Origin of the sequence: Celeribacter ethanolicus (assembly GCF_002407265.1) — a bacterium.
Lineage (GTDB): Bacteria > Pseudomonadota > Alphaproteobacteria > Rhodobacterales > Rhodobacteraceae > Celeribacter > Celeribacter ethanolicus.
In genome coordinates, this window is the sequence record NZ_CP022196.1 from 1,608,668 (window position 1) to 1,719,155 (window position 110,488).

A 110,488-nucleotide genomic window follows, 5' to 3' on the forward strand; every position below is an offset into this window, starting at 1 on the left:
CACATGCCCGACGAACAGCCCGAGGTAACAGAGATGCCCAAGCGCGAAGCCGATCAGCCCGATGAGAAACGCCCGCTCACCGGGCCGCGACAGCGCCCAGTCGCCAAAGGCCGAGAGCGCCAGCCCGGCAATCAGCAAAAGCGGCGCATGTGACAGACCTGCGATCACGGCAAGCAGGGCAACCGGCAGGGTCTTGATCCCGCTGCGCCAGAGCGCGGGCGGCTGCGACGACAGGGGCACGTAACTCAGCGCAAAAATCGTCGCGACACCCCAAAGCCACATCTCCATATCGCCCCTGCCTTTCACTGTTTTCGCTTTTGCAGCGAAAAATTCCCCGTTCTATAGTCACTTTAACCCGACAGGAGCCGCCGGAATGCAGAAAACCACGCATATCGTTCGATTTTTTGCCGTCACCACGCTCGCGCCCGTCGTGCTTCTGACGCTGGGGGCCCTGTTCGGCGGGGTTTGGGCCGTGGCCGGATTTCTATACATGACGGCGCTGGCCTATGCGCTGGATCAACTCATCGCGCTGGCCACGCAGCCGGAAAACCCGGAGGCCGAATTTCCCGACGCCAACGCGCTGTCCGCGATACTGGCGCTCGCGCATTTCGCGCTTTTGCCGCTCGCGGTCTGGGCGCTGTCGAATGGGCAATTCGCATTTTGGGAAAGGGTCTTCGTGTTCTTCGGCATGGGGCTGTTCTTCGGACAGGTGTCGAATTCCAATGCCCATGAGATGGTTCACCGCTCCGACCGGACGCTGCGCCGTCTCGGCACATGGGTCTATATCACACTCCTGTTCGGCCATCACGCAACCGCGCATGTGCGGGTCCATCATCGCTATGCCGCCTCGCCCGAGGACCCCAATTCCGCGCCTCTGGGCATGAGCTATTACCGCTTTCTGCCGCGCGCCTGGTTCGGGTCTTTCAAAGCCGGTCTGCGCGCCGAAAACGCCATGCGCCAACGCGCCGGATCGACCGATCTGCACCCCTATGCGCTCTATCTCGGGGGCGCTGTCGCCTGTCTGGGGCTGGCCTTTGTCATCGGCGGTTTCACCGGTGTTATCAAATACATCCTTCTGGCGGGATATGCCTCCGCCCAACTCATGCTGTCGGATTACGTGCAGCATTATGGCCTCCGTCGGCGCGAAATTTCAGAGGGCAGATACGACCCCGTTGGCCCGGAGCATAGCTGGAACAGCCCGCAATGGTTCACCTCGCTTCTGATGCTCAATGCCCCGCGTCATTCCGATCACCATGCGCACCCGATGAAGCCCTATCCGGCGCTTGAAATCACCGACGGGATGCCACAACTGCCACGATCTCTTCCCGCGATGGCGACGCTGGCGCTGATCCCGCCCTTGTGGCGCAAGGTGATGGACCCGCGTGTGGCGCGGCTCGTGCAAATGCGCGGGAGCCCCCCTGAGGCTTAACCATTTGTTAAGAACGTGAATGGTGCAAAACCCGCCGATATGACATGGTTACCACATGATGACTCGCCTGCTCTTCGCCCCGCTCCTGTGCCTCTGCGCCGCGCCCCTGATCGCCGATCCGCTGTCCGGTGCGGAATTCGAGGCCTATGCCACCGGCAAGACCCTGACCTTCGCCGAGGACGGTCAGCCCTATGGCGCAGAGCAATACCTTCCCGGCAAGCGCGTGCGTTGGGCCTTCGATCAGGACACCTGCAAGGAAGGTATCTGGTACGAGCAGGATCAGAACATCTGTTTCGTCTATGAGGACGGGCTGATGCCGCAATGCTGGCAATTCTTCATCGAGAGCGACAAGCTCAAGGCCGTGTTCCAGGGCGAAAGCGGCACCGAGCTTTACGAGGCCTGGACCTCCGACGGCCCGCTGGCCTGCATGGGACCGCATATCGGGGTCTGATCCCGCCCTTCTCAGAACAGGCTGCCCTGCTCCGGTTTGTCCTTCGGCGCTCCCTTCGGGGCGCGCGGTTTGGCGGGTTTGGGCGGGGTCGCAACACCGCTCCCGATCCGCACACGCCCGTCGGCAAACTGCACCTCATGCATACGGCCCGCGTCTTTCGACGAGGTGACGACCCCACCCTCCGCATCGCGCACCACCGCGTAGCCGCGTTTCAGGGTTTCCTCATAGGACAGCGCAGAGAGCAGCCCCGCCCGCTGATCGAGAGCCGCGCGCCAACGATGCGTCTGGCCTTGGGCTGCGCGGGCGAAGCGATCCGAAAGCTGCGTCAGATCGCGACACGTCTGAGCCGTATTCCGCGAAATGATGGCGGGAGAGAGTCGTGCCGCGAGCCGGTCGAGATCGCGCCGGTGTTGCCCCGTCCCGCGCGCCAGAGCCGGAGCGAGACGTGTCGAGAGAGACGTCAGCCGATCCCCTTGCGCCCGCATCCGGCTCTGCAACATCGCGGGGCGCAGAACCGTCGCCGCTTCCGAAAGCTTCAGCCGCCGGTTGCGCACGCCGTTGATCAGCGCCTGCGTCAGGCGCAAATCCATCTGATCCACCCGCTGCCGTGGCCCATCGAGCAAGCGCTCTTTCGGCGGCAAAGCCCGGCTCAGATCGCGCAGCCGTTGACGCCGAAGCTCGACACCACTGTTCAAAGCCCGCTCCATCCGGGCACGCAGTTCCTGCACCGTCACCCACAATTCGCGTCGCACCGGCACGGCCAGTTCGGCGGCGGCGGTGGGCGTGGGCGCGCGACGATCCGAGGCGAAATCAATCAGCGTCGTGTCGGTCTCGTGGCCCACGGCAGAGATCAGCGGGATCTCGGAGGCGGCCGCCGCGCGCACCACGATTTCCTCGTTGAAGCCCCAAAGGTCCTCGACCGATCCGCCGCCGCGCGCGACGATGATAAGATCGGGGCGCGGGATGCCGCCGTCAACCGGCAGAGCATTGAACCCCCTGATCCCGTTCGCAACCTCTTCCGCGCATTTCTGCCCCTGAACCGCCACCGGCCAGATCAAAACATGGCGCGGAAACCGGTCGCTCAGCCGGTGCAAAATATCGCGGATCACCGCCCCCGAGGGCGAAGTCACCACCCCGATCACCTCCGGCAGCCACGGCAGGGGTTTCTTGCGCGCCGCATCGAAAAGCCCCTCGGCAGCCAGCGCCTTTTTGCGCTTTTCCAGCATCGCCATCAGCGCGCCCGCCCCCGCAGGCTCCACATTGTCGATGATGATCTGATAGCGCGACCCGCCGGGGAAGGTCGTCATCCGCCCCGTCGCGATCACCTCCATCCCCTCTTCGGGCTGAACCTCCATCCGCGCGACCTGACCTTTCCAGCTCACCGCATTGATCACCGATTTCTCGTCCTTGAGATCGAAATACAAATGCCCCGAGCGCGGTCGTGACACGCGCCCCACCTCGGCGCGCACCCGCACATAGCCGAACTCGCCCTCGATCATCGCCTTCACCGCGCCCGAAAGCTCGGAAACGGTAAACTCCGGGGCGTTGGAAGTGCCTTTCGGGCTGTCATCCTCGAAAAGATCGGACATCTTCTGTCTCCGGCGGCTGCTCGTGCTTGTGTCAAACTCGCGCTGACCTTAGAACGCGCGCAACCAAAGGTGAAGCGGAGAGGCGCGATGAACATTCTGATCCTTGGCAGCGGCGGGCGTGAACATGCCTTGGCCTGGGCGGTGATGCAGAACCCGAAATGCGACAAGCTGATCGTGGCGCCGGGCAATGCGGGCATCGCGAAAATCGCCGAATGCGCGTCTTTTGACATTAACGATGGTCCGGCTGTGGTGGCCTTCGTCGAGGAAAACGCGATTGATTTCGTGATCATCGGCCCGGAAGCGCCCCTAGCCGCAGGCGTCGCCGACGATCTGCGCGCGGCGGGCATCCTGACCTTTGGCCCGTCCAAAGCGGCGGCCCAGCTTGAGGCCTCGAAAGGCTTCACCAAAGAGATTTGCGACGCTTCGGGCGCGCCGACCGCTGGCTATGCGCGCTTTGACGATGCCGAGGCCGCCAAGGCCTATATCCGCGACCAAGGCGCGCCGATCGTGGTTAAGGCCGACGGTCTTGCCGCCGGTAAAGGCGTGATCGTCGCAATGGACGAGTCGACCGCCTTGGAGGCCATCGACGACATGTTCGGCGGTGCCTTCGGTGGCGCAGGTGCGGAGGTCGTGATCGAGGAATTCATGGAGGGCGAAGAGGCCTCCTGGTTCATCCTGTGTGACGGCGAAAACGTCTTGCCCATCGGCACGGCGCAGGATCACAAGCGCGTGGGCGACGGTGATACCGGCCTCAACACCGGCGGCATGGGCGCCTATTCCCCCGCGCCGGTGATGACCGACAGCGTCATTCAGAAAGCCATGGACGAGATCGTCAAACCGACCGTCGCCGAGATGGCGAAGCGCGGCATGCCCTATCAGGGCGTGCTCTATGCCGGCTTCATGATCAAGGACGGCCAGCCGCGCCTTGTGGAATACAACTGCCGTTTCGGCGATCCGGAATGTCAGGTGCTGATGATGCGTCTGGGCGCGCAGGCGCTCGACCTGATGCTCGCGACCGCCGAAGGCACGCTGGATCAGGCCAGGGTGAACTGGGCCGACGATCACGCGATGACCGTTGTGATGGCCGCAAAGGGCTATCCCGGCGCCTATGAGAAAGGATCTGTGATCAAGGGCTTGGGCGCGCTTCCCGAGGACAGCATGAACATGGTGTTCCATGCGGGCACCGCCGAGAAAGACGGCCAGATCGTCGCGACCGGCGGGCGGGTGCTCAACGTCACCGCGCGCGGCGACAGTTTGCAAGAAGCCCGGGATCGCGCCTATGCGATGATCGAGAGCATCGAATGGCCCGAAGGGTTCAACCGCTCGGATATTGGCTGGCGGGCACTGAAATAAGCGCTTTGCGGTTAAACCGATGTTAACCTTACCCGTGGCATAACCATGCTGCGAACTGCACCAAAGGCTCGAATGGCCCTCCGGTTTGGAACTTCGGTGTAAAAGCCCGATCAAGGCTGTCGCGACAGATATTGGGGCGCGCTCGAACGGCGCGCCTTTTCTGTTGTGCCGTTTCGCAGCCATAACGCTCACGCCCCCATACACTCATTATCCGTGGGGGCCGACCCCCACTCCCCCGGGATATTGGGAGACAAAAGAAATCCCATTAAGCCCGAATTAACCTTGGTGCTTTTATCTGGAACCACGGTACAGGCGGGGACGCCGATGACCGTGACGGAAGAAGCCCTCTGTTCCAGATCATGGGATAGAGGGATACGCCGAGGCCTCAGAAAAGCGTTGGCACGGATGAGGGCGCGTGCTTCTTTTGTCCCCCAATATCCCGGGGAGAGCTTGGCGCGGGGCCCCCGTGCCAAGTGAGGGGCAGCGCCCCTTCTCAACCGCAACGCTTAAGTGCTTCTTACCCGGCCCTCGCATGTACGCGCGGGCGCTCAATCCGGCAAGGCCGGACTGGCTCTCACCCCATTCTCTCCGAGGCATAGCTGCCCGGAGACGCCGGAAACACCACCGTCTTGTTGCCGTTGATAAACGCCCGGTGATGGATATGCGCATGGATCGCACGCGACAGCACCTGCGCCTCCACATCACGGCCCAGAGACACGTAATCCTCGGGCGATTGCGCATGGGTCACGCGGATCGTGTCCTGTTCGATGATCGGCCCCTCATCGAGATCGGCGGTCACGTAATGCGCCGTTGCTCCGATCAGTTTCACGCCCCGCTCGAACGCCTGTTTATACGGGTTCGCGCCTTTGAAGCTTGGGAGGAAAGAGTGGTGGATATTGATGATCCGACCGGACATTCTCTGACAAAGCCGATCAGAGAGGATCTGCATGTAGCGCGCCAGAACGACAAGCTCCGCACCGCTCTCCTCGACGATCTCCAAAAGGCGCGCTTCGGCCTGCGGCTTGTTCTCCTTGGTCACGCGCACCTGATAAAACGGGATGTCATGGTTCACCACAAGCTTTTGATACTCCATATGATTGGAGACCACGGCGACAATGTCGATGGGCAGCGCGCCGATCCGCCAGCGGTAGAGAAGATCGTTGAGACAATGCCCGAAACGGGACACCATGATCACGACCTTCATCTTTTTCGCCTCGTCATGCACCGCCCATGTCATCTCGAAAGTCTCTGCAACGGGGGTGAATTCCGCGACAAGATCCGCGCGCGTCAGCCCCTTTTCGGAGACGAAACTGACACGCATGAAGAACCGATCCGTATCGGGATCGTCGAACTGTGCGGAATCGGTGATGTTGCATCCCAGTTCGGCGAGCTTGCCGGAAATGGCGGCGACGATACCGCGTTTCGAAGGGCAGGTGACGGTCAGGACATGCGAGGTCATAGCGGGCCTTTTCTTGGTTCCGACGCGAAGTCTTGCCGTGTCGCAGGCCGCAGCACCAGAGGCAAAACGACAGGTTTCCAGCCAGAGCGCGGGTCGATCAGCGGCGGAAGTTTCCGAAAGGCGTCAGTTGCACGCCATATGGGACGCAAAGCTCGCAGCCCCCGCGTAGCGGGCCACAGGCGTTGCCATCAAGCCGCCGTTTTCCCAGCGGGTTGCCATGATCTGCGTCCAATCCGCATCGGCGGTCAGGATCACCGGCGCCTGCCCCGAACAGGCGCGCACACCGCCCTCAATCCGGTCAGAACCGAGATGATGGTTGGTCAGCCCGCCCAGCCGGGCTGTGGGCACGAGCATCCCCTCCCCCGTCAGATCGACCGGCAAAAGCACCAGCTCTTTGAACAAATGCGGACGGTCGACATAGGCCACCTCATCCACCCCGTCGCCATCGAAATCAGCAATCCCGGCGATGGCGAGCCAGCGATGCGGCTGACCGATCGGCGCGCTGGCCTTGGCGGGGACGAGGCGGTCTTGGCCGTCGAGCGTCCAAACCTGAACCCAGGCGCCCGTCGCAAAGCCGCTGACCACGGACACGACCTCGGGCCGCCCGTCACCATCGAAATCATGGAGGCGCGGCGCGGTATCTTCGAACACGCTTTTCCTGAAAGAGGCTTCGCGCGTGGTGCCGTCATCCAGCGTGACCACCATGCGGGCATATTCACCGTTCTTCACCGCACCGTGGCCATAGGCCGTAGTCGGCTCCGCGTAATGCGCCCCGGTGATCCGGGCGGCACAAAGCGGACTGGCAACAAACGGACTGGCCGCCAGCATAAGCAAGGCGACCAGTCTCAGCATCAGATCTGCTTTTCAGGCAGGTTCACCACGAGACCGTCGATCTCCGGCGTGACCTTGATCTGGCAGGTCAGGCGCGAGCGCACCGGATCGGGTTCGAAGGCGAAATCGAGCATGTCTTCTTCCATATCGTCCTTCGCCGGGAGTTTCTCGACCCAGTCGGGCGCCACATAGACATGACAGGTGGAACAGGCGCAGGCACCGCCGCAATCGGCGTCAATGCCCGGAATGCCATTGTCGCGCGCACCTTCCATGACGGTGCGCCCCACGGGCACGTCCACGACATGTTCGGTGCCGCCGAATTCGACATAGGTGATCTTGACCATTGGCTCATCCTCTTTTCGCAGCTTTGGCGTCGCCACAGGCTTAGCGTGCGGCTTGCCCGGAGAAAAGGGGCATTCCGTCGCGACCAGCGGTCCGGATGGCACGCAACGGAGAAAATCCCGCATCGGCGCATTTTCAGGCACAGGATTGCAGCCTCTCTGCGGACAGGGCTCCGGATGCAACCGCATTCCCCCTTTGGAATTCGGCAAACCCGCGTTACCATTGCCGAAAGCCCACGAGAGGCGTCACAAGAGCAGAGCCATGTCCCGAAAGAGCCCCCCGTTGCGCCTGGCGCTTGTCCTGATGAGCGCCCTTTTGTCGGCCTGTCAGATGAGTGCGCCCGACACCGAGATCCTGCGCGCCGCCGATACGCCGGGCGCACCGCCGGGGGCCGATCCGGAGGCCTGTTACGCCCGTCATGTGACGCCAGCGATCATCGAAACGGTCACCGAACATGTCATGGTGCAGCCGCCGCAGATCGACAGCTCGGGCGCAGTCGCCTACCCGGCAGTTTACCGCACCGAAACCCGTCAGGAAATCGTGCGGGAACGCAAGGAGCTGTGGTTCGAGACCCTCTGCCGGGAGGACTGGACGCCCGAATTCATTGCCTCGGTCCAGCGCGCGTTGCTGGTGCGCGGGTATTTCCAGGGGGCTGTGAACGGCAAGATGGACCATGCCACCCGTCGCGCGATCCGCGCCTATCAGCTCGAGCAAGGGGTGGACAGCGAGGTGCTTTCCATCGCCGCCGCGCGTCAGTTGGGCCTCAAGGAAGTGCCCCGCGAGGAGTGACACGGCCACGAGACGACAAAGGAGATGCGACAAAGGAAAAGGCGGCCCCCCGGGCCGCCTTTGTCATTCACAGATGAGAGGCGGGTTTACTCGCCAACCCCCAGCGCCACGAAACGCGGCTCGCCGGCGCGGCGGACCAGAAGCAGCACGGTCTTGCGCCCGGCTTCCTTGGCCTCGTCGACACGCGCTTCGAGATCACTGAGGCTCGTCACTTTCTGCTGACCGGCCTCGGTGATCACGTCACCGGCACGCAGCCCCTTGGTATAGGCTTCGGAAGTCTCGTCCACCTCGACCACGGCCAGACCGTCAGTGCCCGCCGAAACACCGAGCTGTTCACGCAGCGTGTCGTCGAGCGGTTGCAGGGTCATGCCCATCATCTGCACGGTTTCCGGCGCTTCCGCGGCGGGATTGTCCTCCGGGAAGGCGGTGTTTTCGGCCTCTTCGCGACGGCCCAATGTGACCATCAGGGTCTGGGTCTTGCCATCGCGGAACACCACGATGCGCACGGCCTTGCCCACTTCGGTCTCACCCACGGTACGCACCAGCTCGCGGGTGTCTTTCACATCCTTGCCATCGAAGGACAGGATGACGTCGCCGCTTTCGATGCCAGCTTCTTTCGACGGGCCTTCCGGCACATCGGTGACCAGCGCCCCTTTGGCGGCGTCGAGCCCCATGGCCTCGGCCACATCGTCGGTCACGTCCTGAATGCGAACGCCGAGCCAGCCGCGGCGGGTCTCACCGAACTCCTTGAGCTGATCGACCACTTTGGAGACCACATTCGAGGCCATCGAGAAGCCGATACCGATGGAGCCGCCATTGGGCGAGAGGATCGCGGTGTTCACGCCGATCACCTGACCGTCCATGTTGAACAGCGGCCCGCCGGAGTTGCCGCGGTTGATGGCGGCGTCGGTCTGGATGTAATCGTCATAAGCGCCCGACAGAGCCCGACCGCGTTGCGACACGATGCCTGCGGAGACGGAGAAGCCCTGACCGAGCGGGTTGCCCATGGCCATGACCCAGTCGCCCACACGGGCCACATCACTGTCGCCGAAGGGTACGAATTTCAGCGGCTTGTCGCTGTCGACCTTGAGCACGGCAATGTCGGTTTTCGGATCGGTGCCCACCAGTTTCGCCGGAAGGGTGAAGCCTTCGAAGAACTCGATCTCGATCTCGTCGGCACCTTCGATCACGTGGTTGTTCGTGACGATATAGCCGTCTTCGGAAATGACGAAGCCGGAGCCCAGCGCCTGCGACCGGCGCGGGCCACCCTGACCGTTACGGTCCATGAAATCACGGAAGAAATCTTCGAACGGTGAGCCTTCCGGCACGATCGGTTGTTGATCGGTGGAGGCCTCGACCACGGTCGTGGTGGTGATATTCACCACGGCGGGGCTGACCTTTTCGGCGAGATCGGCAAAGGTTTCCGGCGCCCCGCGCGCCTCTGCGGCGACGGATTGGAACATCAGCGCAACCGTGGCGATCAGGGCGAGGAAAAGCGCTCGCAGATCGGTGCGGGACATGCGCAGGGGAAGGGAAACGGCGCGAGCCTGTGTCATCGGTATTCGGTCCTCCGTATGGATGCGCGAGGATCTCGGCCCCACGCGACAACTGCCTTTTCGGGGTACAGATAGGGGCCATGCCGCACAACTCAAACCCTGTCGCGCCCAGTCAACAGCATGTGAGCGGGGTGTGACAAGGAGAAAGGCCTCCGGTTTGCGGGGAATTCCGGCAGGAGGGTGACGGAAGACGGGAATGACACGCCCGTCCCTCAGAGGCCGAGCCAGCGCCGCCCCAGCGCCACCAGCAGCACGCCCAGAGCCAGGGCCGCCAAGCCGATGCCGCGCCGTGTCACGGGCGGCAGTTCCGCAAAGGCGCGCACGACGTCCTCCAAACGCGAAGGGGCCAGTGCAAGCACCAGCCCCTCCACACAAAGCACCAATCCCACAGCGAGGATCAGAAATGCCATTTACTTGCCCTGATCGGACTTCAGATAGTCAAAGAACTCGCTGTCCGGCGACATCACCATGGTAGTGTTGGACCCTTTCAGACCCGCACGGTACGCGTCGAGCGAACGATAGAACTCGAAGAAATCCGGATCCGCGCCGTAAGCTTCGGCATAGATGCGGTTTTTCTCCGCATCCGCCTCACCGCGGGTGATCTCGGCCTGCCGGCGCGCATCGGATTCAAGCTCGACCACGGTCCGGTCGGCCTGCGCCCGCACGCGCTGCGCGGCCTCTTCCCCCCGCGCCCGCTCGTCGGCAGCTTCGCGTTCACGTTCCGCACGCATCCGCGCAAAGGTGGCCTCAAGGTTCTGGTCCGGCAGGAAGGTCTGTTTCAGACGCACGTCCACGATGTCGACGCCGAGAGAGGCGGCCTCTGCACGGGCCTGATCGCGGATGCGACGGGCCAGTTCGGCACGGTCGGCGGAGATCACCGTGTTCGAGGTGACCGTATCCGCACCGAGCACTTCGCGAAGCTGCGCGTTGAGGATGCCTTTCAGACGATCTTCGGCAAACCGCACACCGCCGGTGGACACGGCCTGACGGAAACGCACCACGTCGGCAATCCGGTAACGCGCGAAGGCATCGACCAAAAGACGACGGTCATCCGAAGGCGTGACCTCGATTTCCGGGGTCTCGAGCGACAGGATACGGTCGTCGTAATAGACCACTTCCTGAATGAACGGGATTTTGAAGGCGAGACCCGGCTCTTCCTTGACGGATTTGATCTGGCCGAATTGCAGCACCAGCGCCTTTTGGCGTTCATCCACGATGAACAGCGAGGACATCACCAGAACCAGCGCCACAAAAAGGACGGCGAAAAGAATGGGAAGTTTCTTCATCAGTTCGCCCCCTCAGTCGATTTCTTCAACTCGTTCAAGGGCAGGTAGGGCACAACGCCCTGACCGTTGCCGCTTTCGTCGAGGATGATCTTGTCCATCCCGCCATAGACCTCTTCGAGGGCTTCGAGATAGAGACGTTTACGGGTCACATCCGGCGCATTCTTGTATTCCTCAAGCACGGCGGTAAAGCGGCTGGCCTCACCTTCGGCGGCATTGACCACCTGCGCCCGATAACCTTCGGCCTCTTCGACAATCTGCGCCGCGGTCCCGCGCGCACCGGCGAGAACCCGGTTGGCGTAAGCGTCGGCCTGACGTTCGAGACGATCCCGTTCCTGCTCGGCAGCCTGCACGTCGCGGAAAGCATCAATCACCTCGCCCGGCGGGTCGGCTTTGTCGAGGTTGACGCGGATCACGGTGATGCCGCTGTCATAGCTGTCGAGCGTCGACTGGATCAGGGTCATCGCATTATCGGCGATCAGACCCCGGTCACGGTTCAGAATCGGCGCCAAGGTCGAGGCCGCGATGATTTCGCGCATCGAAGCCTCGGACACCGCCTGCACCGTTTGGCGCGGATCGCTGAGGTTAAACAGGTATTTCGCCGGATCGTTGATGTTCCAGACCACCTGAAAATCAATATCGACGATATTGGCATCGGTCGTCAGCATCATGCCGGTGCTGCCCTGACCGACGGAGCCGACATTCTCGGTGCGTTCGCCCGTAACGATGACTTTTTCGTAGCTCACAAGCGGCCAGGGGGCGAAGTTCAGACCCGGCTGACCGATCTTGTAGAACTCACCGAGGAACAGTTCGACCGACTGTTCTTCCGGTTTCACGGTATAGAAGGAGGAAAAGGCCCAAAGACCGATGGCGCCCAGCGCGACAAGACCGATCGTGCCCTTGTTGAACCCCGGACCGCCGGCTCCAGAGCCGCCGGAACGGCCCGTGCCGCCACCTTTGCCGCCCATCAGGACCTTCAGGTATTCGTTGCCCTTGTTGAGCATCTCGTCGATCTCGGGAATTTGCGGCTGATCGCCGGGGCGGCGACCGTTGTTGTCCCGCCCGTTGCCCCGGTTGTCACCGCCGCGGTTGTCTCCTCCGCTGGGTCCCGTCGGTCGGTTGCCACCGCCGCCGCCCCAGGGACCGCCATTGTTGCTGGCCATTAAGGTCATTTCCTCTTTATACGTATGGGTCCGACCCGGCAGGCAAAATGCCGTCGGGTCGAGGCTCGGTTTCAACCTGTTCCTTCCGGGGCGGATTTTCAAGGGTGCGAGAGGGTCGCACCCCGCCTTTCTCGTCCATTCCGGTCAGTTATGAACGCGGGTCGGCGTTTTCATCAGGACAATCTCTTCCGCCATGGTCGGGTGCACCGCCACGGTGGCGTCGAAATCTTCTTTGGTCGCGCCCATTTTCACCGCCACACCGGCAAGCTGGATCATCTCGCCCGCATGCGGCGCAATGATGTGACAGCCAAGCACCTTGCGCGTCGTCTGACACACGATGAGCTTGAACATCACGCGCTCGTTCTTGTCGATGAAACTGTTCTGCATCGGGCGGAAAGCAGCGGTATAGATCTCGACCGGGCCCTCCTCGCGCGCCTGTTCCTCGGTCAGGCCCACCGCGCCGTATTCCGGCTGAGTGAAGATCGCCGAAGGCACATTGCTGTGATCCGGCGTCATCGGATTGCCCTTGAACACGGTCTCGTGGAAGGCCATCGCCTCCCGGATCGCCACCGGCGTCAGTTGAATGCGGTCGGTCACATCGCCCACGGCAAAGATCGACGGAATGTTGGTCTGGCTGTACGCATCGACCTTGATCTCACCATGACGGCCAAGCTCGACACCGGCGTTTTCAAGACCAAGCCCCGCCGTCGCCGGTTTGCGCCCGGTGGCGTAGAGCACCACGTCGAACGTGGCCTCGCGCCCGTCGGTGGTCTTGGTCCAGATCCCGTCCTTGCGTTTCTCCAGCCGCTCGATATCGGTTCCGACATGCAGGTTGATCCCCTGCCCCGAGATCAACTCGGCAATATGGCCGCGCGCCTCGTCGTCGAAGCCCCGCAGAATTTGCGCGCCGCGATAGACCTGCGTCACTTCGGAGCCCAGACCGTTGAAAATACATGCGAATTCACAGGCGATATAACCGCCTCCGACGATCAGGATCTTCTTCGGCAACTCGGGAATGTCGAAAATCTCGTTCGAGGTGATCGCATGCTCGATCCCCGGCGTCTGCTCCGGCACGAAGGGCGTACCGCCCACGGCCACGAGGATATGTTTCGCCGTTTTCTCGGTGCCATCGGCCAAAGTGACCGTATGCGCATCCTTGACGGTGGCACGCTGATGCAGAATCTCGACCCCCGCCGCATCCGCGTTCCTGGTGTAGATGCCTTCGAGACGGGACAGTTCGGCCTTGAGCTTTGCCTGAAAGCTCTTCCAGTCGAACTTGCCGAGCTTGATGTCCCAGCCGTATTTCCCGGCCTCATCGGCGGCGGCGGCATATTGCGAGGCGAAGACCATCAGCTTTTTCGGGACACAGCCGCGAATGACACAGGTGCCGCCCATGCGGAATTCCTCCGCCATGGCGACCTTCTGCCCGCCAGCCGCCGTCAGACGCGCCGCCCGCACCCCGCCCGAGCCACCACCGATCACGAAGAGATCATAGTCGAAATCCATCTGTCCCGCCTTTTTGGAAGAATTCTAAAGTCGTGGGTAGATGTAGGGGCTTTGGAGCCAAAGGAAAACCCCGCGCAAGCTGCACGGGGTCTTTGCAAAATCACAGGAACGGCAGGTTCAGTCCAGATCGGCGAAAATGTTTTCGCTCTCCTCAAATTCGACCTGATCCTCGCTCTCCTCGCCGGAGATAATATCGCGCACCGTCACCCGTCCGTCGCCATGGCCGATGATCACCTTGTCGCAAATGTCGATGAACAGCCCGTTTTCCACCACGCCAGGGATTTGATTGAGCACAAGTGCGAGCTGCCGCGCGTTGCCGATGCGCTGGAGGTGCAAGTCGATGATGTGATTGCCCTCGTCGCTCACATAGGCCGCATCGCCGCTCATCCGAAGCGTCGATTGCTGGCCCAGCACATCCATCGCCACCAGCGTTTCCTCCACCAGCGCCTTGGTGGTTTGCCAGCCAAACGGGATCACCTCGACCGGAAGCGGGAAATGCCCGAGCGTCTCCACCCGTTTCGACACGTCCGAGATGACGATCATCTGATCCGACGCCGTGGCGACAATCTTTTCCTGCAAAAGCGCGCCGCCGCCGCCCTTGATCAGGTTCAGTTCCGGGTCGAATTCGTCGGCGCCGTCGATCGTCAGATCGAGCCATTTCGCCTCGTCGAGAGACACCACCCGGATACCCTGTTGCCGGGCCAGTTCCGCCGTGCGCGACGAGGTCGGCACACCGATGATGTTGAGCCCTTCCTCGCGCACCATATCGCCCAGAAGCCGCACCATCCAGGCCGCCGTCGATCCGGTGCCAAGCCCGAGCTTCATGCCGTCCTCGACATAATCCAGCGCCTTTCTGGCGGCCACGAATTTGGCGGTATCAATCGGCGACAGCGTATCGGACATGACGATTTCCCCAGGGCGCAACTCAGGCGCAACACGTTCAGGCATGGCAGGTTCAGCGGCATTTATAGGCCGCGTGCGACCATTTGGATAGGCGAAATCCGGGGCTTGCGGCTGGACAGCGCGGCTCTACGACGTAAATGATCGGGTAAGGGGGATGTGTTAGAAAACGTGATGACGGACCGGATGTCGAAATATCTCCACCTCGCCCTCGGATGGCTCTGCGTGCTCCTGGGCGCCATCGGTGCAGTGCTGCCGGTCATGCCGACGACCGGCTTTCTCATCCTTGCCGCGTTCTTTTTCACCAAGGGCTCGCCACGGCTGCGGCAATGGTTGCTCGATCATGCGCATTTCGGCCCGCCGATCCGTGCATGGGAGGAAACCGGTGCGATCCCGCGACGGATCAAATGGGTTTCAATCTCCATGATGATGCTGAGTTTTCTGCCAACAACACTGATGGGCGTGTCCTGGCCCTGGATCGCGCTGCAGGCGGTGCTGATCGCCCTGGGCGCGCTCTATATTCTGACCCGTCCGGACGCCTGAGCCCTTGCGCCGGGCGCGGATCCCACCGACAAGGGCGCATGACACAGCGCCCGACCTCCGCAGAAGACCGCCCCCTGTTCGGCATGATGATGATGCTCGGCTTTTGCGCCGTGGCACCTGTCATCGACGTCTTCGCAAAGCTCGCTTCGGCGCATCATGCGGTCGGTCAGATCACCGCCGGGCGGTTCGTTGTGCAAGGCGCGATTCTGCTGCCCATCGCGCTCTGGCTTGGCCTGCCGCTTGTCATGTCACGACGCGACGCCGCTCTGATCTTCCTGCGCGGGCTGCTCACGCTGGCGGCCACCTTTTCTTTCGTCTGGGCCGTGTCGATCATGCCTTTGGCCGATGCGCTGGCGATCACCTATATCGAGCCCTTCATCCTGCTGCTGTTCGGCTGGGCCCTGTTCGGCGAAGAGGTTGGCCCGCGACGGCTCATCGCTTCGGTCACCGGCTTTGTCGGCGTGCTGATCGTGGTACGCCCGGGGCTTCTGGCCTTTGGCAGCGCAGCGCTCCTGCCGCTGGCGGCGGGGTTCTTCTTCGCCTGCTACATGCTGGTGACGCGTGCGCTGCGTCATTACGACCCGGTCGCGCTTCAGGCCTCGACCGCCATTGCGGCGCTGATCGTCGCATGGCCGCTCCTCGTCATCTTCGACGGGACGGGCGGGCCGCTCGATCCGAGCTGGCCCACGGGGTGGGACTGGCTCTGGCTGGCGGGGGTCGGTGTCGCCGCGACCATCTCTCACCAGGGGCTGACGCTCGCCCTGCGCCATGCGCCTTCGGCCACGGTCGCGCCTCTGGGTTATCTGGAGCTTGTGTTCTCGACGCTGGCAGGGCTTCTCGTCTTTGGCGACTTCCCTGCCCCCGTGGTCTGGCTCGGCATTGCGATCATCGTCGCCTCGGGACTCTACATCATCCACCGCGAGCGGGTGAACCGGCGCAAACCTGCGATCCCCGCCGACCCCAACGCGGTTTAACCCCAGTCAGGCGCCGCCACGAGCCGGGCGATCAGCTCCTGCCCCAACATATCACGCGGCAGAATCACCATCATGCCCGGCGCATCGAACCACAGATCCACCTGCCTGCCGTCGGCCCTGTTCGACGTGCCGACCCGCCCGTCGGGAGCAAAACCGATCCCCTCGATCGGCCAGTACAACCCGTCGGACCGCCCCGACACGGGCCCCATCGGAAAGAGCGAGACGCGATCTCCGGGCCGGGTCGCCAGACACAACGCGGGCGGGGCCATAAAACAGAGGTCGTCCTCGCCGAGAATGATGCAGCGCCGGTCCGGGAACCGCGCCAATGTCGCATAGACCGACAGCTCATGGTCGATCCGTGCACCGGTGAAACCGACGCCAAGGATCATCGGCGCGCGCACCCGCATCAGTGCCTTTTCGAAATCCGTGCTGTCCTGTTCGGGAATGTGAAACAATCGCTCCGCTGCGATCCGAGCGCGACTCTCCGCTCCCAGACTGTCGAAATCTCCGATCACGCAATCCGGCATATGCCCGAGCGCCAACGCCTTGGACGCCCCGCCATCGGCGGCAACGAGCTTTGGCGCGAAAGACAGCGCCTCGGTGAGACGATCGGCCCACACAGCTCCGCCGCCCAGCAAAGTGACGTTTTTTCGAGTGTTCAGAATGGGTTCAATGGATTTCATGACCGCTTCGTTAACCTCTTTGCCATATTTTGGACAGGAAAAGATCACGACCATTTCCCGGTTTTGTTCCGATTTGCGAACCAATTCATGGTAAACAAGAGACTGCTGAGCAAGTGCAGAAAGTGAGTATTGGCATGGTGAGTGACAGTAAAATTCTGACCGTATCCTACGGAACTTTCTCCTGTACGCTGGAGGGATTTGACGATCCGTTCAACACGATGCGGTCCATCGCGGAATATTTCCGCGACCTCGCCGCAGACGATCGCTATTTCGGCGCGGAACCGCCGACCCCCGATCCACAGATGCTGAGCTCCATTGCCGAAAAGGAAATCCAGCGTCGGGTGGAGGCCCGCATGCAGGAAGGCGGTCTGGTGCTGCGTCAAATGGAGCAGGATCAGCGTGCCCGGCCCATGGCTGCCCCCGTGACGGATACGTCGCAGCCCGCTGCCGCACCGGTCATCGCAGAAGCCCCCGCGCCTGAGACGAAACAACCGAGCGTTCCGGCCCGCGACACCGTTTCCGAACCTGCGCCAGTCGAGACGTCCAAGCCGCAACCGGCGAGCTCCAAGGCAGCTCTGGCCGGAACTCTGGCCGGAAGCTCGATTGCCGACAAGCTCGAACGCATCCGTGCGGCCGTGGCGCAACGCAATCAGGCCGATTTCGCCGAGGATCAGAATGCCGCGATGAATTTTGCCGGGACCGCCCTGCATGAGCGTTTCGAGGAAGAACTCGTCGAAGAGACCGAAGCGGCGCGGGACGACGTCCCCGTGGCAGAGGCGACGCCGGTTTCCGAAATCGTACCGGAGATCGAAGAAAGCGCAGCGGAAGACGAAGTCGTGACACCGGAGGCCGAAGCGGCCACCGAGGACGTGGTCGAGGCAGGGAACGATCTGGCCGAAGTCACGCTCGCAGATGCCCCCCCCTCCGACGCCCCCGAAGAGGCCGACGCTGGAAAACCCTCGCGCATCGCCGCACCGTTTCAGGAAGCCGCCGCAATCATCGCGGAAATGAACGGCGACATTGCCGACAGCGCAGAGAACGAGGCCCTTGAAGAGAGCACGGACGCCATCGCGGACGCGATCACGGGTATCGAAACTGCGAGCGAAACCGGGGAAGAGCCCTACGAAGACACCCCGGTGATCGAAGAGATGGCTACGGACCTGTCCCCGGAAACGGACGAAGACGTCACGCTCGGCAATGTGCTCTCCTCTCTGCAAGTCTCGGAGGAGGCAGCGGAAGAGGCAGGCGAAATCGCCGATGAGATCGCCAACGCGGCGGACAACGATGCCGAACGGCACGAGATGGACCCCAATCTCGCCGCCGACATCGCCGAAGCCACGCGTCCGGTCGAGACCGCCGAGGACGAGGCCGGCCCCGCCATCAACGAACCGCTCCAGCGTGTTCGCGCTCGTGTGGTGAAGATGCGCCGCGCCGATTTCGAGGCGAAAACCGCAGAGGAAGAGCCGGTTGCGAATGAAGAACCGGTTGAAGAGGCCGCTTCCAACGAGGCACCCGAAGCGCTGACCGAAACCCTGCGCCGTGAGCTTGGTTCCTCGTCTCTCGATGCCGAAGACGAAGACGAGCTGATGCGCGAGCTGGCCGAGGTTGCCATCGCCGCCGAGGTCGAGGAAGACGGCGAGATCGAGAAAGACATCGAAGACGAGGCCCCCGCCGCGCTCTTCGCCGAGGAGGACGAGACCGAGGACGACAGCGACACGCGCAATGTCTTCGACACCTCCGATGCCTCGATGTCGCGCCTGATGGATGAGGCCGACCGCGAGATGGCCAAGGGCGAAAACACCCGCCGCCGCAACGCGATCCAGCATCTGAAAGCCGCCGTGACCGCGATCCGCGCCGAGAAAAACGAAAAAGGCGATGTCGTCGAGGAAGACGAAGCTGAGGTCTACAAGGAAGATCTCGCCCGCGTCGTACGCCCCCGCCGCCCCGAGGGTGCCGGTCAGACGCGTCGGCAACTGCCGCCGCTGATGCTGGTGTCCGAACAACGCATCGACACGCCGAAAGACCTGCCGAATGGTGCCAACATCACCCCGGTACGCCCGCGCCGCGTGTCCCGCGCGGCTCTGGCGGTGCAGGAAACCGAAGCGCTCGACACGGTCGAAGAGATCAGCACAACCGCGCCCGACACCGGCGTCACCTTCGCCGACTTTGCCGAAGCCCAAGGGGCCGAGAGCCTTACCGATATTCTCGAAGCCGCCGCAGCGTTTTCGAGTTTCGTCCAGGGCCGCGAAACGGTGACCCGGCCGCAGATCATGCATCTGGCGAAAGCGGCGATGCCGGAGGATGTGCCGGTCGAGGAACGTCTGCGCTCCTTCGGGCAGCTTTTGCGTCAGGGCAAGATCCGCAAGCAAAGCCGGGGCCAGTTCACAGTGGCAGACACGACGCGGTTCAAGCCGCAATAAAACCGTTTAAAGACAATGAAAAAGGCCGCCCCGAGAGGCGGCCTTTTTTATGCGTTACGGTCGTCGGAGGCATCCGGGTCGGGTTGACCGACGCCCTTAAACACCGCCTTGAGCGGAAAGGCCCAAAGCACGCCGAGCCCGACATAGACCGCCAGTTCCACCCAAAGCCCCGGCCGGTCGATCCAGTTCATGAGGGTCACGGCCATCACGATATAGAGCGGCAGGCCGAGCACCAGCACCAGAAGCGCCAGACGCCTGCGTGCCTTGTAGGACAGCGCCATCAGACCACGCCCCTCAGTCGGCGAACGGGTCGGTGACGAGGATGGTGTCGTCGCGCTCGGGCGAGGTGGACAGAAGCGCCACCGGGCAGTCGATCAGTTCTTCGACGCGCTTGACGTATTTGACGGCGTTGGCAGGAAGATCGTTCCAGCTCCGCGCGCCTTCGGTCGACTCGGACCAGCCGGGCATTTCCTCGTACACGGGCGTGCAGCGGGCCTGATCTTCGGCGGCGAACGGCAGGTAATCCAGCACTTCGCCATCGAGTTCGTAGCCGACGCAGATTTTCAGCGTCTCGAAGCCGTCCAAAACGTCGAGCTTGGTAAAGGCGATGCCGGTCACGCCGGAGGTGGCGCAGGTCTGGCGCACGAGGGCGGCGTCAAACCAGCCACAGCGGCGTTTGCGGCCCGTCACCGTGCCGAACTCATGACCGCGCGTGCCGAGACGGTTGCCGTCCTCGTCGAGAAGCTCGGTCGGGAACGGGCCTTCCCCCACGCGGGTGGTGTAAGCCTTCACGATGCCGAGCACATAGTCGATGGAGGTCGGGCCGATGCCGACGCCGGTGGCGGCCTGACCGGCGATCACGTTCGAGGAGGTCACGAACGGATAGGTGCCGAAGTCGATGTCCAGAAGCGCGCCTTGGGCGCCTTCGAACAGGATGCGCTTGCCGGCTTTGCGTTGCTCGTTCAGCACCTTCCAGACCGGACCGGCATAGGGCAGGATTTCCTTGGCGATCACTTTGAGATCATTGAGCAAACGCTCACGGTCCACCGGCTCGATGCCAAGCCCCTTGCGCAGCGGATCGTGGTGCTGAAGGGCGCGGTCGACGCGGGCTTCGAGCGTGGCCTCGTCAGCCAGATCGGCAACGCGCACGGAGCGACGGCCCACTTTATCCTCGTAAGCCGGGCCGATGCCACGACCGGTGGTGCCGATCTTGGTGCCTTTGGAAGCGGCCTCTTCGCGGGCGCGGTCCAGCTCGCCGTGGATCGGCAGGATGAGCGGGGTGTTCTCCGCGATCATCAGCGTGTCCGGCGAAATATCAACGCCTTGCTCACGAATTTTGGCGATCTCGTTGACGAGGTGCCACGGGTCGAGCACGACCCCGTTGCCGATCACCGACAGCTTACCGCCGCGCACAACGCCCGAGGGCAGCGCGTTCAGCTTGTAAACCTGGTTGTTGATGACAAGCGTGTGGCCAGCGTTGTGACCGCCCTGAAACCGCGCGATGATGTCCGCGCGCTCCGAGAGCCAGTCCACGATCTTGCCTTTCCCCTCGTCACCCCACTGGGCGCCGACAACGACGACATTAGCCATAATGAGTCCTTTGGATTGGATGAAGCCCGGAGCTGTATAGCGATCCGTGTCGGGCGATGAAACCGAAAACTGCGCTGTTTTTACCGGTCGGCAAAGCGTCGGATTTGCGTCGGACTTTTGTCGGCCCCCGACACGCGCCTTAGAGACCAGAAATCGACGCCGCTTTCCCGGCGGACAGGCGCGCGCATTGCCGCTACACTTTCCCGCATGACACTTTTCGATCTTCCCGACGCCGACACGCTCTATATCGCGCTCCTCACCCGCGACCCGTCTTACGAGGGGCGCGCCTGGGTGGGCGTGACCTCGACCGGCGTGTTCTGCCGCTTCACCTGCCCCGCGCGCAAACCGAAGCCCGAGAACTGCCGCTGGTTCGACAGCCTTGGGGCCTGCATCGAGGCGGGGTTCCGGCCCTGCAAACGCTGCCAGCCCCTGAAGGCCGCGACGGATGCGGAGCCGGTGATCGAGGAGTTGCTCACCGCGCTCGGGGAACGCCCGGAGCATCGCTGGTGCGAGGCGGACGTGACGGCGATGGGATACGACCGGGGCACGGTGCGCCGGGCGTTCAAACGGCATTTCGGGATGAGCTTTCTGGAGCTTGCTCGGCTGGAACGGCTCCGGCGGGGGTTTGAAGTAATGAGCGAGGGCGGCACGGTGTTGGAAGCCGGGCTTGAGGCTGGGTTCTCGTCGGCCTCGGCATTCCGGGCGCGGGTGGGCGCACTTTTGGGGATGGCCCCCGGCACGCTGAGTGCCGATCCGCTGTTGAGCATCGACTGGATCGACACGCCACTGGGGCCGATGATTGCTGTTGCAGATGGGCATAGGTTGCATCTTCTGGAATTCATGGACCGCAAGGCGCTGCCGACCGAGCTGCGGAAACTCGCGGAGGCGGCAAAAGGACGGCTTGGGTTCGGGCGGACGGCGATCCATGACCAGACGGCGCGGGAATTGACGGCGTATTTCGACGGCAAGAGGACCGTGTTCACCGTCCCGCTGGCCTATCACGGCAGCGGGTTTTATGGACAGGTCTGGGACGCATTGCGCGAGATTCCGGCGGGCGAAACCCGCAGCTATGGCGCGCTTGCGACCGGGATCGGACGTCCGACGGCGAGCCGGGCGGTGGCGCGGGCCAACGGGGCGAACCAAATCGCGATTCTCATTCCCTGCCACCGGGTGATCGGCGCGGACGGATCGCTGACCGGCTATGGCGGCGGATTGTGGCGCAAGCAGCGGCTTTTGGAGATCGAGACGGATTATGCCCGCGCGGCGAGAACAGAGAGCGTATCCCAGCCATAAGCGACCTCGTCGATCCCAGCTTCGGGGCGCGAGTCGATCCGCTCGGCGACCTGTTTCCCGCCCAAAGCCTCGTAGAATGCGCGCGCTGGCATGTTCTCCGTCAACACCCAAAGGGCGGCGGCCTCATGCCCCATGGCTCGAAGCGCCTGAGCGCCCCTGGCCATCAACGCAGAGCCGAGGCCTTGGCGCGGGGAGGCGACGTAAATCGCCGAAAATTCACCGGCGAAATCGTTGACGAGATCGGCGTTGCGCTGATCGCCACAGGAGAGAAAGCCCGCGACAGTATCGTTTTGCACCGCAACAAAAACCGCCCCTCGCCCCGAAGCTTCATAGCTGTCGATGATTTTCGCCCAGCCTTTTTCCCGATCCGGCACCGTCATGCGGTCAATGAGTGCATCGGGCAAGAGGTCGCGATAGGCAGAGCGCCAGACGGCGACCTGAACCTCGGCAATCGGCAAAGCATCCTGACGCGTGGCGGGGCGGATGAAAAATGTCTCGGTCATGGGGGCAGAATGCGCAAGCCTGCCGGAAACACAAGTCCCGGCGGTTTTGTCCGGCCCATCGGGCCAGATCAGGGTTGCGCGAGATCATGAGACCCCTTAAGTAGCCCCATCGTACGACCTCAAAGGCCTGATCCATGGAAAATGTCATTCTCGTCATCCACCTGATCCTCGCGCTCTGCCTCATCGGCATTGTGCTCTTGCAGCGATCCGAGGGTGGCGGTCTTGGCATGGGCGGTGGCGGCGACGTCATGACGGGCCGGGCTGCGGCCACGGCGCTGAGCAAGCTGACCTGGCTGTTCGCCATCGGCTTTATCATCACCTCGGTGACCCTGACGGTTCTGGCGCGCAAGGATGCGGCAGCCACCTCCGTGATGGATGGGGTCACCACCGAAGAGACCGTACCGACCGAAGACACCACGCCCCCGGCCCTGCCGTCGGGTGCCGATCTTCTGCCGCCGGCGTCGACAGATGCGCCGGTTGCGCCGCCGCGCGCCGACTGATCTTTCCAAAGATTAACAAAACCTTGAGAGTTGAGGGGAAATTCCCCTCAACATGTTGCGGTTTGGTTGCGCGGGGTGGCCGAATCTGTTATTTCTTAAATCCCGTGAACCACGTTGTTTCGAGCAGGGGCCAACCGGTCGATGAGATCGGATAAATTGGCTTTTGGAGCGGCGTAAGACAAGAATTCAGACTATCACGGGAGCCTCTCCAGCCCATGGCACGCTATGTCTTCATCACCGGCGGTGTTGTTTCTTCGCTTGGGAAAGGTCTCGCATCGGCCGCCCTCGGCGCTTTGTTGCAAGCGCGCGGCTACTCGGTGCGTTTGCGCAAACTCGACCCTTACCTGAACGTCGACCCCGGGACGATGAGCCCGTTCGAGCATGGCGAGGTCTTCGTGACCGATGACGGGGCGGAAACCGATCTGGACCTCGGCCATTACGAGCGGTTCACGGGTGTTTCGGCGCGCATGACCGATTCCGTCTCTTCCGGGCGCATCTACACCAATGTTCTCGAAAAAGAGCGGCGCGGCGATTACCTCGGCAAGACCATTCAGGTCATTCCGCACGTCACCAACGAGATCAAGGATTTCATCGAGATCGGCGACGATGAGGTCGATTTCATGCTTTGCGAAATCGGCGGCACGGTGGGCGACATTGAGGGCCTGCCCTTCTTCGAAGCCATCCGTCAGTTCGCCCAAGACCGCCCGCGCGGCCAGTGCATCTTCATGCATCTGACGCTTTTGCCGTACATTGCAGCCTCCGGCGAGTTGAAGACCAAACCGACGCAGCACTCCGTCAAGGAGTTGCGCACCATCGGCCTCCAGCCGAACGTGCTGGTCTGCCGCTCCGAACATCCGATCCCGGAAAAGGAACGCGAGAAGATCGCGCTGTTCTGTAACGTCCGCAAGGAGGATGTGATCGCGGCCCCGGATTTGAAATCCATCTACGAAGCGCCTTTGGCCTATCACCGCGAGGGGCTGGATCAGGCCGTGTTGGACGCGTTCAACATCGCCCCCGCGCCGAAGCCGGACCTGTCGGTGTGGCACGATGTGGCGGACCGGATCTTCAACCCTGAGGGCGAGGTCAAGGTCGCGATCGTCGGCAAATACGTGCAGCTCGAAGACGCCTATAAATCCGTGAGCGAAGCCCTCACCCATGGCGGCATGGCCAACCGGGTGAAGGTCAAGGTCGAGTGGGTCGATGCGGAAACCTTCGAGCACGAAGACCCCGCCCCCTATCTCGAAGGCTTCGACGCCATCCTCGTGCCCGGCGGTTTCGGCGAGCGCGGCACGGAAGGCAAGATCAAGGCAGCGCAATTCGCCCGCGAGCGCAAGGTGCCCTATCTCGGCATCTGCCTCGGCATGCAGATGGCGGTGATCGAAGCGGCGCGGCATCTGGCCGGGATCGAGAGCGCGGGTTCCGAGGAATTCGACCATGAAGCTGGCAAGAAACGGTTCGAGCCGGTGGTTTACCACCTCAAGGAATGGGTGCAGGGCAACCATACGGTGCAGCGCAAGGCGGATGACGCCAAGGGCGGCACCATGCGGCTTGGCGCCTATACCGCGAGCCTCAAGGAAGGCTCAAAAGTGGCGGAAATCTACGGCTCGACCGAGATCGAGGAACGCCATCGCCATCGCTATGAGGTGGACATCAAGTACAAGGACAAGCTGGAGGCCTGCGGGCTGGTGTTCTCGGGCATGTCGCCGGACGGGCGTCTGCCGGAGATCGTCGAGGCCAAGGATCACCCGTGGTACATCGGTGTGCAATATCACCCGGAGCTGAAATCGAAACCTTTCGCCCCCGCGCCGCTGTTCCGCGATTTCATCCGGGCTGCGAAAGAAAACTCCCGTCTGGTGTAAGGACCGCTTGATATGACTGACAACAAACGCATCGCGCTGTCTTCCGACCACGCCGCCATCGAGCTGCGTCAGGCCATTGCCGCCCATGTGGCAAGCCTTGGCTGGGAACCGGTGGACATCGGCCCGACCACACCGGAGAGCACGCATTACCCGAAACACGGCGAAGCGGCGGCGAAGCTTGTGGCCTCTGGAGATTGCCGGTTCGGCATCATCCTTTGTGGCACGGGTCAGGGCATCATGCTGGCTGCGAACAAGGTCAAGGGCATCCGCTGCGGCGTCTGCTCGGAGGCCTATTCCGCCAAGATGCTGCGCCAGCACAACGACGCCAACATGCTGTCCATGGGATCGCGGGTGATCGGCGAAGGGCTTGCGCTCGACATCGTCGAGGCGTTCCTGTCGGCAGAGTTCGAAGGCGGCCGCCATGGCACGCGGGTCGATATGATCATGGAGATCGAGGGGTAAGACCCTCGCTCAGACCGGATTCGAAAAAGGCGCCTCTCGGGGCGCCTTTTGCGTTGCTTCAGCCGCCTCAGGCTTTGACGTAGACCCAGGCCGTTTTCCCGGAGCAGAGCCCCACTTCGATCCGCGTGTAATCGGACACCTCATAGCGATCCGCCGCCGCAAGCTCGCTTTCGGTGATCTCGAACACCATGCCCTCGACCCGATCCGACGGATCTGCCGACGGCATCACGACGGGATGGAACCGCTCACCGCTCTTTTCCAGCACCTCGGGATCGGTGATCTCGATCATCTCCTTGCGAAACCCGGGCATCGCATCCGTCTCGCCGTTCAACAGGCGCCCGAAAGAGGAAAGCTGCACCGGCTCGAGTTGCAGGGTGCCATAGGAAAACAGCAATACGTTTCGGGGGGCGGTCATGACAGGCTCTCTCTGAAAAAATGAAACTGCCAGCGCTCTACAAATGCGCGGACGGGGGCGCAAGCCGGTTTTGCGTCACTCCCCCTCCGGGAAACTCGCCAGAGCCTGCGCCAGATCGACGCCCTGCTCGCCCGAGGCCATCAGTCCCGCATAGGTGCCCTGCCGGTCTTCAAGGCTCTTGTGCTGGTTCACCTTCCACTTGCCTTCCAGACGCTCAGCGACAAAGCGCAACCCGACGATGCCGCGTTTCAGAGCGGCGACATAAGGCACGGGGGCATCCGCCACCGACCAGGGCTCCGCGCGGCCCGCCTCGTGCCGGTCGGTCAGCGCATCGAGATGCGCACCCAGCCCCTCCGTGTCATTGAATGTCTCGAAGGCGCCATGGGCATGGACCACGATATAGGCCCAGGTCGGCACGACTTTGCCATGCTCGTGTTTCGACGGGTAAAACGACGGTGAGATATAGGCCTGCGGTCCCTGAAAGATCAGAACGGAGCGCGCGCCCGCCAGTTTCCAGTGTGGATTTGCGCGCGCCAGATGGGTCTCGATCACCGACGCCCCGCCCTCCTCCCGCACCACAACCGGCACATGGCTGACCTCGATCCCCGCCTCATGCGGCGTGACAAGGGCCGCAAAGCCGATCTCCGTCATGACATGGCGCAGAACCTCGGGATCGTCGATGGCGGAATTGTTCGGTCGGTACATGGCGGTCTCCTGTTGCCCCGACCTAACACGCCTGCCACCGGACCGCACATGTTTTTGCCGCTGGCAGAAAGGTGCACGCAGGAAAAGCACCGAGCGCCCGTTTCCTTTGTGCCGCAAATACTCAAAACCGGTTCAGCCGCGCAGGTCCTTGGGGCTTTCCATCACGATGTAGGAGGTGATCGAGGCCACGTTCGGCACGGTCGCCAGGACCTCCGTATGAAAGCGCTTGTAGGCCTCAAGCCCTGCGGTCTCGATCCGCAGGAGATATTCGAAGGCGCCGGCGATGTTATGGCATTCCTTCACTTCGAACGCCGCCTCCATGGCGCGCTCGAAGCCCTTTTGCGCCTCCTTGCTATGGGCGGAGAGGCCAACGGCGATATAGGTCACGAACCCGCGTCCGGTCTTTTGCGGATCGGTCACGGCGCGGTAGCCTCGGATCACGCCGGAGCGTTCCAACTCACTGACCCGGCGCGAGGTGGCGGAAGGCGACAGGCCGACACGTTCGGCAAGTTCGAGGTTACTTTGCCGCCCGTCGCGCGACAGTTCGCGCAATATATCTTCGTCAATACGATCCATGGCCGTGTTTTCGTGCAAATTTTTGATATTCAGAACGATCTTTGCACGACCATTGCGCCGGAGGAAGGCTAATTTCACCGGTATGTGTTCTGGCATGGAAACTCACCGACATGGATATGACGCTCTTTCTCGCGCTTCTCGCTTTCGGCTTTGTCACCTCGGTGACGCCGGGGCCGAACAATCTCATGTTGCTGGCCTCGGGGGCGAATTTCGGCATCCGCCGCAGCCTGCCGCATATGTTCGGCATCGCCTTCGGGTTCACACTGATGGTGTTCATCGTGGGCCTTGGCCTTGCGGAAGCCTTCGAGACCTTCCCGGTGCTGCGGCAGGTGATGATGGTCGTGGCGGTGCTTTATATGCTCTGGCTGGCGTGGAAGATCGCGCATGCCGCAGCCCCCGGAGAGAAAGAGGCGACGGGCAAGCCGCTCAGTTTTTTGCAGGCGGCGGCGTTCCAGTGGGTCAATCCGAAAGCCTGGATTATGGCGATCAGCGCGCAGACCAATTACGCGCAGGACACGACATGGCTTGCTGCGGGGATCGTCGCTTTCGGATTTCTGCTGATGAACCTGCCGGCGATTTCGCTCTGGGCCTGGCTCGGGCAGGAAATCCGCCGTTTTCTGACCAATCCGCGGCGTTTGGTGGCGTTTAACTGGACGATGGCGGCACTTTTGGTCGCGTCCTTGCTGCCGATCCTTTTCCATTAAGAAACCGTCATATATGAGTGGTTAAAGCGGCGAGGCATTTGCGCCGCCGATGGCGGATTTCAAGAGACGGGAGGCAGGAGCGTATCATGAGCTTTGACAAGGATGCCCAGGACTGGCTGGAAGCGGAACTCGCGGACACGCTGGACGAGGAATGGGAGATTGAGCTCGAGGATTCGATCCTGTCGCGGGAGATCAAGAAGATTTACCAGAAAGAGCATCCGGATATGCTCGAACGGTCGATCTATTTCCGGGAATTGCTGCGGCTTCAGGCGGAGCTGATCAAGTTCCACGACTGGGTGCAAGAGACCGGGCAAAAGGTTGTCGTTCTGTTCGAAGGGCGCGACTCGGCGGGCAAGGGCGGCGTGATCAAGCGGATCACCCAGCGGCTCAATCCGCGCGTGGTGCGCGTGGTGGCGCTTCCGGCGCCGTCGGACCGGGAAAAATCGCAATGGTATTTCCAGCGCTATGTGCCGCATCTTCCGGCGGCGGGCGAGGTCGTGTTGTTCGACCGCTCGTGGTACAACCGCTCGGGTGTCGAACGCGTCATGGGCTTTGCCGATGAGGATCAGGTCGAACAGTTCTTTCAGGACGTTCCGGAGTTTGAGCGGATGCTGGTGCGCTCCGGTATCAAGGTGGTGAAATACTGGTTCTCGATCACCGACGAGGAACAGCAGATGCGCTTTCTGATGCGCATTCACGACCCGATGAAACAGTGGAAACTCTCGCCGATGGACCTGCAATCGCGCATCCGTTGGGAGGATTACACCAAGGCCAAGGAAGACACGTTCTTCCGCACCAACATCCCCGAAGCGCCTTGGTATATCGTTGAGGGCAATGACAAAAAACGCGCGCGGTTGAATTGCATCGACCATTTGCTGTCGCTGTTCGATTATCATGAAATCCCGCATGAGGAGATCCACCTGCCGGAACGGATCTACAAGAAGGATTACGAACGCGCCGTGCTGCCGCCAGAGCTTTACGTGCCGAAGAAATATTGAGCCGAAAATCTGAACGCGGGGGCGCGCGCGTGCCACCACGCTAAAACGTGATACACGCGGAGGCTTCCCCGCCGCCGCGCCCTGCCCTATATCGGTCTCATGTTCGGCGATTTTCTCAAAACCCTGCTGCAACCGCAGCCTGCCCGGCTTCCGGATACGGACGCGCGTCTGGCCTTGGCCGCACTTTTGGTGCGGGTGGCCCGCGCCGATGGGCGCTATGACCCGGAAGAGGCGGAACGGATCGCGAAAGTGCTGATGAGCCGCTACGCGCTGTCGCCGTTCGAGGCGGCGAAGCTCCGGGGGGAGGCCGAGCAGTTGGAGGCGGAGGCCCCCGACACCGTGCGCTTCACCCGTGCCATCAAGGAGGCGGTGCCGTTCGAAGAACGGATCGGCGTGCTGGAGGGGCTCTGGTCCGTGGTTCTCGCCGATGGCAAGCGTGACGAGGGTGAAGACGCGCTTTTGCGGCTGGTGTCGAACCTTCTGGGTATCAACGATCGCGACAGCGCCTTGGCTCGCCAAAGGATCGAGGCGCGACAGTAACCCGCCTGACGTCGGGGAATCGTCGCCGCGCGTTTCTGCCTGCATGATCTCCCGAATTGCCCGTTTCATGAGCCTTACTGCCCTTTAACGGGACAAAGCACGCGCTTTTCGCCCAAGGGCTGTGCGCCGCCCCGCGATTTGATCAAAACTCGGGCAGAACCCCACGGCACTTCGCCGTTCATTGTTGCATCTGCTGAAAGTTTAGCCCTAACTCTTGGCAATGTTGACCAATAACTCAAATCCCGCGACGCCCGTCATCGAGATCCGTGACCTGCACAAGGCCTATGGCGATCTCGAAGTTCTCAAGGGCGTGTCCATGACCGCCCCGCGCGGCCATGTGACCTCGCTTATCGGCTCCTCCGGTTCGGGCAAATCCACGCTTTTGCGCTGCGCCAACCTGTTGGAGGACAGCCAGCGGGGCGAAATTCTGTTCGAGGGCGAACCGATTTCGTGGAAGGGCGAGGGGCTGCATCGTCGCCCGTCTGACCCCAAACAGGTGATGCGCATCCGCACCAACCTGTCGATGGTGTTCCAGCAATTCAATCTCTGGGCGCATCTGACGGTGCTTGAGAATGTCATGGAAGCACCGGTCACGGTCTTGGGACGCGACCGCAAGGAGGTCGAGGAAAAGGCCCGGATGTATCTCGACAAGGTGGGGATCGGCGACAAATGCGATGTCTACCCGGCGCAGATGTCCGGCGGGCAGCAACAACGGGCGGCGATTGCCCGCGCGCTCTGCATGGAGCCGCGCGCGCTTTTGTTCGACGAGCCGACCTCGGCGCTCGATCCGGAGCTTGAGCAAGAGGTGATCAAGGTGATCAAGGCGCTGGCGGAAGAGGGCCGGACGATGATCATCGTGACGCACGACATGCGCATGGCCTCCGACATCTCGGACCATGTGATTTTCCTTCATCAGGGGCTGATCGAGGAAGAGGGACATCCCTCCGACCTGTTCGGCGCCCCGAAATCCGAACGTCTGAAACAGTTCCTGAGCGCGACTGTTCCGGCCTAACCACAATCTGCGCTGACTATTGGGGAGTACCACATGAAGAAGATCCTTCTTTCCGCCGCCGCCCTGGCTTTGCTGGCCGGTGCAGCAAGCGCCGAGACCGTGCGTCTGGGCACGGAGGGCGCCTACCCTCCGTACAACTACATCGACGACAACGGCGAAGTGGCCGGGTTCGAACGCGTGCTGGGCGATGAGCTTTGCAAACGTGCCGAGCTTGAGTGCACCTGGGTGACCAACGACTGGGACAGCATCATCCCGAACCTGCTCTCCGGCAATTACGACACGATCATCGCCGGCATGTCGATCACCGACGAGCGCAAGGAGAAGGTGGACTTCTCGCAGAACTACACCCCGCCGTCGGCCTCCGCCTATGCGGCGATGAGCGAAGGCGTGGATGTGGACGGCGGCATCGTCGCGGCGCAGGCCTCCACGATTCAGGCCGCGCATGTGGTAGAAACCGGTGCGACCCTGCTTGAATTCCCGAACTTCGAGGACAGCGTCGCCGCCGTGACCTCCGGCGAGGCCGATGCGGTTCTGGCCGACAAGGACACGTTGATGCCGGTCGTCGGCGAAGGCACCCTGATGTTCGTGGGCGAAGATGTTCCGCTCGGCGGCGGCATCGGCATGGCCTTCCGCAAATCCGACCCGGAGCTGCGCGCCAAATTCGACGCGGCGATCCAGTCCATGAAGGACGACGGCTCCCTGAACGCGCTGATCAAGGAATGGCTCGAAGACAGCCCGACCTTCTGATCGGACCTTCCGAGGCGGGGCGTTCGCGCCCCGCCACACGTCCCCCTGCCCAACAGGTGTCCCATCTTTTCCTATTGCGCCGATCCTGACACGCTCGACCGCCTGCATTGGCTGAGCTGTTACCTGACGACCGGGAAGCATATGGCTTTCTACACCTCCTTCGGGACGGTGCTCTTGCTTCTGGCCGTGACCGCGCCGCTGGCGCTGGCCTTCGGCTTTGCTGCCGCCGCCGGATCACGGTCGCATTTTTTCCCGCTGAAATGGCTGTCGAACATCTACATGGCCATCGTGCGCGGTGTGCCGGACATCGTGTTTTTCCTGTTTTTCGTCATCGCTCTCGATCAGGCCTTCGAATGGACACGGCATCAGGTGCTCTGTCCCGACTGGGATCAGCCGATCCGGCAGGGCAATGATTTCATCGTCTGCCCGGCGGCCAAGCTGCCGCTGAATTCCGCACCCGAGATCTATCACCAGATTTACGGCTTCGGCCTTGCCGTGCTGACCTTTGCCATCGTGTTCGGCGCCTTTGCGGGCAATGTTTTGGCGGGGGCGTTCAAGGCGGTGCCGCATGGCCAGATCGAAACCGCCGAAGCCTATGGCATGACCCGGCGCCAGACCTTCTGGCGGATCATGGTGCCGCAGATGTGGACCTATGCGATCCCCGGCCTGTCGAACCTCTGGATGGTGCTGATCAAGGCCACGCCTTTGCTGTTCCTTCTGGGTGTCGAGGATGTGGTTTATTGGGCGCGCGAGCTTGGCAACACCAAGACGGCGCGGTTCACCGATTATCCCCATGGCGACTGGCGGGTGTATTATTTCTTCGGGCTGCTGGTGTTCTACCTGCTGTTCACGAAACTGTCGGAAGTGGTGCTCGCCCGGATCACCCGCAAACTGTCTCATGGTCAGGCCACAGCCGCCGGTGAGGCGATGCGCAAGGCGGGAGCAAACGCATGAGTTGTTCCGAAACCTTTGCAAGCTATGCCTTCCGCTCCTTGGGCTTTGGCGAACGCCGCCTGCCCGTCTCCGACATCACGCTCTGCGATCAGGTGACCCTGATCGGGTCGGGGATGATCTGGAACATCTATTTCGGGATTCTGGCGATCCTGCTGGGGTTCTTCACCTCGCAGGCCCTGGCGCTGGCGAAGACCTCGTCCAATCCGCTGATCCGCAAACCCACAGAGTGGTTCATTTTCGTGTTTCGCGGCTCGCCCTTGTTCATCCAGTTCTTCTTCGCCTACTTCCTGTTCCTGACGATCAAGCAATCGGTGCCGATGCTGAGCGATCTGACGAACGCGTGGCTGGGGGCTGCGATCGTCTTGTGGTTCAACACCACGGCCTATTCCGCCGAGATCTTCTATGGCGCGCTGATGGCGATCCCCAAAGGCGATCTTGAGGCCGCCGATGCCTATGGCTTTACCGGGTTCAAACGCTTCCGCCGCATCGTCTGGCCGACCATGATGCGGCTCGCCTGGCCCGCCTATACGAACGAGGCGATTTTCATCTTCCACTCGACAACGCTCGTGTTCCTCTCCGGTTTCCCGGCCTTGCAGCAAAAGGGCGACGCCCTTTATTACGCCTCCTATTTTGCCGACAAGACCTTCAACCCGTTCATCCCCTACCCGATCCTCGCGGGCTATTTCGTCGTGGCGACGCTCTGCATCATCACGGTCTATGGCCTGATCGGAAAGCGGCTGAACCGCCACCTTCCGCAACCTCGCCAGAAACGGCCCCGGATGCTGGCGCAAATCTTTCGTTAATGGTGTCTCATGACTTCCCCCCACAGCTGGCTTGCCCAGAATCCCGACGTTAAAACCATCCGCATCGCGGCGGCTGACCTCAACGGTCAGGCCCGCGGCAAGCGCATGTCCGCGCGCTATGCCGACAAGGTGGAAACCGAGGGCACGCGCTTTCCCCTCTCCGTTCTGAACCTCGACATTTGGGGTGAAGACATCGAGAACAGCCCGCTGGTATTCGAGAGCGGCGACAAGGACGGGGTTTTGCTGCCGACCGAGCGCGGGTTCATTCCGATGCCCTGGCTCGAAGGGCCGACGGCGCTGTTGCAGATGTGGATGTTCCATGAGGACGGGCGGCCATTCGATGGCGATCCGCGTCAGGTGCTGGCGCGTGTGCTGGAGCGTTACAAGGCCAAGGGGCTGACCCCTGTTGTGGCGACCGAGCTGGAATTCTACCTTGTCGATGACAGCTCACGGCAGCTGCGTGTGCCGCGCTCGCCGCGCTCTGGCAAACGCCGTCCGGGGGCGGAAACGCTGGCGCTCCGGGCGCTCGACTCGTTCGACCGGTTCTTCACCGATCTCTACGAGGCCTGCGAGGCGATGGACATCCCGGCGGATACGGCGATTTCCGAAGCGGGGCTTGGGCAGTTCGAGATCAACCTCGTGTATTCCCCAGATGCGCTCAAGGCCGCCGATGACGCGTGGCTTTTCAAGCTGATGGTCAAGGGGCTGGCGCGCAAACATGGCTTTGCCGCCTCCTTCATGGCGAAACCCTACGACGAATATGCCGGGAACGGTATGCACACCCATTTCTCGATGCTCGATGAGAACGGCGACAATATCTTTGACGATGGCACGGCCGCAGGCACGGATATGATGCGCCATGCGATTGCCGGGTGCCTTGCGGCGATCCCGGCGTCGACCATCCTGTTTGCACCGCATGGCAATTCCTACGACCGTCTGGTGCCCGGGGCGCACGCGCCCACCCGGATCTGCTGGGGCTATGACAACCGCACGGCGGCCGTGCGCGTGCCGGGCGGCTCGCACAAGGCGCGGCGGATCGAACACCGGGTGTCGGGCGGCGATGTGAACCCGCATCTGATGATCGCGGCCATCCTTGGCGCGGCTTTGATCGGCATGGAAGACAAGATGACAGCCCCGCCACCGATCACCGGCAATGCCTATGCGCAGGAGTTGCCGGAGATGCCAGGCGACTGGGGCACGGCGATTGCCGAGTTCGAAACCTCGGAGATGATGCGCCGCATCTTCCCGGCGGAACTGATCCAGAACCTGACGCTGACCAAACGTCAGGAGCTTCGCGACTGGATGGAGCTGACCCCCGAGGAGCAGGTGGAGCTTTATCTGGACACGGTCTGAGCGGCTCCCGATGTTTTTGATCAAATTTCTGCGCTTTGCCGCCTGCCCTCTTGTCGGGTGCGCGGCGAAGCGCTAGCGTCGGATCATTCCAAAGCTCTTGGTGACTTATGAAACTCGGCATTCTGCAATGCGGACACGCGCCCGACCCCGTCGCGCAAATTCACGGGGATTTTCCACTGATGTTCAAACGGCTCTTCGACCGGCCAGATTTTTCCTATGAGGCCTGGGACGTCGAGCATATGGATTTCCCGAAAGGCCCGGAGGATGCCGACGCCTGGCTCCTGACCGGTTCGCGCCACGGCGCCTATGAGGATCACCCGTTCATCAAACCGCTCGAAGCGCTGATCCGCGACATTCATGCCTCCGGCCGACGCATGACCGGGATCTGTTTCGGCCATCAGATCATCGCCACGGCGCTTGGCGGCACGGTGGAGAAATTCAAAGGCGGCTGGGCCGTCGGACGGCAGGCCTATGACATCGCGCCTCTCGGGCCGATCCATCTCAATGCCTGGCATCAGGATCAGGTCACGACGCTGCCCGAAGGAGCCGAAGTTCTGGGCGGCAACGCGTTCTGCGAAAACGCGGCGCTGGTCTATGGCGACAGCATCCTGACCATTCAGCCCCACCCGGAACTGAGCAATCCGATCATCGCCGATTACATTTCCTCGCGCATGGGTAATCCGGCCTATCCGCTCGCCCTCATGGAGCGTGCGCAGGAAGAGAACACACTGCCCACCGACGACAAACGCTTTGCCGATCTGATGGTGGATTTTCTGACCCGCGGCCGGGAGGCGCTTTGACCATGGAATTTCTCGACAAACTGCCGCAGGCGGCGCTGGACTTCATGGACGGGCGCAAACTCGACGAGGTGGAATGCATCGTCGCCGACCTGTCCGGCATCGCGCGCGGCAAGGCCATGCCCGCGATGAAATTCGAAAAGCAAAAGCATTTCTACCTGCCGAACTCGATCTTCTTGCAGTCGATCAACGGCGACTGGGTGGAAGATGCGGATGCGCCCTTCACCGAACCGGACATGGTTCTGGTTCCGGATTTCGAGACCGCGACCGCTGCCCCCTGGACCGCCGACTGCACGCTTCAGGTCATTCACGATGTGCTCGATCAAAGCGGCCAGATGGTCCCGGTCGCGCCGCGCAACGTGCTGAAACGCGTGGTGCAGCTTTATCACGAACAGGGCTGGGACCCGATCGTGGCGCCCGAAATGGAGTTCTTCCTCGTCGCGAAGAACACCGATCCGAACCAACCCGTCGAACCGCCGATTGGCCGCACGGGTCGCCGCGCGGCGCAGCGGCAGGCCTATTCCATGTCGGCGGTCGATGAATACGGGCCGATCATTGACGATATTTACGACTTTGCCGAAGCGCAGGGGCTTGAGATCGACGGCATCCTGCAAGAGGGCGGCGCCGGGCAGATCGAGATGAACCTGCGCCATGGCGATCCGGTGAAACTGGCCGATGAGATGTTCTATTTCAAACGGCTGATCCGCGAGGCCGCGCTGCGTCACGATTGTTTCGCGACCTTCATGGCGAAACCCATTCAGGACGAGCCGGGGTCTGCGATGCACATCCACCATTCGGTGGTGGACATCAACACGGGCGAGAACATCTTTTCCAACCCGGACGGATCGGAATCCGAGGCCTTCCTGCATTTCATCGCGGGGCTGCAAAACCACCTCGCCTCCACGATTGCGATCCATGCGCCCTATGTGAACAGCTATCGCCGTTACGTCCGCGATTTCGCCGCGCCGATCAACCTCGAATGGGGCCGCGACAACCGCACCACCGGGCTGCGCGTGCCGATCTCCGGCCCCGAGGCGCGGCGCATCGAGAACCGCCTGCCGGGGATGGACGTCAACCCCTACCTGTCGATTGCCGCCTCGCTGGCCTGTGGGTATCTCGGCCTCATGGAACGGCGCGAACCGCGGGCGGAATATGTCGGCGACGCTTACGATTCCGCCGAGGGCATCCCGGAAACGCTAGCCTCCGCACTCGACCTGCTCGAAGGCGCGACACAGATGCAGGAGGTCTTGGGCAAGGATTTCGTGCGGGTCTACACCACTGTGAAACGGGCCGAGAACGAAGCCTATCTTCAGGTCATTTCCCCCTGGGAGCGCGAGCATCTTTTGCTCAACGTGTGAGCCAAATCACAGACCAAGACAAAGGGGGCCGATTTGCCCCCTTTTTCGCACGCATTTCCATGAAGCTTTTGCGAAATTTCGCCTGCCGCCCGGCGAGGGAGTAGATTTCCGACCTCACAACACTTACAGTTATTCTGAAAGAAGAATTTCAAAAAGGTGAAATCATGAGTCTCGGGCCCAATGTCTACGACGCCGAACCGATCCCCGAAGAAGCGCGCGAGATTGTCGAACAGCTTCTGAGCTCGGGCGATCTGTTCCGCTACACCGCGCCGGGCAATGCGCCCGTGACGCTGTTGGAGCGCGAATTCGCCGAGATGCTGGGTGCGAAATACGCTCTTGCCGTGGCCTCCTGCTCCGCCGCGCTGTTCCTGTCGCTCAAGGCGCTGAACCTGCCGCGTGACGCCAAGGTTCTGATCCCGGCCTTCACCTTTGCCGCCGTGCCCTCCTCCATCGTGCATGCCGATTGCAAGCCGGTTCTGGTCGAGTGCAACGACAATTACCGGATCGACCTCGACGATTTCCACGCCAAGATCGAAACCGCCGATGCGGTGATGATTTCCCACATGCGCGGCCATACCTCTGACATGGATGCGATCAAGGCCGCCTGCGACGCCAAGGGCATTCCGCTCATCGAAGACGCCGCCCACTCGCTCGGCACCGTCTGGGACGGCCAGAACATCGGCACCATCGGCAAGATCGGCTGTTTCTCCTTCCAGTCCTACAAGCTTTTGAACGCTGGCGAAGGTGGCATCATGATCACCGACGATCCGGAAATCATGGCCCGCGCGGTGATCATGTCCGGCGCCTATGAGCACAACTGGGCGAAGCACAACCCACAGCGCGACAATGCGCTCTCCGCCGAATTCGCCAAGTGGCAAAACCAACTGCCGCTCTACAACACCCGGCTGTCGAACATGTCCGCCGTGCTGGTGCGCCCGCAGTTGAAAGAGGTGCCGCGCCGCGTCGCCGACGGGCGCCGCAACCACGATTACACCGCCGCGCGTCTTGAAACCTCGCCGCATCTGACCGTGCCCGCGAAGCTCGACAAGGAGCTGCGTGCGCCGGACAGCCTCCAGTTCAACCTCGTGGACTTCTCCCGCGAAGAGGCGCTGGCCTTCCAGAGCGCCGCCAAAGCGCGCGGTGTGTCCGTTCAGGTCTTTGGCCTCTCGACCGACAACGCCCGCGCCTTCTGGAACTGGCAGTTCCTGGGCGAAACGCCCGATCTGCCGAAAACCCGCGAGATGCTGTCGAAAGCCTGCGACACCCGGCTTCCGGCACGTCTCACGGAAGAGGATTGCGACTTCATCGCCGACGCGCTTCTGGCCGCGGCCGGAGAGGTCAAGGGCGTGCGGGTCGCAGCCGAATAAGCCCACACTGCTCCGCAAGACTTTGACGCCTTCCCACCGGGGAGGCGTTTTGCATTACAGAATCTTGAGATAGCCGCCGAGCCACGGATAGGTCGCAACCATTGGATCGACCACCTGCGCCTGCAACAGCGGAACGAGTTGATCGGCCACTTCACGCGCCATTTCCGACATGCCGTCGTGGCGCACGGTCAGCGAGATTTGCCGCGACAAGGGCGCGACCGGAAGGGGAATGGCCTCGATCTGGTCGGCATAGCGTCCGGCGTTGAGCACCCCCAGCGAAGACAGGATGGTCCAGCCCGTGCCGCCCGCCACCATGGCGATCATCGCGCGGTAACTGTCGAGCTCGAAGCGATGTGTGAGCGTCATGCCCTGCACTGCCAGATGTTCGGCGAGCATCCGTCCCATGGCATGGCGGCGGGTGTACTGGATCAGCGGCAGCTCCTTCACCGCCGCATGGCGCCCTTTCGGCACCACGGCCACGAACGGATCCTGCAACAAGGGATGGCTCTCCGACCAGTCCCCACCGTCACTGAGTTCGGCGGCGACGATCACATCGAGCGCACGGTTTTCCAGCCGGTCGAGCAACCGGTGCGACGGACCGGTCTCAAGCTCGAAGCGGGTTTCGGTGAGACGATCCGCCATCTGGGTGATCAGCAAGGGGGTCACGGAGGATTCGAAATCCTCCACCATGCCGAGACGCAATTGCGCGAGATGGCTCAGATCCAGCCCGGCGATCTCGGAACGCGCACGGGCCGCTTCGAGCAGGATGCTCTGCGCCCGGCGCCGCAGAACCCGGCCCGCAGGCGTCAGTGACATCGGCCGTTCACGACGGTTGATCAGCTCGGTGCCCAGCGCGGTCTCCAGATTGGAGATCTGTTGCGACACGGCAGAGGGTGAGGCACCGAGACGCTTGGCAGCCGCGGACACGGAGCCCTCCTCGGAGACGGCGAGAAACACCTCGACACCCCAAAGCGTCAAACGTCCGACCTTGTCGCTCATGATGCCCCCCGTTTCCTTTGCTGATCCAAATACTCAAAAAAGCTCACAGAAAAAAGAAAACCCCGCAGGTTGCGGGGTTTGTCCGGGGTCATGTGGCGCGATCACGACAGCTTGGACAGCTTTTCCTGAAGCTCAGCGAACTGCTTCTTGATCTCGCCGAGATCTTCGCCCCCTTCAGGCGTGTCCTGTTTCGGTGTGGACCAGTTCTTGCCCATGCCGCCGGTCATCGCCTTCAGGAAGGCCTCCTGCTGGGCCTGAAGCGCTTCGAAACCGGGAATTTGCGGCATTTGCGTGCCGAAATTCTGCATCATCTGCTCCTGGCCCTGACGCAGCATGTCGAAGCTCTGCGCCAGAAACTGCGGCACGACGGATTGGATGTCGGTGGTGTAGCTGCGCACGAGATCGGTCAGCACGCCCAGAGGCAGCACACTTTCCCCACGGCTTTCGTGTTCGGCGATGATCTGCAACAGGTACTGGCGCGTGAGATCGTCACCGGATTTCAGGTCCACGATTTGCACGTCGCGGCCCTCGCGGATGAACCCCGCGATGTCTTCGAGTGTGACGTAATCGGAGGTCTCCGTGTTGTAGAGACGTCTCGAAGCATAGCGTTTGATCAGCAAAGGATCTTTCTTGTCGGCCATTTGGGCTCCCCTCCCTAAGGCGTTTCCTGCGAACACGCCGCCGGTTTTTCTCGCCGGAATGTCCCGTCGGAGTTTTTATCGAATGTCCGGAATTCCCGGAAAACGTCGTCAGCGGTTCACAAACAGGGCGTCTTCCCATCCGGGACGGACGCCGTATTGGCAATGCAGCAAGCCTATGCGAGCGATTTTTCAAAAGCAAAAGAAATCAGGATGTTTTTGTTACCGCAACCAGAAGAACCGCTTTTGCAGATGCGAAAACGGGCCCCGCAGATGGGGGCCCGTTCATGATCCACGTTTCCAGGGAGGAGGAGAAACGCGGAGAGGTAAGGGATGCCTTACTTCGCAGTCGCTTTTTTCGCGGCTTTGGTCATCTCGTCCGTCGCTTTTTTCGCGGCGGCAGTCATGTCTTCGCCCATGTCCTTGCCGGCAGCCAGAACCAGCTCGATGGTTTCCATCTGGACTTTTTTCGCGACTTCGGCAAAGGCGGCCATGTTCTCGGCGGCCATTTCGGCCTGAACGGAGGCGAACTCGGTCAGCGCCTTGGTGTAATCGGCGGGTTCTTCCTTGACGGCGGTCATGTCGGAAACTTTCGCCAGGGTGTCCTTGGTCCATTTGGACGACAGCTCGGTGGATTTCTCGGCGGCTTCGATGGCCACTTTCGAGAGTTTTTCGGCGAAAGACGCCTGGGTTTTGAAGCTTTCCTGCATCGCGGACATGTCGAGCGGGAAGTTGCCCATCATGTCTTTCATCATCTTGGTGAAATCGTCGGTCTTGGCCATGTCACATATCCTTCTGGCTTTGGGTGCGAAAGCGGCCCGTTCCGGGTTTTCGCTGGTGATGCGCGCTTTGGCATCATGCCTTTGCTGCGCTTGCCATAGAATATGCATGCTGCACCGCAGAAAATCAAGAGATTTATGCTGCAGTGCAGAAATATACCCAAAACGACGCAGTCTCAGACGGTTATCTCAGGGAGTCGCCGTCATCTTCACATAGGTGCCGGGGGCCGGAGCGAGAATCTCCCGTCCCGAATCGCCCGGAACCCGCGCAGGCACCATCTTGCCCGACTTCGGTTTGAGCCAGGCCTCCCAGGTCGGCCACCACGACCCCTTGTGAAACTCCGCCCCGGCCTGCCAGTCCTCCGGCGACAGGGTCATGTCCGGGTTGGTGTAATGGCCGTATTTGCCTTTCGAGGGCGGGTTGACGATCCCGGCGATATGACCGCTTTCGGAAAGGAGGAAGGTCTTGTTCTTCGAGCCCATCTGACGGATGCCGTTATAAGAGCTTTTCCACGCCGCGATGTGATCTGTCTCGCAGCCGATGGCACAGAGCGGCACATTGACCTCGGAGAGATGCACGGTGGTGCCGCAGACCTTATAGCCCACGGTGGCGAATTCGTCGCGCTGGGTCAGACCGCGCAGGTATTCTACCGCCATCTTTCCGGGAAGGTTCGTGGCATCGCCGTTCCAGTACAGAAGATCGAAGGCGGGCGGCGCCTCCCCCATCATGTAGCTGCGGATCGCGGGCTGATAGATCAGGTCGTTCGAGCGCAGATAGGAGAAGGTGCGGTTCATGTAGAGCGATTTCATGAGACCGGTCCGCTTCGCCTCCGCCTCGATCGCATCGACGAAATCGTCATCGAGGAAGACCCCGAATTCGCCCTGATCGGAGAAATCGGTCAGCGTGGTGAAGAAGGTGGCGGATTTGACCGAGCTGTCCTTGCGTTGCTTCATCAGCGCCAGTGTCAGCGACAGGGTCGTGCCCGCGATGCAATAGCCGATGACGTTGATCTTCGGCTCGGAGGTGATCTCCTTGACCTGTGCGATGGCGGTGAGGAAGCCTTCCTCGACATATTGGTCCATGCCGACCTCGGCATAGCCCTCATTCGGGTTGACCCAGGAGACGACGAAGACGGTATAGCCCTGATCGACGATCCACTTGATCAGCGAATTCTGTTCGCGCAGGTCGAGAATGTAGAATTTGTTGATCCAGGGCGGGAAGAGCAGAAGCGGAATCTTGTGCACCGTTTCGGTCGTCGGCGCATATTGGATCAGTTCGAACATCCGGTTACGGAACACCACGGAGCCCTCCGTCGTGGCGATGTTCTCGCCCAGTTTGAAGGCCTCCTTGTTGGCGAGATTGACGACCAGCTCGCCGTGGTGATCCTCCAGATCGCGCACCAGATTCTCGAGCCCTTTCACGAGGCTTTCGCCCTCGGTCTCCACCGCATGCTGAAGCGCATCCGGGTTGGTGGCGAGGAAATTCGTCGGTGCCATCATGTTGATGAGCTGCTTGGTGAAATAATCCACCCGCTTGCGGTCGTGCCCGTCGAGAAGTTCGAGATCACTCACCGCCTCATGCAGGGCGTCCGAATTCATCAGATATTGCTGTTTAAGGAAGTTGAAGAACGGGTTCGTTTCCCAGAGCGGGTTGGCGAAGCGGCGGTCCTTCGGCGTCTCGTCGGGCGGCGGGGTCAGATTGCCCTGCGCAAGACGGTTCTGTGCCTCGATGTAATGCTTGAGGGTCTTGCCCCAATAGCCCACCTGATGCTCGATGACCCGGGCCGGGTTGTTCATCATCTCGGCCATGTAGGCACTCGCGGCCTTGACGAAAAGCTCCTGCCCCGGCCCCTGCAGGGCGGGGGGAATCGGTTTCTTTTGTGCAAGCGCAGCAGCCAGCCGGGACGACAATTCCTCAATCTTCAGGATATTGGCGTTGAGTTTGTCCAGATCCAACGTCTTTTCAACTGTGTTCTCAGGCGTTTTAACAGCTCCGTCCCCTGTCATCACGCATCCTCCCAATATTTTGCACTTGCAGCACTGCGGTTTGCTGTAAGAATATATTCATAACGATAACGTCAGAGTGCGCCCGTGGGAAGGCCGATCGAGATGGCCCAGCTTCCCGCATAAGCCGAGAGGACCGACCCGAAAGGCCCGGTCGGATCAGACGCAGCCCTGGACGTCCAAAGGAGATGCACATGCGCTACATGGCCACCTACGACATGATGGAAACGATCCGCAACACGAACCAGTGGCTCGGCGCCTCGGCGCTGGCGCTTGGCTCCTACCCGGCGGTGGCCATGATGCCGAACCCCGCCTTCCAATGGCTGCGCGCCTGGGGCGAGGTGACGGAGCGGGCGTTTTCGCGCATGGTGGCGAAACCGGACTGGGGCATCGGCTCGGTCGTCGGCGAAGACGGCCGCGATCACCTTGTCGAGGTCAAGGTCGAGGTGCCGCGCCCCTTCGGCGATCTCATTCATTTCAAGGTGCAGGGCCGCGCCGAGATGAAGCGTCGGGTGCTTCTGGTTGCGCCGATGTCGGGGCATTATGCGACGCTTCTGCGCTCCACCGTCATTTCGCTTTTGCCGGATTGCGAGGTCTATATCACCGACTGGCACAACGCCCGCGACATCCCGGTATCCGAAGGCAAGTTCGACATCGAGGATTACACGCTCTACCTCGTCGACTTCATGAAACATCTTGGACCGAACACCCATGTAATCGCCGTGTGCCAGCCCGCGCCGCTGACGCTCGCGGCCACCGCCTATCTCGCCGAGGAAGACCCGAAGGCGCAGCCACGCTCGCTCACGCTCATTGGCGGGCCGATCGACCCGGACGCGACCCCGACCGAAGTCACGGATTTCGGCAACCGCGTCACCATGGGCCAGCTCGAGCAGGCGATGATCCAGCGCGTCGGCTACAAGTACAAGGGCGTCGGGCGCAAGGTCTATCCGGGGCTGTTGCAGCTCTCGAGTTTCATCGCGATGAACATGGACAACCATTCCAAGGCCTTCGCCGATCAGATTCAGCGCGTCGCCAAGGGTGAGGCGGGCGAGCATGACCGGCACAACAAGTTCTACGACGAATATCTCGCCGTGATGGACATGACGGCGGAGTTCTACCTTTCGACCGTCGAGCGCATTTTCAAGGGGCTTGAGATTGCCAGGAACGAGTTCACCGTGGCGGGCAAAAAGGTCGATATTGGCAAGATCACCGATGTGGCGGTGAAAACCGTCGAAGGCGAAAAAGACGACATTTCCGCGCCGGGCCAATGTGTCGCCGCGCTCGATCTCTGTACCGGCCTGCCGGACAGCAAGAAGGCCAATCACCTCGAACCCGGCGCCGGGCATTACGGGATTTTCGCGGGCAAGAGCTGGCGCACCAACATCCGGCCTCTGGTGCTCGATTTCATCGACGCCAATTCCGGACCGCGGGTGGTGGCCGGGAAAGATACCGAAGCCAAGGCAGGGTAACGAAAGACGGCGCCACAGGGCGCCGTTTCTTTTGAGTATTTCTCCAGCAAAGGAGATCAGCGCAGAACGAAGGGGGCTTCGGCCTCGAGCCAGGTCTTGAGCGCGCGGGACACGGTTTGCGGCGCTTCGAGCATGGGCAGGTGACCAGCTTTCTCGATGAGGGCAAACTCGGCACGGGGCATGAGTTGGGCGATGAAATCCTGACGGCGCGGCGGGCAGATCGTATCGGCGGCCCCGCCCATGACCAGGGCCGGGATGCGGGCGCGGCGCAACACGTTCTGATGATCCGGGCGGCGTTGCAGGATGCGCGACTGGGTGAGATAGGCGTCGAGCCCCGCCTCCATCGCCATATCGAGCCAATGATCTCGGATGGCGTTGCGATGCGGCCCTTCGTAAAGCGCGGTCGAGGGCAGTTCTTCGAGCAGAACCTCGCCGAAACGCCCGGTGCGGGCTTTGACCATGCGCGGCTCACGGGCGGCGGCGGCATTGGGCGGCTCGGCCTGCGCGGAGCCGGAGATCAGCGCAATGCGGGTGACGCGGCCCGGCGCGCGGCGCAGGATTTCGGTGGCGACGGAGGCCCCGAGATCATGGCCCGCGACCGCAAATTTCGGCGGAGCGACGGCCAGAACCGCATCGGCCATCTCGGTGAGGCTTTCGCCCTGCAAGGGTGCAACCATCACCGCATGATCCCGGCTCAGATCGACGATCTGATCGGTGAACACACGTCCATCGGCAAGAAAACCGGGCAAAAGCACGAGGCTTTCGGTCATGAGGGCTGGTCCTGAGAACTCTGGTCCCTTTTCAAATGGCGCGACCTGCCGCGAAGGTCAAGCCATCCGCTCACATCCGAGCCATGACCTCGGAAATCGCGGCCTCGATGGTCGCGAGACAATCCGGGGTCGAGAAGGAATGATCGGCGCCCTTCACAACACTCAGGCGGATGTCCTCTCCGGTCACGTGATCGAGAAGTCGCATGGCGGTTTCCATCGACACAGAGGTGTCCGCCGTGCCTTGCAAAAACCGTACCGGGAAGGGCAAGGCCAGCGGGTCACGCAGCACAAGGTGATCCCGCCCGTCCTCGATCAGACGTTTGGTGATCGGGTAATCGCTGTCATACCCCGAAGGCATCATGACGACGCCGTCACGGTTGAGCGTGGCGCGCTGTATCGCGTCGAATCCGGCCCAAAAACCGTCCTCGGTGAAATCCGGCGCGGCGGCGATGGTGACGAGACCGGCGACACGGTCGGGGATGCGTTTGCACATCAGAAGCGAGATCCAGCCGCCCATCGAAGAACCGACGAGGATCTGAGGGCCGTCCGTGAGGGCCTCGATCGCCGCCTGCGCATCTGCGGCCCAGTCGCCAATGCAGCCGTCTTCGAAGTTTTCCGAACTTTGGCCGTGGCCGGAATAGTCGAAGCGCAGGAAGGGGCGGCCCTGAATGCGGGCCCAGGCCTCCAATGCGATGGCCTTGGTGCCTTCCATGTCCGACATGAAGCCACCGAGGAACACGATGCCCGGCCCGACACCCGGCAAACGGTGATAGGCGACCTTGCGCCCCGAAGGCGTGTCGAGAAAATCGGTCATGGCGTACTCCCCTGCTCACTCCCTGTTGCTTCGCGCCCAGCATAGGGCCGGGCGCGACAATGCCAAGACGGCGTAGGGTCACATCTGCTCAGTTCAGGCGTCGATGCTCTGGGCCAGCACCCGCGAGATGGTGTTGAGTGTCTGGCCGGACTGTTCGCGCCAGGTGTTGAACGCCTCCTGCACGGCCTTTTTCGCAGCTTTCGAGGTCGGCGCCTTGTCGATCACCCCCTCGGCGATCAGCCGGGCCACGACGCTGTCGGACAGGACAAACCCGTCGCGCCCACACCAGCGCATCGCCATGGCACCGGTGTTGCCGCCCAGCCGTGCGCCCTCTTTTTTCAGCCAGTCCAGAAGGTCGAAATAGGTTTCGGCGGGCCAATAGGCGATCTTGTTGCCAAAGCCGCCATTCTCGGCGCTGACCTTGGCGATGAATTTGGCGTTGTCGACCACAGCCTTGATTTTCGGCGCGGATTTGATCAGACGCGAGTCTTTCGTCAGCGCCGCGATCTCGTCTTCGGAAAGCCCCGCGACATAATCGACATCGAAGCCGTGGAACGCTTCCTCGATGCCGGGCCATTTGCCCTCGACCACTTTCCACGACATGCCGGCCTGAAAAATATGTTTCGCCATCTCTGCCAGCCAGACCGCATCGGGGGTCTCGGCCATTTCATGCGGAAGTTTCGGGATATAAACGTCGCGAAGAACCTCTTCCGCCCCGCCTTTGCGTTCGGCGGCGATAGCAAGAATTTCGTCATAAGTATGCATGTGAATCTCCTGATGTCGGACAGAGAAAGATTGCTGTCCAGAATGGCTACAATCAAGAAAACTCGTGTAACAATTGGATGTTAAATGCCTGTTTGCAATTGACATAGGCAGATCTGCGCGCGAAAAGCGCGACACATATATACCCGCAACCGGGCGCTTGGTAGGCGCCAAACCGACGAGGAGAGCCGACATGGCACCGATTTCTCTCACATTCCCCGATGGCAATTCGCGCAGCTTCGAGGCTGGCGTGACCCCTGCCGATGTGGCCGCAAGCATCTCGAACAGCCTTGCGAAGAAAGCGATCTCCGCGTCCGTCAACGGTCAGCACTGGGACCTCCAGTGGCCGATCAACGTGGACGCAAGCATCGCCATCAACACCATGCAAGACGACGCCCCCGCGCTCGAACTGATCCGTCACGACCTTGCGCATATCATGGCGCGGGCGGTGCAGGAGCTTTGGCCCGATGTCAAAGTGACCATCGGCCCGGTGCGCGACAATGGCTGGTTCTACGACTTCGACCGCGAAGAGCCGTTCACGCCCGAGGATCTCGGCGCAATCGAGGCGAAGATGAAGGACATCATCAACGCCCGCGAACCGGTCAAAACGGAGATCTGGGGCCGCGACGAGGCGATTGACTATTACAACGCCCGCAACGAGCCGTTCAAAGTCGAGCTGGTGAACCGCATTCCCGAAGGCGAGCCGCTTCGGATGTATTGGCATGGCGACTGGCAGGATCTCTGCCGTGGCCCGCATTTGCAACACACAGGGCAGGTTCCGGCGGATGCGTTCAAACTGACCCATGTGGCGGGCGCCTATTGGCTGGGCGACAGCTCGCGTCCGATGTTGCAGCGCATCTACGGCGTGGCCTTCAAGAACCGCAAGGATCTGAAAGCCTGGGAAATCATGATGGAAGAGGCTGCCAAGCGCGATCACCGCAAGCTGGGCCGCGAAATGGACCTGTTCCACATGCAGGAAGAGGCCCCCGGTCAGGTATTCTGGCACCCGAACGGCTGGAAAATCTACACCACGCTTCAAGACTACATGCGTCGTCAGCAGGAGCGTGACGGTTATGTCGAGGTGAACACACCGCAGGTGGTGAACCGCAAGCTCTGGGAAGCTTCGGGCCACTGGGACAACTATCAGGAAAACATGTTCATCGTCGAAGTGGACGAGGATCATGCCCGTGAGAAGACCGTCAACGCGCTGAAACCGATGAACTGCCCCTGCCACGTTCAGGTGTTCAACCAGGGTCTGAAATCCTATCGCGACCTGCCTTTGCGGATCGCGGAATTCGGGTCCTGCAACCGCTACGAACCCTCGGGCGCGCTGCACGGGATCATGCGGGTGCGCGGGTTTACCCAAGACGACGCGCATATCTTCTGCGAGGAAAAGGACATTGAGGCGGAGACCAAGAAATTCATTGAATTTCTTGCGAAAATCTATGCCGATCTCGGATTTGACGACTGGGAGATCAAGCTGTCGACCCGGCCCGAAAAGCGCATCGGGTCGGAAGAAAGCTGGGATCACGCCGAGGAATCGCTGGGCAATGCCTGCAAGGCCGCCGGCTACGATTTCGAGATTCAGGAAGGCGAAGGCGCGTTCTACGGGCCGAAGCTTGAATTCGTTCTGACCGACGCCATCGGGCGGGCATGGCAATGCGGCACGCTTCAGGTCGACCCGAACCTGCCGGAACGACTGGATGCGAATTACATCGGTCAGGACGGCGCGAAACATCGTCCGATCATGTTGCACCGGGCCGTGCTTGGCTCGTTCGAGCGCTTCATCGGCATCCTGATCGAGAACTCGGCGGGGCACCTGCCGTTCTGGCTTGCGCCGCGCCAGGTCGTGGTCGCCTCCATTGTGTCGGAGGCCGACGATTACGTGAACGCGGTGGTCGCGCAACTGAAAGCTGCAGGCGTGCGCGCCGAGGCCGACATTCGCAACGAGAAGATCAACTACAAGGTGCGCGAGCACAGCCTTGGCAAAGTGCCGGTCATTCTGGCCGTCGGCGCCCGTGAGGTCGAGGAGAAGACCGTCACCGTGCGTCGTCTGGGCCAGAAGGAAACCGCCGTCGTGGCGCTGGACGAGATCGTCGCCGGACTGTCGAAAGACGCACAGGCGCCCGATCTGGCCCCCGATCTGGCCTGAGCCTGATCCGATGAGAAACCGCCGCGCGTTCCCCCCGGAGCGCGCGGTTCTTTTGTCGCATCCCCTCCCCCGCTCCGGTTGCAAGACATATATAGAGAGCGCTTTGGGAGGAGCCCATGACCAGCCATCTCAAGAAACCGGAACTAAAGGCCCAGACCGAGCCGTCGCACCTGCCGCAAACCGGCACGAACAACCGGATTTCCACGACGCGCCTCGTGGCCCTGATCGCCGGGCCTCTGGCCATGGCGCTTTTGCTGCTTCTGCCGCCGCCCACGGGCATGACGCCCGAAGCATGGCAGCTCATTGCGGTGACGCTCTGGATGGTGATCTGGTGGCTGTTCGAGGCGCTACCGCTGCCAGCCACGGCGCTTTTGCCCGTCGTGATCTTTCCGCTGATGAACATCATGCCCGTGGGCGATGTCACGGCACGCTATGGCTCGCATCTGATCTTTCTCTTCCTCGGCGGCTTCATTCTTGCCGCCGCCATGCAGAAATGGGGTCTGCACCGGCGCATCGCGCTTGGCATCGTCGCGGCCATCGGCACCACGCCCTCGCGCATCGTGATGGGCTTCATGTTGGCCACCGCCTTTCTGTCGATGTGGATTTCCAACACGGCAACGGCGGTGATGATGTATGCGGTGGGGGTCTCCGTCATCGACTTCATCGCCTCACAAACCCGCGACCATAAAGAAGCCGACCGATTCGGCATTTCGCTCATGCTCGCCATCGCCTATGCGGCCTCCATCGGCGGGGTCGGCACGCTGATCGGCACACCGCCGAACGCGCTTCTCGCCAGCCTTCTGTCGGAGAACTACGGCATCGAGATCGGCTTTTTCGGCTGGATGAAAATCGGCATTCCGGTCGTGTTGATCATGCTGCCGCTGACCTATGTGCTTCTGACACGAGTGATTTTCCCCTCCCGCACCTTGGAGATGACCTCCGTGCGCGGTGTCATCGACAATGAGCGCAAGGCGCTCGGGCCGATGAGCCGGGCGGAGAAACTCGTGGCGCTGGTCTTCGGGGTTGCGGCCTTTCTCTGGATCAGTCGCGGCTTTCTCGGCCTGCCCATCGGCGATGCAGGCATCGCGATTGCCGCCGCACTGGCACTTTTCGCCCTGCCGATCAGCCGGGACAAAGGGTTTCTCGTCGACTGGAGCGTCGCGCGCACCCTGCCCTGGGGCGTGCTGTTGCTCTTTGGCGGCGGGTTGGCGCTTGCCGGGGCGTTCGAGGCCACGGGGCTTGCGGAATGGATCGGCGACCGGGTCGGGGCGCTGGAACATGTGCCGCTCTGGCTTTTGATCCTCGTGGTGTCCTTTGCGATCATCTACCTGACGGAGATCACCTCCAACACCGCCTCGACCGCCACCTTCCTGCCGATCCTCGCCGCCGTTGCCGTGGGGCTTCAGATCGACGTGCTCTGGCTCACCGTGCCGGTTGCGATGGGGGCATCCATGGCCTTCATGATGCCGGTCGCGACCCCGCCCAATGCGATCATCTTTTCCTATGAAAAGCTGACGCTGAAACACATGGTGCGGGCGGGGTTCTGGCTCAACATCCTCGCCGGGTTGGTGATTTTCGCGGTGATGGAGATTCTGGCGCCGCTGGTCTTCGGCATTTAGAAATGCGCTTTCGGCTCGTCGGGCTTGCCCGCAGCCAAGGCCAGAAGACCGCCCAGAACGCAGAAGCCCAGCGGGAACATGGTAAAGACGTTGAAGCCGAAACCATTGTACATCAGGGCTGCGGCCAGCAACATCAGCCCCCCGCCCCAAAGAGCGCGGGCGCGGGCCATGGCACCGCCGGCGATGGCAAGGATCGGCGCGAAGAAACTCGTCGCCCGGATCAGATCGACGTTTCGGACCTGTTCGAACAGCCCCTCGACCTCGCCCCAATGGTCAATCGCTTCGGTGTAGCCGTAGCTGAAGAACCCGACGAGCATGGCGAGCACGCCGCCCAAAATGCCCAAGACCAGTGCCGCATTGCGCATCTGTTGCTCCTGATTTGCCTGTCGCCTCTACATAGGCGCGCGTGCGGCGGGATTAAAGAAGTGCGGCCTGCACATCCTTGCCCCAGCCGAGATAGAGCGTGCCGTCGCGCTCGATCACCGGACGTTTCATCAGGGTCGGATGATCCGTCAGCAAATCGAGCGGGTCGCGGGCGCGTTCCGCCTCCGACAGACCACGCCATGTGGTCGAACGGGTGTTGACCAGCGCCTCGCCAAAGGCCGCATGGAATCGCTCAAGTTGTGCCCGCGACAACGGCGTTTCCCGGATGTCCGTGAGCTCCTCCCCCAGCGCTTTCACCGCTTTTCGGCAGGTATCGCAGGTCTTGATCCCGTAAATCAGCGTCATTTCGCTCTCCTCAGTGGTCCATTTTGTGGCGCTTTGGCGGCTTTTCAGGCAAATTCGCCTGTCCGCCCCGACTGTTACGATTTTGTCGCTTGCCTTTATACGCACTTTCTTCACACTCGAAAGCGTGACTGCTGACTTTCGAACGACCGCTCCTTTATCTATGGGGCAGCAGGAAGACTTGGAAGACCTGGCTGCACCGGCCCGTCGCACGTTGCGGCGGATGAAACGACAAGGAGAGACGGGATATGCCCACCGGCACCGTAAAATGGTTCAACACCACCAAAGGCTACGGCTTCATTGCCCCCGATGATGGCGGCAAGGACGTTTTCGTCCATATTTCCGCGGTTGAGCGCGCCGGGATGACCGGCCTCGCGGACAACATGAAAATCGGCTACGAACTGCGCGAAGGCCGTGACGGCCGCGCCTCGGCGACCGAGCTTCAGGCGCTCTGATCCGAGATCGGACATGTGATTGAAATTCGGCGGCTCCGCGCATATGCCCGGGGCCGCTTTTCATATGGAGACCGCAATGCCTTCGATCCTCACCTTCGGCGACAGCAACACCCATGGCACGCAACCGATGCGCAGCCGTCCCTCCGACCTGCCGCGTCTTGCCCGGCGCTGGCCGGTGGCGATGGCGGAGACTCTGGGCTGGGATCTGGTCGAAGAGGGCCTGCCGGGGCGGACATTCGCCTTCCCCGACCCGGAGATGGGGCCGCATATGGACGGGCGTCTGGGGCTGTTCATCGCATTGGAGAGCCACGGGCCGATTGATGCGATGACCATCATGCTCGGCACCAACGATCTCAAGGCGCATTTCGAAGCCGATCCCGAGGACATTGCCGCAGCCTGCGGTTTCCACCTCGATGTGGCGCTTTCCGAAGAGATGCAGGCACGGCACGGTGGGTTCGAGCCGATCCTGATCCTGCCGCCGCGTCCCCATGGCGCCGGCTGTCTGGCCGAGACTTACGCGGGGGCGGCGGAGAAGGCAGAGGCGGTACAAGCCGCGATGCGCGCCGAGGCGGAGGCACGCGATGTGGCGGTGTTCGACGCCAATGAGGTGATTTCCGTCTCCGCTCTCGACGGGGTGCATTTCGATGCCGCCGCCCATGAGGTGCTCGGCCGTGCGGTTGCGGCGTTCATCCTTTCGGAGATTGAAGACTAGGAGCAGGCCCGGTCTCACCGGTCTCAGACCCGCTCATCTCCCAGGCCTCTCCCATGGCCAGAATACAGGCACGTCCCTCGGCATAGCTTTGCACCAAGGTCCAGTCGCCGGTCGTCGGGTTGGTCCAGATTTCCATGATCGCTTCCGGCCCGCGCAGCCCCGCACCCGTTTTCACCACACCGAACTGGCGGGTGAGTTTCGCGTGAATCTCGTCCTGTGCGCCGCACAGAACCTCCCCGATCAGATTTTGCGCATCCAATCCGGCGCCGAAACTGGCGCATAGACCGGTCACTGCCGTCAAAAGGCCTGTCATTCGAATGCTCATGCATCGAATGTAACATGAAAATGACACTCAGCGCGCTAAAATCCGCACGGAAGCGCAGAAACTGGGCTCTTCGCGACTGTCAGTTTCCACCCATCATGATCGTGTCGGGTTCATAGGCGGCGGGCGGCGTGGGCGTGACGGCAGAGGCCTCGACCGGAGCTGCGGGTTTCGCGGGCATCGGTCGCGGCGCGGCGGCGGCAGGTCCCGCCATGGTCGGACGCCCGCAGCTTATGCCATCGAGTCCCATCACCGGCTGCAACCCCGCAGGGCAGTAATTGGCGCTGTTCCCGGTGTAGGCGACGGTCGGCACAGTGTAGCTGTAGGGCTGTGTTCCCTGAGCCAAGGCCGGGGCGGCGGCAAGGGTGGCGATGGCGGCGAAAACGGCGTTTTTCATCACTCATACTCCATGGTGAACTTGGCAAAAGCCTAGCCCTCTGCGGCATAGGCGGCAAGTTTTGCTTCGCTCCCCCGGCAGATTGTCCACCCATCCAAAACAATCCGCGCCGCAGAAGAAGATTTACCTCACCCACTCCACAACGTCACAACGCGGTGCCGCTTCGCGCAGCACCATGCGGGAGACCTCGCGCCAGTCCATCGGATCGAAGGCCGGGAGCCATGTGTCAGCCCCCTCGACTTCCGTGTCCACCTCGGTGATCACGAGCCGGTCGGCCAGTGGCAACATGGCCTTGTAAATCCCGAAGCCCCCCATGGCGTAGATCCGGGCGCGGCCCTCGGCACGGGCAAAGGCGATTGCCTCCTCAACCGTGGCGAAGACATGTTCATGATCGACACCTTGACTGGACACAACGAGATTGAGGCGATTTTTCAAAGGCTTGAACGGCAGGCTGTCCCAGGTGTGACGCCCCATGATGACCGCGCCCCCCATGGTTTCGCGCATGAAGAACCGCATGTCCTCCGGGGCCTCCCAAGGGATGGTGTTGTCCTTGCCAATGGCGCCATTGCGGTCGCGGGCTGCGATGAGTGTGATCATGCGCGCGCCCTCAGACCGCCACCGGCGCCTTGATCGCCGGATCGGGGTCATAGTCGAGGATCTCGATGTCGTCGAATTTGAAATCGAACAGGTTTGTCACATCCGGGTTGAGCCGGAGTTTCGGCAGGGCTTTCGGCGTCCGCGAGAGTTGCAGCTCCACCTGATCCATGTGGTTCGCATAGATATGCGCGTCGCCGATGGAATGCACGAATGTGCCCGGCTCATAGCCCGTGACCTGCGCCAGCATGGCGAGCAAAAGCGCGTAAGAGGCGATGTTGAACGGCACGCCGAGGAACATGTCGGCGGAGCGTTGGTAAAGCTGGAGATGCATCTTGCCGCCGAGGATTTTCACCTGCCAGAGCGTGTGGCACGGCGGCAGCGCCATGTTGTCGACCTCTGCCGGGTTCCAGGCGGAGACGATGAGACGGCGGGAATCGGGGCTGTTGCGGATCGCGGCCAGAAGGTTCTCGATCTGGTCAATCGGCCCGCGCTCATGCCCCGGCCATTTGCGCCATTGCGCGCCGTAAACCGGCCCGAGATCGCCGTTCTCGTCGGCCCATTCGTCCCAGATCGAAACCCCGTTCTCCTTGAGGTAGCGAATATTGGTGTCACCCGACAGAAACCACAGAAGTTCATGGATAATCGAGCGCAGGTGCAGCTTTTTCGTGGTGACCATCGGAAACCCATCGGCCAGATCGTAGCGCGCCTGAAGTCCGAAATAGGATCGCGTGCCAGTGCCGGTGCGATCCGTAGTGTCGACCCCATGGGCCAGAATGGTTTTGAGCTGGTCGTGGTATTGCTGCACGTCGCATCCCCCAAGATGTTGTGGGTTCCGGGAGTCCAGTCATACAAATGCAAAGGGGGTTCGCCAAGCGGCAAGCGCGCAAAAACGTGGAATTTGCCAAATGAGAGGCTAGAGTCCGGACAAAGACAGACAGGAGGAAGTCCTATGCGCTATCTGCACACGATGGTCCGGGTGAAGGATTTGGAAAAATCCATGGCGTTTTTCGAGCTTTTGGGGCTCAAGGAGACCAAACGCCATGAAAGCGAGGCCGGGCGGTTTTCGTTGATTTTCATGGCCCCCGAAGGTCAACCGGAATGCCCGGTGGAACTGACGTATAACTGGGATGGCGACGAAGGGCTTCCGTCGGACAGCCGACATTTCGGCCATCTGGCCTATGAGGTCGAAGATATTTACGCGCTCTGCCAGAAACTGATGGACGCGGGTGTGGTGATCAACCGGCCACCGCGCGACGGGCATATGGCCTTCGTGCGCTCGCCGGACAATGTGTCGATCGAGCTTTTGCAAAAGGGCGAGAGCCTTGCCCCCGCCGAGCCATGGGCCTCAATGGGGAACACCGGGCATTGGTAAAATCGAGCCTCATCGCACTGGCGCTGTTGGGCGCGGGAGCCGCAGAGGCGGAGACCTGTCGTCAGGCGCTGGCGCTTGGGCTCGATGTGTCGGGGTCTGTGGATACCGTGGAATGGCATCTCCAGATCGAAGGGCTGGCAAGTGCGCTCGCGGCACCCGAGGTTCAGCGGGCGTTTTTGGCGATGGAAGGCGCGCCGGTCTGGATCGCGGTTTACGAATGGGCGGCGGACGATGCGCCGCGCGATCTTGTGGCGTGGCGGCCGATCCGGAGCGCCGAAGATCTGGCCGAGGTACAAGCCACGTTGCGGGCGACAGAGCGGGGGCCGCATGGCATCGGCACGGCGCTTGGCGAGGCGATGCGCCATGGCGGGGTCTTGTTGCGGGAGCGGCAGGACTGTTGGCGGCTGACGCTCGATCTCTCCGCAGACGGACGCTCGAACGCGGGCGACAAACCCGAGCGGGTGCGGTTTGAGCCGGGACTGGCGGATGTGACGATCAACGGGCTGATCGTCTCGACGGGATCAGATCAGGCCAGTGCCGAATCGGTCGAGGCGGAGCTCAACATGCTGGAAAGCTATTTCCGGGGGGCCGTACTCAAGGGCCATGGGGCCTTTGTCGAGCGGGCGCGTAATTATGAGGATTACGAGCACGCGATGACCCGAAAATTGCTCAAGGAGTTGCAGACGGTGTCGGTCGGATGGCTTGACGGGGTGACGCCTCTGGCGAAGTGGCAGGGGAGAGGTGCGCCCCCTCAGTAGATATAGCGGATCTGATCGGCCCAATAGCGTTCGACCCGGCGCAGCGAGCTGTTGATGTCTTCGATACCCTCCGACGAAATCACGCCCTTGCCCTGAAGCCCTTCGGCGTGGCGGGCAAAGAGATCAGCGACGGTGACACGCACATGGTTGCCCTTGTCGGTGAGCTTGACCCGGACGGAGCGGCGGTCGATTTCGCAGCGCTGATGGTGCATATAGCCCATATCCACCAGTTTCTTGAGATTGTAGGACACGTTCGAGCCCTGATAATAGCCACGCGATTTCAGCTCCCCGGCGGTCACTTCGTTCTCGCCGATGTTGAACAGCAAAAGCGCCTGAACGGCGTTGATTTCGAGAATGCCGACCCGTTCGAATTCATCCTTGATCACGTCGAGCAACAGCCGGTGCAATCTTTCGACGAGCGAAAGCGCCTCCAGATATTGCGACATGAAGGGGGTTTCGACCGGTTTTACGAATGTTGAATGCATGCTCATCTGTCACTCCGCCAAAGGCTCATCGGAGGCAGATTGCCGCGAATTTCCCAAAATATAGTTAAATCGCGCAAATTTCTCGAATCGTCGCAAATTGGTGGAAAAATTGCGTGAAGTCGGCGCCGGTTCCGGTAAGCGGGCCTTAACCCTTGATGCCCCAGGAGGCGTGATCGGCGGAGGCGATGAGTTTGTCGAGCATCGGCCTGATCGCCTCGGGCACGGGTTTCAGGCCGGTCGCATAGGACAGAAGATCCTGATCGTGCTCGTCCATCAGCCGTTCGAATTCATCGAGTTCGGCCTCGGTCATGGTCGCAAGATGGTCGTCGGCATAGCCGCCGATCAACAGGTCCATTTCCTTGATCCCACGCCGCCAGGCCCGGATTTTCAGACGTTTGCGGCGAATGTCGATGGTCTCGGTCATGGTTTTCTTCCCGCGCTCTCCGGTGATCGCAGGCTTTTTGCACGCATTGCGGCTTTATCGCAAGGGGACGTCTTGGCGGCGAGCCGGTTTTGACGCTATCACTACGGCGATCTAACGCAAATGGACTCATGACCATGCCCTTCCTCTCTGAAACGCTCTCCCGTGTGAAACCCTCCCCGACCATCGCCGTGACCAATAAGGCGCGCGAGCTGAAGGCGGCGGGCAAGGATGTCATTGGCCTCGGTGCCGGTGAGCCGGATTTCGACACGCCCGCGAACATCAAGGCGGCGGGCATCCGCGCCATTGAGGAAGGCAAAACGAAATACACCGCCGTGGACGGGCTGCCGGAGCTGAAAGAAGCGATCTGCGCCAAGTTCAAACGCGACAACAACCTCGATTATGTGCCCGCGCAGGTCTCTGTGTCGGGGGGCGGCAAACAGGTGTTGTACAACGCGCTGGTGGCGACGCTGAACGCGGGCGACGAGGTGATCATCCCCGCGCCCTACTGGGTGTCCTACCCGGATATGGTCTTGCTCGCGGGCGGCACGCCGGTCGCGATCGAGGGCAAGCTGGAGAACGCGTTCAAGATCACGGCCGACCAACTCGACGCCGCGATCACGCCGAAGACCAAATGGTTCATCTTCAACTCGCCCTCGAACCCGACGGGCGCGGGCTATTCCAAGGAAGAGCTGAAAGCGCTCACGGACGTGCTGATGAAACACCCGCATGTCTGGGTGATGTCGGACGATATGTACGAGCACCTCGCGTTTGACGGGTTCGAATTCTGCACCCCCGCCGAGATCGAGCCGGGTCTCTACGAGCGCACGTTGACCGTGAACGGCGTGTCCAAGGCCTATGCGATGACCGGCTGGCGGATCGGCTATGCGGCGGGTCCGGTGGAACTCATTGCAGCGATGCGCAAGGTGCAGTCGCAATCGACCTCGAACCCCTGTTCGATCTCGCAATATGCCGCAGTCGAGGCCCTCAATGGGCCGCAGGATTTCATCGCCTCCAACAACGAAGCTTTCGTGCGCCGTCGCAACATGGTGGTCGAGATGCTGAACGCCGCAAAGGGCATCACCTGCCCGACTCCCGAGGGGGCGTTCTACGTCTACCCGGACATCTCCGGCTGTCTGGGCAAGACCTCGGCGGGCGGCGCCAAAATCACCAATGACGAGGAATTCGCCTCCGCCCTTCTGGAAGAAAACGGTGTCGCCGTGGTGTTCGGCGCGGCCTTTGGCCTGTCGCCCAACTTCCGCGTCTCCTACGCGACCTCGGACGAAGCGTTGAAAGAGGCCTGCGCCCGCATCCAGACCTTCTGCAAAGGGCTGAAATGAGCGTCGATCTCCCCGAATATTACTTCCGTGTCCGTGAAAACGGCGCCTTTGTGTTCCGGGTGGACACGGAAAACCGTCAGCGCCGGATCGAGATGGAACAGATCGCGGCGGTGAACGTGAAAAACGGGGAGATCAAGCCGCATGGCGGGCGTGAATTGACGCCCGAGGATCTGCGCGTGATCGAAGAGTGGATGGCGGAACGCGTCGCGCTTTTGGCGCAACGCGACATTGACGACATCCACCGCGCCATCGACTACCTCAACCTGACCGCCCATTGGGTGCAGACCCGGGCGACAGACGAGCAGTTGGAGAACGTGACCGATGCGCTTTTGTTGGCGATGCATGACCTGCGCACGGTTCTGGTGCGCAAGAAGGCCGACCGGATCCTGAAAAAGGATTAAGCCGCCCCCGCGCCCCGCGAGATGTGGGATTTGTATTTCCAGAACCGATAGCTCATGCTCACCCATGCGGCGGTCAGACCGAAGACAAAGCCCATCCAGACCCCCGTCGCCCCCCAGTTCAGAACAAAGCCGAAGATATAGGCGGCGGGCAGGCCCAGCACCCAATAGCTGAAACTGGCGAGCCACATCGGCACCGCCGTGTCGTGCAGGCCCCGAAGCAGGGACAGGGCCACGACCTGACCGCCGTCGGAGAACTGCTGCGCCGCCGCGAGGATGATGAGCGTACCACCAATGGCGAGCACCTGGTCGCGGGCGGGTTCGTTGGGGGCGATGAACAGCCCGATGAGGAAATCCGGCACGAGGATGAACAGCAGAGACGCCAGACCGGCCATCACCAGCGACATGACGACGACGACACGCGCGCCCTTGCGCAGATCCGCCTCATCACCGCGCCCCATGGCGTTGCCCGCGCGGATCGTTCCCGCCTGCGACAGGCCGATCTGGGCCATGAAGACGATGGCCGTGAGCTGCAAAACAATGCCGTGCGCGGCGAGCGTCTCGGTGCCGATCCAGCCCATCATCAGGGCGGCGGCATTGAACAGGCCCACCTCGGCGAGCGAGGTCAGGCCGATCGGCACGCCCATCCTGAACACGGTGGAGAACATGGCCCAATCCGGGTTGAACGGATTGCGGAACAGATCGTTTTCCGGCGTCGCCTTGGCGGCATAGAGTGCCAGCACGATCATCATGCAGATGCTGACGATCAGCGAGGCAATGGCGGAGCCCAGAACGCCCAGCTCCGGTGCGCCGAAATTGCCGAAGATCAGGATGTAATTGAGACCCGCATTGAGCAGAACCGCTCCGACCACCGCAAACAGCACGACGCGGGTGCGTTCGAGCGCGGAGAAATAGCTGCGGAAGACGGCAACGATGAGCGCCGGGAACATCTCGATCCCCGCGACGGCGAGATAGGGCCGGGCCTGCGCGGCGATATGCGGTTCCTGACCGAGCATGACGAGAATGTCGTCGGAAAACCCGAAGATCGGATAGATCACCACGCCCGAGATCAGCGAGAGCCAGATCGCCATGCGGGTGGCGCGGCGCACGGTCGTACTATCGCCTCGCCCCGCCGCCGTGGCAACCAAAGGCATGACGGCAAAGGCAAATCCCGCGAAGAGAATGAACAGGATGAACCAGAAGCCCGAGGCCAGCACGAGGGCGGCCAGCTCATCGAGCCCGTACCACCCCATCATGATGACATCGGTCATATGCACCGCGAATTGCGCCAATTGAGAGCCCGCCAAGGGCAGGCCCAGCGCGAGAATCTTTTTCGCGTGCTCGAAATATGTGCGTTCCATGATCATGAAAGGGCCTATAGGCGGGTTTTTCCGAACCGCCTAGTCAAAAATTTTGGCCAGCCCCATCACACCGCGTGAAGGGGCGCGAAACCGCTTGCCGTCAGATCATTTCCGGCGCGCAGGACGGAGGCGGGAGATGTCGTAGCCGTTCCATTCGAGGATGCCCTCGACCGCCAGTTTGCGATCCGGCGGCAGGACCATGTCGCGCGACAGCACATGGGCCTGACCGGACGGGTATCCGATCACCGCCGTGTGGTATTCCGCATCCACCCAGAGCACCCAGAACTCATCGCCCGCAAAGGCATAGCGCCCCGGACCGACCTGCCGTGCCAGCCCCTGACGCGGGCGACCATCGGCACAGGGCCCCTCGGTCACCATGAGATCGCCGCTCTTCTGACGGGTGAAGGTCACCGCGCCGATGACGCAGGACGCGCCTTCCGGCACGAAAGCCGCCACCTCATACCAGCGACCGGAGAATTTCAGCGCATCGAGCGCAGCGATGGAAGACATGTTGGCCTGCGGATCGCGAAACCCGCCGGCATTCGGCGCGGGGTTCATGCAGCCGCTCAGAACCGCAAGGGAAAGTGCGGCACCCCATCCCCGAGAGATCAATCCACGCACAGGCTCACCTGCCGCCCTTCGGCATCCAGAATGTCGTTGCAGCCGAACAAAGGCATGATCGGCGCACAGCTGCGCGAGCGGGCCAGACATATGTTGCCCGAACAATCGGTGGATTTCGAACAGCTCTTGCCCGCATCTTTCGGCGTCGTGAAACAGGTCATGAACCCGCCGAGCCCGGCGGCGCGATATTCGCCGCCCTGCGCTGCGCAGGCCGCTTTCTCGGCGTCTGTCGCGTTCGGATTGTAACCCGCGAGGCCATAGCCCGCATCCGGCTCCGGTGTCTCGGCCTGACAGGCGGTCAACGCCAGTGCGACCAGCACCGGCAAAACGAATTCACGCATACTCGATCAATCCTCAACAGGGCCTCAATAGCGGCTCAATAGGGCAGCGGATGTGCCTTATGGAGGGTCTCGATCTCCTTGAGCAGCTCCGCGTCGAGCACAATATCGCGCGCGTCGAGAGATTTCTCAAGCTGTTCGACAGAGGTCGCTCCGATGATCGGCATGGTGTCGAAAGGCCGCGTCAGGGTCCAGGCCACGGCCATGGTCGTCGGGTCGAGTCCATGTTTTTGCGCAAGCGCGACATAGGCGCGCTCGGCGGGCCATGTGCGTTCGGCGACACGGCCGCCGAGATTGCCGTTCAAATCCATGCGCGAGCCTTTCGGCACCACCGTGCCGCCCTCGTATTTGCCGGTCAGAAGACCCGCCCCCAGAGGCGAATAGGCCAGAAGCGTGATCTCCTCATGCACCGCCAGCTCCGCCAGATCGAGGTCGTAGAGGCGGCACATCAGTGAATATTCGTTCTGGATCGACTGCATCCGCGGCGCGCCCATTTCGGTCGCCAGCCGCAACCATTCCGACATGCCCCATGCGCTTTCGTTGGAGGTGCCGAATTCGCGCACTTTGCCTTTTTTCTGCAAGCTCGCCATGACCTCGAGCACGCCGCGCATATTGTCTTCGATCTCGGCCTTAGAGGGCTGTTTCGACGGATCGAACCGCCAGTTCTGCCGGAAGTGATAGGAGCCACGGTTCGGCCAATGGAATTGGTAGAGATCAACATAATCGGTCTTCAGCCGCTTGAGGCTCGCGTCGAGACGCGCCTCCAAGTTCGAGGCCAGAATGCCCTCTTCGTTGATATTGCCGGAGCCCGCGATTTTCGAGGCGATCACCCAGTCCTCGCGCCCGCCGCGTGCCGCAAGATACTGGCCGATGATCTCTTCGGTATCCCCCGCCGTCTCCTTGCGCACCGGGTTCACCGGGTACATTTCGGCGGTGTCGATAAAATTCACACCGACTTCCTTGGCCCGATCAATCTGGGCGTGGCCCTCGGCCTCGGTGTTCTGGCTGCCCCAGGTCATGGAGCCGAGGCAAATTTCGGAAACCAGAAGATCGCTGCGGCCAATTTTGCGCATTTTCATGGGGAGCTGTCCTGTGTCAGTGCGAGTTGCGGCTCACACTAGCCTCGCTGCGCCGCAGAGCAAGCCGTCGGCACAAAGTTTTTCGCGACGTTTTCCGAAACTCCACATTCGCGCATATCTGCGATGCAGATTTGCGCCTCGTCAAAGTGCCGGAACAGCTTATCTGATCTTTTGAAAAGACAAGACCGATATTATTGGAGAATGGATCATGGACCTTCGTTTCGACGGCAAAACCGCGATTGTCACAGGGGCCGCATCCGGGATCGGCGCGGCGGTTGCCGAAGAGCTTTCGCGCGGCGGAGCCACGATCATCGTTGCCGATCTGCACGGCGATGCGGCCAAGACCGAAGTAGCCAAGATAGAGAAAACCGGCGGTAAGGCTCTGGCCTTCGCAGGGGATGTTTCCGATCCCGACAGCGTCAAAGCCATGGTGGATTTCGCCGTCAGTGAGACAGGAAAGCTCGATCTTCTGGTGAACAACGCAGGCATCGGCGGCCCCTTGTCACCGATCACCGATGTGGACCCGATCAAGTGGAAACAGGTGATCGACATCAACCTGATGGGTGTGTTCTACGGCATGCATTACGGCGCGCAGGCGATGAAGATCACCGGCGGCGGTGCAATCGTCAACATGGCTTCGATCCTTGGCTCCGTGGCGGATCTCAACATTTCCGCCTATGTGACCGCGAAACACGGGGTCGTGGGGATGACGAAAGCGGCAGCCCTCGAAATGGCCGCCGACAACATCCGGGTCAATTCCGTGGGACCGGGCTATATCGAAACCCCGCTCGTGGTCGGCTCCCTGCCCGAAGAGGTGCTTGAAAATCTCCGCGCACGCCATGCCGCGAAACGGCTTGGCAAACCCGAAGAGGTTGCGGCGCTTGTCGCCTTCCTCCTGTCGGATCGGGCGAGCTTCATTACCGGCTCCTATCACCTCGTGGACTCGGGCTACACGGCCCTCTGATTCAACTCCCTGTTGGACACTGGCGCGCGGCTTCCCCGCGCGCCTTTTTTCATGGGCATCGCCTCACCTCTGGCTCTTTATCGCCAAGCGCGATAGAGAAACGGGAAGATATCTGTAACGGACGACCGGACGACCCACATGGCACGCACGCTCATCACCTCCGCCCTGCCCTATATCAACGGCATCAAGCATCTCGGCAATCTCGTGGGCTCCCAGCTCCCTGCCGATCTTTACGCGCGGTACCGCCGGGCGCGGGGCGACGAGGTCCTGTTCCTCTGCGCAACCGACGAACACGGCACCCCGGCCGAGATCGCGGCGCAGAAAGCGGGCAAGCCTGTCGCAGACTATTGCACCGAGATGCACGACGTTCAGGCCGAGATTGCCGCCGGGTTCCGCCTGTCCTTCGACCATTTCGGGCGGTCGTCCTCGGCGCAGAACCACAAGTTGACCCAATATCTCGCCACCCGGCTTTACGAGGCCGGCCTGATCGAAGTGGTTGAAGAGACACAGATTTATTCCGTGACAGACGGGCGTTTCCTGCCGGATCGCTATATCGAGGGCACCTGCCCCAATTGTGGCTATGACAGCGCGCGCGGTGATCAGTGCGACAATTGCACGAAACAGCTCGATCCGACCGATCTGATCAACCCGCATTCGACGATCTCTGGCGCAACGGACCTTGAGGAAAGGGTTACGAAACACCTCTACCTTAAACAGTCGAACATGCGTGATGCACTCAATGACTGGATCGACAGCAAGACCGACTGGCCAGTTCTGACCACGTCGATTGCCAAGAAATGGCTGAACGACGGCGACGGCTTGCAGGACCGTGGGATCACCCGCGATCTGAGCTGGGGCGTGCCGGTGCAATTCGAGGGCGCGCCTTGGGACGGCATGGACGGCAAAGTGTTTTATGTCTGGTTTGATGCCCCGATCGAGTACATTGCCTGCGGCGCGGAATGGGCCGAGAAACAAGGGCTTGGGGACGAGGCCTGGGAGCGTTGGTGGCGCACGGACAAAGGCGCCGACGATGTTCGATATGTGCAATTTATGGGCAAGGACAACGTGCCGTTCCATACCCTGTCTTTCCCGGTCACCATGCTGGGCGCGGGCGAACCGTGGAAGATGGTCGATTACATCAAATCGTTCAACTATCTGAACTACGACGGCGGCCAGTTCTCCACCTCGCGCGGGCGCGGTGTGTTCATGGATCAGGCGCTGTCGATCCTGCCGTCGGATTACTGGCGCTGGTGGCTTTTGTCCCACGCACCGGAAAGCTCGGACAGCGAGTTCACATGGGAAAACTTCCAAGTGTCGGTGAACAAAGACCTCGCCGATGTGCTGGGCAACTTCGTCTCGCGGATCACCAAATTCTGCCGCTCCAAGTTTGGCGAAACCGTGCCGGAAGGTGGGGAATATGGCGAACAGGAACAGGCGCTGATTGCCGACCTGACCGCGAAAGTGGCGGAATATCAAAGCCATATGGACGCAATTGACGTGCGGAAGGGCGCCAATGCGCTCCGCGCCATCTGGGTCGCGGGCAACGAGTATCTGCAATCGGCCGCCCCTTGGTCGACCTTCAAGGAAGACCCGGAGAAGGCTGCCGCACAGGTCCGTCTGGGCCTCAACCTGATCGGGCTTTACGCGCGCCTCTCCGCGCCCTTCATCCCCGACACGGCGGGCAAGCTCCAGACCGCTCTGGCGCTGACGGATCTCGATTGGCCCGAGGACGTTGCGGGGGCGCTTGAGGCGCTGAAACCCGGTCATGCTTTCGTCGTTCCCGACAATCTTTTCGCCAAGATCGACGACGAGCAGCGCGAAGAGTGGCAGGCCAAATTCGCCGGGATTCGCAGCTAAGCCGCATCGCGCAAATGTTCGAATAAGACAAGAAAGCCCTCCAGACGGAGGGCTTTTTTAGTGTCGGATTTGCGTCGGACACCTGTCGGACTTTTGTCGGACCGCTCAGACGGCGTCCAGTTCGGCAATGCCATTCACCGCGCGCGTCTCGCCGGATTTGCGCAGGGCGAGAATATAGGCGCGGTTGGCGCTTTTGACCTTCTGGTCGGCATAGGACCGCCCGTGGTCGAGGTGATAAGCCGGGGCGGTATAGCGCACATGGCGACCACGAATGCCCGCATTGCGCAGCCGCACGCCGATTTCCTTGTCGAGCCCGCCATAGGACATGTTGCCCTCGAAGCCGTTGACCCGCAGAACGTCGTCGCGCCAGACCGAGGCACAGGCCCCCTGAAAATTCGGTGCGACCGGCGAGAGACGGTCGAAAAGCGCCATGACACCGGACGGAAAGGGCATGGATTTCAGCCATTGCGAGCGGCCTTTCGGAGTCCAGCCCGCGAGACGGCCTTCTGCCCAGCCATAGCTCTGCGCCTCCAGAAGCCGCCCCGTCAGATCGGCATCGAGACGGATCAGCGAGCCGGTGAGATAGCGCCCGCGCGTGGCACAGGAGAAATGCCGCGCCAGAGCCTCGGGGTGCAGGATCACATCGTCGTCGAGAAACACCAGATAGTCGCAGGTCGAGCCGGCAATCGCCCGGTTCAGCGCGACGGATTTGCGAAAACCCTGATCCTCATGCCACGACCGGCGCAGCGGCAGATCAGGATGGGCCTCACGAAACGCTTCGATCACCGGGTCGATCCGGGCGTCGGAGCCGTCATCGGCCAGACAGATCGAGGTGGGACGCTGGCTCTGCTCCGCAATGCTCTTGAGACACAGGCGCAGATAGTCCGGCTTGTTATAGGTCGCGATGATGACTTCGGACGTGAATTGCACGGCGCATCCCTTTGCTCAGACGGTCTTCCGGAGACCCTGGTACCCGCGGCCGGACTCGAACCGGCACGGCCTATACGGCCTAAGGATTTTAAGTCCTCTGTGTCTACCATTCCACCACGCGGGCCTGCCTTATCCGGGCAAGAGATCGGGCCGATTGCCCCGGATCAAGCCATGCCCGCCTCCTAACATCTTGCCCCCGGCTTGCCCAGAGGGCGCAGGGAGAAACATGTCGCGGCGGAGCGTTACAGGATGCGGGAGCGGAGGCAAGCCGATTTGCGGGCGGGGAGCGGCGACGTCACTCTTCGGCGGAGGCCACACGCCGCGCACCGATACGGCTCAGAGCACGGTCGAAAGCGACGCCGACCGGAGTCGGTTGCAACGTATTGGACACCAGATTGATCTGCGGCGCGCCTCCGGCATAGGGATAGGGATTGGCGGCAAACCAGGCGTGGCGTTCGACGAAGGGCAACCGCTCCATCATCAGGATGGCAGCCTCGGCGAAAGCGGCATTTTGCGCGTAATTGGCGCTTCGGACATTGAACCAGTCGATATAGGCGAATTCCGTGACCCAGATCGGGCGGCCATATTCGGCATGCACCGCGCGCAGCCAGTTTTCAAACGCCTTCACGTCGCCATTGGTGGAATAGTAGTGCACCGCCATGAAATCGACGCGCAGGCCACGGGCCTCCGCCTGCGCCATGAAGCGGCCCTGCCATGAGGTTTTGCCGAGCGTCTGGCCTTGGGTCACCGCCGGGCTGCCGAGGCGCAACCCGCGGGCTTCGAGTTTCGGCCAGAGGGCGACGGCCTGTTCGACGGACAGATTGCTGCCTGCGCTCTTGCGGGAATCCGGTTCGTTGAAGGCCAGAAGCGTGCGCACCGGCAGGTCGGAGACGATTTTCTTGTTCACATCCCCTGCGTCGCGGATCATCGGCACGAATTCGACGGAGCGGCGGCGCGTGTCTTTCGACCACATCTGGGTCGGGCGCCAAGTGTAATACCAATCGAGCGCAGGCGCGTCCTCGATCCAGCGCAACATCGTCTGGTTGGAATTTTCCCACGCGCCGATCCCGGCCTTGTCCGCGAACAGCGCCGTGGGCATGAACATGAGAGCCGCTAAGAGAAGTCGTTTGAGCATCGCTGCCTCGTCGGGTTTTTGCGAGGCTATAAAGGCAAGAGGTCATGAATGCGGCCAGATTGTGGCAAAGCCCGGACAATTGGCGTGTTTCTGCCGGTGCGAAGGAAAGGCGCGCGGAAACACGCCGCAGCGCAGCGACGCAGCGGATGTCAGCGCGCCTCTTGACCCGGCCATGTGTTCGCCGCACAAGAAAACCGATCCTTTCGCAGAAAGAGCGCTCATGTCAGACAACGGCCTGACCGGACGAAACGCCCCGGTTGCAGCGATGGCGAAACGCAATCTGCGCAACCGTCTGGTGCGCACCCGGTACGCCTCCCCCGACAGCTATCCGGTCACGGCGCTCTTGCCGGAGCGTGCGCGTCAGGCCGCGATGTCCCGTGTCTGCTATGCCCCGGCGCAGAAGCTGTTTTACGCCCGCCTGCCGAAATGCGCCAATTCGACCATCGTGCGCACGATGGCCAACGCCTCTCGGCCAGGGCTGGAAGATGTGCGGATCAATCGGCTCAAAGCCCTGTTCAACATGCTGCCCTGGCCGCGTGAATTCGAGGCCGCGGCAAAGATTACCGTGCTGCGCGACCCCGTTGAACGTGCGGTTTCCGCATGGCGCGACAAGGGGCATAGCGCCGCCTTCATCCGTCAGCATCGCTATGCCGGCGATGAAGAAACGATCCCCACACTGGAACAATTCCTGATCGCGCTGCGGGACAATGACTATTACCAGAATGGCCATTACCTGCCGCAGCTCGACATGATCCCCGGTCCGATCGAGCGCTATGATGTCGGGACGGTGGAGCGGCTTGAGCCCTTTCTGGAACGGGTTTGCATGACCTATTTCGGGCAGTTTTCAGGGCTCCAGAATGTGCTGCACCATGCGACGGATTCCCGCAAGAAGAAGCTTGAGATCAGTGTGCGGGAGCGCGCTTTGATCGAGGCGCTTTATGCGCGGGACATCGCGTTTTACCAGAGCCTGCGAGGCTGAGGTCTGATGTTTCCGATCCGCGATCATAACCCCTCGCGCCGTCCCGCCCTTGTCACCTATGCGCTGATCGCGGTGAACCTGGCGGTGTTTCTGGCGATGCTGCCGAGCTATGGCGACGAGCGTGCGCTTTTGTCGATCTATTCGGACTGGGCGCTTCTGCCCGCACGGATCAGCCAGGGCTCCGGCTACGATACGTTTCTCACCTCCATGTTCATGCATGGGGGCGTCATGCATATCGCGGGCAACATGTTGTTCCTGTGGATTTTCGGCGACAATCTCGAAGACGAGATGGGGCATATGCGCTATCTCGGCTTCTATCTCCTGTGCGGGCTTGCGGCCGGGATGGCGCAATATCTTGCGGACCCCGGATCGCGCGTGCCGATGGTGGGCGCCTCGGGCGCGATTGCGGGGGTGATGGGGGGCTATCTGTTGCTGTTCCCGAAAGCGCGGGTCGATGTGCTGTTCATCTTCATCATCTTTTTCAAGGTCTTCCCCCTGCCCGCCTGGGTCATGCTGGGGCTTTGGTTCGCGCTTCAGGTTGTGGCGGAGCTGAGTTCGACGGCGGGCGCCGGCGGGGTGGCGCATCTGGCGCATGTCGGCGGCTTTGTCGCGGGGGTGGTGCTGGCCCTACCACTTTGGCTTCGACTTGGCGGACCGATCTATTGGCAGCGCACCCACGGACGACCGGTGCATGCCGCGGCGCGCTATGCCCGAAGCTCCGTACCGATTGTCCGGCGCCGGCGCTGATCACCACGGACAGCAAAAGCCACACGATCCTGCCCGCACCGTCCTGCATACGGCAGACGCGGCCGTCAGGCTGGGGCTCACGGCTTTGAACGAATGGCGTTATTAGAAGCTGGCCGAAGAGCTTTGCTCCGCGGTGTTGTCTTCTGCAGCGTTTTCTGCTGAAGAGTTGTCTTCCGAGGCGTCGGTATAATTCACGACGTCCATGCTTTCGACTTCGGAATTCAACCGCATCGAGAAGGTGAAGGCCCCCTGCCAGATGATCGACAGCACCATGATGCTCATCCCGACGATGGCCGAGACAAGCACGACCCAGTCGACCGTCACAGCCCCCTCGTCATCTGCACGGAAGAGCGCGCAAAAATGTTTGAATCTGTCAATCACGTCTATCCCTCCGATGATCCCGATCAGCTTTCCATGAGAAAGCGACGAAATCAGGGCAGGAACCGCGCATTTGCGAGGAAAACTCACGCTTCCGTGAGCCGCGCCCTGCGGTGCGGCCCTGCCGGAGCAAGCGTCATGCGGAAAACTGCGTTCAGGCTACGCGGATGATGGCCGCGAACCGCTCGAACAGCGCTTCGTTGCCGCAGATCACTTCACCGCTGTCGACCGGGTTGTCCTCGGGGTGCAGCCCTTCGACGAACCCACCCGCTTCCTTCACGAGAAGCACACCGGCGGCCATGTCCCATGCGTTCAGACGGCGTTCCCAGAAGCCGTCGTAGCGACCGGCGGCCACATAGGCGAGATCGAGCGCGGCGGAGCCCCAGCGGCGCACACCGGCAGTGGCGGGCAGAAGCCGCGCCAGATCGCGCAGGGTTTCCGGCAGATCGCCGCGCCCGCCGAAGGGCAAACCGGTGGCGAAGATCGATTCGATCATCTTGCTGCGGCCCGACACACGGATGCGGGTGTCGTTCATCCAGGCACCCGCGCCTTTTTCGGCCCAGAACAGCTCGCCCTTGGCCGGGTCGAAGACGACGCCGGAGACGATCTCGCCCTTGTGCTCGAGCGCGATGGAGATCGCCCAATGCGGCAGACCGTGGAGAAAGTTCGTCGTCCCGTCGAGCGGATCGACGATCCAGCGCCGCGTCGGGTCGGTGCCCTCGACGGGTTTGCTTTCCTCGCCGGTCCAGCCGTAATTCGGACGCGCCTCCATCAGGGTCTCGCGGATGATCTCTTCGGCGCGAATGTCGGCCTTGGACACAAAGTCGCCGGCGCCTTTGGACGAAACCTGAAGGTTCTCGACCTCACGGAAATCCTTGACCAGCGAACGACCTGCCGCACGGGCGGCTTTGATCATGACATTGAGATTGGCGCTGCCTTGCATGGGTCCGGGCTCCGAAAGGTGTTGAGATGTTCAAACCGGGCGTATACGCCGCCAAGCCCGCCCTGCCAAGGGTTTCAGGGCAAAGAAATGCGCGGAAAATCGTCGGTTCCGCCGGGTTTCACCCGCGCTGGAGCTTCACGGCTTCGGTTTTCGCGATGCGCAGCACATGGGCCATGTAGGGTTTGCTCACATCGTCCTCGCGCACGGCGGCGTACATCCGGCGGGTGATGCCGGTCGCGGTCAGGGGACGGATGGCGTAATCCGGGTGGTTGCGGATGTCGCGCATGACCCAGTCCGGGAGCACCGAAAGACCCCGCCCCGCGGCGACCAGCATGAGGATCACATCGGTCAGTTCGACCTGACGCTGTTGCGCAGGTTCGATCCCGGCGGGGGTCAGCAAGGTCTTGAACACGTCGAGGCGGGCGCGGTCCATCGGATAAGTGATGAGGGTCTGATCGGCGAAATCCCCGGCTTCGAGAAAGGGCTTCTCGGCCAAAGGCGATTTCGCGGAGAGAACGCACATCGGCGCATAATCGAAAAGCGGCACGAAGGTGATGCCCGGAATGTCTTCGGGGTCCGAGGAAATGACGAAATCCACCTCCTCGCGTTCGAGTGCGGGGAGCGCCCCAAAGGCGAGACGCTGGCGGATGTCGACGTCGATCTCCGGCCAGGCCTTGCGGAACTGATTGAGCACGGGAAAGAGCCAGTCGAAACAGGCATGGCATTCCATGGCGATGTGCAGACGGCCCGAAGTGCCCTCTTCGATGCCACGGAATTCGTCCTCGAGCGCCTGCACCTTGGGCAACACGTCTTCGGCCAGCGCCAGCAGCTTCATGCCTGCGGGCGAGAGTTTCAGCGGTTTCGAGCGGCGGACGAACAGCTCCACCCCGGCCTGATCCTCAAGCCCCTTGACCTGGTGGGAGAGCGCGGATTGGGTGATGTTGAGCCGGTCGGCGGCGCGCGCCAGCCCCCCTTCTTCATGGATGGCCTTGATCGTGCGCAAGTGGCGGAATTCGAGGTGCATCTTGAATGGCGCTCATGTTGATCTTGAGAATTATGAATTTGTCTCACATGGCCTGTCGTGACACAAGAGCCGTCAGTGCAATGAGGACCAGACCATGACCAAAGCGCCCAAAATCTCTTTCGAATTCTTCCCGCCGAAGGATATCGAAGCCTGTTTCTCTCTGTTCGAGACGCTTCAGGTGCTGGGCGATATGGCGCCGGAATTCGTCTCCGTGACCTATGGCGCGGGCGGCACGACGCGTGAGCTAACCCATGACGCCGTGGCTTTGCTCACCCGCAAATACGGCTGGAACGTCGCGGCGCACCTCACCTGTGTGAATGCGACGCGGGAGGAAACGCTCGCGATTGCAAAAAGTTATAAAAGCGTCGGTGTGAACGAGATCGTGGCGCTGCGGGGCGATCCGCCGAAAGGTCAGGGCAAATTCACCCCGGCGGAAGGCGGCTTTGCGACCTCCGTCGAGCTGATCGCCGCGCTGAAGGCCACCGGCGATTTCAAGATCCGTGTCGGCGCCTATCCCGACCCGCACCCGGATGCGGCGGATGAAACCTCCGACATCACCTGGCTCAAGCAGAAATTCGAAGCGGGTGCCGATTCGGCGATTACCCAGTTCTTCTTCGAGCCGGAGGATTTCTTCCGCTTCCGCGACCGCTGCGCCCGCGCGGGGATCACGGGCGAGATCATTCCCGGCATCCTGCCGATCACAAGCTGGAAGGGCATTCAGAGATTCGCCGCGAGCTGTGGCACGCCGATCCCGATCAGCTATGAGGCCGCGTTCGAGCATTCGCAGGATCACCACAAGCTGTCTGTCGATCTTTGCACGAAACTCTGTGAAAAACTGATCGCGGAAGGCGTCGAGGATCTGCATTTCTACACGTTGAACCGACCGACACTGACGAAGGCAGTCTGCGCGAATCTGGGCGTGGCCTAACGCTTTAGCGCCGGATGCCGGACCTCCGAGGCGTCCGCCCCTACCACGCGCGCCTCGCGCAGGACGAAGAACTTGCCCCAGCCGCGGTTCATGCCCACCGAGGGTCCGTGCGGGTCGGCGAGATAACGCCCGCGCCAGTCTTGCGGCAGGGTGAGCCCCGCCGCTTCCGCCTTGTCGAGCATCCACACCAGCGTGGCGTTCGACAGTCGGCGCTCCGGGTTGCTGCCGGACAATTGCCCGCCGACATCGCCATGGGTGCCCGGAAACCACATCTGTTGCAGAACCTGACGTTTGCCCGCGAAGATCGGGGCGTCCGGGTTGGTTTCGAACATCACAGGCTCATAGGCCGCGCGCGATTCGTCATGGGCCAGCACATGATAGGCGCGCTTGACGCAGGTGGCGGGCATCTGGTCGTGGAATTCGTGAAATACGGTGGAATAGCGCCACAGGAGCGGGAAATGGATGCCCAGCGCCGCGACCGTGTCCCAGACGCCTAAGAATTCGATTTCGACCCGCGGATGGCAATGGCCTGCGGAAAACGCATGCGAGGAGGCGGCGTGCGGGGCCATCTGGTAATGGCGATACGCGGTGCGGATGTTGCGTTCGGTCGCCTCTTCGGGCCGCAGGAGGCCGATCATGTCGATGAAGCCCGACAGCGAGCGCACCGCATAGGCGCCACGGGAATAGCCGAACAGGAAGATGCGGTCGCCGGGGCGATAGCGTGAGGCCAAGGCGCCATAAACCCGCTGAATCTGCCGGTCGATGCCGCGGCCTTCGATCACGTCCATCGTGTCGCGCCAGCCACGCCACTGGATGCCGGCCTCGTAGCGCACCAGCATGTTCGCGCCCAGACCGGTCTTCTGCGCAGCCTCTGTGCAGAGCTTGTAGGTCAGGCCCGCGTTGGTCTCGTCGCCGGGCGCCAGCGAGGACAGCGTGCCGTCCATGATGATCACATGGGTGAGCGGACCACGGGAATGGTGACCGCCGGAGGTGCGCACCCGCTGGCGGAACTTGAAGAGATGCGAAACGCGCCCAAAGAAGCCTTTTTTCTGATCCATGTGAAAGAGTTAGCATGGGAAAATGAAAAATCCCCTCCCTTTTGCGAGGGAGGGGACGTTGCGTCACAGGTTTGATCACACGGAGCCGGGACATTCGGCCCGGATGATCGCCGCCGGACGATAGAAACGATCAGATGTGGCGCTGCACCGTTTCCACGGTGATCTGGCCAAAGCCGTTGAATTTGGTCGCGGTGGCGACCGAATAGGCGCCGAGACCGTAGAAGATCACATGGTCTTCCTCTTCCATCGTCGCCGGGAAGCCCAGTTCGGACGGGAGTTTGTCGAGGCTGTCGCAGGTCGGGCCGAAGACGGTGCGGAACACCTTTTCGCCTTCGCGTTTGACACCTTGCGGGCCGAACACGCCGATGCGGTCGATGACACCGACGAGGTGCAGCTCGGAGAGACCGCCATAGACACCGTCGTTCAGGAACACATGGGCATCGTCGCGGATCGCCTTGACGCGGGTCACGAGCGAGTAGCTTTCGGCCACAAGACCACGGCCCGGCTCGCAAACGAGCGCCGGCATGTCGTCGCCAAAGGCTTCGCGCGCCACACGACCGATGAGGTCGAAGGTCGGCTCAAGCTGCGGCACCACCTCGTTCAGGCGATGGGACGGGAAGCCGCCACCCACGTTGAGGCGCGCGATTTTGACATCGGCCATCTGAGCGATCTCGGCGGCGGCACGGATGTATTTGTCCCATGCGTGCGGATCGGTGCATTGCGTGCCCGGGTGGAAGGTCAGCGACGGGGTGAACCCGAGCTGGGAGGCAAGGAGCAGAAGCTCGGAGGCCAGTTCGACAGTCGCGCCGAATTTCGCACCGAAGTTGTAGGCAGCGCCCTCGACCGGCAGTTTGAAGCGCACGGAAATCTCGACACCATCCGCAGGCACCAGTTCGCCCAGCTTCACCAGCTCGGAGTGGCTGTCGACGGAGTAGGATTTCACGCCCATTTTCACGGCATGCAGGATCTCGGTGCGCGACCGCACCGGGTTGTTGTAATGCATGGCCGCGCCGGGGGCGATACGGGCAATGGTGTCCATCTCCACAGGGGAGGCCACGTCGAACCCTTTGACGCCGGCGGCCACGAGGTTGGCGAGCACTTCTTCATCCGGGTTGGATTTCACCGCATAGGTGACAAGCCCGGGAAACCCTTTGATAAAACGACGCGCGGTCGCTTGCAGAATGGCGGGGGAGAAGAACAGCACGGGATGCTCGGGAGCATGCGTGCGCAGGTATTCGCTGGGCGTTGCCCAGATGGTTTTAGAGAGCCCCATTGGTCATGTCCTTTACCAACAGAGCGCAGCCACATCTTGCCCGGGAAAAGTCCGGTTGGGATAGCGCTTACGCGGTTAATCCTAACCAGGCCAGGTGCGGGACCGCCTCGTTTTCGTCCGGGCGACCGTCCTTCGATCCTGTCTTTCAGTGATCGCTATATGCGTGTTGATTTGGTCGATAGAAATAGTAAAATCGTGCGAAATGCCGGTCAATTTAACGAAATTGCCGGTCAAATTTATAATGCTTTATCAGCCGGTCCAAAACGCTGGGCCGCGCGGGATTTCGGAGCGGAAAAATGGACGAACTTGATCAAAAGATCCTGACGGCGCTGGCAGCCGATTCATCGACTTCGGTGTCGCGTCTGGCGCGGCGTTTCAAGGTGGCACGTTCGACCGTGCAGGCGCGGCTGGAGCGGTTGGAAACCACCGGGATCATCGCCGGTTACACAATCAAGCTGGGCGACGTGGCGCTGGCGCGGCGGATCAAGGCAACGGTGCTGATCCAGGTCGAGCCGCGCAGTTCGGCCTCGGTGGTGACCAAACTCAAGGCACTGCCGGAGGTGGAAATGGTCGCGACCTCGACGGGCCGGGTCGATCTGATCGCGCAGATCGCCTGTGACACGACCGAAGAGATCGACCAGACACTGGAGCAGATCAACGGCATCACCGGGGTTCAGGACATCGAAAGCCTGATCCACCTGTCGATCAAGTTCGACAGGGCGATTTAAGACCGCGATTTAAGGCCGCGATCTGCCCTCTATTCCGCCGGATGCCGACGATCGTGCGGCTCCGCCCGCAGCGCGGCCAGTTGCGTCTGACGGATGTCGCCGGCCATCTCCTCGACCCCACGCACGGCAAAGACGATGCCGCGCACGGGATCGGACAGTTGGTTGACCGTTCCCGCAACATAGACGCCGAGATCGGGCGCGTAGAAACAGGTGCTTCCACCGAAACCGAAATGCCCGATGAGACGCGGCGGCTTGTGCAGGACACGTTGCGGCAGGAAGGTCATGCGATAAGGCAGATGCAGCCACCACGGCGCCTGCACCTTCATGATGCCGGTGCCGAATTCGGCGGGAAAGAACATCGGGCGCCAGGTGTAGAGCCGTGGCAGAACCCGTTTGTCGAAGAGGTAGCCCTCGAAAAACCCGCGCGCGAAGATCAGCGACTCGCGCGAGGTGGTGACGAGGCCGCTGTCGGCCTGAAACGAGGTCATGGTGCGCGGCACATGGACCTGCATGCGGCGCGACAGGGGCGGCATCGGATGACGGTCGGCGGGGTCGCAATAGATATAGGTCGAGCTCAGCCCCAGACGTTCGGCGACGCGGGTCTGGACGACCTGGGCGAAACTTTTGCCCTCGATCTGTTCGATGACGCGGCCCAGAAGGTGGTAGTTCGTATCGGTGTAGATCGCACGTTTCGAGGCCCCGGGGGCCGCGACCGCACCGTGCGAGCGGGTGCGCTGGATCACCTCTTCGAAGTTCCAGGCGCCGTCGATGCCCTCGGCAATTTCGTGGCGCAACCGGCGGGCGTGCATGCGGTAAAGGAAATAATCGCCGAAACCCGAGGTGTGCGACATCAGATGACGGATCGTCACCTCGCCGGTGCGGTCGACCCCGTCCTTGACATGCAGCTCGGAACAATGGGCGCAATTGCCGAGATAATGCACGACAGGCATGTCGAAGTCGATTTTCTGCTCCTCCAGCAATTGCAGGAGGATCGCGGTGACGAAGAGCTTGGTGACACCGGTGGCGAAATAGGGTGTCCGGCTGTCGAGATTGCCCGCGCCGACATGCACCTCCCGCCCGGTGTCCCGGTCGAACATCGAGAGCGTCACACCGCGATGCATTCCGCTTCGGATCATCCGGTCGGCCAGTCTTTGCAATCGCGCGGAGGCGGCGCCCATCCCGTGTTCTCCTTTCGGGTCCGGAAGATGTGATGCCACAGCAAGGCTTAACACCACGTCAATTTGGCCCGCTCCGGACGGTTTTTCTCTCGGAAACGTGGGGAGTTTCTCCCTTTCCCTCTCACCTCCTGCGGGGTAAAAGCGCGGGACCCTTGAGCGCGGGGCCTTTCCCCGTGCCCGGACCGGAACGAAGCGAGAGACCACGATGGCCATGGAAAAGACGTTCGACGCGCAGGATTCAGAAGCGCGCATCTATGCGGAATGGGAAAAGGCGGGGGCTTTCAAAGCCGGCGCCCATAAGAAGCGCGATGAAACCTTTACCATCATGATCCCGCCGCCGAACGTGACGGGCGCGCTGCACGTCGGCCATGCGTTCAACAATACGATTCAGGATATTCTGATCCGCTGGCACCGGATGCGCGGGTTCGACACGCTGTGGCAGCCAGGTCAGGACCATGCGGGCATCGCGACCCAGCTCATGGTCGAAAAGGAACTGGCGAAAACGCAGCAACCCTCGCGTGCCGAACTGGGCCGCGAAGCCTTCCTTGAAAAGGTTTGGGAATGGAAAGGCAAATACGGCTCGACCATCATCAACCAGCTGAAACGTCTTGGCTCGTCCTGCGACTGGTCCCGCAACGCCTTTACCATGTCCGGCGCGCCGGGTGCGCCCGCAGGCGAGGAAGGCAATTTCCATGACGCGGTGATCAAGGTTTTTGTCGACATGTACGACAAGGGCTTGATTTATCGCGGCAAACGGCTTGTGAACTGGGACCCGCATTTCGAGACGGCGATCTCGGACTTGGAAGTCGAGAACATCGAAGTCGCCGGCCATATGTGGCACTTCAAATACCCGCTCGCAGGCGGCGAGACCTACACCTATGTCGAGAAGGACGAGGACGGCAACGTCACCTTCTCGGAAGAGCGCGACTATATCTCGATTGCCACGACCCGGCCCGAGACCATGCTGGGCGATGGCGCGGTGGCTGTACATCCGGATGACGAACGCTACGCGCCGATCGTCGGCAAGCTCTGCGAAATTCCGGTCGGCCCGAAAGAGCACCGCCGCCTGATCCCGATCATCACCGACGAATACCCGGATATGACCTTCGGTTCGGGGGCTGTGAAAATCACCGGTGCGCATGATTTCAACGACTATCAGGTCGCGAAACGCGGCGGCTTGCCGATGTATCGCCTGATGGACACCAAAGGCGCGATGCGCGCGGATGGCTTGTCTTATGAAGACAGTGCGATCCTTGCCGCCGAGATTTTGGCGGGCAAACCGTTCACCGAAACCGAAGTCGACACGATCAACCTCGTGCCCGAGCACCTGCGGGGCCTCGACCGGTTCGACGCGCGCAAAGCGGTGATTTCGGAGATCAACGACGAAGGTCTGGCGGTGATGACCACCGTCACCAAGAAGGTCAAAGACGAAGACGGCACCGAGACCGAGGTGACCGAGACGGTTCCCTATGTCGAAGACAAGCCGATCATGCAGCCCTTTGGCGACCGTTCCAAGGTCGTCATCGAGCCGATGCTGACCGATCAGTGGTACGTGGACGCGGAGAAAATCGTTGGCAAGGCGCTTGATGCGGTGCGTACCGGCAAGACGAAAATCATGCCGGAAAGCGGCGAGAAGACCTATTTCCACTGGCTGGAGAATATCGAGCCGTGGTGTATCTCTCGCCAGCTTTGGTGGGGCCACCAGATCCCGGTCTGGTACGGGCTGGACCTCTCCGCGCCGGATTTCACCGATGACGAGGGCGATGGCGCCCTGGACGAGGTGGAACTGATCCGGCTTCTGACCGAGGGCGGCATGCTGCATCGCGGGACGGTGCATCACTGCGCCGCCGATTTCGAGGGTGTCCATGGCAAGTTCTTCGCCGATATGGACAATCTGCCGACGCCGCTCAATCACTGCCGCGTGGTCGAGGTCGCGACCCGTCAGGAGGCCAATGAGGTCTTCGCAAACGCGCTGGCGCAATATAACGTCACGCAGGACCCGACCAAGCTGGTCTACCCGGTGTGGCGCGACGCGGATGTGCTCGACACCTGGTTCTCGTCGGGCCTCTGGCCGATCGGCACGCTCGGCTGGCCGAACTGGGATGAGAGCACGTCGAAATATTTCCCGACCGATGTCCTCGTGACCGGTTTCGACATCCTGTTCTTCTGGGTCGCCCGGATGATGATGATGCAGCTCGCGGTTGTGGACGAAGTGCCGTTCCACACCGTCTACCTGCACCAGCTCGTCCGCGACGAGAAGGGCAAGAAAATGTCGAAAACCACCGGCAACGTCATCGACCCGCTGGAGATCATCGACGAATACGGCGCCGATGCGCTGCGCTTCACCAACGCGTCCATGGCCTCCATCGGCGGCGTGCTGAAACTCTCCGTCGACCGGATCAAAGGCTACCGCAACTTCGGCACCAAAATCTGGAACGCCGCGCGCTTTGCCGAGATGAACGGCGTGTTCGAGGGCTACACACCGGGCGTCACGCCGACGCCGACCGCGACGGTGAACAAATGGATCATCGGCGAAACGGTGAAGGTGCTGGCCGAGGTCGACAAAGCCTTTGAGGAATACCGCTTCAACGACGCGGCCAACGCGCTTTACGCTTTTGTCTGGGGCAAGTTCTGCGACTGGTATGTCGAATTCTCGAAACCGCTGTTCTACGACGGGGACGAGGCGACACTGGCCGAGACGCGCCAGACCATGGGCTGGGTACTGGATCAGGCGCTGGCCATGATGCACCCGATCATGCCGTTCATCACCGAAGAACTTTGGGGCACGGTCAATGGCGCGCGTCCGCTGCTGGCGCTGTCGGACTGGCCGGAGCTGTCGAATGATCTGATCGACGCGGATGCGGGCGCGGAAATGAACTGGGTCATTGATCTGGTGGAACAAATCCGCTCCTCGCGGGCCGAAGTGCATGTGCCGGCGGGGCTGAAAATCCCGATGGTGCAGGTCGAGTTGGACGAGGCCGGCAAAACCGCCTTCGCCAACAATGAAGCGCTGATCCTCAAACTTGCGCGGCTCGACAGCGTGTCCGAAGGCGCGATGCCGAAAGGCGCGATCACCATTTCGGTCGCGGGCGGCGTCTTTGCCCTGCCGCTCGAAGGGGTGATCGACATCGCCGAAGAAAAAGCCCGGCTCGAAAAATCCCTCGGCAAGCTTGCCAAGGAGCTTGGGGGCCTGCGCGGCCGGTTGAACAACCCGAATTTCGTGGCCTCCGCGCCGGAAGAGGTTGTCGCCGAGGCGCAGGAAAATCTCGCCGCGCGCGAAGAGGAAGAAGCCAAGCTCAAATCCGCTCTGGCGCGTCTCTCCGAAATCGGCTGAGAGATCGGCTGGACCGGTTCAAAGGATTGAAAAAGGCCCGCTTTTGGCGGGCCTTTTGTTTTGAGTATTTGGCACAGCAAAGGAAACGGATCAGTCGTAGACCGGCGGGCGTTTTTGCATCTGGGCCATGACGGTTTCGATTTGATGCGGTGTGCCGATGAGGGCGCGTTGCTCGCGGCTTTCCTCCATCAGAATATGCGCGCGGTCATGCGAGCTTTCCGCTGTACCGATCAGCCGCTTGACGGCCCGCATGGCGGTGGGGCTTTTGCCCGCAATCGTGGTGGCGATCTCCAGCGCGCGGGTCATGGCATCCTCGGCGATCTCTGTGACGAGGCCAAACTCTGCGGCGCGCGCGGCGGGCACGATCTCGTTCGTGTAGGTCAACAGCCGCAGCACATCGGAGCGCAGCACGCGCGGGAAGAGCACCATGCCGCCCATATCCGGCACGAGGCCCCATTTCATCTCCATGATCGACAGTTGCGCCTCGGGGGACGCGATGCGGATGTCGGCGGCGATGGCAAGCTGCATCCCGGCGCCAAAACAGGGGCCGTGAATCGCGGCAATCACCGGGATCGGCAGGTCATGAAGCGCGAGCGAAAAGCCCTGAAACGCGTTGGCGTCGCCATGGGTACGCTCCATCACCAGCGTGTCGAGATCCTCGCTCAGGAAGCGTTGGAAATTCGAGGTGTCGAGCCCGGCGCAGAACGCCTTGCCTGCGCCGGAGAGAAGCACGACACGGGCGTCCGAGGCGGCGATCTCCGCCACACGGGCCAGAAGATCGGCGATCAGACCTTCGGTCACCGCGTTCATCTTGTCCGGGCGGTTGAGGGTCAGGTGGGCGATGTGGTTTTCGATGGTTAGCGTGACGGTCATGGCAGGTCCTCCTCAGACGAAACTAGCAGCGCGAAAATGCATGGTCAGGTCTGACGTTACGGCGCTTGCGCAGGCGTGTTCTTTGAGGCAGGAGAAGCGCATGACAGACACGCGCCTCACCTCCCTCGCCCAAAGCCTGCCCTCCACCGTGCCTTTCGTGGCGCCCGAACGCATGGAAGAGCTGCGCGGCGCGCGGTTCGAGGCCCGGCTTGGCGCCAATGAGCTGTCCTTCGGCCCGTCGCCCAAGGCGCTTGCGGCCATGTCGGAGAGCCTGAGCGGCATCTGGAAATACGGCGAGCCGGAGAACCGCGATTTGCGGATTGCGATTGCCGCGCATCTTGGCATCGCGCCCGAGGAGGTGACGGTTGGCGAGGGCATCGACGGTTTGCTGGGCAATCTGGTGCGGCTTTACGTTGGGCCGGGCGATGCAGTGGTGACCTCCGCGGGGTCCTATCCGACGTTCAATTATCATGTGGCGGGGTTCGGCGGCGTGCTTCATACCGTGCCTTACAAGGGCGTGCATGAGGACCCGGAGGCCTTGATCGCCAAGGCGAAAGAGGTCGGCGCGAAGCTGCTATACTTGTCCAATCCGAACAATCCCATGGCTTCGGTGCATTCCGCCGAAACCGTGCAGGCGATGATTGAGGCGGTGCCCGAGGGATGTCTGATGATCCTCGACGAGGCCTATACGGAGTTTGCCCCGGAGAGCAGCCGCCCGGCGCTCGACACCTCCGACAAGCGCGTCATCCGGTTCCGTACTTTTTCAAAGGCTTACGGCATGGCGGGGGCCCGGATCGGCTATGGGATCGCGCATCGCGACATCGCCACCGCCTTTGACAAGATCCGCAACCATTTCGGTGTGAACCGGGTGGCGCAAGTGGGGGCTTTGGCGGCACTGACGGATCAGGATTACCTTATGCAAACAGTCGCACGGGTTGCCGAAGGGCGTGCAGAACTTGCACGGATCGCACAATCGAACGGTTTGACGCCCCTGCCCTCTGCGACCAATTTCGTCACCATGGACTGCGGCCGCGATGGCGATTATGCCCGCGCTTTGGTGAAGGCGCTCGATGCCCATGGCGTGTTCGTGCGGATGCCGGGGGTTGCTCCGCTGGATCGGTGTATTCGCGTGTCGGTCGGGCTGCCGGAAGAGATCGCGGTGTTTGCCGAACGGCTGCCTCTGGCGCTGGCCGATCTGGGCTGAAAGTTTTTAAGCCGGCACGCCTCAATCAAAGATCAATGGAAAAGGCGCCCAAGGGCGCCTTTGTCGTTTTGGCTGTCGAGCGCAAGATCAGACCCGCTCGGCCAGAACCATTGCCGCGGCGCGCGAGGCCCCCGTGCCATGCGGAATTTGCAGCGCGGTGAAGGCGGTTTCCATCGCGCCGATGATGCCGAGCACCATATGCGCGTTGATATGGCCCATGTGACCGATGCGGAAATAACCCGCGGCCTCGTCCGAGCCGATCTCGCCGAAACCGAGAGAAATCCCCAGAGTGATGCCGAGATGTTCGGTCATCCATTCGCGCAGGCGCGTGCCGTCCGGGCCGCCGAGGCTCAGCGTCGTCACGGCATGCGAGCGATATTCCGGCTCCGCGATGTTGAAGCGCAGATTGCCGCCCTGCCCCCAGGTGTCGACCGCCGCCCAATAGGCGCGCGCCAGCGTCGCATGACGCTCCCAGACATTTTCCAGCCCTTCGTCGAGGATCATATCGACCGCCTGACGCAGACCGTAGAGGTGATGGGTCGGCGGCGTGCCGTCGAAATATTCATAGAGATGCACCGGTTTGGCACGGGTTTCCCAATCCCAATAGGGCGTGCGCAGATCATTGCCATTGCCGACCACGCGGGCCTTCTCGGAGAACCAGACAAAGCCCATGCCCGGAGGGGTCATCAGACCTTTTTGCGAGGCGGCGATCATCACGTCGACGCCCCAATTGTCCATCTCGAACCGGTCGCAGCCCAGCGAGGCGATGCAATCGACGGCAAACACGGCCGGGTGACCGACGGCGTCGATCGCTTTGCGCATGGCGGCGACATCGTTGCGCACGGAGGTGGCCGTATCGACATGAACGGTCATCACGACCTTGATCTTGTGATCTTTATCGGCGCGCAGAGCCTCTTCGAGGCGGGCCGGATCGACGGGCGCGTGCTTGCCGAATTCGATGGTCTCGACATCGGCACCGAGGCGGCGGGCGACATCGGCCCAGCCATGGCCGAAATTGCCGGTCAGGCAGACCAACACCTTGTCACCGCGGGAGATCATATTGGTGAGCGAGGCTTCCCAGAGACCGTGGCCGTTGGTGATATACATCGCCACATGTTCCTTGGTGCCCGCGATGGTCTTGAGATCGGGGACGAGGCCATGGGTCAGTTCGACCAGCTCACCGGTATAGATATTCGGCGCCGGACGGTGCATCGCCTGCAACACCGGATCGGGGATCACGGAGGGACCGGGGATGGCGAGATAGTGGCGACCGTTGGCAAGTGACATGGAAAACCTCGAAGCAAAAGAGGTCCAAGCGGTAACGCCCCCACGGGCGCAGGTCAATGCTGCGCCGCGTCACATCGGGTGCGCGGCTTTGCAAAACGGCGCGGCTCCGCGCATGGCTCGAGCCGCGCAGAGCCCGTCGCTTGCCCCATTGGTGAAAGAAAGCTAAAGAGGCGCGATCCATGATGAAACGGTCCCGTATGTTCAAGACGCTGAAAAAAGGGTTCAAGAAACTCGAACGGGCCGAGGTCGGCGCCTTTGGCAATGACATCTCGACACCGCGCACAAGGCGGCTGGCGATGTGGCATTTCCATCTGTTCGACCATGCCTTCCTGCGCGGGATCTGGACCAATCTCCATGAATTTGCACCGGGTGCCTGGCGGTCGAACCAGCCGTCGCCGAAACGCATCGCGCGCTATGCGAAAATGGGGATCAAGACGATTCTGTCGCTTCGGGGCGACAAGGATGTGTCTTATACGCTTCTGGAACGCCAAGCCTGCGAAGAGCATGGCATTCGCCTTGTCATCACCAAGAAAGCGGGCGCGCGCACGGCGCTCAAGGCCGAGGATTATGTCGAACAGATCGACATTCTGGCCTCGCTCGAAAAACCCTTTCTGATCCATTGCAAATCCGGCGCAGACCGGGCGGGGATGGCGGCGGCGCTCTATCTTCTGCATTGCGAAGGCGCCTCGATCAAGGACGCGAAAAAGATGCTGTCGCCGCGGTTCATGCATCTGAAGAGCACCAAGACCGGGGTTCTCGATTACATCCTCGGCATGTATGAAAAGGACGTCGAAGCCCATGGCCCGATGCCGATCCGCGAGTGGTTCCTGACGCGTTACGACCGCGAAGCCGCCCGAGAATTCAAAACCTTCCGGTCCTTCCCATGAAACCCATTCCACAGCACCATATCCCCGAGATTCCGTCGCTGAAGCTGATTTCCTGGCTGTGGCGGGGCTATCTCAAGCCCTATCTCGGCTATGTCTTCATCGCGATCCTGCTGATGTCGACTGAAGGCGCGATGCTGGGTGCGCTGTCCTATCTGATCAAGCCGATGTTCGACAAGGTTCTGGTCGCCGGACAATCGAGCGCGGTGCTCTGGGTGGCGCTGGCGGTGTTCGGCGTGTTCAGCCTGCGCGCCGTGGCGTCTTTCGGGCAGCGCGTGATCATGTCACGCGTCGGGCAAAAGGTGGCAGCGGCGCTTCAGGGCGATCTCGTGGCGCATATGCTGACGCTCGACGGCAAGTTCTTTCAGGACAATTCGCCCGGCACGCTGATCGAACGCACGCGGGGCGATTCCTCGGCGGCGGCGACCGTCTGGGGCACGATCCTGGCCGTGGTCGCCCGCGACATCATCTCGCTCGTGTCGCTGCTTGCCGTGGCGATCACAGTCGACTGGCGCTGGACCCTCATTGCGGTGGCGGGCACGCCGCTTCTGGCGGTGCCGGTGACCATGTTGCAAAAGCTCGTGCGGCGCACCACGCGGATCGCCCGCGTCGCTTCTGCACGGGTGTCGACCCGGCTCGACGAGATTTTCCACGGCGCCACGACGATCAAGCTCTCGGGCACGGAAAAGCGCGAAGCCGGTCGGTTCCACGACGAAATTTCCCAGATGGTCCGCGCCCAGATCAAATCCGAGGCCGGTCAGGCGGGCATTCCCGCGCTGATGGACCTCGTGGCGGGGCTCGGGTTCTTTGGCGTGCTGCTTTACGGCGGTCATCAGATCATCGAAGGCACCAAGACCGTCGGCGAATTCATGTCGTTCTTTACCGCCATGGCTTTGGTGTTCGAACCGCTCCGTCGGCTGGGCAACGTCTCCGGCGTTTGGCAGGCGGCGCGCGCGTCCCTTGAGCGCATCTATGCGATTTTCGAGGAGCGCCCGGAGATCACCTCTCCGGCTCAGCCCACCGCCCTGCCGGTACCACCGTCGCGTGCCGATATCCGGTTCGAGAATGTCGGCTTCGCCTATGCCGACAGCCCGGTGCTGCGCGGCACCACTTTCACGGCAGAAGCGGGCAAGACCACGGCGCTCGTGGGCGCCTCGGGCGCGGGCAAATCCACGGTGTTCCACCTGATGACGCGGCTGGCCGATCCGGTAACAGGCAAGATCACCATCGGCGGCGTGCCCACGACCGCGCTCGATCTGAAGACCCTGCGCGGGCTGTATTCGGTGGTCTCGCAGGACGCGCTTCTGTTCGACGAGAGCCTGCGCGACAACGTGCTGATGGGGGCCGAAGCCGATGAGGCCAAACTCAAGGCCGCGCTGACCACCGCCCATGTCGCCGATTTCGCCGCCCAACTCGACCACGGGCTCGACACGCCGGTGGGGCCGCGTGGCTCCGGGCTTTCGGGCGGGCAGCGGCAGCGTGTGGCCATCGCCCGCGCCGTGTTACGCGACCGTCCGGTTCTGCTCTTGGACGAGGCGACCTCGGCGCTCGATGCACAATCGGAGAAGATCGTTCAGGAAGCGCTTGAGAAGCTTTCGGAAGGGCGCACCACCCTGGTGATCGCGCACCGGCTTTCGACCATCAAGAATGCCGACAAGATCGTGGTGATGGACAAGGGCCGCGTGGTGGACGAAGGCACGCATGAGGAATTGCTGGCGCGCGGCGGCTTGTATGCCGATCTTTACCGGCTGCAATATTCCGACGGGCGCACGGTCATCGACGGTAGCCCCGTGAAAGCGTCGCGGGGTCGGCCCCGAGGCGAAAACGGAGAAGACGGAAAAGGTTCCGGGCTCCTTGGCGCCACCAGCCGGATGTTCGGTAACGTGATGGGTCTGTTCGGACGCGCAAAGGACTAAGCACGATCTTGCCCTTGAGGCGGCGGGCGAGATCGACGTCCTCCATCAGGGGCATATCGGCATAGCCGCCGGTTTCGTCGTACAGCTCACGCGAGATCAGCAAAGCCTGATCGCCATAGGGCAGATCGAAGCGTTTGGTACGCAGATTGGCCCAGCCCGCCGTCATCTTCGGCCAAAAGCCTTTGGCGTCACGAAAGGACAGCGAAAACACCAGCGCCTTGTCGTAGGATGTCGCAAGATGCTGCACCACCGCCTCGGCCCAGCCTTCGGGCATCCATGTGTCGGCATGCAGCACCAAAAGCCAGTCGCCCTCGGCCCGCTCCGCTCCGCGTTTGAGCTGCCTGCCCCGCCCGGCCTCGCCAATCACCAGTTCGGCCCCGACGAAATCGGCCATCTTCTCCACCCCGTCGCTTGACCCCCCATCGGTGAGGATCAGCTCCCGCACCAGCCCCGCGTCCAGCCCCTCCATCAGCGACAGCATCGTCTCGCGCAAACCGGGGGTGGCATTCAGGGTCGGGATGATGACGGAAATCGGCGCGCGCATAGGGGGTCCGGCAAGGTTGCAGCTTTTCGTTTGGTTTCCCCTTCCTATATGAAGAGGCACAACACGAGAAAGTGCAGGGGCGACACAGTGGCGACGGAAAACGACAGGAAAGTCATTGAAATCACCGGCGAAGACCGGCTGCATTTCCTTCAGGGGCTGATCACCAACGATATGAACCGTCTTGAGGACGGCGCGGTTTACGCGGCCCTTCTGACGCCGCAGGGCAAGTTCATCGTCGATTTCTTTTTGGTGCCCGGAGGCGAGGCGATCCTGATGGATGTTCCGACCTCCGAGGCCGAAATGCTTATGAAACGCCTCACCATGTACAAACTCCGCGCCAAGGTGGCGCTTGCGCTGACGGATCGCCCGGTGTCGCGGGGGCCCGGCCCTGCCCCCGAAGGCGCGGTGCAAGACCCGCGCGCCCCTGAGATGGGCTGGCGCGCCTATGACGGGCGGCCCTCGGAGGAGGCCGATTGGGACGCGATCCGTGTGGCGCTCTGCATCCCCGAATTCGGCGCGGAGCTGACGCCCGACACGTTCATCTTGGAGGCCGGGTTCGAGCGGCTGCACGGCGTGGATTTCAAGAAGGGCTGCTATGTCGGTCAGGAAGTCACCGCGCGGATGAAGCACAAGACCGAGTTGCGCAAGGGGCTCACGACCGTCGACATTGAAGGCCACGCGCCTGTCGGCACAGAGATCGTCACCGAAGACGGCAAGACCGCCGGCACGCTCTTTACCCAATCGGGCGGGCGCGCAATCGCCTATCTGCGGTTCGACCGCGCCAAGGGCGTGCTCAGGGCCGGTGAGGCCACGCTCACCGTTTAACTGAATCGAAAACTCTTTTCTGTTCAATCCGCACAGGCGGCGGCATGATGGGGCATGCGCCGTTGGGAGGCGATTTGCAGGCCACCGTATTCTATTCTTGCGGGGCCGTCATTTTGAAAGGAAGAGGCGACCATGAGCGATGTCGCGGGCAAACCCTGTATCATTTGTGTGGCGATCACCGGCTCGCTGCCCACGAAGGCGGACAACCCCGCCGTGCCGATCACCATCACGGAACAGATCGAAAGCACGCATGAGGCCTATGAGGCCGGAGCCAGCATCGCCCATTGCCATGTGCGTGATGACGCGGGCAAACCGACCTCCGATCCTGAGCGGTTTGCACGGCTGATGGAAGGCATTCAACTCCATTGCCCCGGCATGATCGTGCAACTCTCCACCGGCGGCCGCTCCGGTGCCGGTCAGGCGCGTGGCGGCATGCTGCACCTGCGCCCGCCGATGGCGTCGCTCTCAGTCGGCTCGAACAACTTCCCGACCCGCGTCTATGAGAACCCGCCGGATCTCGTCGACTGGCTCGCCTCCGAGATGAAAACCTATGGCGTGAAGCCGGAGATCGAGGCTTTCGATCTGTCGCATATCTACAAGGCGCATGAGATGATGGAACGCGCCCAGATCGGGGCGCGGCCCTATGTGCAATTCGTCATGGGCGTGAAAAACGCCATGCCTGCCGAGAAGCGCGTGTTCGATTTCTATGTCGAAACGGTGAAATACCTGTTTGGCGACGATATTCCGTGGTGCGCCGCCGGGATCGGTCGGCATCAGCGCGACCTCAACGACTGGGCGGCGGCGGCAGGCGGGCATCTGCGCACCGGGCTGGAGGACAACATCCGCCTCGACAAAATCACGCTCGCGCCGTCGAACGCCGCTCTGGTGGAACTGGCCGTGAATGCCGCGCAACGCTATGGCCGCCCGATTGCGACGCCGTCGCAGGCGCGCAAGATCCTCGGGCTGCGCGCGGGCTGAAATCGCGTCATCTCTGAATGAACAAAGCCGCTCTCAAGAGAGCGGCTTTGATTTTCAACTGTATTGAAGACACTTCGGAGCGTTATGCACGCTCCGAGTATTCCATCGTCTCGGTGTTCACCACGATGTCCTCGTCGGTGCCGACAAACGGCGGAACCATGACGCGCACGCCATTGTCGAGGATCGCCGGTTTGAAGGAGTTCGCAGCGGTCTGACCTTTGACGACCGGCTCGGTGTCGACGATCTTGCAAATGACTTTTTGCGGCAGGGTCGCGTTCAGCGCCTCGGCCTCATGGAATTCCACGACGATGGTCATGCCGTCCTGAAGGAACGGGCGACGTTCGCCGAGAATGTCGGCCGGGATCGTGACCTGTTCGTAGGTCTCGGTGTCCATGATGTGCAGGAGACCGTCGCTCTCGTAGAGGAACTGCATGTCCTTCTGTTCGAGACGCACGCGCTCGACCTTGTCCGCGGAGCGGAAACGTTCGTTGAGTTTGCGACCATCGCGCAGGTTCTTCAGCTCGACCTGAGCGAAGGCACCGCCCTTGCCGGGCTTGACGTGATCGACTTTCACAGCGGCCCAGAGGCCCCCGTCATGCTCCAGCACGTTGCCGGGGCGGATTTCGTTACCGTTGATTTTGGGCATTTGACTATACGCGATTGGTTGAAGATGGATCAGCGCACCCTATATCTGGCGAGTCGCTGGCTGACAAGCATGCTGACACGTGGCGCGATAGGAGGCGGAGATTTCGGAACAGGTGACGGACCAGCACTCACCATGCTGTGAACGCATAGGAGATATGCAAATCAGGCGTACCCGAATCGACACAAACCTGTCATAAGGCGCTGCACGCCAGAAAGACAAGAGCAATAAAACAAGGAAAAACCATGGCTGAGTTCGTGGATGGCACCGCATTCAATTACGAGCAAGGACAACGCGCCCGCAAGCTGTTTGCTGCGGTTGTGCTGGCTGCGCTCGATGATGCGATTGCCGATGACAAGAAATATGGCAACGGCCCGGAACAGATCGCCCGCTGGGCGCGGTCTCGCGATGGCCGTGAAGTTCTGTCCTGTGCCGGTATCGACCCGTGTGAGCGCGTCGTTTCCGGTCTGATGGAATTCGTCTCCAAAGGCATCCGTACCTCCGTCGCGCTGTCGCGCGAGGAAAGCGAACGCCGTCACGCCCAGGAGGCTGCGGAAGCCGCATAAGCGCCGCCGTTTCTGCCATTTTGAAGAAGACGCGCCATGCTGCTCGCTGGCGCGTCTTTTCTTTTGCCGATTTGTTTTGCTGCCGCGGCATGAGTATTTGTGCCATCAGAAAACCCCTTCCCTCTTCAAGGCCGCTTCACTACTCAGGACGCGCGGCAGAAAAGAGAGGACGGCATGGCCAAGGCGATCATGATCCAGGGGGCGGGCTCGAATGTCGGGAAATCCATGCTTGTGGCAGGGATTGCGCGTGCCTTCACCCGACGGGGTCTCAAGGTCGCACCGTTCAAACCACAGAACATGTCGAACAATGCCGCGGTGACCGCAGACGGCGGCGAGATCGGGCGGGCGCAGGCACTTCAGGCGCGGGCCTGTGGGTTGCGGCCACATACGGACATGAATCCGGTCCTGCTGAAACCCGAAACCGATCAGGGCGCGCAGGTGATTGTCCAAGGGCAACGCGTCGGCACGCTCAGGGCCCGCGATTACGGCAAGGAAAAGCCCAATCTCATGCCGAAGGTGCTCGAAAGTTTTCACCGGCTGGCCTCCGGTGTCGATCTCATGGTGATCGAGGGCGCGGGCAGCCCGGCGGAGATCAACCTGCGCCGCGGCGACATTGCCAATATGGGCTTTGCCGAGGCGGCGGGCGTGCCGGTCGTCTTGGTCGGCGACATCGACCGGGGTGGCGTGATCGCGCAACTGGTCGGCACGCAAGCGGTGTTGCCGCCGGAGGACCGCGACCGGATCAAAGCGTTTGCCGTCAACAAATTCCGCGGCGATGTGAGCCTGTTTGCCGAAGGGTCGAAAGAGATTGCCCGGCGCACCGGCTGGGTCGATCTCGGCACGGTGCCATGGTTTCAGGACGCCCATCGCCTGCCTGCCGAGGATGTGATGGACATCGCCTCACGCGGCGACGGGCGGGTGAAAATCGCCGTGCCGAAACTTTCGCGGATTGCCAACTTCGACGATCTCGATCCGCTGGCCGCCGAGCCGGATGTGACGGTGGAGATTGTCGAGCCGGGGCGCGCGCTTCCGGGCGATGCCGATCTGGTGCTGATCCCGGGCACGAAATCGACCATCGGCGATCTGAAATTCTTTCGCGCTCAGGGCTGGGACATAGACCTCAAGGCGCATCTGCGACGCGGCGGCCATGTCTTGGGGATTTGCGGCGGCTATCAGATGCTTGGGCAATGGATCGACGACCCCGACGGCATCGAGGGGCACCCCGGTCGGCACGCGGCGCTGGGGCTTCTGGAGGTCGGCACCCGGATGCAGGGCGACAAGCGGCTGGCGGAAGTGACGGCGACCGATCTGTCTTCCGGTGCCGAGGTGCGGGCCTATGAGATCCATATCGGGCGCACCGACGGGCCGGATATGGAACGCGCCTGGCTCACGCTCGAAGGGCGGCCAGAGGGGGCGCAAAGCCCAGACGGGCAGGTGCGCGGCTGTTACCTGCACGGGCTGTTCAGCTCGGATTCTTTTCGTGCCGCGTATCTCGAACGGTTCGGCCTCTCGGGCGGCATGACGGATTTCGACACCGGGGTTGAAGAGACGCTCGACCTTCTGGCAGATCATCTCGAGGCCCATCTGGACCTGGATGCGCTTTATGCTCTGGCGAAAGAGCCGTGAGGGCTGGGGAACTTACTCGAACTCGCGCAGGGTGAGTGCGCGCTGCACCTCGCGGCGCACGAGACGGCGGACGTTGGAGGTGATACGCTGGCCCAGCTCGCCCTGTAGCTCTTCGCGGATAACCTGCGCCACGAGATCGCGCAGCGCTTCCTCATCCATGATGTCCTCATCGGCATAGCCCGCGAGCGCCAACTCTTCCTCAAGGCTCGGATCGGGATCATGTGCCACTTCCGGCGTGGCCCCGAGGTCTTCGACCTCCGGAGTTTCAATCTCAGGAGCTTCGCGCGCCTCCCCGATCTGCGGCGCAGGGGTTTCCTCGATCACCTCGGCATCGGCGATGGCATCGCGATCCGTTTCGGACACCGGGTTCGTCTCTTCGCTCTGGCTCATCGCAGCGTCATCCTTGTCCCCCACCCGCTCGTTCGCCGGCATGTCCCGGGCCTGGTCATCCGCGCTCGGTTGCCCGGACACCGGAGCATCGCTGACATAGTCCCGTGCCGGCGCCTCCGCGAGAGGCGCCGCCTCACGGGCACGGAAATGCAGCACCCGAGCACCGGGTTCGGTGAAACCACGCGGCATTTCGCGTGGCATTTCCGCCTCGAGATCCTCCGAGCCGTCGGGTTCCCAGTCGAAGCCCTGCGCGCCCACGGCAGCCTCGAGCTCGGCAATGCGTTGTTCGAGCGTCAGACGCGCGACATGACGGGCGGCTTCCGCATTGGGGGTATCGTCCAGCGCCTCGGCCCAGTCGCCCTGCGCCGCATTGTCGTCGACCTTCCCGGCTTGCAGGACCTGTGCCTGCACCTCTTCGGCGATCATGATTTCGAGCGTCGGGGTATCGGCCTCCGGCGCCACCGCTGCCTCAATCTCCGGCACATGCACGGCAAGATCGGGCGAGAGGATCAACGGCTCGGCAGCCATTTCCACCGTCACAGGTGTTTCAAGCACCAGAGGCTCCTGAGCCACCGCGTCTGGCGCAGAGGTCTGGCGCACGCGAAAATCGGGGGTCAAGACCAGCGCCTCTGCGACGGGATCGGCCTGCGGCTCAGCAGGGGGGGCGTCCTGTGCTTCCAAGGGCGAGACGCGAGAGGGCATTGGCGCGGACACCGGCGCGGGCCGATGACCATGGGTCTCCGCCACCAGCCGACGGATCGAGGCCAACACCTCATCCGCTTCGGTATTTGTCATCGCATCGGACATGCCGACTCCTGCCCCGTCCTACATACCCTCAATGGTAGCCAGCTTCGCGCGGACACACAATAGATCGTTAAAACGCCGCGCGTTTCCATCGCTCCACCGCAAACATACAAAAACCCCGCGCGATCTCCGCACGGGGTTCAAATGCAGGTCTCGGGCTTACTGGCCTTGCTGTTTCATCAGCCCTTGCAGCACGCGGTCGAGCTTTTCACCCTGCGGGCTGACATAGCTGGTCGGCGCGTTTTTCACCGCGTTGTAATAGGCCGCCGGATCGTAGACCGGCACGTTCAGCTTGAGCTGATCGACGGTCAGCATGCCGAGCGACTGCAGCACGGAATAGGCCTGGGTTTCACGGGCGATCCGGGCCTGGATGGCGGAGACCTGTGCGTCCAGAAGATCCTGTTCCGCGCTCAGCACATCCAGCGTGGTGGACGCGCCGAGATCGGCCTCTTCCTTCACACCGTTATAGGCGACACGCTGGGCTTTCACATAGGCGTTGGACGCTTCTTCCGCAGCCGCATAGACCGAGAGCATCGCCCAGTTGGTACGCACACCCTGTTCGATTTCGCGGGAGGTCTGCAACAGCTCGGCACGCACCGCATCACGATCGGCGATGGCACCACGCACACCGGAGGCGATTGCGCCCCCCTGATAGATCACGCCGGAGATGCCCACGCCCACGGACGTCGTATCCTTGTCGGAATTCGTGTCGCTGTAGCTTTGCGTCACCGAACCGGAGACGGTCGGCAACATGTTACGCTCTGCGATGGTCACGGCAAGATCCTGCGCCGCCACCTGATGTTGCAGCCCGATGATGCCAGGGTGGCGCTGTTTCGCGGTCGTCACGGCCGCATCGAGGGATGCAACCGGCAGTTTGATGTTCGGCGGTGTCGACAGGGACTGCGGGTAATGCCCGACGGCCACTTTATAAGCCTCACGCGCGGCGGAAAGTTCACCTTGTGCCGATGCCAGATCGGCCCGGACGGAGGCAAGCTGCGCTTCGTATTGCGCCACTTCGGTGCGGGTGATCTCACCCACGTCAAACCGGTCCTGAGCGGCCTTGAGGTTCTGCTGGTTCAGGCGCACAGCGCTTTGCCGAAGGTTGACGAGAGCCTGAGCCTCGCGCACGCCCATGTAAGCGTCGACCGCATTCGCCAGAACGGTCTGCTCGACATTGACCAACGCCGCGCGGGTCGCAAGCACCACTTCCTTCTGCACATCCATCGACAGCTTGTTACGCCCGAACGTATAGATGTCCATCGAGGCCACGAAAGACAGCGTATCGCTCAAGCCGCTCCAGGCGTCGGCCTGGGTGGTTTGCGTCGCGGCATAGGACTTCTGCTTGCTCAACTGATAGGAATAGGACAGCATCGGACGCAGAGCTGAGAGCGCCGAAGCCACACCTTCGTCGGCGGCCCGCAAAGTGGCACGGTTCTGTTCCAGGAGGCCCGAGTTCTTATAGGCCGAGGCCAGCGCATCGCCGAGCGTTTCCGCCCAGGACGCCACCGGCGATGTCATCATGCCCAACGCCGCAACACCGGCGAAAAGCGTCTTCTTCAAATGTCTGCTCATGCTCATTGGCTTTATGCCCCTTTGTTATCTTCGAACGCCGGGGCCATCCCGGCCTATCGCACGTTCTGCATCAGAGCGCGAATTCCGCGCGTTTTTCAAATCCCGGAAGGATCGGTGCCGTGGCGTTGAACACCATGCGCCATGTGATTTCGCCGTCTATTTTGTACCCAATACGCACAATGCCAAGGGCTCCGTCGAGAAAAATAGCACAGATGCGGCCATTTTCCTTCACCTGCGACAGAATGGCCTCAGGCATTTCCTCAACCCCGCCTTGCAGGATCACAGCATCGTAGGGCCCATGCTGGGCCGCGCCCCCGGCGATCGGGCCGGTTTCGAGGATCACGTTGTCGGAACCGTTCTCGGACAGGGCCGCCGCGGCCTCCTTGGCCAGATCCGCATCTTCCTCGACCGCGACCACGGCCTGTGCCATGCGCGCGATCACTGCGGAGGAATAGCCGAGCCCGCAGCCCAGATCGAGCACCAGCTCGTCGTTTTGAATGTTCAGCACGTCGAGCATCTTCGCCAGAACCCGCGGATCGAGCACCACGCGGCCCTGCCCGAGATCGACATGCTCGCCCACATAGGCCGCCTCGCGTTTGCCGGCGGGGACGAAATTCTCACGCGGCACGGTGAGCATCGCCTCGATGATGGGGAATTTGGTCACATCGGAGGGGCGAACCTGGGTGTCGACCATCGTGGTACGGAGCTGGGTGAAGTTTGCCATGGGCTGAACTCTTTCGTTCAAGGACGTGTCCGCGCCGTTTTGCCACAAGCCTGCGGTCGGGGCAACATCCCAATGCATTCACGAAATCGCGTGAATGGCGGTTGCACAGTGTCTGACACAGTGTCTGACCTCAATCCTGCCCGAAACACGCCTCCCTGAAACCCCGACGACGCTCCTGAGCGGCTCTGCTCTCACGCTTTCCGACATATAATTCATACGTCATGACAGGTTCTCAACGCAAAACACCTGCACATGCACGAGCCTCGCCCTTAGCTTCGCCCTGCATTACCCTGCCTGTTATTTTACAAAAAGCAATTGGCCCAACTGCGCCAAAGATGTTGATGACAAAATCTTTCTGCAAAAACTTTAACGCCATAATCCTCCTCTACTTCGCGGCGCACACCGTAATACGAAGCTGTGTCGGAGGAAATCTCGAACGTGATGAGGCAGAAATGATCATCATGGCCCAAGGGTTTCACCTTGGGTATGGCCCACAACTTCCGCTCTACAACTGGCTGCAAGCGATCAGCTTCTGCCTTTTCGGGACGAACACATTCGCTCTCACCATTGTCAAGAACCTGCTCTTGGCCACGTTCTACATTGCATTGTTCGACGCCCTGAAACGCCTCCTCCCCGATCGCCTTGCCCTGTTCGGGACACTTGGTGCGTTTCTGTTGCCTAACATGTTCTGGGAAAGTCAACGCGCCGGCACACACAGCATCGCGCTGTTCGCCACCATGGCAAACCACCACGTCTGGTGCCCTTCGCACTGCTGGAAAGATAAGCGGCATATGAAAGGATCGAAGCCAGCCCAGACGACCACAGGGAAATGCCCGGGCCTCCTCTGACTGAGCCAGCCGATCGCCGCTCAGATCTGCGTTTCTATTGAGTTCTGACACCACGGAACAAAATATGCGGAGCACAAGGAGAAGCGCCTCTTGCACAGCCCGACGCCATGGTATAGACACCGCCTCACCCATTTCGGCGAGTTGGCGGAGTGGTGACGCAGCGGATTGCAAATCCGAAGCTATGCGATAAAAAAACGCAACAAAATCAATCAGAAAAACATAAAGCGTTTGAACATTTTATAGCCAGAAACGGCTAGAACAAAGCGAGAATGTTCTAACGCAAATTAATCCACAATCCCGCACTCGACGCCTACTCTACAGCCTCGCTCACGGCCCCAAGTTTCGTGTTGGCACAAAGCCGTCCCGCCTTTTCCGCCGCCGCGGCGCGCGCAAATTGGCGCTCATTTTGCGGGATCACCCCCTGCCAGCCCGGACAAGGCTCCAGATCAAGAAGCGACAGCGGCGTCTCACGGCCACAGCTTGCCAGCAGCATCAGAGAGATAATCGCTAAGAGGCGCATCGCCGCCCTCCTGTGTGTCGAGATAGATGTCGATTTCGGCGGCCTCGATCTTGAGCCGAGCCTGCTCCTCGTCCGACTTGCGACGAATGCGCACTGCCTCCTCATAGCCGCTCACAGCGGCTCTCAGATCGTCATTGCGGCCCTTGAGCCACCACGCCCAGCCACCGAGGCCAAGGCAGGCCACAGTAAGCAACACGGTGAGTGTGGTGGCGATATTCGCGCGGAGAGAGGTGAGCCAGGTCATGCCGCCATCGCCTCACCATCAGACAGCCATTCGTGCAGCGCCGCCCGTGTCAGTGGTCCGGCGTCACCATCTACAACAAGCCCGGCATGTTGCTGAAACAGGAGAACGTCTTTTGGCCCATAGCCCAGAAGCACAAGAGCGGCCCGTATGTAGAGACTGAGACGATCAGCATATCCGTTCAGACCGCCGTTGATGCGCTTGGTCAGCGTTTCCATGTCGCCGCGATCCGACCATTTGTTGAGGTCGTTTTCTTCCCAGTACCAGAGCGGCCCGAGCCCCTCCCACGGATCCGTGTTCATGGCGTCAGGGTTTTCCACGAAGTTCGGCACAAGGCGATTGGGGAATCGTTGCTTGCACCAGTGCCAGAAGCGCATCGTGTTGCGTTTCCCGGTGATCTGAATACCGGTGCGGCCACGATACTTGAAGCCGTCCCCATCGCGCTCCAGTGTGTTCCCGAGGTCCGTGCGCGTGTCGTAGCGCGCCTGAGCACGTGTCGGCCCCCAAATTTCCCGGTCGTACCGATACCGACCACTCTCATGGGCCGTCTGGGCGATGTAGGCGGCAAGGCGGTGTGGCTGATCGAGACCAAGGCGCTCATATCCATATGCCTCAAGACCCTCGACAATCGAGCGCATGTTGTCGGTAGCAAATCGCGCCCCGACGATTTCGGCGATAATTTCTGCGGTGATTTTCATTCGCCTCCCCCCGTGAAATACCGGCTCCGGGTCAGGGCCCCGATCTCGCGCATCTGCGGTGCATCCTCGAAATACGCCCGTACCGGAACGCTCGACCCATCCCGCGTGCCGAGATGCCATTCGACAGCGCGCCAGTCGCATTCCCGGAGCTTTTCGGCCCTGACCTCGAGGCGCGACCACCCATCACCGGCGTCTTCGATGGCAACCAGTTCCGCCTCTGTTACAACAGGGAAATATGCGGTCTCCAACTTGGGCGCGAAAACCCAAAACAAGACCAAGGCCGGAACGATCATCATCAGAATGCGGCCTTCATGCGCAGCCTGATCGAGCGCCGCCTTTGTCGCACATTTCGAGCGATCACGAATTTTCATCGTCGCCTCCTTTGTGGATTTTCAGGGATGCGCCCTCGATCGCTGCGATGATGATCTTGGCGATGGACATCCCGCCCAGACCGGCGGCAAATGCCGCAGTTGCAAACGCACCCTCACCGAGCGGCCCAACGGTGCGCTCAAGAATCGACAGCGTGAGAGGTGCAAAATACTTGGCAAAAATCGCGCCGGTCACGACCGCCCCGAGACCAGCGATGATCTTGCGTCTCTCGCTCAGCCACCACCGGACCAGACCGCCAGCCGCACCGGCCAGCGCGACTTGCCCAGACGCCCCGGCCAGCCACGTTACGAACAGCGCGGCATAGAGCTTTACCTCTGACCAAAGATCAAAATGGTTCATACGCCACCTCCAGATCTAATTTCATGACAACTTCGCCGCCATTGAAATCGCCTCGGCCAACCCCGGAATACCCGGCAATCCCGCCGCCAGATTACGCCTGCTGTCGATGGTCATGTGAACATCGCTGCTACTGATCCGAAGAGAACGCGGGAAATAGCCGTATTCCACGTCGCTAGCATCGTTGGCGTCGGAGACGTACTCACGCAGAACATTGAGCGGGTCATAAACTCGCTGCGGCCCATAGGTCTGTTTGATGTGTTCAAAAATCACATCCATATCGGCGCTTTCCGACGACTGAGACGTGATTGGATCGCCCCAAACTGACGGCTTTGGAATTTGCCCATTCCGAACATAAAGAAATCGGGTATGCCCAACGGCTGCAATAGCCGCATCAATCAGCGCAATATCAGTTGCCGTGTCGCCGATGGTGTGTCCGTTGGGGTCGCCGTCGAACCAGACAAGCACACGATCGGCATAGTCCGCAGCGGCGGCAATGATCCGCGCCGATTGCTCCGACAACGTGGACCCACCAACGCCTGTCCGAACAATATCAAATTGACGATCACCAGTCGGTAGCAGTGCCCCGGCAAGAATTTGGGCCATGCCGGTCGTATTTCCGGAATAGCTGTCGCCCTCGAACCAGACTTTGATCGGGCCTGTTTCTGATAGGTCCTGCGTCCGTTGTTTCATCCAGAGCAGATTTTCCAGCCCGCCGAACACCGTTTTGGCCGTGATCGTCCCGCCGAACGTCGAGCCGCCTGCGCTATCGACACCGATGCGAAGCGCAGCAGCGCCGACTGGCAAAATCACATCAGCATCATCACCCACACCATTGACCGCCCCGCGCAGGGCGCTTTGCGATTGCCCTGCGATAAGATGGAAATCTGCGCCCGCCGCCACTGTTCCAAGCGTGATTGATGCTGACTGACTGTTTGCGCCGCTCTGAATTTGGCAGGACAAAACGACGCTGCCATCAGTCTCCCACGTAACGCGCCAGCGATCCGCTTCCGTGCCGCCGTCAACCTGCGCCAGAACCTGAGCAGCCTCCGGTAGGGACCCCGGCATAGTTCCGACCAGTTCGATCATGTTGTTTCCGCTGGGGAAGCCGGGACCGGGTGACACTTCTTTCAGGCTCGGTGCGGTCAGGTAAGCGGTCAGCGCGGGAGAGTTTGCCAGTTGGTAGATGCCGAGATACACCTTGTCTCCATAGGACGCGCTTCCGATCACGCTTACCTCAGTGTCGGTCGTCGGCAGATAACCTGACGAAAGATACGGGCCTCCGCCGAACGTGGGGTTTAGGGACAACGACAAACGCGCCTGCCCAGCAGAAAGCGACTGCCTCGCAGTGCCGGAGATCTTGTAAGCCTTGCTGCCATCAACCGCGATTTCACGCGCGACGTAGTGCGGCTGGTCGGTGCCTGTGACTTCCATGCTCAAGACACCAGACGCAACGGCGCGGGTTGCACCATTCGTGAGGGTCCACTCGGAAAAGTCGTCGTCGGCGAGCAGGTTTGGCGCGTCGGGCGCGACATAGCCGGATGCGGTCAGAATGGCACCCGATAGCGTACCGCCGAGACTGGCAATAATCGCGGCCTCGTCCAGATAGGCAACGCCATTCAGAGCGTAAGTGCCTGCCGTGACAACCATCCACGGGACCGCACCGCCTACTGTCGGCTCAAGCAGAGTGTCGTCAAACGCCGGCGTCAGAACGACACTCTGGATATACTGACCGCCCCAAGGCGCACCAGCATCCGCGACAAGATCAATCTCGCCGCCGTCGAGAAGGTCACCGCGCGTAAATTCAGCGCGTCCCCCGGTCCACGTTACCGCAATCCTATCGCCGCTGGACCCATCCGGCAGCGTCATAACAGCGACGTCCGCCGCCCGCGACCCCCCGCCCGTCAGGATAGGCGACGTCGCCGCCTTCCCGGCTTCCAGTTGAGCGAATGAGCCACGGACGAATACGTTGTCTGCGGTGGTCGCATATGTCCGATCTGCGTAAGTAAGACCACCACAGCCTTGCAAGCGCATCGCAATCGTGCCCGTAGAATTGAGCGAAAGGACCGTTGAAATTCGATAAACGCCGCCGCCAATGTCCTCGATGGTGTGTGCAACATCAGCAACCCCAGATCCTGAGGCCCATGTGAACGTCGGGCCTTTGGCCGCGTCAAAATCTACGACCCAACCGCCAGACTGTCCGTTCACGGTGGCGAGCAACATCGTGTAACGATTGTCTCCCCGCTCGACGTGAAATGAGGCGGTGTAGTATCCCGCCGACAGCGGTTCGGAAGTAAATAGGATGTACGCCTGACCTGACTCACTGGTGGCGCTTTCGGTCAGGTCATACGCAGCCGATACGCCATCAGGTGCCCCCGCCGCAACCGAGACAGCAGTTGCTCCTGTTTTTGTCCAATCAGCGTTTGAAAAATCGACAGGCTGTGAGCAAAGCTGTGTCGCGTCACTTTCGATCAACGCGCCTCGGTCGGTGAAGCGAAACACGTTCGTAGCAAATGACGTATAGACCCCGGCGACATTGAGCGCGTAAGCAGTCCCAGCCCTTGTGGAAGAGAAGCCCGAGAGGCCGTCAAGGCTTCCCTCAATCACGCCCGCACTTGCAAATTCACCATTGGCGAAATCGAAATTTATGCCTTTCTGAATTGCAACGGACGCCCTTGACTCAAGTCCGTTCCGAACCAATGCACCAATGGAAGCGGCCCTTGTCGTGATTTCTGCGTCCACACCGGACTGATCTGCTTTTTCCTCAATCCCAAGTCCGCTCACCCGTTTCGCCTGCGCGGACCCGAGACCATCTGCCTCCCACGCGTAAAATCCGGCATTTGGTACTGTCGCGGCGGTGATCGGATCGGTGTGCTCACCGGTGTCGGAAATATCGACACGGCCACTCTCGCCCGCCAGCCCTGAGACCAGAGCAAGCTCCGCCCAAGTTGCGACGCGGTACTTTGTGCCAGCGGCGGTTTGGGCATCCAGAGCCGCCCCCTGTGCCGCCGCCACTCTCGCGTCGATCTCTGAAATGGTTGCAGATTTAATCAGAGTATTCACAGCCATTTTATGCCTCCACGGTGATTGTGTCTTCTGTCTCCGAGACGATTTGATCGTCCGGAATGTCCACGGTGATCGCCCAGTCAGATTCACCCATGACGAGTAAATCACCCATGAAGAATGTGGCGTCGTCTTCCGTGTTCGAAATCAGGTAAAAATCATTGTCCTCAACGGAGTATCCCTGCACGGTCATGGAGGTGTCCCCGAACATGATAGCAATCGGCATTGCTCACCCCCATACATCGACGGTCACGCGGCCCGGTGCCCCAGCGCCGCTGATTGCAGTTCCACTGTCCGAATCCAGAGATGCGCCGCCGCCACCGCCGCCGGGAAATGTGCCACTCGTTGCTGTCACGGCAGACCCAGATGAAAATGCGCCAGCCCCGCCATTCCCGAGATCTTGTTTTCCGACAGATCCCGCTCCGGACTCACCATTAATGGAATCTCCGCCTCCACCACCACCAGTGCCCCTATCATAGGCGGATGGGGCATCTCCCACCGCACCCTCACCTCCCGGCATATATCTCACCCCCAAAACGGCGGGTGTTGACGCTCCTGATCCAGCAACTGACGTCCCGCCCTTTCCGCCAGGAGCACCAAAATCGCCGAAGGCCGATCTACTCCCATCTGATCCAGGAGAAAAACTATTAAATGCAGACGATGTTTTGCTAACGCCACCATCACCAACTGTTACTGCAACACTCGAATCCAAAAGTTCACAGGGAACAAGAAACTCAAGATAAGCGCCACCCTGGCCGCCACTAGAAGTACCACGGAGACCAGCCCCTCCAGACCCGCCACCGCCACACAATGTGATAAATGCCATTCCTGCGCCCGGATTGATCCACGTCCCAGATGCCGTGAAAACCTGACGACTGTGAGGCGACACACCGACAGATGATGCACCTCCACCCAGTACGCGGAAATCAGATCCGTCATATTCCAAAATCGCCCGCGCCCCCGAGACCAGATCGCCAGCCTCCATTTCAGAGCCATCAGCGGAAAGAATGGACGCAGCACCATGCCCATCGATATTCAGGGTCGCAGGTCCGGTATTGTCCTCAGACCAAACGACGGAGAACTTCATGCCGGACAGAAGGCCCTCGGTAGCGAGCGACGGCTCAACGCTTGCCGTGATCGTGTCCGCTCCAGAGACGCTTGAAAGCGGCAAAATTGCATAGCGGTAAAGGTTGCGGATGTGTCTGGCATATTCGTTACCAAAGCCCTCGGTGCTACCCACATCAGGCCAAGAAACTTCCGTGCTGCCCCCGTTTCGGGTTGTACGATTGGTCATGTGTCACCTCATGCTGCAAAAAGCTCGCTTCCCTCATCGACAAGGGTCAGCGTGAAAGAAAGATCGTCCTTGGGCGCCATGTCGAAGACAATGAAGCGCCCGTATTCCTCGGAGAGGCCGCCGACGACAGCCAAGGCCTCGACATCAATTCCGGTGGCCGAGATCGACGGGGAGAAATTGAGGACAAAGCCGCCGTCGGAGACGCCGAAAACCTCATGCGATGTTACCGCGCCAGTCGTGCGACGGATCGCAACGCCGGTCCGCAGCCCAAGCAAAGACAGGTCCGGGACAGCGGAAAGATCGTCCACCTCTTCCATGTACTGCGTCGACGCAAATGGCACTGCATCGTCCAGATGGATCGCAGAAACGTCGCCAGCGTCATCAATCTCCCAGCCGACAACCCGCCCCTGACCAGATCGCACCGTGAGCATGTCGTGCTGCACTCCCACCAGAGACCCGCGACGACAGCGGATTGCCTCCGCCGGGACGTCCATCGTGTAATAGGTCGATCGGTAGACAGCCGTGTCGAAGTCGTACTTCGCGCGCTTTTGGATTTCATCCTCTGTCCGAAGGCCCTCATATGTGACCTGCTCCATGAGCTGCCCCGTCGCACCCTCACGCCAGACCGTGATTTGGCGGCTCTCGTAGTCCTGCGCCTCATCGGCGTAGGTCACAAGGAAGGCGTCAGGCACATCAGAGAAGGCCTTTGACCACTGGAAATTCGCGGAATTGCGCGGGGAGAAAATCTGCACCGGCGTCTCTGCGCTTCGATCATGGTCACGCACGACGCCCCACTTCTCGGACTGGCGCAGCATTCCATAGCCACAGGACGCGACAATCGCCGCAGCCTCTGCCATGCTCTTGTCCTCGATTAACGCATTGACCTCATATCTCTTGGCGATGCAGTCCGCGCGCCACTCGACAAGCTCCGCGTCGTCAACGATGCTTTCCGGGATCGACTTTGCCGAAAGAGTGCCCGCGATGATGTCGCGCAAGTGAGGCGCCGGGTTGCTGGTGATCGTCCAATTGGCCCATGCCTCACCATCCCAATCCTTGACATATCCAGAGGCCAAAACGCTAACCTTATCCATGGTCAGGTTTCGCGCACGAATGGCGATATAGCCGCAATCGTCCGTCGGTGCCGGGTGCTCATTCCAGATCGAAACGGATCGCATCAAATAGAGACTGTCAGAAAGTCCGTCTCGCGATTGCTGGATGCGCGGTGTGGTCGTGCCCTGATAGCCATAAAAATCACGAACAGCTCCAGAAAGCTGATAGCTTAAGGTAGAGTAATCGCTCGCCTTGAAGGCATATCCGCGCTGGATTCTGATCTCCCACCGTGCCGGGGTAAACAACGCCCGATCCAAAACAACCTGAGCCTCATAGTGGCCCAAAGCCACGTTATCGAGGCCGGTCGAAAACGCATTCGTGTTCACAAGGTACGTGTCGCCAGAGCCGAGATAAAAGTAATCATCAGCCTCATATGCATCACCTGTTGGAGCAACTGTTTGGCCGGCACAAACAGAACGCGCCTCAACCCAACCCTCCGTCGATGCAGCCGAGGGCGTCGCAGACGGATCATCGGACCACACAAGGCGAAGCGTGGCCCGCAAGCCCCTCTGAGACGCCGCTTGGTAATGGAACTCTGGCAGATTGATCCACTCAGAAGACCCGACCTGACGCATCGCAATCCGCAGCGGGACGCGATATTTGTCGTCGCCTGCGTTTTTATTCAGGCCCGCCGGGAACGTGAATTGCAACTGGTGCTCGTCAGGATCGTACCGCGTGACCACCGTGCGGGGCTGCGGCAAAGCGAGAGACACACTGCCCTCTCCGACATCCAGGACCGCGCCATCTTCCTCAGAGACCGAATGCGGACTCAATTCGTTGCGCACACTTTCTGTGCGAGCAAAGCGCTCAATCAGCCCCAAAGGAGCGTCACCCTTCCACCCCTCACGCGTCTCCACCTCAATCGACCCAATGGCCGTGATCGGCGCATCGTTAATGCGAATATCAGACAAATCGTGAGGGCCAGCCAGAGCATAGACCGCCTCCACAACTTCGTCCTGACCGTCGAAATATGCGAACGGCTCACAAATCAACGGCGGATAGATTTTTCGCGTCCCAGCAACGCGCGGGATCGGCGCATTTGGCCGCAGGACGTTTCCGGATGCAGCGGCATTCTTGAGCGACGATGTGTCTGCACCCGCTTCAGAAGAAGTGGGTGTCGGAGACAGAGAGGCCAAGAGCAACTGCCCGACATAGCTGACACCTGCCGCTGCAAGATATGCACCAACCGTTCCCTTTGCAAAAGCACTCCACCCAAAGGCACTCTGAAGGCCACCTCCGGCAATCCATCCCGTCGCCACCGTGAGAGCTATAGCGGCAATAAATGCGAGTGGATTCTTTCCACCACCATCATCACCGCCGCCACCAGCCGCCGCGACGTGAAAGCTCACTTCAATCGGCACCCCATTCGACGCAGGTTTCGGGCGGATCACGGACCACATGCCACCCGGCACCGCATGACCGTTGATGCAGATCGTGCCCCGCTCCCAGAACTCAGGCGGCAGGCCGTGCATCTGCGCCGCCATGTCGGACAAAGACAGCCCGTCCGGCATGTGTCGCACAGTCGGAGCCGCGACCACCGCAAGCGGCTCGCGATAAACAGCAATCACGCCCATATGCTCATATGTCTCCGAAACCCGATGACCCGACCGGCCACAGACCAGTGATCCAGCGGCACAAGGCAGGCATCAGCGCCCTTCTCAGTGTGCAGCATGGTTTTTCCATCAATCATGACGCCGACATGGCCCGGCCACGCCCGTGAAGGCAGGCGCATCACCACAACATCAAAGGCGCGGGGCGTCACTTGCTCGCGCCAAATCTCTTCATCCTTGCCGGTCTCCATTGCCCGCGCGATCCGCAAAAGGTCACGTGCGCTTATGTCTCCATATTTCGGAAGATCAACGCCGCACTCTTCGCACAGGACCAGGCGAACAAGGCCCCAACAATCCACGCCACAAAAATCACGCCCGCCGTCGATATACGGCAGACCGACATAGCGATTTTCCCAGCCCATCAGCGATAGAGAGCCGGGGCGCGGTCTTGGGTGCAGGTCGTGGCAGGCCAAGGCTCGGTCGATGGGTCGAACAGCTTCACTGTGCCACTCACCTCGATCACGTTGACGGCCACGTCTGACAGCTCGAAATGCGCAAATTCGTAAATCAGAGACGCCGAAGAAATCACCACGCGCGGGTCTTGCGTGAGATCGAAGTCAGCCGAGGAAATGATTTTGAGGCTGATCTTTGGGCGCACACTTGTATTTCGCAGAACCACACCGATCCGACGATCAACATTTTGTACCCGAAGCGTGGATGTTGGCGCCGCCTCCCCGTCCGTGACGACTTTGTACTCAAACGGCATGCCAGAATATGTCTCACCGTCCAGCACATAATCAAAGACATCTGACACCAACCGGACCGGTTCCGAAAGGCTCGAATGCTCGATCACCAGAAAGCCAAGAAGCGCGTAGGGCGATCCGCTACGCTCCAACTCTTGCCGCGTGAAATCCGGAATGGTCCGCTCGATCATTGGAACACCAGATCTCCGGTCGCCATCGCGGCGCATTTCTGGGCCGGAAGGCGCTCCGGGTAGATCAGGACAGACACCACCGTCTCCGCCTCCTCAAAGGTCAGATATGGCATGGCCGCGCGATCCAGTGTGGCCGCCAACGCCCCCGCGACATAGACAAGTGCATCGCTTGCATCGAAACTCACAACGGCCACACCATCACCGCCCGCCGCCGCCCCGGACAGCGTAACGACCAACGTGCCAGCCTCCGGCATCCAGTCGCCAAAAACCATCACGGCACCGTCATCCTCGTCCAGCGTCAGACCCGTCTCATCGTCCACCGGATCGCCCGTGAGCGCGAAGAGATCGGACAGCACCGCCGTCGCCATAGACCCGGTGTCCGTGCCGTAGAGATCATTCGCGAAGTCTGCAATCATCACTGGCGGAATGGAAACCCCGGACGGGATGTAACCAGCATACCATAGAGAGCCCGGCAAGAACGACAGCTTGAGCGTGACAAAGCGCCACTTGCCGCGCCGCTGCACCGCATAGACTTCACCCGGTGAGAACTTGGCAGAGCGCGGATTTCCACGCACCGGATCGCGCCAAACAAAGGCCGTTGATCCGCGACCGGTCTGTTCCGCAAACCAATCGTCGAACACCTCGAACTCTGCCAATTCCATTGCCGGAAGACTGATCTGATAGACCGACACAGCGCCAGTCATGCGTGGGCGCGAAATTGCATCTCCAACGGCAGGCTCGAAAGTTGCACGCACATCCTGCGGTCCACCGCTCACGCCATCGTACATGGCGCATTGCGGAATCGAAATTGGCCAATATGCGGTCATCTTCCCACCTTCTTAGGCTTAGTGCCAAAACGGCCACCCATCGACTTGTCGAGAGACCCTTTTGCGATCTCGTCTTTGAGGATCATGGTGACCATCTCACGCCCGCTTGGCCCGGTGGTCGATTGGACCTCAACGTCAGGTGCGCTTGTGCTGCGCTGGTCGATAATCTGAAACGTCGTGCCTCCCCCTACTCCTCTTGAGCCAATAGAGGATTGCAGAGATTTATTTGAAATGATTGTTCCACTTGACGACGGCTCAAACCATTCAGGACCATTTTCACCGACGATGTAACCCTTTCCAGACGAAACAGCCCCGCCAGAAGCCCTGTACCCTCCAAAAATAGAACTCACAGCAGACCCAAGAAGACCACCTGCATTACCAGTGCCGAGACTGGCAACCCCACCTTTCCCAAAAAGCAAATATTCCAGAGCTGCCCGCTGAATAGCCTTTGCAAGACTGTCGAAAGCATCGACACCATCAGATGCGATATCGAGTATCGTCTCACCGATGGACTGTGTTGTCAGATCGAACAATCCGGCCTGCTTCGTCGCCTCATCGAACTTTTGTGTCGCCAGATCGAGCGTCACAGCATATTCCGTCTGGTCGATTTTACCCGCTTTCAGAGCAGCATTAAGAAGCTCTTGCGCCTTCTCATAAGCCATGGTCGCGGCATAGACCGGATCGAGCGACGATCTGAGACTATCGTAGTCTTTGGCAAGATCCCGCGCCGACCCTCCGCCAGATCGGGACTTCTTGAGAGACGCATAATGCGCCTGCTCTGCCGCCGTATCCACGCCACCGCCGCGCATCAGCGCGATGTCAGTCGCATTCGGATTGACTGTACCGCGCCCAACATATGTGGATACACGTCCAGCACTTTGTTCGGCATCAGCGATATTCCCGAGATTTGCGATATCAGTCAGGATCTTCTGAAGCTCTACAGCATCAGACTTTGCCGATCGAATTCCGGCTGCGATATCAACAGCAGCCACCCTCAAGGCAGCGTCCTGCACATTAAAAAGCTGTTCGTACAAGGCGCGCGTCTCATCGTCCATATTTCCGATTTGCTCGGCTGCCTCTTTGAGCTTATTGCGGAGGTTTTCCGCTGCATCTGCCTGTTCGCGCGCTCCATCAGCATCTGCAAGCTGCACAAATGCCGCCGCAAGACGACCCGCTTCCGTGGCCGAGACACCGAACTGATCCTGAATTTTCGCAAGGTCGCTTTGAAGATTCAGAGTCCGCGCCAGAAATTCGTCGATCTCTTGAACGCGCAGATTCTGCGCTTCCGTCAACCCCTCCCCAAAATCCAACTTAGAAAGCTCTTCGGCTTCTGCACGGTATTGATCGAGCTTTGCGCCGAACGCCTCCCATTCCTGTGCACTCTGCGCAGAAAAGCTCCCGAATTGCACAGACGACAGGATACCAGCCGTCTTCGACAACTGTTTCATCAGGTTCACACCAGCAAGCTCTTGCTGGTTGAGAAGCATTTCACGTGCTTGACTGGCAGCCGCCATGCCATAGGTCTTGATCAGATCGTCGACACCGACAGAGGCGGCGCTCTTGGCGCTTTCAAAGGATTTATAGGCTTTCTCTAAATCCTCAACAGCCTCCTTTGCCTCCTTCGCATTGGCCCCATTTTCAAGAATTCCCTGACCAACGGAAAGCAGGATAGGCGCAAGAGCCCCGGCAGCAATACCAAACGTACCAAAACCAATCGCCAGATCTGGAAGCTGGATTGCCAGTGCCCGAAAATAGTCCCCCGTCACAGCCCCTTGCTGCAAGACCTGCGAGAACTGAAGTGATGCATTCCGTGCTCCATACGCAAAGTTGCTCTGTGCTCGATGGGCTTTTTGATACCCGGACGTGATGGATTTATTTGCGCGTGAAAATGCCCTTTCATTCCGCTTTGCCGCTTTAACAGAACTGGCTTCGAGACGTGCAAGCGACTGCATATACTGCCTCTCAGTCAGGCCGATAGAGACAAGAAGGTCTGCTTCTTCCGATGCACCCATATCCATGATCCTTGCTGCAAATACAAAATCGCCGTAGCCTTTGAACCACGACGATTTAGGAGATTGAGATGAGACTTACGCTTATTTTTTTCGTAACCGTTTGGGCTTCTTCATCCAGCGCGATGGATTATCAACAGTGTCAAATGTTGATGTCAGAGGCCATAAAAATTGAGGCTGAAACCAACAACATCACTTCCAGTCATATGAACCAACTCATGCAACCGAACATTTATGCAGAAGCATCTGAGGCGGCCAATGCGATCACCGACATTAGAAATATCAACAAAAGGCTTTGGGGTGAATATATTGATGCATTATCGGAATATTGTCGAAAAATGCGATAGGATTACCGCCTACAGCAACCCCAAATCCCGCATTCTCTGCTCACTCATCGGACCGTTTTTCGGCTTATCATCACCACCGCCATTGGCCCTAAGATACCCGTCGACGCAGGCGGTGAATTCCCAGACGCTCATTCGATCCACCTGTGACGGCGTGAACCCTAGGACGGCCCCGTTTCCGTAGAACCCGGAGAACTTCCATTTTCGGGGAGGTTCTCCGTCTCCCCCTCGCCCTCCCCCACAGCATCATCCATCGGACCGAGAAGCGCATATGCCAAAACGGACATGGCTGTGAGCTTGAATTCGGAGATCGGGTGAAGATCGACAATACGCATGACCACCGTCGTCGCGTCGTCGATCTTCATACCGCCACCGACAAGCCCCCAGCGCAGCACCTGCACGATCTCGTCGATCTTCCACGTCCCGAAGCGAAGGCGATTGTAGATCTCTTCCGGCCCGCGATCCGTCGCCTCCTGAACCCCCCGAAGCTCACCGATGCGGAGAGCAAAATCATGCTCACCGCCAGCCCATACAAGAGAGATCGCGTCCATCAGGCGATTTCCGTGACGGTGACAGAACCGTTCTGCTCAAGGGAGATTTCAGCGGAGACCACCTGACCTTTCGTGCGAGCATTGTTCAGGCCGGTCAGGATCATCGGAATGGTCTCGCTTTCCTCGTCGCCAGTCGTGCCATCCGCCGTCACTTTGGCGTTGGTGATTTTCACATTCAGCGTAGACCCAGCACGGAACCACGCCTTCATGGCCTGATCGGAAGACAAGGACCAGACGCCGCTGCCAGAGATAGTGATATCCTGCGAGCGCACGCCGCGCTTGAGGTGGAACGGCAGGCTTTCATCGTCACAATCCGGCACCTCTGTCGTGTCGGTGTTGTTGGCGCGGTTGATCGTAAAATCAGTGAGGCCACAAACCTTGGTGTAGGTTCCGGAGGCCCCAACAGGATCGAACTCGACTGCGAGAACCAGCTCGTCAAAGTCGGCGGTGGGTGCAATAGCCATCTTTCTGGCTCCTCTAATTTATCGCCTTGCCTAAGGGCGGTTCAGGCATTCATCTTGCGCACCGCCCGTCGAAGGGCGGCGCGCAGGTTTGCTTTAATCTTGGACTTGTTCGCTCGAAAACTTGGGTAGAAGAACGGCTGTGCCGCGATCCGGCCAGTGTAGCGACCCGTCTTTTTCTGATAGCGTGGCGCTGTCCCGAACTCGTGCCAGCGCGCCACGGCAGGAAAACCGCCTGGATATTCAGATGAGATCACCGTTGCGTAGATCGTGACTTTGATCTCAGCCACCTCATTGCGACCATAGGTTCCAATGGTGATGGACCCTCGCGGTGCCTTGCCCCAGGTCCAGTCAATCTTGAGACCTTGAACATCCGGCGCAATCGCCATCATCGACCCGACAAGACGTGTGGCCTCCTTTTCGATCTGCTTCGTGAGCGCATCTTCGATCACATTCGGAAGCTGTGCAAATTTCCTTTTCAGCTTCGAGGCATCAACCATTGATCTCACATTCGAATTGCAAGACGCCATGTTTCGTATGCCCGTCAGGATCTTCCATAATGCGCGCAAGGGTAAGATCGATACGCCCTAACGCATAAGGATCATCCAGTGACAGATTTGCCATATCGAGTGCCGCAACCACTGCATCGCAAATCCTCTTGCAGGGTTCCTTTTTGAGTTGCGACTGATCCCAGACGTCGATTTGAACGGTTTCCATGCGGCGCTTGAAGCAATCCTGACGCTCAGGCGAAAAGAAGCTCGGGCCGAGCGAAATGCAGGGATATGCATCTGCCTCTGCAACATCGTCATAGACCCTGTCACTGATGAGGGATGTCACGCCTGAATTCGCGCGCAGGGCCGCCACAATGGCCTTTTGAAGAGCGAAAGACGCGCTCATGCCGCAACCCCTGTCTCAGCCACGATATAGACCCAATTACGATCCGTGATCGCATCGACCTCACGAATATTGTAGAGCCCAGATTTGGCGACACCTCGATCGTTCTCGGCATACCGGCGCACATCATGCATGCGCATATCGGTATCTATGGCGCGTGCCTTGGCGCAAGACCTGATCCTGATCTTGTAAACCTGTGTCCCCTGAAAGCGCGCGGCCTGCGTGTCTTCACCACCGCTGTGATAGATGAACTCGGCACGGCAGGAATGGTGCAAATTCCATGAAAGATCAAAGCCACCGCCATCGGACGGTGTTTTCGTCGCGGCATGGAATGAGACGGATTCACGCAGACTTCCAAGACGTCCCACCATCAGACCCAGAACCTCCACGGATCGAGCATGTCGCGGACCCCGAGCGGCAAATCGCTCACGGATTTTCCGACCACGACCGCCTCGTCATTGAGATACATGTGAGCAATCAAAAACCGCATTGCGGCAAGGATTTGTGGCGGAACGTCGCCTTTCTCATCTCCATACCCGACGATCATGTCGATGCGGACCGTTTCGAAATCGTTCTGCGGAACCGGCCACGTCTTGCCATAAGCCGGACAGATCGCGTTTCCTTCGAGAAGACGGTAACTGTCGGACGCAAGCTCAACCCATGACCCGCTGCCGTCGAGATAGGACACAGCACTGACGGACTGGATCGGATCGACAGGCAAGGTAATGCGCCGACATGGAAACCCATCGAGCGTATAGCGCACTTCCTGCGTGATCATGCGGCGACGGGTGTAGGTTTCGACCGCCTGTTCCGCCGAGGCACAGATAGAATTGATCAGCGTGTCATTGTCCGTCTCATCATCCCCAATCCGAAGGTGCTGGCGCACAACGTCATCGGACGCGGAATAGACCGATGCCGCCGGTGGCGTGAT

At 61.0% G+C, this 110,488-nt stretch carries 116 protein-coding genes, 1 tRNA gene and 1 pseudogene (2 of these 118 cut by a window edge); 47 read left to right on the forward strand and 71 right to left on the reverse strand.

Going from position 1 to position 110,488, the window contains the following annotated elements:
* A protein-coding gene (locus CEW89_RS07850) for a lysoplasmalogenase (protein ID WP_066704296.1) crosses the window boundary here: on the reverse strand, positions 1-288 show its 5' end (the start). The gene continues 330 nt to the left of window position 1, outside the view; 288 of the gene's 618 nt are visible here — the first part of the coding sequence; the start codon lies at positions 286-288; the stop codon falls past the left edge of the window.
* An 85-nt stretch (positions 289-373) separates the two neighbouring features.
* Here CEW89_RS07850 and CEW89_RS07855 point away from each other — a divergent pair, with 85 nt between their 5' ends.
* Together CEW89_RS07855 and CEW89_RS07860 are read left to right on the forward strand one after the other, a co-directional pair.
* A complete protein-coding gene (locus CEW89_RS07855; protein ID WP_096805502.1) occupies positions 374-1,429 on the forward strand; it encodes an alkane 1-monooxygenase in 1,056 nt (351 codons plus the stop codon).
* Positions 1,430-1,484: 55 nt separating this feature from the next.
* Positions 1,485-1,880: a hypothetical protein gene (locus tag CEW89_RS07860; protein ID WP_420795659.1), complete on the forward strand. Its 396-nt coding sequence runs from the start codon at positions 1,485-1,487 to the stop codon at positions 1,878-1,880.
* Between the two features lie 11 nt (positions 1,881-1,891).
* Here the strand turns inward: CEW89_RS07860 and xseA are convergent, their stop codons facing one another.
* Positions 1,892-3,469 carry an exodeoxyribonuclease VII large subunit gene (gene xseA, locus CEW89_RS07865; protein WP_096805503.1) on the reverse strand — a complete coding sequence of 526 codons (1,578 nt, stop codon included), beginning with the start codon at positions 3,467-3,469 and terminating at the stop codon, positions 1,892-1,894.
* An 87-nt stretch (positions 3,470-3,556) separates the two neighbouring features.
* On the opposite strand from xseA, the gene purD reads away from it, so the two are divergent.
* A complete protein-coding gene (purD, locus tag CEW89_RS07870; protein ID WP_096805504.1) occupies positions 3,557-4,822 on the forward strand; it encodes a phosphoribosylamine--glycine ligase in 1,266 nt (421 codons plus the stop codon).
* A gap of 574 nt (positions 4,823-5,396) precedes the next feature.
* On the opposite strand, the gene purU is transcribed toward purD, so the two are convergent.
* From purU to CEW89_RS07885, 3 genes are all read right to left on the reverse strand, one after another.
* Positions 5,397-6,281 carry a formyltetrahydrofolate deformylase gene (purU, locus tag CEW89_RS07875; protein ID WP_066704307.1) on the reverse strand — a complete coding sequence of 295 codons (885 nt, stop codon included), beginning with the start codon at positions 6,279-6,281 and terminating at the stop codon, positions 5,397-5,399.
* A gap of 123 nt (positions 6,282-6,404) precedes the next feature.
* Entirely contained in the window at positions 6,405-7,133 is a 729-nt protein-coding gene (locus tag CEW89_RS07880; RefSeq protein ID WP_096805505.1) for an FG-GAP repeat domain-containing protein, read from the reverse strand.
* Positions 7,133-7,456 (reverse strand): 2Fe-2S iron-sulfur cluster-binding protein, encoded by a 324-nt coding sequence (locus CEW89_RS07885; protein WP_066704311.1) that lies wholly within the window; start codon positions 7,454-7,456, stop codon positions 7,133-7,135. The genes CEW89_RS07880 and CEW89_RS07885 overlap by 1 nt, the downstream gene beginning before the upstream one ends.
* Positions 7,457-7,715: 259 nt before the next feature.
* On the opposite strand from CEW89_RS07885, the gene CEW89_RS07890 reads away from it, so the two are divergent.
* Positions 7,716-8,243 (forward strand): peptidoglycan-binding domain-containing protein, encoded by a 528-nt coding sequence (locus tag CEW89_RS07890; protein ID WP_096805506.1) that lies wholly within the window; start codon positions 7,716-7,718, stop codon positions 8,241-8,243.
* 86 nt (positions 8,244-8,329) lie between these two features.
* Here CEW89_RS07890 and CEW89_RS07895 read toward each other — a convergent pair whose 3' ends face one another.
* From CEW89_RS07895 to rpiA, 6 genes are all read right to left on the reverse strand, one after another.
* Positions 8,330-9,799: a Do family serine endopeptidase gene (locus tag CEW89_RS07895; RefSeq protein ID WP_096805507.1), complete on the reverse strand. Its 1,470-nt coding sequence runs from the start codon at positions 9,797-9,799 to the stop codon at positions 8,330-8,332.
* A 212-nt stretch (positions 9,800-10,011) separates the two neighbouring features.
* On the reverse strand, positions 10,012-10,209 hold the full coding sequence (locus CEW89_RS07900) for a DUF2065 family protein (RefSeq protein WP_096805508.1): 198 nt from the start codon (positions 10,207-10,209) through the stop codon (positions 10,012-10,014).
* Entirely contained in the window at positions 10,210-11,085 is an 876-nt protein-coding gene (gene hflC, locus CEW89_RS07905) for a protease modulator HflC (RefSeq protein ID WP_096805509.1), read from the reverse strand.
* Positions 11,085-12,245: an FtsH protease activity modulator HflK gene (gene hflK / locus CEW89_RS07910; RefSeq protein WP_096805510.1), complete on the reverse strand. Its 1,161-nt coding sequence runs from the start codon at positions 12,243-12,245 to the stop codon at positions 11,085-11,087. The genes hflC and hflK overlap by 1 nt, the downstream gene beginning before the upstream one ends.
* A gap of 144 nt (positions 12,246-12,389) precedes the next feature.
* Complete coding sequence (gor, locus tag CEW89_RS07915) at positions 12,390-13,751, reverse strand: glutathione-disulfide reductase (protein ID WP_096805511.1); 1,362 nt, start codon at positions 13,749-13,751, stop codon at positions 12,390-12,392.
* Positions 13,752-13,868: 117 nt separating this feature from the next.
* Positions 13,869-14,654 carry a ribose-5-phosphate isomerase RpiA gene (rpiA, locus tag CEW89_RS07920; protein WP_066704329.1) on the reverse strand — a complete coding sequence of 262 codons (786 nt, stop codon included), beginning with the start codon at positions 14,652-14,654 and terminating at the stop codon, positions 13,869-13,871.
* A 183-nt stretch (positions 14,655-14,837) separates the two neighbouring features.
* Here rpiA and CEW89_RS07925 point away from each other — a divergent pair, with 183 nt between their 5' ends.
* Both CEW89_RS07925 and CEW89_RS07930 read left to right on the forward strand, forming a co-directional pair.
* The gene (locus CEW89_RS07925; protein WP_238379700.1) at positions 14,838-15,194 is read left to right on the forward strand and encodes a YbaN family protein; all 357 of its coding nucleotides are present in this window, start codon (positions 14,838-14,840) and stop codon (positions 15,192-15,194) included.
* A 38-nt stretch (positions 15,195-15,232) separates the two neighbouring features.
* The gene (locus tag CEW89_RS07930; protein ID WP_066704333.1) at positions 15,233-16,168 is read left to right on the forward strand and encodes a DMT family transporter; all 936 of its coding nucleotides are present in this window, start codon (positions 15,233-15,235) and stop codon (positions 16,166-16,168) included.
* Here the strand turns inward: CEW89_RS07930 and CEW89_RS07935 are convergent.
* Entirely contained in the window at positions 16,165-16,851 is a 687-nt protein-coding gene (locus tag CEW89_RS07935) for a thiamine diphosphokinase (RefSeq protein WP_157779783.1), read from the reverse strand. The two genes, CEW89_RS07930 and CEW89_RS07935, sit on opposite strands and share 4 nt — an antisense overlap.
* A 134-nt stretch (positions 16,852-16,985) precedes the next feature.
* Here CEW89_RS07935 and CEW89_RS07940 point away from each other — a divergent pair, with 134 nt between their 5' ends.
* Positions 16,986-19,271 carry a hypothetical protein gene (locus CEW89_RS07940; RefSeq protein WP_096805512.1) on the forward strand — a complete coding sequence of 762 codons (2,286 nt, stop codon included), beginning with the start codon at positions 16,986-16,988 and terminating at the stop codon, positions 19,269-19,271.
* Positions 19,272-19,318: 47 nt separating this feature from the next.
* Here CEW89_RS07940 and CEW89_RS07945 read toward each other — a convergent pair whose 3' ends face one another.
* Both CEW89_RS07945 and CEW89_RS07950 read right to left on the reverse strand, forming a co-directional pair.
* A complete protein-coding gene (locus CEW89_RS07945; protein WP_096805513.1) occupies positions 19,319-19,552 on the reverse strand; it encodes a DUF2842 domain-containing protein in 234 nt (77 codons plus the stop codon).
* 13 nt (positions 19,553-19,565) lie between these two features.
* Entirely contained in the window at positions 19,566-20,861 is a 1,296-nt protein-coding gene (locus CEW89_RS07950) for an adenylosuccinate synthase (protein ID WP_096805514.1), read from the reverse strand.
* 207 nt (positions 20,862-21,068) lie between these two features.
* On the opposite strand from CEW89_RS07950, the gene CEW89_RS07955 reads away from it, so the two are divergent.
* Positions 21,069-22,154: a bifunctional transcriptional activator/DNA repair enzyme AdaA gene (locus CEW89_RS07955; RefSeq protein ID WP_096805515.1), complete on the forward strand. Its 1,086-nt coding sequence runs from the start codon at positions 21,069-21,071 to the stop codon at positions 22,152-22,154.
* On the opposite strand, the gene CEW89_RS07960 is transcribed toward CEW89_RS07955, so the two are convergent.
* Positions 22,112-22,657, reverse strand: a complete 546-nt coding sequence (locus tag CEW89_RS07960; RefSeq protein ID WP_096805516.1) for a GNAT family N-acetyltransferase — start codon at positions 22,655-22,657, stop codon at positions 22,112-22,114. The two genes, CEW89_RS07955 and CEW89_RS07960, sit on opposite strands and share 43 nt — an antisense overlap.
* A gap of 134 nt (positions 22,658-22,791) precedes the next feature.
* Here CEW89_RS07960 and secG point away from each other — a divergent pair, with 134 nt between their 5' ends.
* The 3 genes from secG (at position 22,792) to rpiB (ending at position 25,478) form a co-directional block, all read left to right on the forward strand.
* The gene (secG, locus tag CEW89_RS07965; RefSeq protein ID WP_066704351.1) at positions 22,792-23,157 is read left to right on the forward strand and encodes a preprotein translocase subunit SecG; all 366 of its coding nucleotides are present in this window, start codon (positions 22,792-22,794) and stop codon (positions 23,155-23,157) included.
* 215 nt (positions 23,158-23,372) lie between these two features.
* The gene (locus CEW89_RS07970) at positions 23,373-25,016 is read left to right on the forward strand and encodes a CTP synthase (protein WP_096805517.1); all 1,644 of its coding nucleotides are present in this window, start codon (positions 23,373-23,375) and stop codon (positions 25,014-25,016) included.
* Between the two features lie 12 nt (positions 25,017-25,028).
* Positions 25,029-25,478, forward strand: a complete 450-nt coding sequence (rpiB, locus tag CEW89_RS07975; protein WP_096805518.1) for a ribose 5-phosphate isomerase B — start codon at positions 25,029-25,031, stop codon at positions 25,476-25,478.
* A gap of 67 nt (positions 25,479-25,545) precedes the next feature.
* Here rpiB and CEW89_RS07980 read toward each other — a convergent pair whose 3' ends face one another.
* The 3 genes from CEW89_RS07980 to CEW89_RS07990 all read right to left on the reverse strand — a co-directional run bounded on the left by CEW89_RS07980 (position 25,546) and on the right by CEW89_RS07990 (position 27,174).
* Positions 25,546-25,893: a gamma-glutamylcyclotransferase family protein gene (locus tag CEW89_RS07980; RefSeq protein ID WP_066704364.1), complete on the reverse strand. Its 348-nt coding sequence runs from the start codon at positions 25,891-25,893 to the stop codon at positions 25,546-25,548.
* Between the two features lie 75 nt (positions 25,894-25,968).
* Positions 25,969-26,598, reverse strand: a complete 630-nt coding sequence (locus CEW89_RS07985; RefSeq protein ID WP_096805519.1) for an FMN-binding negative transcriptional regulator — start codon at positions 26,596-26,598, stop codon at positions 25,969-25,971.
* A gap of 132 nt (positions 26,599-26,730) precedes the next feature.
* Positions 26,731-27,174: an Lrp/AsnC family transcriptional regulator gene (locus CEW89_RS07990; protein WP_096807166.1), complete on the reverse strand. Its 444-nt coding sequence runs from the start codon at positions 27,172-27,174 to the stop codon at positions 26,731-26,733.
* A 110-nt stretch (positions 27,175-27,284) separates the two neighbouring features.
* Between CEW89_RS07990 and CEW89_RS07995 the strand changes: the two genes are divergently transcribed.
* The 11 genes from CEW89_RS07995 to CEW89_RS08045 all read left to right on the forward strand — a co-directional run bounded on the left by CEW89_RS07995 (position 27,285) and on the right by CEW89_RS08045 (position 37,807).
* Positions 27,285-27,878, forward strand: a complete 594-nt coding sequence (locus CEW89_RS07995; protein ID WP_066704370.1) for a LysE family translocator — start codon at positions 27,285-27,287, stop codon at positions 27,876-27,878.
* Between the two features lie 86 nt (positions 27,879-27,964).
* The gene (gene ppk2, locus CEW89_RS08000; RefSeq protein WP_096805520.1) at positions 27,965-28,876 is read left to right on the forward strand and encodes a polyphosphate kinase 2; all 912 of its coding nucleotides are present in this window, start codon (positions 27,965-27,967) and stop codon (positions 28,874-28,876) included.
* Between the two features lie 99 nt (positions 28,877-28,975).
* Positions 28,976-29,416 carry a tellurite resistance TerB family protein gene (locus CEW89_RS08005; protein WP_096805521.1) on the forward strand — a complete coding sequence of 147 codons (441 nt, stop codon included), beginning with the start codon at positions 28,976-28,978 and terminating at the stop codon, positions 29,414-29,416.
* Positions 29,417-29,636: 220 nt separating this feature from the next.
* Entirely contained in the window at positions 29,637-30,428 is a 792-nt protein-coding gene (locus CEW89_RS08010) for an ABC transporter ATP-binding protein (protein WP_096805522.1), read from the forward strand.
* A gap of 33 nt (positions 30,429-30,461) precedes the next feature.
* Positions 30,462-31,175 carry a transporter substrate-binding domain-containing protein gene (locus CEW89_RS08015; RefSeq protein ID WP_096805523.1) on the forward strand — a complete coding sequence of 238 codons (714 nt, stop codon included), beginning with the start codon at positions 30,462-30,464 and terminating at the stop codon, positions 31,173-31,175.
* Positions 31,176-31,238: 63 nt separating this feature from the next.
* Positions 31,239-32,129 (forward strand): ABC transporter permease, encoded by an 891-nt coding sequence (locus CEW89_RS08020; RefSeq protein WP_096805524.1) that lies wholly within the window; start codon positions 31,239-31,241, stop codon positions 32,127-32,129.
* Positions 32,126-32,932 carry an ABC transporter permease gene (locus tag CEW89_RS08025; protein WP_096805525.1) on the forward strand — a complete coding sequence of 269 codons (807 nt, stop codon included), beginning with the start codon at positions 32,126-32,128 and terminating at the stop codon, positions 32,930-32,932. The genes CEW89_RS08020 and CEW89_RS08025 overlap by 4 nt, the downstream gene beginning before the upstream one ends.
* A gap of 9 nt (positions 32,933-32,941) precedes the next feature.
* The gene (locus tag CEW89_RS08030) at positions 32,942-34,285 is read left to right on the forward strand and encodes a glutamine synthetase family protein (protein ID WP_066704392.1); all 1,344 of its coding nucleotides are present in this window, start codon (positions 32,942-32,944) and stop codon (positions 34,283-34,285) included.
* 179 nt (positions 34,286-34,464) lie between these two features.
* A complete protein-coding gene (locus CEW89_RS08035) occupies positions 34,465-35,085 on the forward strand; it encodes a type 1 glutamine amidotransferase (protein ID WP_425321025.1) in 621 nt (206 codons plus the stop codon).
* Between the two features lie 2 nt (positions 35,086-35,087).
* Positions 35,088-36,440, forward strand: coding sequence for a glutamine synthetase family protein (locus CEW89_RS08040; RefSeq protein ID WP_066704395.1), 1,353 nt, complete (start codon positions 35,088-35,090; stop codon positions 36,438-36,440).
* A 164-nt stretch (positions 36,441-36,604) separates the two neighbouring features.
* A complete protein-coding gene (locus tag CEW89_RS08045; RefSeq protein WP_096805526.1) occupies positions 36,605-37,807 on the forward strand; it encodes a DegT/DnrJ/EryC1/StrS family aminotransferase in 1,203 nt (400 codons plus the stop codon).
* A gap of 54 nt (positions 37,808-37,861) precedes the next feature.
* Here CEW89_RS08045 and CEW89_RS08050 read toward each other — a convergent pair whose 3' ends face one another.
* From CEW89_RS08050 to phaC, 4 genes are all read right to left on the reverse strand, one after another.
* Complete coding sequence (locus CEW89_RS08050) at positions 37,862-38,806, reverse strand: LysR family transcriptional regulator (protein ID WP_066704401.1); 945 nt, start codon at positions 38,804-38,806, stop codon at positions 37,862-37,864.
* Positions 38,807-38,907: 101 nt separating this feature from the next.
* Positions 38,908-39,447, reverse strand: a complete 540-nt coding sequence (gene phaR / locus CEW89_RS08055; RefSeq protein ID WP_096805527.1) for a polyhydroxyalkanoate synthesis repressor PhaR — start codon at positions 39,445-39,447, stop codon at positions 38,908-38,910.
* Positions 39,448-39,782: 335 nt separating this feature from the next.
* Positions 39,783-40,226, reverse strand: a complete 444-nt coding sequence (locus CEW89_RS08060; RefSeq protein ID WP_066704405.1) for a Phasin — start codon at positions 40,224-40,226, stop codon at positions 39,783-39,785.
* Positions 40,227-40,412: 186 nt separating this feature from the next.
* Positions 40,413-42,230: a class I poly(R)-hydroxyalkanoic acid synthase gene (phaC, locus tag CEW89_RS08065; protein WP_096805528.1), complete on the reverse strand. Its 1,818-nt coding sequence runs from the start codon at positions 42,228-42,230 to the stop codon at positions 40,413-40,415.
* 191 nt (positions 42,231-42,421) lie between these two features.
* On the opposite strand from phaC, the gene phaZ reads away from it, so the two are divergent.
* Positions 42,422-43,696, forward strand: coding sequence for a polyhydroxyalkanoate depolymerase (gene phaZ, locus CEW89_RS08070; protein ID WP_096805529.1), 1,275 nt, complete (start codon positions 42,422-42,424; stop codon positions 43,694-43,696).
* A 56-nt stretch (positions 43,697-43,752) separates the two neighbouring features.
* Here phaZ and CEW89_RS08075 read toward each other — a convergent pair whose 3' ends face one another.
* The 3 genes from CEW89_RS08075 to CEW89_RS08085 form a co-directional block, all read right to left on the reverse strand.
* Positions 43,753-44,466 carry an alpha/beta fold hydrolase gene (locus CEW89_RS08075; RefSeq protein WP_096805530.1) on the reverse strand — a complete coding sequence of 238 codons (714 nt, stop codon included), beginning with the start codon at positions 44,464-44,466 and terminating at the stop codon, positions 43,753-43,755.
* Positions 44,467-44,536: 70 nt separating this feature from the next.
* Positions 44,537-45,280 carry an alpha/beta hydrolase gene (locus tag CEW89_RS08080; RefSeq protein WP_096805531.1) on the reverse strand — a complete coding sequence of 248 codons (744 nt, stop codon included), beginning with the start codon at positions 45,278-45,280 and terminating at the stop codon, positions 44,537-44,539.
* Between the two features lie 93 nt (positions 45,281-45,373).
* Positions 45,374-46,045: a DNA-3-methyladenine glycosylase I gene (locus CEW89_RS08085; RefSeq protein ID WP_096805532.1), complete on the reverse strand. Its 672-nt coding sequence runs from the start codon at positions 46,043-46,045 to the stop codon at positions 45,374-45,376.
* Positions 46,046-46,235: 190 nt separating this feature from the next.
* On the opposite strand from CEW89_RS08085, the gene thrS reads away from it, so the two are divergent.
* Together thrS and CEW89_RS08095 are read left to right on the forward strand one after the other, a co-directional pair.
* Positions 46,236-48,194, forward strand: a complete 1,959-nt coding sequence (thrS, locus tag CEW89_RS08090) for a threonine--tRNA ligase (RefSeq protein ID WP_096805533.1) — start codon at positions 46,236-46,238, stop codon at positions 48,192-48,194.
* Positions 48,195-48,310: 116 nt separating this feature from the next.
* Positions 48,311-49,813: an SLC13 family permease gene (locus CEW89_RS08095; RefSeq protein WP_096805534.1), complete on the forward strand. Its 1,503-nt coding sequence runs from the start codon at positions 48,311-48,313 to the stop codon at positions 49,811-49,813.
* Here the strand turns inward: CEW89_RS08095 and CEW89_RS08100 are convergent.
* Together CEW89_RS08100 and CEW89_RS08105 are read right to left on the reverse strand one after the other, a co-directional pair.
* Positions 49,810-50,178, reverse strand: a complete 369-nt coding sequence (locus tag CEW89_RS08100) for a hypothetical protein (protein ID WP_066704416.1) — start codon at positions 50,176-50,178, stop codon at positions 49,810-49,812. The genes CEW89_RS08095 and CEW89_RS08100 overlap by 4 nt on opposite strands.
* Before the next feature lie 52 nt (positions 50,179-50,230).
* Positions 50,231-50,542 (reverse strand): arsenate reductase family protein, encoded by a 312-nt coding sequence (locus CEW89_RS08105; RefSeq protein WP_096805535.1) that lies wholly within the window; start codon positions 50,540-50,542, stop codon positions 50,231-50,233.
* A 245-nt stretch (positions 50,543-50,787) separates the two neighbouring features.
* Here CEW89_RS08105 and CEW89_RS08110 point away from each other — a divergent pair, with 245 nt between their 5' ends.
* Positions 50,788-50,994 (forward strand): cold-shock protein, encoded by a 207-nt coding sequence (locus tag CEW89_RS08110; protein ID WP_066704420.1) that lies wholly within the window; start codon positions 50,788-50,790, stop codon positions 50,992-50,994.
* A 76-nt stretch (positions 50,995-51,070) separates the two neighbouring features.
* The gene (locus tag CEW89_RS08115) at positions 51,071-51,706 is read left to right on the forward strand and encodes a GDSL-type esterase/lipase family protein (protein ID WP_096807167.1); all 636 of its coding nucleotides are present in this window, start codon (positions 51,071-51,073) and stop codon (positions 51,704-51,706) included.
* Here CEW89_RS08115 and CEW89_RS08120 read toward each other — a convergent pair.
* The 4 genes from CEW89_RS08120 to CEW89_RS08135 form a co-directional block, all read right to left on the reverse strand.
* Complete coding sequence (locus CEW89_RS08120; RefSeq protein WP_066704422.1) at positions 51,681-52,019, reverse strand: hypothetical protein; 339 nt, start codon at positions 52,017-52,019, stop codon at positions 51,681-51,683. The genes CEW89_RS08115 and CEW89_RS08120 overlap by 26 nt on opposite strands.
* Before the next feature lie 91 nt (positions 52,020-52,110).
* Positions 52,111-52,425, reverse strand: a complete 315-nt coding sequence (locus CEW89_RS08125; RefSeq protein ID WP_096805536.1) for a hypothetical protein — start codon at positions 52,423-52,425, stop codon at positions 52,111-52,113.
* Between the two features lie 123 nt (positions 52,426-52,548).
* On the reverse strand, positions 52,549-53,022 hold the full coding sequence (locus tag CEW89_RS08130) for a dihydrofolate reductase (RefSeq protein ID WP_096805537.1): 474 nt from the start codon (positions 53,020-53,022) through the stop codon (positions 52,549-52,551).
* A 10-nt stretch (positions 53,023-53,032) separates the two neighbouring features.
* Positions 53,033-53,827, reverse strand: a complete 795-nt coding sequence (locus CEW89_RS08135; RefSeq protein WP_096805538.1) for a thymidylate synthase — start codon at positions 53,825-53,827, stop codon at positions 53,033-53,035.
* Between the two features lie 144 nt (positions 53,828-53,971).
* On the opposite strand from CEW89_RS08135, the gene CEW89_RS08140 reads away from it, so the two are divergent.
* Positions 53,972-54,394 (forward strand): VOC family protein, encoded by a 423-nt coding sequence (locus CEW89_RS08140; RefSeq protein WP_066704429.1) that lies wholly within the window; start codon positions 53,972-53,974, stop codon positions 54,392-54,394.
* Complete coding sequence (locus tag CEW89_RS08145; protein WP_157779784.1) at positions 54,388-55,152, forward strand: DUF1194 domain-containing protein; 765 nt, start codon at positions 54,388-54,390, stop codon at positions 55,150-55,152. The genes CEW89_RS08140 and CEW89_RS08145 overlap by 7 nt, the downstream gene beginning before the upstream one ends.
* On the opposite strand, the gene CEW89_RS08150 is transcribed toward CEW89_RS08145, so the two are convergent.
* Both CEW89_RS08150 and CEW89_RS08155 read right to left on the reverse strand, forming a co-directional pair.
* Positions 55,146-55,643 (reverse strand): MarR family winged helix-turn-helix transcriptional regulator, encoded by a 498-nt coding sequence (locus tag CEW89_RS08150; protein ID WP_066704433.1) that lies wholly within the window; start codon positions 55,641-55,643, stop codon positions 55,146-55,148. The two genes, CEW89_RS08145 and CEW89_RS08150, sit on opposite strands and share 7 nt — an antisense overlap.
* Positions 55,644-55,782: 139 nt before the next feature.
* Complete coding sequence (locus CEW89_RS08155) at positions 55,783-56,061, reverse strand: succinate dehydrogenase assembly factor 2 (protein ID WP_096805540.1); 279 nt, start codon at positions 56,059-56,061, stop codon at positions 55,783-55,785.
* Positions 56,062-56,195: 134 nt separating this feature from the next.
* On the opposite strand from CEW89_RS08155, the gene CEW89_RS08160 reads away from it, so the two are divergent.
* The gene (locus CEW89_RS08160; RefSeq protein WP_096807168.1) at positions 56,196-57,398 is read left to right on the forward strand and encodes a pyridoxal phosphate-dependent aminotransferase; all 1,203 of its coding nucleotides are present in this window, start codon (positions 56,196-56,198) and stop codon (positions 57,396-57,398) included.
* Positions 57,395-57,799: a hypothetical protein gene (locus CEW89_RS08165; RefSeq protein WP_096805541.1), complete on the forward strand. Its 405-nt coding sequence runs from the start codon at positions 57,395-57,397 to the stop codon at positions 57,797-57,799. Before CEW89_RS08160 ends, CEW89_RS08165 begins: the two co-directional genes overlap by 4 nt.
* Here CEW89_RS08165 and CEW89_RS08170 read toward each other — a convergent pair.
* From CEW89_RS08170 to CEW89_RS08185, 4 genes are all read right to left on the reverse strand, one after another.
* Positions 57,796-59,163, reverse strand: a complete 1,368-nt coding sequence (locus CEW89_RS08170; RefSeq protein WP_096805542.1) for an MATE family efflux transporter — start codon at positions 59,161-59,163, stop codon at positions 57,796-57,798. The two genes, CEW89_RS08165 and CEW89_RS08170, sit on opposite strands and share 4 nt — an antisense overlap.
* Positions 59,164-59,262: 99 nt before the next feature.
* On the reverse strand, positions 59,263-59,778 hold the full coding sequence (locus CEW89_RS08175) for a lipocalin family protein (RefSeq protein ID WP_198403517.1): 516 nt from the start codon (positions 59,776-59,778) through the stop codon (positions 59,263-59,265).
* Positions 59,766-60,119 carry a hypothetical protein gene (locus CEW89_RS08180; protein WP_096805544.1) on the reverse strand — a complete coding sequence of 118 codons (354 nt, stop codon included), beginning with the start codon at positions 60,117-60,119 and terminating at the stop codon, positions 59,766-59,768. Before CEW89_RS08180 ends, CEW89_RS08175 begins: the two co-directional genes overlap by 13 nt.
* Before the next feature lie 35 nt (positions 60,120-60,154).
* The gene (locus tag CEW89_RS08185) at positions 60,155-61,195 is read right to left on the reverse strand and encodes an aldo/keto reductase (protein WP_066704446.1); all 1,041 of its coding nucleotides are present in this window, start codon (positions 61,193-61,195) and stop codon (positions 60,155-60,157) included.
* A 208-nt stretch (positions 61,196-61,403) separates the two neighbouring features.
* On the opposite strand from CEW89_RS08185, the gene CEW89_RS08190 reads away from it, so the two are divergent.
* The gene (locus tag CEW89_RS08190; protein WP_096805545.1) at positions 61,404-62,159 is read left to right on the forward strand and encodes an SDR family NAD(P)-dependent oxidoreductase; all 756 of its coding nucleotides are present in this window, start codon (positions 61,404-61,406) and stop codon (positions 62,157-62,159) included.
* A gap of 138 nt (positions 62,160-62,297) precedes the next feature.
* Positions 62,298-64,016 carry a methionine--tRNA ligase gene (metG, locus tag CEW89_RS08195; protein WP_096805546.1) on the forward strand — a complete coding sequence of 573 codons (1,719 nt, stop codon included), beginning with the start codon at positions 62,298-62,300 and terminating at the stop codon, positions 64,014-64,016.
* 105 nt (positions 64,017-64,121) lie between these two features.
* On the opposite strand, the gene CEW89_RS08200 is transcribed toward metG, so the two are convergent.
* The 3 genes from CEW89_RS08200 to CEW89_RS08210 form a co-directional block, all read right to left on the reverse strand.
* Positions 64,122-64,946 carry a glycosyltransferase gene (locus CEW89_RS08200; protein WP_096805547.1) on the reverse strand — a complete coding sequence of 275 codons (825 nt, stop codon included), beginning with the start codon at positions 64,944-64,946 and terminating at the stop codon, positions 64,122-64,124.
* Between the two features lie 37 nt (positions 64,947-64,983).
* Positions 64,984-65,070: transfer RNA gene (locus tag CEW89_RS08205), tRNA-Leu, on the reverse strand.
* Between the two features lie 171 nt (positions 65,071-65,241).
* Entirely contained in the window at positions 65,242-66,081 is an 840-nt protein-coding gene (locus tag CEW89_RS08210) for a glycosyl hydrolase (protein WP_066706886.1), read from the reverse strand.
* A 220-nt stretch (positions 66,082-66,301) separates the two neighbouring features.
* On the opposite strand from CEW89_RS08210, the gene CEW89_RS08215 reads away from it, so the two are divergent.
* Both CEW89_RS08215 and CEW89_RS08220 read left to right on the forward strand, forming a co-directional pair.
* On the forward strand, positions 66,302-67,060 hold the full coding sequence (locus CEW89_RS08215) for a sulfotransferase family 2 domain-containing protein (protein WP_157779786.1): 759 nt from the start codon (positions 66,302-66,304) through the stop codon (positions 67,058-67,060).
* 6 nt (positions 67,061-67,066) lie between these two features.
* Entirely contained in the window at positions 67,067-67,807 is a 741-nt protein-coding gene (locus CEW89_RS08220; RefSeq protein WP_096805548.1) for a rhomboid family intramembrane serine protease, read from the forward strand.
* Positions 67,808-67,909: 102 nt separating this feature from the next.
* On the opposite strand, the gene CEW89_RS08225 is transcribed toward CEW89_RS08220, so the two are convergent.
* The 3 genes from CEW89_RS08225 to CEW89_RS08235 form a co-directional block, all read right to left on the reverse strand.
* Positions 67,910-68,188: a hypothetical protein gene (locus CEW89_RS08225; RefSeq protein ID WP_066706879.1), complete on the reverse strand. Its 279-nt coding sequence runs from the start codon at positions 68,186-68,188 to the stop codon at positions 67,910-67,912.
* 151 nt (positions 68,189-68,339) lie between these two features.
* Positions 68,340-69,128 (reverse strand): inositol monophosphatase family protein, encoded by a 789-nt coding sequence (locus CEW89_RS08230; RefSeq protein WP_096805549.1) that lies wholly within the window; start codon positions 69,126-69,128, stop codon positions 68,340-68,342.
* 118 nt (positions 69,129-69,246) lie between these two features.
* Complete coding sequence (locus tag CEW89_RS08235) at positions 69,247-70,152, reverse strand: LysR family transcriptional regulator (RefSeq protein ID WP_096805550.1); 906 nt, start codon at positions 70,150-70,152, stop codon at positions 69,247-69,249.
* Between the two features lie 94 nt (positions 70,153-70,246).
* On the opposite strand from CEW89_RS08235, the gene metF reads away from it, so the two are divergent.
* Complete coding sequence (gene metF / locus CEW89_RS08240) at positions 70,247-71,080, forward strand: methylenetetrahydrofolate reductase [NAD(P)H] (RefSeq protein WP_066706871.1); 834 nt, start codon at positions 70,247-70,249, stop codon at positions 71,078-71,080.
* Here the strand turns inward: metF and CEW89_RS08245 are convergent.
* Positions 71,077-72,138, reverse strand: coding sequence for a DUF2235 domain-containing protein (locus CEW89_RS08245; protein ID WP_096805551.1), 1,062 nt, complete (start codon positions 72,136-72,138; stop codon positions 71,077-71,079). The genes metF and CEW89_RS08245 overlap by 4 nt on opposite strands.
* Positions 72,139-72,268: 130 nt before the next feature.
* On the reverse strand, positions 72,269-73,411 hold the full coding sequence (locus CEW89_RS08250; protein WP_096805552.1) for a type III PLP-dependent enzyme: 1,143 nt from the start codon (positions 73,409-73,411) through the stop codon (positions 72,269-72,271).
* Between the two features lie 296 nt (positions 73,412-73,707).
* On the opposite strand from CEW89_RS08250, the gene CEW89_RS08255 reads away from it, so the two are divergent.
* Positions 73,708-74,139, forward strand: coding sequence for an Lrp/AsnC family transcriptional regulator (locus CEW89_RS08255; RefSeq protein ID WP_066706864.1), 432 nt, complete (start codon positions 73,708-73,710; stop codon positions 74,137-74,139).
* 29 nt (positions 74,140-74,168) lie between these two features.
* Here the strand turns inward: CEW89_RS08255 and CEW89_RS08260 are convergent, their stop codons facing one another.
* Positions 74,169-75,317, reverse strand: coding sequence for a serine hydrolase domain-containing protein (locus CEW89_RS08260; protein WP_157779788.1), 1,149 nt, complete (start codon positions 75,315-75,317; stop codon positions 74,169-74,171).
* A gap of 205 nt (positions 75,318-75,522) precedes the next feature.
* On the opposite strand from CEW89_RS08260, the gene CEW89_RS08265 reads away from it, so the two are divergent.
* Positions 75,523-78,651, forward strand: coding sequence for a valine--tRNA ligase (locus CEW89_RS08265; RefSeq protein WP_096805554.1), 3,129 nt, complete (start codon positions 75,523-75,525; stop codon positions 78,649-78,651).
* Positions 78,652-78,741: 90 nt separating this feature from the next.
* On the opposite strand, the gene CEW89_RS08270 is transcribed toward CEW89_RS08265, so the two are convergent.
* Positions 78,742-79,524: a crotonase/enoyl-CoA hydratase family protein gene (locus tag CEW89_RS08270; protein WP_096805555.1), complete on the reverse strand. Its 783-nt coding sequence runs from the start codon at positions 79,522-79,524 to the stop codon at positions 78,742-78,744.
* A gap of 100 nt (positions 79,525-79,624) precedes the next feature.
* Between CEW89_RS08270 and CEW89_RS08275 the strand changes: the two genes are divergently transcribed.
* A complete protein-coding gene (locus tag CEW89_RS08275) occupies positions 79,625-80,728 on the forward strand; it encodes a pyridoxal phosphate-dependent aminotransferase (protein WP_096805556.1) in 1,104 nt (367 codons plus the stop codon).
* Positions 80,729-80,815: 87 nt separating this feature from the next.
* Here the strand turns inward: CEW89_RS08275 and CEW89_RS08280 are convergent, their stop codons facing one another.
* The gene (locus CEW89_RS08280) at positions 80,816-82,015 is read right to left on the reverse strand and encodes a pyridoxal-phosphate-dependent aminotransferase family protein (RefSeq protein WP_096805557.1); all 1,200 of its coding nucleotides are present in this window, start codon (positions 82,013-82,015) and stop codon (positions 80,816-80,818) included.
* A 179-nt stretch (positions 82,016-82,194) separates the two neighbouring features.
* Here CEW89_RS08280 and CEW89_RS08285 point away from each other — a divergent pair, with 179 nt between their 5' ends.
* Positions 82,195-82,902, forward strand: a complete 708-nt coding sequence (locus CEW89_RS08285) for a phosphatase domain-containing protein (RefSeq protein ID WP_096805558.1) — start codon at positions 82,195-82,197, stop codon at positions 82,900-82,902.
* Positions 82,899-84,815, forward strand: coding sequence for an ABC transporter ATP-binding protein (locus tag CEW89_RS08290; protein ID WP_066706847.1), 1,917 nt, complete (start codon positions 82,899-82,901; stop codon positions 84,813-84,815). Before CEW89_RS08285 ends, CEW89_RS08290 begins: the two co-directional genes overlap by 4 nt.
* Here CEW89_RS08290 and CEW89_RS08295 read toward each other — a convergent pair.
* A pseudogene (locus CEW89_RS08295) lies at positions 84,742-85,503 on the reverse strand (glycosyltransferase); the annotation flags it as partial. The gene CEW89_RS08290 and the pseudogene CEW89_RS08295 overlap by 74 nt on opposite strands.
* Between CEW89_RS08295 and ygfZ the strand changes: the two are divergent.
* Together ygfZ and CEW89_RS08305 are read left to right on the forward strand one after the other, a co-directional pair.
* Positions 85,447-86,184, forward strand: coding sequence for a CAF17-like 4Fe-4S cluster assembly/insertion protein YgfZ (ygfZ, locus tag CEW89_RS08300; RefSeq protein WP_244906174.1), 738 nt, complete (start codon positions 85,447-85,449; stop codon positions 86,182-86,184). The pseudogene CEW89_RS08295 and the gene ygfZ sit on opposite strands and share 57 nt — an antisense overlap.
* Positions 86,185-86,316: 132 nt before the next feature.
* Complete coding sequence (locus tag CEW89_RS08305; protein ID WP_096805561.1) at positions 86,317-87,162, forward strand: 3-oxoadipate:acetyl-CoA acetyltransferase; 846 nt, start codon at positions 86,317-86,319, stop codon at positions 87,160-87,162.
* 82 nt (positions 87,163-87,244) lie between these two features.
* Here CEW89_RS08305 and efp read toward each other — a convergent pair whose 3' ends face one another.
* Positions 87,245-87,808 carry an elongation factor P gene (efp, locus tag CEW89_RS08310; protein ID WP_066706844.1) on the reverse strand — a complete coding sequence of 188 codons (564 nt, stop codon included), beginning with the start codon at positions 87,806-87,808 and terminating at the stop codon, positions 87,245-87,247.
* Between the two features lie 242 nt (positions 87,809-88,050).
* Between efp and CEW89_RS08315 the strand changes: the two genes are divergently transcribed.
* Together CEW89_RS08315 and CEW89_RS08320 are read left to right on the forward strand one after the other, a co-directional pair.
* Positions 88,051-88,371, forward strand: coding sequence for a DUF6280 family protein (locus CEW89_RS08315; protein WP_043868949.1), 321 nt, complete (start codon positions 88,051-88,053; stop codon positions 88,369-88,371).
* Between the two features lie 174 nt (positions 88,372-88,545).
* A complete protein-coding gene (locus tag CEW89_RS08320; protein WP_096805562.1) occupies positions 88,546-89,997 on the forward strand; it encodes a cobyric acid synthase in 1,452 nt (483 codons plus the stop codon).
* A gap of 12 nt (positions 89,998-90,009) precedes the next feature.
* On the opposite strand, the gene CEW89_RS08325 is transcribed toward CEW89_RS08320, so the two are convergent.
* From CEW89_RS08325 to CEW89_RS08335, 3 genes are all read right to left on the reverse strand, one after another.
* Positions 90,010-91,194 carry a hypothetical protein gene (locus CEW89_RS08325; protein ID WP_096805563.1) on the reverse strand — a complete coding sequence of 395 codons (1,185 nt, stop codon included), beginning with the start codon at positions 91,192-91,194 and terminating at the stop codon, positions 90,010-90,012.
* A gap of 156 nt (positions 91,195-91,350) precedes the next feature.
* Positions 91,351-92,763, reverse strand: coding sequence for a TolC family outer membrane protein (locus CEW89_RS08330; RefSeq protein ID WP_096807170.1), 1,413 nt, complete (start codon positions 92,761-92,763; stop codon positions 91,351-91,353).
* Between the two features lie 70 nt (positions 92,764-92,833).
* Positions 92,834-93,487, reverse strand: coding sequence for a protein-L-isoaspartate O-methyltransferase family protein (locus tag CEW89_RS08335; RefSeq protein WP_096805564.1), 654 nt, complete (start codon positions 93,485-93,487; stop codon positions 92,834-92,836).
* Positions 93,488-93,939: 452 nt separating this feature from the next.
* Between CEW89_RS08335 and CEW89_RS08340 the strand changes: the two genes are divergently transcribed.
* Positions 93,940-94,335: a glycosyltransferase family 39 protein gene (locus tag CEW89_RS08340; protein WP_198403518.1), complete on the forward strand. Its 396-nt coding sequence runs from the start codon at positions 93,940-93,942 to the stop codon at positions 94,333-94,335.
* Between the two features lie 467 nt (positions 94,336-94,802).
* On the opposite strand, the gene CEW89_RS08350 is transcribed toward CEW89_RS08340, so the two are convergent.
* Genes CEW89_RS08350 through CEW89_RS08405 form a run of 12 tightly spaced genes read right to left on the reverse strand, consistent with a single transcriptional unit; the run spans position 94,803 to position 107,310 of the window.
* The gene (locus tag CEW89_RS08350; RefSeq protein ID WP_096805567.1) at positions 94,803-95,099 is read right to left on the reverse strand and encodes a hypothetical protein; all 297 of its coding nucleotides are present in this window, start codon (positions 95,097-95,099) and stop codon (positions 94,803-94,805) included.
* Positions 95,096-95,794 carry a peptidoglycan-binding protein gene (locus tag CEW89_RS08355; RefSeq protein ID WP_096805568.1) on the reverse strand — a complete coding sequence of 233 codons (699 nt, stop codon included), beginning with the start codon at positions 95,792-95,794 and terminating at the stop codon, positions 95,096-95,098. The genes CEW89_RS08350 and CEW89_RS08355 overlap by 4 nt, the downstream gene beginning before the upstream one ends.
* Positions 95,791-96,165 (reverse strand): hypothetical protein, encoded by a 375-nt coding sequence (locus tag CEW89_RS08360; protein ID WP_096805569.1) that lies wholly within the window; start codon positions 96,163-96,165, stop codon positions 95,791-95,793. The genes CEW89_RS08355 and CEW89_RS08360 overlap by 4 nt, the downstream gene beginning before the upstream one ends.
* Complete coding sequence (locus tag CEW89_RS08365) at positions 96,152-96,523, reverse strand: hypothetical protein (protein ID WP_096805570.1); 372 nt, start codon at positions 96,521-96,523, stop codon at positions 96,152-96,154. Before CEW89_RS08365 ends, CEW89_RS08360 begins: the two co-directional genes overlap by 14 nt.
* Before the next feature lie 21 nt (positions 96,524-96,544).
* A complete protein-coding gene (locus CEW89_RS08370) occupies positions 96,545-99,589 on the reverse strand; it encodes a phage head spike fiber domain-containing protein (RefSeq protein ID WP_096805571.1) in 3,045 nt (1,014 codons plus the stop codon).
* Between the two features lies 1 nt (position 99,590).
* On the reverse strand, positions 99,591-99,809 hold the full coding sequence (locus CEW89_RS08375; protein ID WP_096805572.1) for a hypothetical protein: 219 nt from the start codon (positions 99,807-99,809) through the stop codon (positions 99,591-99,593).
* A 3-nt stretch (positions 99,810-99,812) separates the two neighbouring features.
* Positions 99,813-100,877 (reverse strand): glycine-rich domain-containing protein, encoded by a 1,065-nt coding sequence (locus CEW89_RS20745; protein WP_157779790.1) that lies wholly within the window; start codon positions 100,875-100,877, stop codon positions 99,813-99,815.
* A gap of 8 nt (positions 100,878-100,885) precedes the next feature.
* Complete coding sequence (locus CEW89_RS08385; protein WP_157779791.1) at positions 100,886-103,498, reverse strand: phage tail protein; 2,613 nt, start codon at positions 103,496-103,498, stop codon at positions 100,886-100,888.
* Between the two features lie 53 nt (positions 103,499-103,551).
* Entirely contained in the window at positions 103,552-103,959 is a 408-nt protein-coding gene (locus CEW89_RS08390; RefSeq protein WP_096805575.1) for a C40 family peptidase, read from the reverse strand.
* A complete protein-coding gene (locus CEW89_RS08395; protein ID WP_157779792.1) occupies positions 103,959-104,471 on the reverse strand; it encodes a DUF1833 family protein in 513 nt (170 codons plus the stop codon). Before CEW89_RS08395 ends, CEW89_RS08390 begins: the two co-directional genes overlap by 1 nt.
* Positions 104,468-105,298 (reverse strand): hypothetical protein, encoded by an 831-nt coding sequence (locus tag CEW89_RS08400; protein WP_096805577.1) that lies wholly within the window; start codon positions 105,296-105,298, stop codon positions 104,468-104,470. Before CEW89_RS08400 ends, CEW89_RS08395 begins: the two co-directional genes overlap by 4 nt.
* On the reverse strand, positions 105,295-107,310 hold the full coding sequence (locus CEW89_RS08405; RefSeq protein WP_096805578.1) for an AAA family ATPase: 2,016 nt from the start codon (positions 107,308-107,310) through the stop codon (positions 105,295-105,297). Before CEW89_RS08405 ends, CEW89_RS08400 begins: the two co-directional genes overlap by 4 nt.
* 68 nt (positions 107,311-107,378) lie before the next feature.
* Between CEW89_RS08405 and CEW89_RS08410 the strand changes: the two genes are divergently transcribed.
* Complete coding sequence (locus CEW89_RS08410) at positions 107,379-107,654, forward strand: hypothetical protein (RefSeq protein ID WP_096805579.1); 276 nt, start codon at positions 107,379-107,381, stop codon at positions 107,652-107,654.
* A 158-nt stretch (positions 107,655-107,812) separates the two neighbouring features.
* Here CEW89_RS08410 and CEW89_RS08415 read toward each other — a convergent pair whose 3' ends face one another.
* The 6 genes in view from CEW89_RS08415 to CEW89_RS08440 are tightly spaced (at most 41 nt apart) and all read right to left on the reverse strand, a layout consistent with a single transcriptional unit that may run on beyond the window.
* Complete coding sequence (locus CEW89_RS08415; protein ID WP_096805580.1) at positions 107,813-108,202, reverse strand: gene transfer agent family protein; 390 nt, start codon at positions 108,200-108,202, stop codon at positions 107,813-107,815.
* On the reverse strand, positions 108,202-108,666 hold the full coding sequence (locus CEW89_RS08420) for a phage tail tube protein (protein WP_096805581.1): 465 nt from the start codon (positions 108,664-108,666) through the stop codon (positions 108,202-108,204). The genes CEW89_RS08415 and CEW89_RS08420 overlap by 1 nt, the downstream gene beginning before the upstream one ends.
* 41 nt (positions 108,667-108,707) lie before the next feature.
* On the reverse strand, positions 108,708-109,163 hold the full coding sequence (locus CEW89_RS08425) for a hypothetical protein (RefSeq protein ID WP_096805582.1): 456 nt from the start codon (positions 109,161-109,163) through the stop codon (positions 108,708-108,710).
* Positions 109,156-109,560 (reverse strand): DUF3168 domain-containing protein, encoded by a 405-nt coding sequence (locus tag CEW89_RS08430; protein ID WP_096805583.1) that lies wholly within the window; start codon positions 109,558-109,560, stop codon positions 109,156-109,158. The genes CEW89_RS08425 and CEW89_RS08430 overlap by 8 nt, the downstream gene beginning before the upstream one ends.
* The gene (locus tag CEW89_RS08435) at positions 109,557-109,928 is read right to left on the reverse strand and encodes a phage head completion protein (protein ID WP_157779793.1); all 372 of its coding nucleotides are present in this window, start codon (positions 109,926-109,928) and stop codon (positions 109,557-109,559) included. Before CEW89_RS08435 ends, CEW89_RS08430 begins: the two co-directional genes overlap by 4 nt.
* Positions 109,928-110,488, reverse strand: the 3' portion of a protein-coding gene (locus CEW89_RS08440) for a head-tail connector protein (RefSeq protein ID WP_096805585.1). 15 nt of this gene lie beyond the right edge of the window; only the last 561 of its 576 coding nucleotides appear in the window; its start codon lies off the right edge, out of view; it ends in the stop codon at positions 109,928-109,930. The genes CEW89_RS08435 and CEW89_RS08440 overlap by 1 nt, the downstream gene beginning before the upstream one ends.

Bases quoted from the DNA above. Each gene is read 5' to 3' on its own strand.
- xseA (WP_096805503.1), bottom strand. From the start codon at position 3,469: ATGTCCGATCTTTTCGAGGATGACAGCCCGAAAGGCACTTCCAACGCC.
- CEW89_RS08425 (WP_096805582.1), bottom strand. From the start codon at position 109,163: ATGGTTGATGCCTCGAAGCTGAAAAGGAAATTTGCACAGCTTCCGAAT.
- CEW89_RS08060 (WP_066704405.1), bottom strand. From the start codon at position 40,226: ATGGCCAAGACCGACGATTTCACCAAGATGATGAAAGACATGATGGGC.
- CEW89_RS08105 (WP_096805535.1), bottom strand. From the start codon at position 50,542: ATGACGCTGATTTACGGGATCAAGACCTGCGATACCTGCCGAAAAGCG.
- CEW89_RS08405 (WP_096805578.1), bottom strand. From the start codon at position 107,310: ATGGGTGCATCGGAAGAAGCAGACCTTCTTGTCTCTATCGGCCTGACT.
- CEW89_RS08155 (WP_096805540.1), bottom strand. From the start codon at position 56,061: ATGACCGAGACCATCGACATTCGCCGCAAACGTCTGAAAATCCGGGCC.
- CEW89_RS08415 (WP_096805580.1), bottom strand. From the start codon at position 108,202: ATGGACGCGATCTCTCTTGTATGGGCTGGCGGTGAGCATGATTTTGCT.
- CEW89_RS08430 (WP_096805583.1), bottom strand. From the start codon at position 109,560: ATGAGCGCGTCTTTCGCTCTTCAAAAGGCCATTGTGGCGGCCCTGCGC.
- CEW89_RS08340 (WP_198403518.1), top strand. From the start codon at position 93,940: ATGATCATCATGGCCCAAGGGTTTCACCTTGGGTATGGCCCACAACTT.
- rpiA (WP_066704329.1), bottom strand. From the start codon at position 14,654: ATGTCCGATACGCTGTCGCCGATTGATACCGCCAAATTCGTGGCCGCC.
- CEW89_RS07925 (WP_238379700.1), top strand. From the start codon at position 14,838: ATGTCGAAATATCTCCACCTCGCCCTCGGATGGCTCTGCGTGCTCCTG.
- CEW89_RS07945 (WP_096805513.1), bottom strand. From the start codon at position 19,552: ATGGCGCTGTCCTACAAGGCACGCAGGCGTCTGGCGCTTCTGGTGCTG.
- purD (WP_096805504.1), top strand. From the start codon at position 3,557: ATGAACATTCTGATCCTTGGCAGCGGCGGGCGTGAACATGCCTTGGCC.
- CEW89_RS08400 (WP_096805577.1), bottom strand. From the start codon at position 105,298: ATGACCGCATATTGGCCAATTTCGATTCCGCAATGCGCCATGTACGAT.
- CEW89_RS08180 (WP_096805544.1), bottom strand. From the start codon at position 60,119: ATGCGTGAATTCGTTTTGCCGGTGCTGGTCGCACTGGCGTTGACCGCC.
- CEW89_RS08230 (WP_096805549.1), bottom strand. From the start codon at position 69,128: ATGCAAGGCAGCGCCAATCTCAATGTCATGATCAAAGCCGCCCGTGCG.
- CEW89_RS07860 (WP_420795659.1), top strand. From the start codon at position 1,485: ATGATGACTCGCCTGCTCTTCGCCCCGCTCCTGTGCCTCTGCGCCGCG.
- CEW89_RS08355 (WP_096805568.1), bottom strand. From the start codon at position 95,794: ATGAAAATCACCGCAGAAATTATCGCCGAAATCGTCGGGGCGCGATTT.
- CEW89_RS08370 (WP_096805571.1), bottom strand. From the start codon at position 99,589: ATGGCTGTGAATACTCTGATTAAATCTGCAACCATTTCAGAGATCGAC.
- CEW89_RS08075 (WP_096805530.1), bottom strand. From the start codon at position 44,466: ATGACCGAAAGCCTCGTGCTTTTGCCCGGTTTTCTTGCCGATGGACGT.
- CEW89_RS08085 (WP_096805532.1), bottom strand. From the start codon at position 46,045: ATGCATACTTATGACGAAATTCTTGCTATCGCCGCCGAACGCAAAGGC.
- CEW89_RS07990 (WP_096807166.1), bottom strand. From the start codon at position 27,174: ATGGATCGTATTGACGAAGATATATTGCGCGAACTGTCGCGCGACGGG.
- ppk2 (WP_096805520.1), top strand. From the start codon at position 27,965: ATGAGCTTTGACAAGGATGCCCAGGACTGGCTGGAAGCGGAACTCGCG.
- CEW89_RS08115 (WP_096807167.1), top strand. From the start codon at position 51,071: ATGCCTTCGATCCTCACCTTCGGCGACAGCAACACCCATGGCACGCAA.
- CEW89_RS08275 (WP_096805556.1), top strand. From the start codon at position 79,625: ATGACAGACACGCGCCTCACCTCCCTCGCCCAAAGCCTGCCCTCCACC.
- CEW89_RS07940 (WP_096805512.1), top strand. From the start codon at position 16,986: ATGGTGAGTGACAGTAAAATTCTGACCGTATCCTACGGAACTTTCTCC.
- CEW89_RS07885 (WP_066704311.1), bottom strand. From the start codon at position 7,456: ATGGTCAAGATCACCTATGTCGAATTCGGCGGCACCGAACATGTCGTG.
- CEW89_RS08025 (WP_096805525.1), top strand. From the start codon at position 32,126: ATGAGTTGTTCCGAAACCTTTGCAAGCTATGCCTTCCGCTCCTTGGGC.
- CEW89_RS08315 (WP_043868949.1), top strand. From the start codon at position 88,051: ATGGCTGAGTTCGTGGATGGCACCGCATTCAATTACGAGCAAGGACAA.
- CEW89_RS08265 (WP_096805554.1), top strand. From the start codon at position 75,523: ATGGCCATGGAAAAGACGTTCGACGCGCAGGATTCAGAAGCGCGCATC.
- CEW89_RS08245 (WP_096805551.1), bottom strand. From the start codon at position 72,138: ATGGATCAGAAAAAAGGCTTCTTTGGGCGCGTTTCGCATCTCTTCAAG.
- CEW89_RS07985 (WP_096805519.1), bottom strand. From the start codon at position 26,598: ATGTACCGACCGAACAATTCCGCCATCGACGATCCCGAGGTTCTGCGC.
- metG (WP_096805546.1), top strand. From the start codon at position 62,298: ATGGCACGCACGCTCATCACCTCCGCCCTGCCCTATATCAACGGCATC.
- CEW89_RS08285 (WP_096805558.1), top strand. From the start codon at position 82,195: ATGATGAAACGGTCCCGTATGTTCAAGACGCTGAAAAAAGGGTTCAAG.
- CEW89_RS07890 (WP_096805506.1), top strand. From the start codon at position 7,716: ATGTCCCGAAAGAGCCCCCCGTTGCGCCTGGCGCTTGTCCTGATGAGC.
- CEW89_RS08255 (WP_066706864.1), top strand. From the start codon at position 73,708: ATGGACGAACTTGATCAAAAGATCCTGACGGCGCTGGCAGCCGATTCA.
- CEW89_RS07855 (WP_096805502.1), top strand. From the start codon at position 374: ATGCAGAAAACCACGCATATCGTTCGATTTTTTGCCGTCACCACGCTC.
- CEW89_RS08420 (WP_096805581.1), bottom strand. From the start codon at position 108,666: ATGGCTATTGCACCCACCGCCGACTTTGACGAGCTGGTTCTCGCAGTC.
- CEW89_RS08190 (WP_096805545.1), top strand. From the start codon at position 61,404: ATGGACCTTCGTTTCGACGGCAAAACCGCGATTGTCACAGGGGCCGCA.
- metF (WP_066706871.1), top strand. From the start codon at position 70,247: ATGACCAAAGCGCCCAAAATCTCTTTCGAATTCTTCCCGCCGAAGGAT.
- phaC (WP_096805528.1), bottom strand. From the start codon at position 42,230: ATGACAGGGGACGGAGCTGTTAAAACGCCTGAGAACACAGTTGAAAAG.
- CEW89_RS08350 (WP_096805567.1), bottom strand. From the start codon at position 95,099: ATGACCTGGCTCACCTCTCTCCGCGCGAATATCGCCACCACACTCACC.
- thrS (WP_096805533.1), top strand. From the start codon at position 46,236: ATGGCACCGATTTCTCTCACATTCCCCGATGGCAATTCGCGCAGCTTC.
- CEW89_RS08015 (WP_096805523.1), top strand. From the start codon at position 30,462: ATGAAGAAGATCCTTCTTTCCGCCGCCGCCCTGGCTTTGCTGGCCGGT.
- CEW89_RS08220 (WP_096805548.1), top strand. From the start codon at position 67,067: ATGTTTCCGATCCGCGATCATAACCCCTCGCGCCGTCCCGCCCTTGTC.
- CEW89_RS07995 (WP_066704370.1), top strand. From the start codon at position 27,285: ATGGATATGACGCTCTTTCTCGCGCTTCTCGCTTTCGGCTTTGTCACC.
- CEW89_RS08435 (WP_157779793.1), bottom strand. From the start codon at position 109,928: ATGGTGGGACGTCTTGGAAGTCTGCGTGAATCCGTCTCATTCCATGCC.
- CEW89_RS08045 (WP_096805526.1), top strand. From the start codon at position 36,605: ATGAGTCTCGGGCCCAATGTCTACGACGCCGAACCGATCCCCGAAGAA.
- CEW89_RS08375 (WP_096805572.1), bottom strand. From the start codon at position 99,809: ATGCCGATTGCTATCATGTTCGGGGACACCTCCATGACCGTGCAGGGA.
- CEW89_RS07950 (WP_096805514.1), bottom strand. From the start codon at position 20,861: ATGGCTAATGTCGTCGTTGTCGGCGCCCAGTGGGGTGACGAGGGGAAA.
- CEW89_RS08030 (WP_066704392.1), top strand. From the start codon at position 32,942: ATGACTTCCCCCCACAGCTGGCTTGCCCAGAATCCCGACGTTAAAACC.
- CEW89_RS08210 (WP_066706886.1), bottom strand. From the start codon at position 66,081: ATGCTCAAACGACTTCTCTTAGCGGCTCTCATGTTCATGCCCACGGCG.
- CEW89_RS08290 (WP_066706847.1), top strand. From the start codon at position 82,899: ATGAAACCCATTCCACAGCACCATATCCCCGAGATTCCGTCGCTGAAG.
- CEW89_RS08110 (WP_066704420.1), top strand. From the start codon at position 50,788: ATGCCCACCGGCACCGTAAAATGGTTCAACACCACCAAAGGCTACGGC.
- hflK (WP_096805510.1), bottom strand. From the start codon at position 12,245: ATGGCCAGCAACAATGGCGGTCCCTGGGGCGGCGGCGGTGGCAACCGA.
- CEW89_RS08050 (WP_066704401.1), bottom strand. From the start codon at position 38,806: ATGAGCGACAAGGTCGGACGTTTGACGCTTTGGGGTGTCGAGGTGTTT.
- CEW89_RS08080 (WP_096805531.1), bottom strand. From the start codon at position 45,280: ATGACCGATTTTCTCGACACGCCTTCGGGGCGCAAGGTCGCCTATCAC.
- CEW89_RS07930 (WP_066704333.1), top strand. From the start codon at position 15,233: ATGACACAGCGCCCGACCTCCGCAGAAGACCGCCCCCTGTTCGGCATG.
- CEW89_RS08335 (WP_096805564.1), bottom strand. From the start codon at position 93,487: ATGGCAAACTTCACCCAGCTCCGTACCACGATGGTCGACACCCAGGTT.
- efp (WP_066706844.1), bottom strand. From the start codon at position 87,808: ATGCCCAAAATCAACGGTAACGAAATCCGCCCCGGCAACGTGCTGGAG.
- CEW89_RS08185 (WP_066704446.1), bottom strand. From the start codon at position 61,195: ATGAAAATGCGCAAAATTGGCCGCAGCGATCTTCTGGTTTCCGAAATT.
- CEW89_RS08125 (WP_096805536.1), bottom strand. From the start codon at position 52,425: ATGAAAAACGCCGTTTTCGCCGCCATCGCCACCCTTGCCGCCGCCCCG.
- CEW89_RS08395 (WP_157779792.1), bottom strand. From the start codon at position 104,471: ATGATCGAGCGGACCATTCCGGATTTCACGCGGCAAGAGTTGGAGCGT.
- CEW89_RS08270 (WP_096805555.1), bottom strand. From the start codon at position 79,524: ATGACCGTCACGCTAACCATCGAAAACCACATCGCCCACCTGACCCTC.
- CEW89_RS07960 (WP_096805516.1), bottom strand. From the start codon at position 22,657: ATGACCGAGACATTTTTCATCCGCCCCGCCACGCGTCAGGATGCTTTG.
- secG (WP_066704351.1), top strand. From the start codon at position 22,792: ATGGAAAATGTCATTCTCGTCATCCACCTGATCCTCGCGCTCTGCCTC.
- CEW89_RS08170 (WP_096805542.1), bottom strand. From the start codon at position 59,163: ATGATCATGGAACGCACATATTTCGAGCACGCGAAAAAGATTCTCGCG.
- CEW89_RS07970 (WP_096805517.1), top strand. From the start codon at position 23,373: ATGGCACGCTATGTCTTCATCACCGGCGGTGTTGTTTCTTCGCTTGGG.
- CEW89_RS08120 (WP_066704422.1), bottom strand. From the start codon at position 52,019: ATGACAGGCCTTTTGACGGCAGTGACCGGTCTATGCGCCAGTTTCGGC.
- CEW89_RS08235 (WP_096805550.1), bottom strand. From the start codon at position 70,152: ATGCACCTCGAATTCCGCCACTTGCGCACGATCAAGGCCATCCATGAA.
- CEW89_RS08140 (WP_066704429.1), top strand. From the start codon at position 53,972: ATGCGCTATCTGCACACGATGGTCCGGGTGAAGGATTTGGAAAAATCC.
- CEW89_RS07900 (WP_096805508.1), bottom strand. From the start codon at position 10,209: ATGGCATTTCTGATCCTCGCTGTGGGATTGGTGCTTTGTGTGGAGGGG.
- rpiB (WP_096805518.1), top strand. From the start codon at position 25,029: ATGACTGACAACAAACGCATCGCGCTGTCTTCCGACCACGCCGCCATC.
- phaZ (WP_096805529.1), top strand. From the start codon at position 42,422: ATGCGCTACATGGCCACCTACGACATGATGGAAACGATCCGCAACACG.
- CEW89_RS08160 (WP_096807168.1), top strand. From the start codon at position 56,196: ATGCCCTTCCTCTCTGAAACGCTCTCCCGTGTGAAACCCTCCCCGACC.
- CEW89_RS08040 (WP_066704395.1), top strand. From the start codon at position 35,088: ATGGAATTTCTCGACAAACTGCCGCAGGCGGCGCTGGACTTCATGGAC.
- CEW89_RS07955 (WP_096805515.1), top strand. From the start codon at position 21,069: ATGACACTTTTCGATCTTCCCGACGCCGACACGCTCTATATCGCGCTC.
- CEW89_RS08130 (WP_096805537.1), bottom strand. From the start codon at position 53,022: ATGATCACACTCATCGCAGCCCGCGACCGCAATGGCGCCATTGGCAAG.
- gor (WP_096805511.1), bottom strand. From the start codon at position 13,751: ATGGATTTCGACTATGATCTCTTCGTGATCGGTGGTGGCTCGGGCGGG.
- CEW89_RS08385 (WP_157779791.1), bottom strand. From the start codon at position 103,498: ATGCCGGACGGGCTGTCTTTGTCCGACATGGCGGCGCAGATGCACGGC.
- CEW89_RS08325 (WP_096805563.1), bottom strand. From the start codon at position 91,194: ATGTCCGATGCGATGACAAATACCGAAGCGGATGAGGTGTTGGCCTCG.
- CEW89_RS07935 (WP_157779783.1), bottom strand. From the start codon at position 16,851: ATGAAATCCATTGAACCCATTCTGAACACTCGAAAAAACGTCACTTTG.
- CEW89_RS08165 (WP_096805541.1), top strand. From the start codon at position 57,395: ATGAGCGTCGATCTCCCCGAATATTACTTCCGTGTCCGTGAAAACGGC.
- phaR (WP_096805527.1), bottom strand. From the start codon at position 39,447: ATGGCCGACAAGAAAGATCCTTTGCTGATCAAACGCTATGCTTCGAGA.
- CEW89_RS08390 (WP_096805575.1), bottom strand. From the start codon at position 103,959: ATGGGCTGGGAAAATCGCTATGTCGGTCTGCCGTATATCGACGGCGGG.
- CEW89_RS08305 (WP_096805561.1), top strand. From the start codon at position 86,317: ATGAGCGATGTCGCGGGCAAACCCTGTATCATTTGTGTGGCGATCACC.
- CEW89_RS08250 (WP_096805552.1), bottom strand. From the start codon at position 73,411: ATGGGGCTCTCTAAAACCATCTGGGCAACGCCCAGCGAATACCTGCGC.
- CEW89_RS08320 (WP_096805562.1), top strand. From the start codon at position 88,546: ATGGCCAAGGCGATCATGATCCAGGGGGCGGGCTCGAATGTCGGGAAA.
- CEW89_RS20745 (WP_157779790.1), bottom strand. From the start codon at position 100,877: ATGACCAATCGTACAACCCGAAACGGGGGCAGCACGGAAGTTTCTTGG.
- hflC (WP_096805509.1), bottom strand. From the start codon at position 11,085: ATGAAGAAACTTCCCATTCTTTTCGCCGTCCTTTTTGTGGCGCTGGTT.
- CEW89_RS07895 (WP_096805507.1), bottom strand. From the start codon at position 9,799: ATGACACAGGCTCGCGCCGTTTCCCTTCCCCTGCGCATGTCCCGCACC.
- CEW89_RS08035 (WP_425321025.1), top strand. From the start codon at position 34,465: ATGTTCAAACGGCTCTTCGACCGGCCAGATTTTTCCTATGAGGCCTGG.
- CEW89_RS08360 (WP_096805569.1), bottom strand. From the start codon at position 96,165: ATGAAAATTCGTGATCGCTCGAAATGTGCGACAAAGGCGGCGCTCGAT.
- CEW89_RS08410 (WP_096805579.1), top strand. From the start codon at position 107,379: ATGAGACTTACGCTTATTTTTTTCGTAACCGTTTGGGCTTCTTCATCC.
- CEW89_RS08150 (WP_066704433.1), bottom strand. From the start codon at position 55,643: ATGAGCATGCATTCAACATTCGTAAAACCGGTCGAAACCCCCTTCATG.
- CEW89_RS08010 (WP_096805522.1), top strand. From the start codon at position 29,637: ATGTTGACCAATAACTCAAATCCCGCGACGCCCGTCATCGAGATCCGT.
- CEW89_RS08005 (WP_096805521.1), top strand. From the start codon at position 28,976: ATGTTCGGCGATTTTCTCAAAACCCTGCTGCAACCGCAGCCTGCCCGG.
- CEW89_RS08330 (WP_096807170.1), bottom strand. From the start codon at position 92,763: ATGAGCAGACATTTGAAGAAGACGCTTTTCGCCGGTGTTGCGGCGTTG.
- CEW89_RS08215 (WP_157779786.1), top strand. From the start codon at position 66,302: ATGTCAGACAACGGCCTGACCGGACGAAACGCCCCGGTTGCAGCGATG.
- CEW89_RS07980 (WP_066704364.1), bottom strand. From the start codon at position 25,893: ATGACCGCCCCCCGAAACGTATTGCTGTTTTCCTATGGCACCCTGCAA.
- CEW89_RS07880 (WP_096805505.1), bottom strand. From the start codon at position 7,133: ATGCTGAGACTGGTCGCCTTGCTTATGCTGGCGGCCAGTCCGTTTGTT.
- CEW89_RS08280 (WP_096805557.1), bottom strand. From the start codon at position 82,015: ATGTCACTTGCCAACGGTCGCCACTATCTCGCCATCCCCGGTCCCTCC.
- CEW89_RS08365 (WP_096805570.1), bottom strand. From the start codon at position 96,523: ATGAACCATTTTGATCTTTGGTCAGAGGTAAAGCTCTATGCCGCGCTG.
- CEW89_RS08260 (WP_157779788.1), bottom strand. From the start codon at position 75,317: ATGGGCGCCGCCTCCGCGCGATTGCAAAGACTGGCCGACCGGATGATC.
- purU (WP_066704307.1), bottom strand. From the start codon at position 6,281: ATGACCTCGCATGTCCTGACCGTCACCTGCCCTTCGAAACGCGGTATC.
- CEW89_RS08095 (WP_096805534.1), top strand. From the start codon at position 48,311: ATGACCAGCCATCTCAAGAAACCGGAACTAAAGGCCCAGACCGAGCCG.
- CEW89_RS08100 (WP_066704416.1), bottom strand. From the start codon at position 50,178: ATGCGCAATGCGGCACTGGTCTTGGGCATTTTGGGCGGCGTGCTCGCC.